Below are 112,855 nucleotides of genomic sequence, written 5' to 3'. Positions count from 1 at the left end.
CCGACACCTTGGCCACCGTGGACTCACGGAAGTAGTCCAGGTAGCGAAGGAAGACCTCGGTGCGGCTGCCGGCGGGGGCGGTGGGCTCCGGGAAGGCGATCATTGTGCGGACGTGGTCGGCAGCTCGCGGCCGCGCTGCTGCACACCGGCCCGGCCGTACGGGTAGTCCCCCACCAGTGGGGCACTCGCCTCGTCCAGCAGCCGGGTCTGCTCCGCGTCGAGGATCAGGTCAGCGGCGGTCAGGTTGTCGTCGAGCTGCGCCGTGGTCCGCGCACCGAGGATCACCGAGGTGACCGCCGGTCGGGCCGCCAACCAGGCGAGCGACACCGCCGACATGGACACGCCACGTTCCTTCGCGACCTGCGTGACCGCGTCGATCACCCGCCACGTGCGCTCCTCGGCGTTGCGCCCCGCGTACGCCTCGACGCCGCGCTGCGGGTTCTCGCCGAGCCGGCTGGCACCGGTGGGGACGCTGTCGCGCTGGTACTTGCCGGTCAGCCAGCCACCGCCCAGCGGTGACCACGGCAGGATGCCGATGCCCTCGTTCTCGCAGACCGGCACCAGTTCGAACTCGATCTCCCGGGCCAGCAGGTTGTACTGCGGCTGCAGGGTCACGATCGGGGTGAGGTTGAGGTGCTGGGTGAGCAGGGCAGCCTTCTGCAACTGCCAACCGGTGAAGTTGCTGACCCCCGCGTAGCGGATCTTGCCCGCGCGGACCGCGTCGTCGAAGAACCGCAGCGTCTCCGGAAGCGGGGTCAGCGGGTCCCAGGCGTGCGCCTGGTAGAGGTCGATGGCCTCGACCCCGAGTCGCCGGAGGCTGGCGTCCAGGGCTCGGGTGAGGTGTACCCGGGACAGGCCGGCGTCGTTCGCCCCGGGGCCCATCGGGAACCGTCCCTTGGTGGCGATCACGAGCCGTTCGCGCAGCTCGGGCCGCGCCCGCAGCCAGCGGCCGACGATCTCCTCGGAGACGCCGGCGGAGTAGACGTCAGCCGTGTCGATGAAGGTGCCGCCGGCCTCGACGAACCGGTCCAGCTGGGCGAAGCTGCCCGCCTCGTCGGTCTCCGCGCCGAAGGTCATGGTGCCCAGACACAGGGTCGACACCACCGTGCCGGTGGCGCCCAGAGTGCGATAGCGCATGTCTTCCTTCCGGTCGAGCGAACTGGCCGATCCTGCCACCGTCGTCCTGACCCTGACGGCGGGGGCGGCCGCTTGCGGGACCCGGACCCGAGGCAAGAGGGAGGCGGCACGTCCGCCCGTAAGGGAGCCCTGGCGCGTTTGTCCTGTTCGCCCATTTGCGACACCGAGTGCGTGGTTTGGTAGCCTCCGCGCTCTTACTCCCGTTTCACCACTCGACGCGCGATCGTTCCGTTCGACCTTTGACAGCCCATATTTCCGGATATGCGAATGGCGAAGTATCCGTCGGAGCCTGTCTCTCGAATCAGGACATACACCGACAAGCTCCCCATAACATCGACCGGTGGCTGTTCACATGTCTTTCGATGGGTTGCCAGGTCGCCCTCAGCACGTCCTGCCCACTGTCCTGTCCCGACCCATCGAACCGGTGCGCCCGACGAGCGCCTCGCTTGCTGCCCTGGCCCCGACCGCCGCGAACGACAGGGCGAGATCGGACGGTGCAGCCGGCTTCGGGGGCCGTCCCGGCCGATGAGCAGGACGTTCCAGAGGTGCGCCACGAACACCCCCGATCAGTACTGACGTGAGTGTTGTTCGGCGCGAAAGCACGCCGCGACGGCACGGCCGGGAATCGACAGGGTCCGGCTGAGCCGCCGCCGGCGGGAGACGGTGATGGGGGTGATCACCGTCGGCCGGCACGGGTCTCGCCTCCTACGGGCCCGTGCCGGCCACCCCAAACAGAAGGCATGGTGCCGCGACCGCGACGGCGAGGTGCCGCCGAGGTCCGGGCCAGCAGGCTTCCGCCAGCCCAGCAAACGGAGAGGAGATGGTGATGTGGCAGCTGCCGACACCGGCAGAGCAGGAGCTGTGGAACGCCGTGGTGGCTGGGGTACGAGCGGCCAACCGGACGGACCACGGGCAGTTCCAGACGTCCGTCGGGCGCCTCCTGCGGCTGCCCCACGCGTGGGCGCACCAGGTCCTCAGGGACACCGCAGGGCTGCTCGTCGAGGAACTCGACCCGGACGGGCGGGACCAGTGGCCACGTCTGGAGGCGCAGGTCGACCACTCTGAGGCCTGGCTACCAAAAGTGGACAGGAAGTTGCTGATCGCACTGCTCCCTGATGGTCACCGACCGCCGGCCACCGACGTACCCGACGAACCGGAGCACACTCAGCATCGACTACTGCTCATCGCCCTGCTGGCGGACGCCGCGCAGGTCAGCGTCGGAGCATTCGTTGACGTCGCCCTGGCCAACAACAGGCGGGCTGATGGAACTCTCGCCGGATCGGTCCCGCACTGCCGGGTCGGGCGCTGATACCCCAGCAGTCACGCGGCGGGCCAGTGCTACGGCGGCCCATCGGTGATGATGTGTGCGTGAGCGAAGCCGCCGCCACCACCGACCGCCCCCAGCATCCGGCCCCAACGTCCCCGCCGCCGGGGCCACCGTCGCCCGGCCCGCGCACGCTGGGGCCGTGGCTGGTGGCCGGCGCGGTCAGCCTGACGCTGCTGTTGCTCGCCGGCCGCTACGGCTACCACCGCGACGAGCTGTACTTCCTGCTCTGCGGCCGGCACCTCGACTGGGGCTACGTCGACCAGGGTCCACTGGTCCCGGCGCTTGCCCGGCTGCTCGACACCATCGCGCCGGGCAACCTGGTGGTGCTGCGTACGCCATCGGCACTGCTGGCCGGCGCAGCGGTCCTGCTGGTCGCCGCCATCGCCCGGGAGTTGGGCGCCGGCCGGGGCGGGCAGACCTTCGCGGCGGTGCTCGCCGCGTTCTCCGGCATCGTGCTCGCCGGCGGCCACCTGCTCAGCACCACCACCGTCGACCTGCTGGCCTGGCTGGCCGCGGCGCTGTGCGCGGTGCGGCTGCTGCGCACCGGCGACAGCCGGTGGGCACTCGGCATCGGGCTGGCGCTCGGCGTGGGCATGCTCAACAAGGTGCTGCCCGCGCTGCTGGCCGTGGGCCTGATCGCCGGGCTGGCCATCGCCGGGCCACGCCGGCTGTTGCGCGACCGGTGGGTGCTGGCCGCCGCCGGGCTCGCCGCGCTACTGGCCGCGCCGAACCTCATCTGGCAGGCGGCGCACGGTTTCCCGCAGCTCGGCGTGGCCGCCTCGATCTCCGACGGTGACAGCTCCTACAGTGGCCGCCTCGACGCGCTCATCCTCCAGTTCGTCATCATCAGCCCGTACGCCGTGCCGATCTGGATCGCCGGCCTCGTCGCGCTGCTACGCCGGCCCCAGTGGCGGGCGTACCGGGCGGTGGGCTGGGCCTGGCTGGTCGTCGTCGGCATCGTGCTGCTCGCCGGCGGCAAGGGCTACTACGACGCGCCGCTGCTGCTGGTGCTCACCGCCGCCGGCGCGGTGGTCACCGCCGCGTGGGCGTCGCGTGGCGCACTGAGGCTGCGTCGGGGCCTGCTCGCGCTGGGCGCGGTGCCGTTCCTCCTGCCCACCGTCGTGCTGCTGCTGCCGGTGCTGCCGGCCGACCGGCTGCCCGGTTTCGTGCTCGACGTCAACTATGACGCTGGCGAGACCATCGGGTGGCCGGCGTTCGCCGACTCGGTCGCCACCGTCCATCGTGGCCTGCCACCCGAGGAGCGTTCGCGGGCGGTCATCCTTACCGGCAACTACGGCGAGGCCGGAGCGCTGGCCCGCTACGGCCCGACCCGTGACCTGCCCCGCGCGTACTCCGGGCACAACAGCATGGTCGACTTCGGCCGGCCACCCGCCGACGCCAACGTGGTGATCGTCGTCGGCTGGGAGCGCCCCGACCCGCTGACCGCCTGGTTCGACGCATGCGTGCTCGGCGGACGGGTGGATCAGCGGGTCGAGGTGGACAACGACGAGAACGGTGGCCCGATCTACGTGTGCCGAGGGCTGCGGCGTCCGTGGGCGCAGATCTGGGACACCGAGGTACGCCACACCGGCTGACCGTGGTCAGCCGTTTTGCTCGCGGGTGAGCCAGTCGCGGACGCCGGCCAGGGCCTCGGGGCCGGAGTCGGCATCGACGTCGCGGGCGAGGTCGGCGATCGTGACCCCAGCGAGGGCCTGGCACCACGCGCTGGGGTGCCAGCAACGCCGAGGCGGCGGAGCAGGTGTACGTGACAGTCAAGACGGTGGAGGCCCACCTCACCGCATCTTCCGCAAGTCCGGGGGGTCGTCGCGGGCCGGGCTGGCGGCGCTGCTGGTCTCCGGGGCAGTCAACCATCAACGGTCTGGCGAGGATCGGGGGTCCACCCCCCGGAGAACCCGATTTGTTTGGTGATGCCCACGATCAAACGGAGATGAAGGATGGGCGTCCCGTGGCGAGTGTCGGATATCTCGCCTTCTGCCTGCCAGAATCTGATATTTTGTCTCCCACCACCGGCCAAACCCGACAGGGCTGGCCGGCGGGCCGGAAGCCGCACTGGCTCAACCGGAGATGCGCAGGAAAGGCATCGTCGTGAGTCAATACATCATCACCATCGTGCCCGTGCAGGACGACGGTGAGGAGATCACCGGCCCGGTGGCGCAGACCGTCGTCCGTCTGGAGGTCAGAAACGGCCACCCGGTCGTGCGGGAGCTCACCGTCCGGGCGCCACAGAGCGCCGGCCTGACCGGCGAGCTGCCCTACGTCGACTTCGACGCCCTGCTGCGCGCCTTCATCCCGCCGCAGGACCGGAAGAAGATCCGCCCGGTCGGCGGCGCCCTGCCAACGGCCTCCCGCCCGGCCGTGACGGTCGGGCCGGTCCCCGAGATCACCGCCGCGACCAGCACCGCCGTGCCCCGCCCGGCCCGCCGGGCCGGCGAACCGGACCGGCTCAGTCGGCTCAAGGCCGGGCGCGCCTACCGCCGGGCACCCGACCCGGCGGACCTGGAGGCGGTCTACGAGCAGGTCAGCACGATCAGCCGGGTGGCCGAGCACTTCGACGTCCCGGTGCACACCGCGCAGGGCTGGATCAGCCGGATGCGCCGCAAGCACGACACCGAGGTCAACGCCGGCTGACGCCGGGCTCGGCCGCCGGGTCGGGCACGTCGGCCAGCGCGTCCGCCACGGCAGGCGCCGCCCGGTCCACCCACAGCTCGATGCCGACCTCCGCCGTGTCGAATTCCCGCTCGAGTACGCACAGACCTGGCGCGGATACGCACGCACCCGCCTCGGCCAACAAGGCGCCCAGGTAGGTGTCGACGACGTGCCGGTGACCGGACCGGGCTGCGGTCATCAACGGCACGGCCACCACCCCGGTGAGCGCGCCCCGGGGCAGCACGTCGACGAAGAGCATCAGCAGGCCGCTGTAAGCCGCCTTGAACGTGGGGCTGGCCACCAGTAGCAGCCCTGGTCGGCGTACCGCCTCCAACACTTCGTCGAGGGTCTCCGGCCGGCTGCCCTGACCGACCAGCTCGGCCGTCAGCTCGGACAGGTCGATCATCGTCGGCGCGCCGACCGGGTTCGGGCAGTGGGTCAGCCGGGCATGCAGGGCCGCCGCGGTGGCCAGAGCGACGGTCCGCGTCCGGGAGTGCGGCTTCGGATTGCCGATCAGCACGGTCATCGGCCGTTCCGTGACGGATGGCGTCATCGGCCCACCGCCAGCTCCGGGGGCCGCGCGGCCTCGGCGTCGAGGAGACCGTCGTGCCGCAGGAGCGGCAGCACCCCCTCGCCGAACCAGCACGCCTCCCCCAGGTGCGGCTGTCCGGACAGGATCAGATGCTCGACCCCGGCGGCGTGGTATTCGCCGATCCGCTCCTGCTTCACCATGCACCACCTGGTCACCGACGGCTGGTCATGCGGGGCGCTCTTCGAGGAGCTGCGCATCCTCTACGCCGGGTCGCCCGCCGAGCTGCCCCCGATGCGCTGGCAGTACCCGCAGTTCGTTGCCGGCCTGGCAGGAGGATCGCCTGGCCGGCACCGAACTGGACCGGCAACGCGAGTTCTGGCGCGACCAGCTGACCGGGCTGCGGCTGCCGCGCCTGCCGTACCGCGAGCCGCCACCGGGAGCCACCCCGGCGTGCTGGCCCGGGATCTCGACGCCGTCAACGCCGACGGACTGCGCGCCCTGGCCCGGCGACACCGCACGACGCTGTTCACCGTGGCCCTGGCCGTCTACTACGCCGTCCTGCACCGCGTCACCGGGCAGGGCGACCTCGCCGTCGCCTCGCTGTTCGCCAACCGGAGCCGGCCGGAGAGCCAACGCACCGTCGGCTTCTGCGCCAACATGGTCGTGCTGCGCACCCGGCTGCCGCCGTTCGCCACCTTCGCTGCCCTGGTACAGGCGACCCACGCGACGACCGCCGCCGCCTTCGCCAAGCAGGAGCAGCCCTACCAGGCCGTGCCCACCGGCAGCGCCAACCTGGGCGGCCGGGTCGACGACGTGGTGTTCCAGATGATGGCCGAGCTGACGCACCGCGTGCGGGCCGGCGACACCGAGTTCGAGTTGCTCGTCCCGGAGGCGATCGGCAGCCGCTTCGGCACCGAGCTGGCGCTCGCCCCGCGCGGGGACGGGATGCGGGTGGTGCTGTTCCACACGCCACGGCTGGCGCCGACGGACGCCCTCCGGCTGCTCGACGGCTACGTCACCGTCGCGCGGGCCATCGTGGCCAACCCCGCTGCGGCACTGTCGACACTGCTGCGCCGCTAGCGGGGCGTACCGGCGATCAGCTCGGCGCCGCGCTCGCCGATCATGACGCTGGTCAACGCGGCGGGCGCGCGCAGCGGCACCGGAACGATGGAGGCATCCACCACCCGCAGGTTGGCCACGCCACGCACCCGGCACCGGCCGTCGACGACCGCGCCCGGGTCGTCCGCCGCGCCCATCCGCGCGCCGCCGACCAGGTTCAACCGGCTGTACGTGGTGGCGCGCAACATGTGGTCCAGCTGCTCGTCGTCGCCCACGACCGCGTCGTCGACGAGCGCGAACCGGGCGACGGTCTTGGTGAAGGCGGCCTGGTTGGCGATCTCCCACGCGTGCCGGTACGCGTCGCGCATCCGGGCGAGGTCACCGTCGGCGGAGTAGAAGCCGAGGTCGACCACGGGCGGGGCCGTCCCGCCGGTGCCGCGCACCGAGATCCGACCCCGCGACGCCATCGCCATGTCGCCGATCATCACGGTGTTGACCTGGTCGGCGCCGATGATCCGGTCCAGACCCGCGCCGGCGCCACGGGAGGTGCTCATCCCGGTAAACAGGCTCAGGTAGAACGCCTGGTCGGCCTCGTGGCCCGGAATGCCGGCGAGCCGCGCGATGAGCTGGGTACGCGGCCAGTCGCCGCCCACCGTCTCCGGGTCGGGCACCACCAGGATGATCGCGCCGGGCTGGTCGATCACGTCGGTGCCCACGCCCGGCAGGTCGATCAGCGGCGTGATCCCGGCGGCGCGCAGCTCGTCGGCGGGGCCGATCCCCGAACGCAGCAGCAGGGCCGGGCTGTACGGAGAGCCGGCGCAGAGGACGACCTCGCCTGCGCCGATGGTCTCCCCCGCGACCTGCACGCCCACCGCCTGCCCGTCGGCCAGCAGCACGCGGTCGACCTCGGCGTCGCCCCAGACGACCAGATTGGACCGGCACCGGGCCGGGTCGAGGTGGGTGAGGGCGGTGGACATCCGCAGCCGGTCGTGCCGGTTCTGCGGATACATCCCGATGCCGACGGCGTCGGGGGCGTTCATGTCCTCCTGGTAGTCGTGGCCCAGGCCGAGCGCGGCCTGCAGGAAGCCGTCCATCGCCGGTGTCAGCTCACCGCGCGACCAGCGGGTGATCGGGACGGGACCGTCGGCGCCGTGGTAGTCGCGGTCGCCGAACTGCTGGTCGGCCTCCAGCCGGCGAAACGCCGGCAGCACCGCCGGCCAGTCCCACTCCGGCAGGCCGAGGGCACCCCACCCGACGAAGTCGGCGGCCAGGGCCCGCATGGCGCCCCGGTCGTTGATCTGCGTGGAGCCACCGACCACCCGGCCGCGCCGCAGCGGCGCGTCCCGCCCGGCGACGACGGTCGCCCGCAGGTCCCAGTCGAAGCCGTCCTCTGCCTCCACCGAGCCGGTGCGCAACGCCTCGGGCACGGCTGCTCCGACGAGGTCGGGGCCGGCCTCCAGCAGCAGCACGGACCGGGCCGCGTCCTCGCTCAGGCGGGCCGCCAGCACCGCGCCCGCCGCACCCGCGCCGACGATGACGTAGTCGTAGCGACGCATGGGCTCAGCGTAGCCGAACACACGACATGCCAGGACGCATCACATGTGCTATCCGGGTTTCTTCATTAGACTCTCGTGTATGAGTAGAGGTCCGGAAGTCATCCCCACCCTGCGCTACCGCGACGCTCCGGCCGCCATCCGGTGGCTGGTCAACGTCGTCGGTTTCCGCGCGGAGCTGGTCGTCCCCGGCCCGGACGACTCCATCAGTCACGCGCAGCTGACCTGGGGCAGCGGCATGGTCATGCTCGGTTCGCAGACGGACGGCAGCGACGGCCGGCTCGTTCTGGACACCGGGCCCGGCGCGACCTATGTGGTGCTCGACGACGTGGCAGCGCACTACGAGCGGGTCGTCGCCGCCGGCGCCGAGGTCGTGCAGAAGCTCCGCGACGAGGACTACGGCGGCCAGGGCTACTCGATCCGCGACGCCGAGGGCAACCTGTGGAGCTTCGGCTCCTACCGACCCGGGTCGTCCTGACCACCCCCGGCTGATCCCGCGCGCGGCCGGCGGGGTCAACCGTCCAGCAGCAGTCCGGCCAGCTCGGCCCGGGCGTCGGCGACCGTGCCGTCGAAGGTGGCCAGCCACCACGCCCGGCGGTACCAGTGGTGCAGCGGCTGCTCCCAGGTGAAGCCACTGCCGCCGTAGGTCTGGATGGCCACCTCGCAGGCGGTCATCGCGGCCTCGCGGGCGGCCACGCTGGCCGTGAGCACCGCCCGGTACGACAGCGGCCGGGCGGCCTCGACCTGCCCGTAGCTCTCGGCCAACGGGTGGGCGACCGCCTGGTTCGCACCGATCAGCTGGCCGAACTGGGTCCGGTTCGGTGCGGGACGCCGGCGCTGTCAGCCAGCCGCGTAGCGCGACGCGGGTCGGCGGCAGCGGGCAGAATCGTTGCCACGCCGACGTCTCGTCCGGTGTCATCCGGCACCTCACCCGAAATACGTGACAGCAGATACGAGATGCATGTTAGCCGTCCCGGCCGGCCGGATCACCCCCAGCTCTCCCCGATCTCGGGTTCCGGCGGGTGACCGGCCGGCCCGCAGCAGCGGGCTACGCTCGGCGCATGGCTACGGCGGGACTGCTCCTCGCGGCCGGCGCCGGCCGCCGGTTCGGCACGCCGAAGGCCCTCCTGTCCTACCGGGGGCGACTCCTGGTGGAGCACGCCGCGGCGATCCTCACGGCCGCCGACTGCCGGCCGGTCGTGGTGGTGCTCGGCGCGCAGGCCGACCGGGTCCGCGCCAGCACGCGGCTGCCCGGCGTGGTGCTCAACGACGACTGGACGACGGGCATGGGCTCGTCCCTGCGGGCCGGGCTGTCCGCCCTGACGTCCGGCACCGCCGTGGCCGCCGTGGTCACCCTGGTCGACATGCCCGGCCTCACCCCCGAGGCGGTACGCCGGGTGGCCCGTGACGCCACCGCCGACTCCCTCACGGTGGCCACCTACCAGGACGGTCGCCGCGGACATCCGGTGCTGCTCGGCCGGCACCACTGGGCCGGCGTGGCCGCGGCGGCCACCGGCGACCGGGGCGCGCGGGACTATCTGCGGGCACAGGGTGACGCGGTGCGGCTGGTCCCCTGTGCGGACGTCGCCGACGACACCGACGTGGACCTGCCCGAACAGGCGGCCCGCTTCGGTCTCACCGAGGTACGGCGGACGCCCGGCACGCGGGCCCTGGACTAGAGTGACGGCGTGCTCAGCAGGGTCAACGGTCTGTCACGACACTTCACTGAGGACACTCTCCGCCACTATCTCCTGGAGCGTTCGGTCCGACAGGACGACGGCTGCCTGATCATCCGTGGATACGGCGCCGAGCGCGGCGTCTACCAGAAGGTGGCGGGCCGGGCCTGGGCACACATCGCGGCCTACGCCGCCTTCGTCGGAGGCTACGACCCGGCCCTGGACGTCGACCACCTCTGCGACGCCCCAGACTGCGTCGAGCCCACTCACCTACGGCAGGTCAGTCATGCGGACAACTGCCGTACGCGCGCGCAGGCGCCGACCTGCCGCAACGGGCACGACCGCGAGGTCGACGAGTCGACGGGGCGGTACCGACGGACGTGTCGCGCCTGCAACCGGGACAGCCAGCGCCGGTGGCGGGAACGCCAGGCCGCCGAGGTGGCCCAGGCCCGCGGGGCGTACGTCCGGACCTAGCCACTCCTGCTCCAGGCGGCTGCTGCTTATCGTCCCGTGGTGGGGTTACGTGGTGGTACGGGTGTGGCCACGACGAAGGAGCTGTGGGTCTGGCCATGGAGCAGGAACTGGTCGAGTACGGCTTCGAGGTCTTCGATGGCGGGTACGTGAATCTTGAGCAGGAAGCAGTCCTCGCCGGAAATGCGGTGACACTCGCTGACCTGTGGGGTGCGGGCGGCGAGTTCGGCGATTTTGGGTAGTTGGCCGGGGCCGGGTCGAATGCGCACCCAGGCGGCGACGGGCAGGCCGATCGCGGCGGGGTCGATGTCGAGGCGGTAGCCGCGGATGACGCCGGCCTGCTCGAGCCGGGCGAGGCGCTCGCGGACGGCGGGTGCGGACATGCCGACCCGGCGGGCCAGCTCGGCGGCGGTCGCGCGGGGATCGGCGCTCAGCACGTCGAGCAGCCGCCGGTTCGTCGCGTCAAGCAGCGACTTTCCCTCAAGAAAGCCAGAAGGCCTCTTGTCTTCCCCTAAGGCCATATCTGCTGCCCTCCACTTTCGATCCGGCATGGTCCTGTGCCGTATCTCTTTCGAGAATAGAGGCATGGCGGAGAACGGTTCGGCTCGTGGCGGTCAGGCGCCGGTGGTACGGCTGGCAGGTCGGGTGCCGCCGCACGCGTACTTCGTGGTCAGCGCGGTGTTCCACTACCTCGGGCCGGCGCTGGCGGTGCTGCTGTTCGCGCGCATCGACGTGCTCGGGGTGGCGTGGCTGCGGATCGCGACCGCCGCTGCGGTGTTTGCGGTGTGGCGGCGGCCGTGGCGGCTGTGGCAGCGCCTGGACCGGCCTACCCGGTGGCTGCTGGTCGGGTGGGCGGCCGTGCTGGCGGTGATGAACAGCGTGTTCTACCTGGCCATCGACCGGCTCCCGCTGGGCACCGTCGCCGCGATCGAGTTCCTGCCGGTCATCGTGCTGGCCGCGTTCGCCGCCCGGACCCGCCGCAACATCGCCGCGCTGTGCGCCGCGGTGGGCGGGGTGTATCTGCTCACCGACGTGCGTCTGGTCGCCGAACCGCTGGGCATCGGCTTCGCCGTCGCCAACGCCGTGCTGTTCGCGCTGTACATCGTGCTCGGGCACCGCGTCGCCCGCAGCCCGCACGTCTCCGGCATCGACGGCCTCGCCCTGTCGATGCTGATCGCCGCGGTGATCGCTCTGCCGATCGGCATCGGGCAAGCCGCGTCAGCCTTCCTCGACCCCGTCGCGCTGGCTGCCGCCGCCGGCGTGGGCGTCTGTTCGTCGGTCATCCCGTACGTCAGCGACCAACTCGCCATGGCCCGCCTGCCCCGCGCCACCTACGCCCTGATGGTGTCACTGCTGCCGGCCACGGCCACCGTCATCGGCGTCATCGTGCTCACCCAGATCCCCACCGCCACCGAGATCATCGGCGTGGCGATGGTCGTCGCCGGCGTCGCCGTACACCAAGAACGCCCGTCGGGGCCGGAGCCGGAGGACACCGAGCAGCCGAACCCCGTGCCCTCTCAACAGCCCGCCTGACGCGCCACGACCGCAAGCTCGACGACGCCACGGCCCGTTACCGTCGGGTCTGCCGCGCGTGCAACCGGGAGGCCCAACGCCGTTGGCGTGAGCGCGCCGCCCGCCGAGGTGGCCCAGGCGCGCGGGGCGTACGGGAAATAGGCCGCGTGCCGGGGAGCCGCCCCTAGCATGATCTTCATGGACATCACCATTCACACGAGCTTCCTCCCGCATGTCGACCCGGACGCCTCCCTGGCCTTCTACCGCGACGCCCTCGGCTTCGAGGTCCGCAGCGACGTCGGACAGGGCACGATGCGGTGGATCACGGTCGGCCCCGTCGACCAGCCCGGCACGTCCATCCTCCTGGCGCCACCGGCCGCCGACCCCGGCGTCACCGACGACGAGCGCCAGACCATCACCCAGATGATGGCCAAGGGCACCTACGGCTGGATCCTGCTGGCCACCCGGGACCTCGACGGTACGTTCGAAAAGGTGCAGGCCAGCGACGCCGAGGTCGTCCAGGAGCCGACCGAGCAGCCGTACGGCATCCGCGACTGCGCCTTCCGCGATCCCGCCGGCAACCTGGTCCGCATCCAGGAGCTTCGCTGAGCGGTCCCGTTGCGGCCCAAGACCGGTCAGGAATCAAGAAGCACCGGTCGCCGAGCCGCACCTAGCGTGATGGGCATGGCAAACATCGAATCCGTCACCCTCGACGTGGCCGACCCCACGGCCGCCAACCGCTTCTACACCACTGCCTTCGGTCTGGACACGCAGATACGCCTGCGGGCCTCGGAGGCGCCGACGACCGGCTTCCGGGGGTTCACGCTGGCGCTCACGGTGTCCCAGCCGGCCACCGTCAACAGCCTCATCGGCGCTGCCCTGGACGCCGGTGCCACCTCGCTGAAGCCTGCCGCGAAGTCGCTCTGGGGCTACGGCGGTGTCGTACAGGCCCCGGACGGCACGATCTGGAAGGTCGCGACCTCGGCGAAGAAGGACACCGGCCCGGACACCCGGCAGATCGACGAGATGGTGCTCCTGCTGGGAGTGGCGGACGTGGCCGCGAGCAAGCGGTTCTACGTCGAGCACGGCCTTACCGTGGCCAAGAGCTTTGCCCGCATGTACGTCGAGTTCGCCGCTGGGTCGAGTCCGGTCAAGCTGGCGCTGTACCGGCGCCGTGCCCTTGCCAAGGACCTCGGCGTCGCTCCCGACGGCACTGGATCGCACCGGCTCATGATCGGCGGCAGTGCCGGGCACTTCACCGACCCGGACGGGTTCGCGTGGGAGGCCGCGTCGCTGGCAACCACGCCCTGATGTGGCACTGCTGTCTGCCGATCACGAGATGGCCGCACGAGTGAATGGAGAAAGCATGACGGGCGCGCCGCCGCGTGGCTTTGCGGAGAGACTGCGGGACACCCGCGCGAAACTGGAGAGCGAGATCGATCTCTGGGTCGCGACGTCAGGCTCCCCGGTCGGCGTCCACCTCATTCCGCTGTCGTACCTCTGGGACGGGACCGCGTTCCTCATTTCGACGCCGCGCACCTCGGTCACCAGCCGCAACCTGCTGGCGGATGGCCGGGTGCGACTCAGCCTGGGGCCGACGCGCGACGTCGTCATCGTCGACGGCACCGCCGAGCCGGTGGACATCGCCGACCTCGACCCGGACCTGGGCCACGCGTTCGCCACCAGGACCGGCTTCGACCCGCGCGAATCCGACGAGCCCTACCAGTACTTCCTGATCCGACCGCGGCGCATCCAGGCCTGGCGGGAGGCGAACGAGTTGCAGGGACGAGTCCTCCTGCGCGACGGCCGCTGGCTCGGCTGACCCAGCGCGGGTTGGTTCACGGTCCAGTCGGGCCGACAGGCTGGCCTCAGGATGGTCGGCCCGACTCATCCTCTGCCGACAACGTCATCCGGCGGCGGCCAGCCCGACGAGGTGGCCCTCGGGGTCGGTGAAGAAGCCGACCACCAACGTGTCGGCGGGGTTGCGGTGCGGCCCCGACACGCGAATGCCGCCGAGGCTTTCCGCTTGCTGCAGCGCCGCCTCCACGTCGGGCACGCCGACGTAGAACAACGTCCGGTGCGGGTAACCCGCGCCGCCGCCGACGCCGCCCGGGATCCCGGCACCGCCGTCGGTGCTGGTGTCGGGGTGGACGAACCCGTAGTTGCCCGGTGCCGAGACCGCCTCGGCGGCGGCGTCCCCGATGTCGAACTGCCAGCCGAACAGCTCCCCGTAGTAGCTGCGCAACCGCTGCGGATCCGTCCCGATGATCTCGAAGTGCACCACTGGTCGCCCCATGGACGTGCTCCTTTCCTGCGCCGCAGCGCCCGACTGCTTCGGCCCTCGCGGCAGTTCGTCGTGGCCCGTGCGGGCCGTCCGGTGCGCGAGCCCTGTCTGTCCGGACCGTAACGCCCATGGTTGCAAAAAACAACTGGATGGTAGCGTTTAACATGCAACCCGGATCAAGGTCAGGAGGAGGCGGCATGCCGACCAGTCGTACCTACGGCGACGCCTGCGGCATCGCCCGCGCCCTCGACGTCGTCGGAGAGCGGTGGGCGGTGCTCGTCGTCCGTGAGCTCCTTCTCGGGCGGCAGCGCTTCTCGGACCTGCGCCGGGCACTGCCGGGGGCCAGCTCCAACATGCTCACTGACCGACTGCGCGAGTTGGAGAGCCGCGACGTGGTGCACCGGCGCCGGCTGCCGCCCCCCGCGGCCTCGGTGGTGTACGAACTCACCGAGTCTGGACGCGAGCTGGAACCGATCGTGCTGGCCCTCGGCGGCTGGGGCCTACGCATCCCCCTACCCGCGGCTCCGGTCCACCTGAGTGCCACCTCGGTGCTGCTCTTCCTGCGCGGTTCACTGCACCCGAATCCCCAGGCACCGCCGGCCACCTACCGCTTCGAGCTCGACGACCGGGTGTGGACTGTCCGCACCCAGGACGGGCAGGTCCACATCGAGCCCGGCGAGCCGGCCCAGTCGCAAGCCTGCCTGCGCACCGATCCGACGACGCTCAATGCCCTCCTCGATGGTTCCGTCACACTGGCCACCGCACTGACGACCGGCACAGCCGTCATCAGCGGCGACGAGGCCATGCTCGGTCACCTCTTGCAGCCCGCTAATCCCTGAGCCGATCGGCCATCGACGTCATCGGTTGTTCGGCAGAATGTGGCGGCGACGGTGCTGGCGGCCGGCAGTTGGCCGCGCAGCGCAAGCGACCCGTGGGAGACCGACATGCGGAAATTGATCGCGGACGAATGGATGACCCTCGACGGGGTCGTCCAGGCCCCCGGCTACGACGGGGAGGACAGCGACGGCGGCTTCCAGCACGGCGGCTGGCACATGCCCCACATGGACGACATCACGACGAACTGGGTCACCAAGACCACGGTCGAGACCGGTGCTTTCCTGTTCGGCCGCCGCACGTACGAGATCTTCGCGTCGTTCTGGCCGACCGCTCCCGCCGAACTCGCCACGCTCGCCGAGGTGCTCAACAACCGGCCGAAATACGTCGCCTCGACGACGCTCACCGAACCGCTCGCGTGGCAGAACTCCACGGTCCTTCAGGGCGACGTCGCCAAGGCCGTGGCGTCGCTGAAGCAGGAAGACGGCGGCGCCCTGCACGTCGTCGGCAGCTCCCAGCTGACCAGGACTCTCATCGAGCACGACCTCGTTGACGAGCTCCGCATCTTCATCGAGCCGGTCCTCGTCGGCGGCGGCAAGCGCATCTTCCCCGAGGACGGCACGCTCCGGCGGCTGCGGCTCACCGGGAGCCAGGTGACGACCACCGGCGTCATCATCGCGACCTACACCACAGCCGAGTCCTGAAGCTCCGCACACGAGGGACGCACCTGCGTCTACCTGTCCGAGGTGGCGATCTGGGGTGTCCGCGCGGATACGAACCATGGCACCGTCGCGAGTTGAGCCAGTGAAGGAGCCGCCGATGATCAACGAACCAACGCTCGTCCGCATCGGCCAGGGGGTGGAGCTGCACCATGGTCGAGGCCAGCGTGAGGCCGCTCGCCACCTGTTCGCGCAGATCTGGGATGAGATCAACGGGGAGCAGGGCGATCCGTTGCACGTTTGCGTCCTCGCGCACGCGATGGCTGACGTGCAGGACGATGTCCACGAGGAGTTGGTTTGGGACCAACGGGCGCTGACGGCGGCCGACCGGCTCACGGAGTTTCGGGTGGCAGAGGCCGGGGTGATGCTGCCCGTGGCTGGCTTGTATCCGTCGTTGCACCTCAACCTGGCTGAGTGCTATCGCAAGCTGGGCGATCTCGGCCGCGCCCGGGAGCACCTCCAGCTCGCGCAGACTGGGATCGGCGCGCTTGGCGATGACGAGTACGCACAGCTGATCAGGGGCGGACTGGATCGGCTGACGCAGCTGCTGACTTCCAAGTAACCGTTCGCCGCCGCCAGAGACCACCCGACAACCAGCGGCGCTTGGATTGAGGTCATGACGGGGTCCTCCTTCGTCGCTACAGGGGCAGGCCGCGCGCCGACCGTTGGCGGTCGGAAGACGGCCTCATCCGGCGCATGGTGGCATCGGTCCCGGAGTGGGGTCCTGGGCATGGTCATCCCCATGCCCAGGACCGGTGCCGCGAGTTCGGCGCTCAGGGGATGATGGTGATCTTGCCGTGGGTCTGCCCCGCCTCGCCCCTGCGGTGGACGAGCGCGAGGGCGGACAGCGGGTGGGACTCGGTGACGCCGACAGTGAGCGCGCCCATGTCGATCAGCTCGACGATCTCGGCGAGCTGTTCGATGTCGTTGCGGGCGACAAAGTGGACGGCGGTGACCTGCGCAGTAGCTGGCGGATCGACCGGCGTGGCGATCGAGACGATGATGCCGCCGGGCCGGACCAGGGGAACAAGCTCCGCAGCCGCCTCGGGACTGATCGCGGCGAGGTTGATGACGGCGTCGACCTGGCCGTCGAGCGCGTCGGCGAGGGGCGTGCGGGTGTAGTCGATGATCTGGTCGGCGCCGTAGGTGCGGACCGCGGCAGCGCTGCGGCCGCTGGCGGTGGCGATCACTGTTGCTCCGGTGTGCTTGGCGAGTTGGACGGCGAAGACACCGACGCCTCCGCCGGCGCCGTTGATCAGGACACGCTGTCCCGCAGTGGGATGGGCATGCTCATGCAGCGCCTGCCAGGCGGTGAGCGCGGCGACCGGGATCGCGGCGGCGTCAGCCAACGGGATGGTGGTGGGTGCTTTGACCAGGGTGCCGGCGGCGGCGACGACGTACTCGGCCGACGCCCCGCCGTAGTCGAGGCGGCCAACCACCCGGTCGCCCACGGTGAAGGAGCTGACATCGCTGCCGGTCTCGGTGATCGTGCCGGAGACATCGAAGCCGAGGGTGTATGGCAGGTCCACCGGCAGCACGGCCTGCAGGAACCCTGATCGGAGCGCGGCATCGGAGGGGTTGTAGGAGGCCGCGGCGACCCGGATGAGTACCTGGTCCGGCTCGGGCACCGGCCGCAGCACCTCTTCGTAACGGATGATGCCGGCATCGCCGTACTGGTGGATACGTGCGGCCTTCATGGTGTCGCGGAAGGCGCTGGCGTGGTCGGTCACCCAGGTCCGGAACGTGCGCGCCGGCGCTCCGGTGACCTCCTGCACGGTGGAGGTGACCGGCCTCGGCTCCGTCACCATCTCGGACTGGGCCTGGAGGACGCCGTCAACGGCCGCGGGCGGCCAGCCCTGGGCTAGCATCTGCTGCCGCGCAGTGTCCGGTGCGGTCTCGACCCAGCGCACCGGGCGGCCGATCACCTCACCGATGATGCGCACCTGGTCGGCCTGGGTGAGTGATTCAGGACCGGTCAGCTCATAGATCGCTCCTGCGTGCCCGTCGCCGGTGAGTGCGCGTACCGCGACGGCGGCGATGTCGCGCTCGTGCAGCGGGGGCATGACGGCCGCCCCGTAGGGCGCGCGCACGATGCCCTCGGTGCGGATCTGCTCGGTCCACCTGAGGGTGTTGGCCGCGAAGACGTGGGGCCGTAGGAACGTCCACTCCAGCCCGGACCGCTTGATCAAGTGCTCGACCTGCTGTTCGTGGTCGCGTACGGCCGCTGACGAAAGGTAGACCACGCGACCGGTGTGCTCGGCGACCACATCCAGGACTGCGGGCACGCCCTCAGCCGTGGCAAAAGGCCAGACCAGGAACGCCGCCTCGACCCCGGCCATGGGCGCATGCAGGGTGTCTGGCTCGGACAGGTCACCGCGCATGACCTGGACGCCGGGCGGCAGGACCGCCGATTCGGGATCGCGGGCCAACGCCCGAACCTCGATTCCCGCGTCCATCAGCTGAGTCACAACCTGTCGGCCGACCGTGCCGGTCGCCCCAGTAACCACGATCTTGTGTCGCCGTGCCATGACGGTGCCTCTTCTAAGTTGTCTCGGCCCCGGCTCACGGCCGCGGGGGGTTGATCACTTCTCTTGCGATCCACCGTACGAGGAGCGCAGGAGACTTCCTATGCGCAGAAGTCTCTGATTCATACGCAAACGTCTTCGCGGAATGTCAGCGATAGACTCGATCGGTGGATGTGCTCAGCGATGTGATCGCCATCATGCGCACCGGACGGCCCCGTTCAGCGCGCGTTCAATGGCACGCTCCCTGGGGACAGCGCTTCCCCTCCGCCCCCGGCTCGGCGGGCTTTCAAGTGATCCTGCAGGGGTCGTGCTGGCTCACCCCGCCCGACGGCGGCGCACCCATCGCGCTGGGCGTCGGCGACGTGGTGTTCTTCCCCCACGGGCACGGATACGGCCTGGCCGACAACCCCGCCACCTCGCTGGCCGAACCCGACTGCGATCCGCTTGAAGAGGCCGACCTCTACGCCTCAGCGTCCATCGGCCAGCCTGTGCACGGCACCCCCACCGTGACGCTCTGCGGCGGATATCGGCTCGACCCGGCCCGGGCTCATCCGCTGCTGGACGACCTACCCGGCATGGTCCACCTGCCCGCCCGGCTCGGGCACCGCGCCGAAGTCCGCGCCGCCGTCGACCTGCTCGGCAGCGAACTCAATCGCCCCCGTCTCGGCGCCGACACCATCGTGCCCGCCCTGCTCGACATGCTGCTCCTCTACATCCTGCGAGCCTGGTTCGACGAGCAACCCGAGCGGGGCACCGTCACCGGCTGGTCCGCGGCACTGGCCGACCCGGCGATCAGCGCCGCGCTGCACGCCATCCACCGCGACCCCGCACACCACTGGACGGTCGAGACACTGGCCGCACAGGCAAGACTGTCCCGCGCGGCCTTCTCCAAGCGATTCACCGCCATGATCGGCCAACCACCCCTCGCCTATCTGACCTGGTGGCGCATGACCACCGCGGCACGGCTGCTCCACGGATCCGACGCCCCACTTAGTGAGGTGGCCACCCAGACCGGCTACACCTCGGAATTCGCCTTCGCAAACGCCTTCAAGCGGGAGTACGGCACCGCTCCCGGCAGATACCGCCGACGCAGCCAAGCGGGAACCCCGAACAAAGAACAGAGCTCGGCGTAACCACACCTCAGCCAGTCGCCCTGCTCCAGAACACGCCACCGCCAGCCCGGCAGACCATCTACCTGAGAGAACGCCGCCGTTCCTACAGAGGGCCTGCCGTTGCGGTTAACCTGGTCGTAGTCCAGACGCTTGTCCAGGTCCAGCTCGAACCGGGCCGTGCAGGTGCAGGTGCAGGTGCAGGGTCAGCATGGAGATCTCCTGCGCCTCCCGGTCGGAGCCGGGCAGTTCGGCCTCCCGCCCACAGTGGATCGCCCCGTTCTCGGAGCACCGCGGCCGCTGATACACCAGCCTGAAACCTTACGCACAAGAACTGTCATTATGATGTGTTGCCGTTATGCCCCATTTGAGCGGATGGATTGCCGGATTATCGTTACCGGTTATCCGGCAATCCATCCGCGGGGTTTCCGAACCCGGGGTTGAGGAAGATTCACGCCGAAATTGGCGCTAACGGTGATCTTGGCTAGCGACCAGGGCAGGGTCCACATTGGGGTGTGACGGGGTCGTAGGTTTTCCGGCTGTGCCCCTCGATTTCCTGACTGATGACCAGGTAGAACTACATCCGCCCGGACACCCACGCCGCCGCCAACGCCCGCCTGGTCGCCTACCAGGAGAAGATCGGCATCACCGACCTGTGGGGCGGCGGCCTGGTCGCCGGCGTCGACGGGTTGCGGTTCGTCGTGCCGGTCCAGACGATCCAGGCCGTGCCGAGCCCACGGTTCTTCGGCTACAAGCGTGGCATCACCTGGCTCAACGCGGTCAACGACCGGTTCGCCGGGCTCGGCGCGACCATCGTGACCGGCACCGTGCGCGACAGCCTGCACATCCTGGACGCGCTGCTCAACCTCGACGCCGGACCCCGCCCGGAGATGATCACCACAGATACGGCCTCGTACTCCGACATCGTGTTCGGCCTGTTCCGGCTGCTCGGGTACCGGTTCTCACCGCCCATCGCCGACATCGGCGGCACCGGGTTCTGGCGTGCCGACCTGCCCGGCGCCGAGCCGGGCGACTACGGGTCACTGAATGCGATCGCCCGCAACAAGGTCAACCTCAGCCGGATCGTCACGCACTGGCCGGACATGCTGCGCATCGCCGGATCGCTGGTCACCAGCCGGGTCCGGGCGTATGACCTGCTGCGGATGCTCACCCGCGACGGCACCCCGACCCCACTGAGGCAGGCCCTGGCCGAGTACGGGCGCATCCCCAAGACCCTGCACCTGCTGGCGATGATCGATCCAGTGGACGAGACCTACCGGCGTACCGTCATCCGCCAGCAGAACATCGTCGAGTCCCGCCACGCCCTCGCACGCAAGATCCTGCACGGCAACCGGGGCGAGATCTCCCAGGCGTACCGGGCCGGGCAAGAAGACCAGCTCGGCGCGCTCGGCCTCGTGCTCAACGCGATCGTGCTGTGGAACACCCGCTACATCGACCTGACGGTCAACCTGCTGCGCGCCCAGGGCTACCCAGTGCGCGACGAAGACGCCGCCCGCCTTTCCCCGCTGGGGTACGCGCACATCAACATGCTGGGCCGCTACAGCTTCCCCAAGCCGGGCGACGGGCCACAGCTGCGCCCGCTGCGCGACCCCGACCAGCCGGAGAACTGATGCGCGCCAAGGACATCGAGCCCGGCCGCGAGTACGGGCGCAACGCCTCTGCGAAAGCAGACAGCCGCTGTTGCAGGTGGCCGTGGAAGGCCTTCCCGTCCGGGCAGACGGCAGCAGCGGTCGGGGAGAGCTGGCCCTGGGTGCGCCGCTGCCCGTACGAGGGTGAAATCGAGATCCGGTGGGTGCTGCTCGAGCCCAGCCGAGTACGCCGTGCCGAGTTCGGAACGCGAGGACTACCTGCGGACGCAGATCGCGCACCGATTAGGTTTCCGCGCCGCGCCCGTCTGTACGTATAAGAACGACTCACGAGAGGCTGGCATGATGCGGAAACTGACCTTTGGCATGAATGTGACCCTGGACGGCTACATCGCCGCGCCCGGCGACGACCTCGGCTGGAGTGGGGGTGAGGGACCGGACTCGTCGTCGAGCGACGAGCTGTTCCAGTGGTGGTCCGACCGGGTGGGGGCGACTGGCCTGGCGCTGTATGGGCGCAAGCTGTGGGAGGCGATGAGTTCCCACTGGCCGACCGCCGACCAGCAGCCCGGCGCCACACAGGCGGAGATCGAGTTCGCCCGCCGCTGGCGGGACATGCCGAAGGTGGTGTTCTCCTCGACGCCCAGGACGGTCGACTGGAACACGCGCCTGGTCACCGGCGACGCGGTCGCCGAGATCACCCGGCTCAAGGCCGAGGACGGCGGCCCGATGGACATCGTCGGCGCGACGCTTGCCGGGGCGGCCATGCGGGCCGGGCTGATCGACGAATACGCCCTGGTCACCCACCCGGTCCTGGTGGGCGGCGGCACGCCGTTCTTCACCGCGCTGGACAGCTGGGTGAACCTGAACCTCGTGGAGACGCGGACTTTTTCCGGCGGCGTAGTGCTGACCCGATACGAGACGAGGCGATGAGCACGGGCCAGCTGCTCGGCTCGTGAGGCCGGGTCGAAATCCTTCCTGACGTGCTGACCGTGACCCTCGGCTATGAGGGAACCTTCCCCGGGCCCTTCCTTGCGTTCCAGTCAGATGTTGACCGACTTGCTGGAGATGAGGACGACGGCGTCGTTGATTGTGACGATGTTCTTCGGGCATAACGCCGCCCCGCCGGCAACGCCGGCGGGGCGGTGGTGTTCGCGTTGTCGCGTTGGTGTTCAGCTGGTCGGGGTGCTCATTCCGCAGTGACTTCGGTGACGCCGGCCCGTGCGCTGGACTCGTCGACGATGGGGACTTGTGTGATCACAGTGTCGGGGGCAGGTCCAGCCATGGTTTGTCGGTGGCGTCGAATCCGGTGAGCTCGGCGATCTTCCCGTCGACGATGTGCAGGACCGCGATGTTGAATAACCGGTACTTTGGGTCGTTGGGGGTGCGGAGGTACAGCACGGCGGCGGGCATGCGGTTGATCGTCGTGGTGATACAGCGCCAGTCGTCGTAGCCGGGCTGGAAGAGCCCATTGGAGACCCAGCCGTCCACCGCGTCCTTGGCCGTGATGACCGAGGTGCCCGCCTCGGGCAGCATCACGAAGCGCAGGTCGTCGCGCAGCAGGGCCATCAGCCCGTCGAGGTCGTTGCGCTCATGGGCGTCGATATACAACTTCACCACGCCGCGCTCGTCATTCGACAGCTCGTGGGTGGCGGGTCTCCGCCAGTCGAGGCGGCGGTCGGGCAGCTGCTCGCGCATCGTCACACGGGCCCGCTGCAGTGCGCTGGTCACCGATGCGACGGTCAGCTCGAGGGCGTCGGCGGCCTTCGCCGCCGGCCAGCCGAGGACGTCGCGCAGGATGAACACCGCCCGCTGCCGCGGCGGCAGGTGCTGGACGGCGACGATGAACGCCAGCTCAATCGTTTCCCTCGCCACCACCGATTCCTGCGGGTCCTCGGGGAGCATCCGGTCGGGGTACGGCTGCAGGTAGAGCACCTCGGAGCCGACGTCCGCCAGCTCGGACGGTACGGGTGTGCGGTCGTTGCGCTTCTCCAGGAAGTCGAGGCAGGCGTTCGTCGCGATCCGGTACAGCCAGGTCCGCAGGGCCGCGTGGCCCTTGAACGACGCCCGCTTGTTCCACGCTCGCAGGAACGTCTCCTGCGTCATGTCCTGGGCGTCCTCGTAGTTCGCGAGCATCCGGTAGCAGTGCACCTGCAGCTCACGCTGGTGGCGCTCCGTAATGAGTGCAAACCGCGCCGTGTCGTCTGAGCGGGCCGCCGCGATGAACGCGGCCTCGTCGGCGCCCAGCAGTCTGGCGTCGGTCATGGTCATCAATCCTTCCACCGGTGCGAGAGGCTAACAGAACTGACGACGTGACGGAGGATTTCTGATCGGCGAAGCCGCTGACACCGGGCCGTTCGCCAGGCGGGCTGTGGCAGCTTGCCTCGCGCGTGCCGGCATTGAGCCCGCGCTTCACGTACAGGAAGGCGCGGCTGGTCGGGAGCACCTGGACGCACTACTCGGTGGTACCGTTTAGTGGTACTCGGTAGTACGAGGTACCGGAGGGTCGAAGAGGAGCCGCGATGGACGACCTGACAGAGATGCTGAAGGGCACGCTCGAGGGCTGCGTGCTCGAAATCATCGGCGGCGAGGAGACCTACGGGTACGCCATCACGCGTCGGCTGAACGAGCTCGGCTTCGCCGACGTCGTCGAGGGGACGGTGTACACCATCTTGCTGCGACTGGAGAGGAACGGACTCGTCCAGGTGACGAAACGACCATCCGAGGTGGGCCCGCCGCGCAAGTTCTATGCGCTCAACGACGCCGGGCGCAAGGAACTCGCGACGTTCTGGGCGAAATGGCAGTACGTCTCATCACGCATCGACAGGCTCAAGGAGGGCGGGCGATGAGCTTCTGGGAGACCATCACAGGCAGCGATCTCACCAGGGAATGGAAGGTGTTCGAAGCCCGGGCAGAGGCATTGCCGGCCGACTACCAGGCGGCATGGGAACAGATCAAGGGCAACCTCTTCCCCTACACGGGCTTCACAGGTCGCAACCTGATGCCGATCCTCGACGCCGCCCTGGGGCTGCTTGAAGAAGCATCGGCGGACGGGCAGAGCATCCACGAGGTGCTCGGCGACGACATCCCCGGCTTTTGTACGGCGTTGGCCGGCGGAGAGGGTGCCCGTACCTATCGCGACCGGTGGCGCGAGCAGTTGAACAGGAACGTCGCAAGGAAATTGGGCCGGCTAGGAGGCTGACGTGGGCATCCAGGACATCATCGAGGGCAAGAAGCAGTGGCGGGCGCACGTGGCTCGGGTCAAGGCGCTCCCGCCGGACTACCAGATCGTCTACAAGGAGATGCAGAGGTACCTGTTCAAGGTCGGCCCGGTCGACCTTTTTGATGGGCGCCTGCTCGCCGGAATCGTCGACTTCTTCGAGGAAGGTGCCGCGGCCGGCAAGGGGGTTCTGGAACTCATCGGCACCGACGTCGCCGCCTTCTGCGACGACCTGGTCAAGGACTCGCGCACCCACGCGGACGTCTTTCAGGAGTCCATCAGCGGGACGGACGAGAAGTAACACCCGTCGTCATCATGGCAGCGGGCGTAAGGCCGCACGACGCGCTGGCGAGCTGAGCAGCTTGCCAGCGCGTCGGCAGATCCGCGCTCCCCTAGTCGGCCTTCGGATGGTCGTCGGCGGTTGCCTCGGCGATCATCGAAAAACTGGCCAGGTCATAAGCCTCGCGCCCCTCCTGCTCGGGCATCCGCAGTGTGCTCTCCCGCTGGTACCCGGCCTTTTCGGCCACCCGCAGGGACGCCACGTTGTCGACGCGGGAGTGCAACTGAACCCGCCGCATCCCGCCGTCGGTAAGCGCCCACCGTCCAACCGCCCGGGCCGCCTCGGTCGCATAGCCGCGACCTCGCCGACTGATGTGTATTCCGTAACCGATCTCGGTGCGACCAGCCTGCCAGTCGGTGTCCCGCAACCCGGTACTGCCGACAATCCGGCCGGTGGCCCGCTCCACTATCGCCAGGTGTACGCCCTCGCCGCCCAAACGCCGCTGATGCACCTTGTCCGCCAGCCACTCGTCCACGTCAGCGACCGCCTCAGGGAAGCCTGGCGGCAGTGCCGTGCGATCCCCGGCCGCCACAAATGCCGCCACAGATACGGCATCCTGCGGCCCGAACTCACGAATCTCCAACCCGCCGGAGATGATCTTCACTGGAGGGAACATGGTGCGCAGGGTAAGCCGCACCCCGTGCGCGGTGCAGGGGGTTTTGCGCTCGTCGCGAACCAAGCGGATGGTGCCACCGCAACTCATCGGCAAGGCCCGACGTCTCTGGCGGAAGCACCGGAATTGGCCCGCCGCTGGGACCGAAAGTTACGGCCCGACAACGACGTTCGCGAGCGGCTTGCCCGCCGCGTACCGCCGTACCTGGTCGACCAGCAGCCGGCGGGCCCGGGGTGCCAACGCGGCGGTCAGGCCGCCGACATGCGGGCTGATCAGGACGTTCGGCGCAAACCACAGTGGGTGATCGGCGGGCAGTGGCTCGGGTTCGGTGACGTCCAGGGCAGCGTGCAGCCGGCCCGCGTCGAGCTCGGCGAGCAGCGCCTCGGAGTCCACCACCCCGCCCCTCGCCACGTTCACCAGCAAGGCGCCGTCGGCCATCCTGGCGAGGAAATCCTTGTTGACCAGGCCTGCGGTCTCCGGGGTCAGCGGGGTGGCCAGGATGACAACATCGGCGTGTGGCAACAGTTCCGCAATTTCGGAAATCGGCCTCACGCCGGGGCGGGCGCTCCGGGCCACCCGGCTGATCTCCACCTCGAACCCCACCAGCCGGCGCTCGATCGCGGCGCCGATCGAGCCGTACCCGACGATCAGCACCCGGGCGTCAGCCAGCCCGGCCGACCAGCCCGAGGCCCAGCGGCCCTCGCCCCCCGCCCGGACGAAGTCCGGCAGCCGGCGCCGGGCGGCCAGGGTGAGTGCCACGGCCAGCTCAGCGGTGGCCGCGTCATGCACGCCCCGGCCATTGGCCAGGATCAGGCCGGGCCGCAGGAACGGCAGGATGTGGTCGTAGCCGGCGGTCACGGTCTGCACCACTGCGAGCCGGGGCATCCGGGCGATCGGCTCGCAAAGGCGCGGATCGATGATCCCGTACGGGATCGCATAGAACTCGACGTCGTCCAGGTTCTCGGCCATAGGCTGAGTGCCGTCGTACAGCGCGATGTCGAGATCGTCGAGCTCGGCCACTGCGTCGGGGTGAGGGATCAGGTAGCGCACGGCGGCATTATCCCGAAGCCGTCGCCCGGGCCGAAATCCTCTGCAATCTGCCCTAGCGCCGCCACGGCACCGGGTTCACGAGCAGGGAGTTTGACCCTCGGGTAAGTCGAGGCCCGAGGGTCGCGGCATGGACATCCAGAACGAACAAGCCGCAGCCGACGAGACGATGGCGAGCATCGTCGCCGCGGTGGAGCTGGGCCGCTCAGGCCAGCGCGCGCAGGCCAGGGAGGCGCTCACCGCGCTCTGGGATCAGATCGGCGAAGCCGGCGACGCCTTCCACCGCTGCACCCTCGCGCACTACCTGGCCGACCTCCAGGACACCACCGAAGCTGAACTCGGCTGGGACGAGCGTGCCCTGGCCGCGGTCTCCGACCTCACCGACGAAAGGGCCCAGCAGTACCACCACTCGCTTCAGGTCCACAACTTTCTGCCGTCGCTGCACCTCAACCTCGCCGACGACCACCGCCGCCTGGGCAACAACACCCGGGCCCGAGAACACCTGGCCCTGGCCGAGCGCTTCGTCGGGCGGCTGCCGGACGACCCGTACAGCGAGGTGATCCGCGCCGGCATCCGCAACGCCACCGAGGCGTTGGGGCCAGTGCGCGAGTAGTCGACCGCGAACCGCTGCGAACGTCGGGCCATGCCGGCGGGGCCGTCGCCAACCTCGCCAGTATCCGCGCCCGCGAGCCGGGTGACCGCCCGATCTTGCAACTTACCTTCTTGACGTGCGGCAGAAGCGTAGCTAAGTTTCAGCCACCCGGACTGAGAGGCCGCCGTCTATGCAGACTCGACTCACTCCCACAGCTACCTGGGTGACCACACTGGCGACCGCGCTCGCCCTCCTGCCCGCCCAGGCCTCGGCCGCACCGGCACGCCCCCCGTCGGCCGAGCACGGCTGGGTCACCTCCACGCTGCGGCACATGAGCCTGGAGCAGAAGGTCGGGCAGCTCTTCGCCACCTACGTCTACGGCTCAGACGCCACCGCGCCCACGGCCGCCGACCGCGCCGCGAACCGGGCCGCGTTCGGCGTCGAAACGCCGGCCGAGGTCATCGGCCGGTACCACCTCGGCGGCGTCTGCTACTTCTCCTGGTCGCACAACCTGGACAGTCCTCGCCAGATCGCGACCCTCTCCAACGGACTTCAGCAAGCCGCGCTCGGCGACCGGTCGAAGGGCCGCGTGCCCCTGCTCATCTCCACCGACCAGGAGCAGGGCGCGGTGGTACGGATGCCCTCCCCCGCCGCCCAGTTCCCCGGGTCGATGGCGCTTGGTGCCGCGCGGTCCCCCGAGGCCGCCCGGACGGCGGCGGAGATCACCGGGCGTGAGCTGCGCGCGGTCGGCATCCGCCAGCCGTACGCGCCGATCGCCGACGTCAACGTCAACCCGGGTAACCCGGTGATCGGCGTCCGGTCCTTCGGCGCCGACCCCACCCTGGTGGCTGACCTCACCGCCGCCCAGGTCACCGGCTTCCAGGACCGGGCTCGGGTCACCGCCGTGGCGAAGCACTTCCCCGGGCACGGCGACACGGCCACCGACAGCCACACCGGCCTGCCGGTGATCAACCACAGCCGCGCGGAGTGGGACCGGATCGACGCGCCACCGTTCCGGCGGGCGATCAAGGCCGGCGTCGAATCGATCATGACCGCGCACATCGTGGTCCCCGCGCTCGACCCCTCCGGCGACCCGGCGACGTTGTCGCCGACGATCCTCACCGGTGTGCTGCGCGGTGAACTCGGCTTCCGGGGCGTCATCGTCACCGACGCGCTGAACATGGCTGGCGTGCGCGCGAAGTACGGCGACGAGCGGGTACCCGTACTGGCGCTCAAGGCCGGCGCCGACCAGCTCCTGATGCCGCCGGACCTCGCGCTGGCCCGGGACGCGGTGCTGCGGGCCGTCGCCGCCGGCGAGCTCACCGAGCGACGGATCGACGAGTCGGTCCGGCGCGTCCTCGGCATGAAGTACCGCCAGGGGCTGGCCCGCTCACCGCTGGTCGACGTCGAGAAGGCGGTACGCACGGTCGGCGCGCCGGAGCACCTCGCCGCCGTCGCCCGGGTCACCGACCCGACGCTCACCGCCGTCCGCAACGACGCCGGCATACTGCCGCTGCCCCGCGCCGACCGTTCGGTGCTGGTCACCGGCTGGGACAGCGCCGCCTTCGCCCCGGTCGCGACGGTCGCCGACGGGTTCACCGCCCGCGGCGCCCGAGCCACCGCCCGACCGGCGACGCTGCCCTCCGACGCGGTGATCGCCGCGACGGCCGCGCAGGCCGCCGAGCACGACCTCACCGTCGTGCTGGTGAACAAGGCGTGGGACACCACTGTCACCGACCCGCGTGCCACCCAGCAGCGCCTCGTCGCGGCGCTGCTCGGCACCGGCAAGCCGGTGGTCGTCGTGGCCGTCCGCGACCCCTACGACATCGCGTACCTGCCGGGCGTGACCACCTACCTGGCGACCTACTCGTACACCCGGGCGGCGATGGACGCACTTGTCCGCGCGCTGCACGGCGAGCTGTCCCCGAGCGGGCGGCTGCCCGTCACGATCCCCACGGCCGAGGGGGCGGGCTCCGTGCTCTACCCCTACGGCCACGGTCTGAGCTGGTAGGAGGCAACCCAATGCAGCGGAGGAATTTCCTTGTCGGCGCGGTCGGTACGGGCGCGCTGGGGGCGAGCGCGGGAGCGCTCGGCGTCGGTGCCCTGGCACCGGCGGCGGCCAGCTCCCGTGGCCGTCGGGTCCGCACCGGTCTCGACGAGTTGGTGTCCTCCGGGTTCGCCGACCTCGCCGGCCAGCGGGTGGGCGTTGTCTCCAACCCGACCGGCGTCGACGCGGCGTACCGGCACCTCGTCGACCTGATGCACGGCTCGGGTCGGGTTCAGCTGGTCGCGGCGTTCGGCCCCGAGCACGGCTTCCGGGGCTCCGCGCAGGCCGGCGGCAGCGAGGGCAATGGCGTCGACGCCCGCACCGGCATCACGGTGTACGACGCGTACGGCGCCTCGCAGGCCCGGTGGGAAGCCATGTTCACCGAGGCCGGGGTGGACACGGTGGTCTTCGACATCCAGGACGTCGGGGTCCGCTTCTACACCTACATCTGGACGATGTACACCTCGATGGTCGCGGCGGCGCGGGTCGGCAAACGCTACGTCGTGCTGGACCGGCCCAACCCGATCGGCGGGCGGGCCTACGGGCCGATGATGACCACGCCGTACACCTCGGGTGTGGGTCTGAAGGAGATCATCCAGCAGCACGGGATGACCGTCGGGGAGCTGGCCCGGTTCTTCAACGCCACGTTCCTGCCAACCGAGGCGGGGCGACCGGTCGACCTGCACGTGGTGCGGTGCCGGCACTGGAAGCGCGACGACCTCGCCGCCGACACCGACGTGCCCTGGGTGATGCCCAGTCCGAACATGCCCACCCCGGACACCGCGCTGGTCTACCCGGGTACCGGGCTGTTCGAGGGCGTCGCGTCGATCACCGAGGGGCGCGGCACGTGCCGCCCGTTCGAGCTGATCGGCGGGCTGGCGACCGACTTCGACCACCACTGGGGTGACCGGCTCAACGCCCGGAACCTGCCCGGAGTCGAGTTCCGCGAGGCGTACTTCTCGCCGACCTCGGCCGGGCAGAAGCCGGACCTGCTCAACAAGCTCTGCGCAGGCGTGGAGGTCAAGGTCGTCGACCGGGCCGTGTACGACCCGATCCGCACCGGCGTGGCGATGCTGGTGGAGGCGCACAAGTACCCGGCGTTCGCCTGGCGACGCGACTCGTGGGACACCGTGCGCCCGTACTGGATCGACAAGCTCACCGGCTCGCCGCGACTGCGTACCCAGATCGACGCCGGAGCCGACGTGGACGACGTCGTCGGCGCCTGGGCCGACGAGCTGGCCACCTTCAACCGGCAACGCCGGCCCTACCTGCTCTACTGAGGAGTGCGGTCATGACCAGGTCGATCCGTCGTCCGCTCCGCTCACTCGCGCTCGGCCTGGCCCTGGTGGTCCTGGGCACGACGCTGCCGGCCGCCGCCGCGGTTGCCGCGTCACCCCCGACCCCGTCGGGACCGCCGACCGTCACGCCCGCCGACATCCACTTCCGACACGACACGCTGCGGCGCGGCAGCGCCCGCCAGGTCGGCCTGCTCCCCGACCAGGTGGATCGCCTGCCCGCCGACCTGGCGGCGTACCTCCAGCCGACGCCCGACCATCCCGGATACCCGATGTACGCGGGCGCGGTGGTCCTGGCCGCGAAGGACGGCGTGATCGTGGAGCACGCCGCCGTGGGCAGCGCGGTGAAGTACGCCTCTGTCGGGCCGCCGCCCGGCCTGGTCGGCGTGGAACTCCCTGCCGACCAGCAGATCGCGACCCGTCCCGACACCATCTTCGACCTGGCGTCGGTGTCGAAGCTGTTCACCACGATCGTCACCATGCAGCAGGTGGAGCGGGGGCGGGTGGAGCTGGACGCGCCGGTAGCCCGGTACGTCCCGGAGTTCGCCGCTGGCGGCAAGGCGACGGTCACCGTCCGGATGCTGCTCACCCACACGTCGGGTCTGCCCGCGTTCACGGCGCTGTGGAGCAGGTACCCGACGCCGGCCGAACGGTTCGCCGCCACGCTCGCCACGCCCCTCGCCGCCGGGGCGACACCTGGCTCCCAGTACGTCTACTCGGACCTCGGGCTGATCGCGCTGGGCGTACTGGTGGAACGGGTGACCGGTCGGCCGCTGGCCGAGCTGGTCCGCGACGGCGTGACCGGGCCGCTGGGCATGATCGACACCGGCTACAACCCGGGCCCGGAGCGGCGGTCGCGGATCGCCGCGACCGAGTACCAGCCGTACGCCGGGCGCGGCATGGTCTGGGGTGAGGTGCACGACGAGAACGCCTGGTCCCTCGGCGGGGTGGCCGGGCACGCCGGGGTCTTCTCCACGGCAACGGACCTGGCCGTCCTCTGCCAGTCACTGCTCAACGGCGGCGAGTACCGCGGTCGGCGGATCCTGCGCTCGGAAACGGTGCGCACGATGCTGGTCAACTACAACGCGCCGCTGGAGTCGGCCTACCCGGAGAGCGACCGCGGGCTCGGCTTCGAGCTGAACAAGCACTGGTACATGATGGGGCTCTCCTCGCCGGTGGCCTTCGGGCATACCGGCTTCACCGGAACGTCGATCGTCATCGACCCGCTCTCCCACTCGTTCGTCGTCATGCTGAGCAACCGGGTTCACCCGGACCGGGGCTGGGGCAGCAACAACGTGGCCCGCCGGGCCGTCGCGCGTGACCTCGCCGAGGCGATGCCGGTGCGACCGCGCTCGGCCAGCGCCTGGCGGGCCGACCCACGCGACTCCGCGACGAGCACGCTCACGGCGCCGCTGCGCCGGCCCGCGCGGGGCGCGACGGCGAGCTTCCTGCTCTGGTACGACACCGAGCCCCGCTACGACAGCGCGCGGTTCGAGGTCTCCACCGACGGCGGGCAGACCTGGGCGCCGGCGACCATGCAGCTCCGCGACGCCGGCCGACGGTGGACCGCCGACGGCACGGTCACCGGCTACGGGGGCCGGGTGTGGTGGCAGGTCTCGGTGGCGCTGCCCGACCAGGCCACCCACCTGCGATGGAGCAGCAGCACAGACGGCTCCGGCCAGGGGCGTGGCGTCTACGTCGACCGGGTCGTGGCGGCGGACCGGTACGGCGTGCTCTTCCAGGGCGAAGGCGGCGACGCCTCCCGGCTCGTCGTCGACGGGTGGTCACCAGCGCGCAGCTGAGTCGTTCGCCCGGGGTCGGAGTGTGGCCGGCCCCGGGCGAACGGGCTGCCCTGCAACCGCGCGTCGAATCGCGTTGCGGTGACCGGCGGGCGCTGCGAGGCTCGACGGATGCCAGCCATGGACGGCGCCGACGTACGCGACGCGGCCGACGAGATGACCCGGGTCCTGGACCCGCACCGGGACCGGGACTGGTCGGTGCCGGCCGGCACGTTGCGTTGGACCTGCTGGACCACCGCCGCCCACGTGGCACACGACCTGCTCGGGTACGCCGGCCAGGTCACCGGCCGACCCGACGACGCCTACCTGCCGTACGACCTGCGGGTCTCCCCCGACGCGAGCCCGGCGCAGGTGCTGACGGTTGTCCGGGCCTGCGCCGGCCTGCTCGCCGCCGCGGTCGACGCCGCCGCGCCGGAGACCCGGGCCTGGCACTTCGGCCCGTGCGACCCGGCCGGCTTCGCCGCCATGGGAGTGGCGGAGACCCTGTTGCACACGCACGACATCACCCTCGGCCTCGGCGTGCCGTGGCTGCCGCCGCACCGGCTGAGCACGCTGGTGCTGCGGCGACTGTTCCCGGACGCCCCGGCCGGCGCCGCGCCCGAGGTGCTGCTGTGGATGACCGGGCGCGGGGAACTGCCCGGCCGGGCGCGGCGCACCTCGTGGAGTTGGCGCGCCGCTCTGGACTGAACGAGCCTCAGCTCACTGAGGGGGCGGCCAACGAGTGCCGGTGACCGTCGCGCGGGAACGGCGGGTACGCCGGCAGCACCTCCTGGAAGAGGTAGCCGCTCTTCTCCGCCACCCGGCAGGAGGCCGGGTTGTCCACCTGGTGCAGCAGGTCGAGGCGCGCCAACCCGGTGAACCGGTCGAACGCCCACCGGCTGAGTGCCGTAACCGCGCGCGGGGCGACGCCCCTACCGCGCGCCCACGCCGCCGTCCAGTAGCCCACCTCGGCCACCGGGCGTCCGGGCGCGACCCGCTTGAGCACTACGCACGCCACCAGCCGTGGACCGTCCGCGCCGTCCTCCAGCGCGGCGAAGGTGAACCGCCGGCCGTCGTCCCAGTCCTGCTGCGCCTGCTCCAGCCACTGCCGCCCCTCGTCGACGGTGGTCACCGGGTTCTGGGTCCACCGTTGCAGCACCGGATCCCGGTACGCCTCCAGCAGGGCGTCCAGGTCGTCGTCACGCCAGGGGCGTAGGACGAGGCCCGGCGCAGAAGTGGTAACCATCGCGGGCAGCTCGATTCGCATCCGCACAGTCTGCCGTGACGGGGGCCCTCAGCTCACCGCCCCCGGCGGGTCAGTTCGCCCGGCGGCGGCGCCACGGCAGCCACGCCCACCGGGACCGGCGGGCCGGTGCAACGGCGGGCGCCGGCGTGGCGGCGGGTGCCCTGGTGGCGGGCGGGGTGTGCTCGGCGCGCCAGCGGCGGACCACCTCGTCGGCGTTCACCGGCCGCACCACGACCCGGGGGCCGTCCGGGTTGCGCAGCCAGGCCACGATCTGTGCGTTCAGGTTCCCCACGAAGTCCCGGACGGACTGCTCGGTGGGCAGGTCGCGGACCTCGTCGGGCACCTGTTCGATGCGCCGGCGTAGTTGCAGCGGGGTGGGCAGCAGCAGGTCGCTGGGCAGCTTCTCGCGCTCCAGGAAGCTCTTGATCCACCACGACTCGTCGTACGGCATCCCTCGGCCGGGGATGGGCTTGCCCATGCCGGGCAGGTCATCGAACTCGCCGCGTTGCACGGCTCCCCGGATCTGCGCCTCCACGGCCGCGTCCCACGCTTCAGTCACCCTGCGGCACCTCCCTGGCCACCGTAACGCGCCGCCTCCGGACGGTGGCGCGCCCCGCAACGGACAGCGCGGTCGGGCCCGTGACCATTCCCGTCGGTCTCCGTTGGGGGTGGTTTCGGACCGAAAGACCGGTTCGAACGGCAGGCCACGGTCTGGCAGGTGGCCCTGGGCCGGGGTGCCCGCCCGGCCTACGGTCGGTGCGGGTATCGGTGAACGGGGGGCGTCATGGTGGGTACGGCTGCACTGCTGGGCATCGCGTTGGTGGCCTTGGGGCTGGTGCTCACACCCGGCCCGAACATGGTCTACCTGATCTCCCGCTCGGTGGCGCAGGGCCGCCGGGCCGGGCTGATCTCGCTGCTCGGGGTGGCCGCCGGGTTCGGCGTCTACCTGGCGGCGGCGGTCGCCGGGCTGGCCACCGTCTTCGTCCTGGTGCCGACGCTGTACGCGGCGGTGAAGCTGGCCGGGGCCGGCTATCTGCTCTGGCTGGCCTGGCGGACGCTGCGCCCGGGTGGGCAGTCCCCGTTCACGCCCGCGCCGCTGCCCCCGGACCAGCCGCGACGGCTGTTCACCATGGGCCTGGTCACCAACCTGCTGAACCCGAAGATCGCCATCCTCTACGTCTCGCTGCTGCCGCAGTTCATCGACCCGGCGCGGGGGCACCTGGCGGCGCAGAGCCTGCTGCTCGGCCTGACCCAGATCACCGTCGCGCTGACCGTGAACGCGCTGATCGTGCTCAGCGCCGGCTCCCTCGCCGGGTTCTTCGCCCGCCGGCCGCTGTGGCTGCGGGTGCAGCGCTGGGTGACCGGCACGGCGTTGGCCGCGCTGGCCGTCCGGATCGCCACCGACCGCTCCCGCGCCGCGGTCGCCACCCCCTGAGCCGGCGGTTCGGTCAGTGGCCCGGGTCGCGGTGCCGGCGCAGCATCCCGGCGGCCAGCGGCGCGGCGTCCAGGTCGCCGGCGGCGAGCCGGGCGGCGAGGGTACGACGTACCAGCCGGTCGGCCAGCGCTGGCGCGTGCCGGCCGACGGCCATCTCCAGCCGGCCACGCGCGGTGGTCGCCACGTCCCGGGGTGCCCGCCGGGCGGTGGCGGCGCGCAGGATCGCCGCGACCACCCCCTCGACGGGCTCCGGCCGGGACACCCCCTGCAGGGACAGGCCGGCCTCGGCGGTGCTGTCGTGGATCGGTGAGGCCACCATGCTCGGGTAGACGACGCTCACCCCGACGTGGGTGCCCACCTCGTGGCGCAGTGCGTCGGCGTACGCGACCAGCGCCCGCTTGCTCACCCCGTACGCGGCGGCGAGCGGCAGCGGCAGCACCGCCATCCGACTGGACACGAAGATCACCCGTCCCCGTGTGGCGAGCAGTGCGGGCAGCGCCGCGGCGGTGGTCCGCCAGGCGGCCAGCAGGTTGACCTCGAGCTGCCGGCGGACCATCTCATCGGGCGGCAGCTCGGCCGGGGCGGGGCCACCGACCCCGGCGTTGTTGACCAGCAGGTCCAGCCCGCCGAGCCGGTCGACGGCAGCCCGCACCGCCGGCGGCACGGCGGCTGGGTCGGTCAGGTCGCAGCCGAGCACCGGCAGGTCGTCGTCGGGTCGCGCGTGCAGGTCCAGCCCGACCACCTGGGCGCCGGCGGCGTTCAACGCGGCGCCGAGGTGACGGCCGAACGTGCCGCTCGCCCCGGTCACCAGCACCCGGCGGCCGGTCAGCCCGGTCACCGTCCGGCTCCGACCGGCGCCGTGGCGTCGGGACCGCCACCGCGCGGTGCAGTCGGGCGCGCGCGGCGGGCGCCGGCGGTCAGCTCCCGGGTCAGCTCGGCCAGGTAGACGTCGAAGTCCACCCGCATCGCCGGTCTGCGCTGACCCCAGCGGGCGGTCGCCGCCCGGAGCTCGGCGCGGCAGACGGCCCGCTGCCGGTCGGCCTCCGGTAGCGCGTACCGGCCGGCGAGCTGCGCGGCGATCAGCTTGGCCTGCGCCTCCACCAGGGGGAACGCGGACCCGGTGGACTGCATCAGCCCGACGAAGGTCAGGCCGGGGGCGTCGGGGTGGAACACGTGCCGGTACAGCGACAGGGTGTCCGCGCCCTCGTTCAGCAGCGCCGGGTCGAGGAACGGGATCTCCACCCGGTAGCCGGTGCACCAGATGATCAGGTCGACCGGGTCGCTGCGGCCGTCGGTGAACTCGACCCGGTCGCCGTCGAGGGTGGCGATGCCGGGGCGGGCCTCGATGTCGCCGTGGGTCAGCCGGGACAGCAGCCCGTCGGAGAGCGTCGGATGGTCCTGGAGGAAGCCGTGGGTCGGTGCGGGCAGCCCGTAGCGGGCGGGACTGCCGACGGTGGTGCTGAGCATGGTCTGGCTGATGCGTTGGCGTAGTCGCCACGGCAGCCGGCGGGCCAGCGCCCCGTTGAGGGTGTCGGAGGGGCGGCCCAGCAGGTACTTCGGGACCACCCACACGCCCCGGCGCAGCGACAGCAGGGTGCGGGTGGCCGCGTACGAGGCGTCCACCGCGATGTCCATCGCGGAGTTGCCGCCCCCGACGACCAGGACCCGCTTGCCGGCCAGTTGTTCCGGGCCCCGGTAGTCGTGGCTGTGCAGCTGTTCGGCGGTGCTGGCGCCGGTGTACGGCGGGCTGGGCAGCCGGGGCACCCGGTTGTGGCCGTTGGCGACCACCACGGCCTCGACGGTGACCTCGACCGGCCCGTCCGGTCCGCTCGCCCGCACGGTCCAGGTGCCCGAGGGATCCCGGGTGACCCGCTCGACGGTGTGGCGCAGGCGGATGGTGTCGCCCAGCCCGAAGCGGTCGGCGTATCCGGCCAGGTAGCCGGCGATCCGGCGGTGGTCGGGGTAGTCGGGCCAGTCGGCGGGCATCGGGTGGTCGGCGAACTGGGTGCGGCCGCGGCTGGTGTTCAGGTGCAGCGTGCGGTACGCGGGCGAATCGGGCGCCCCGTACACCCAGAGGCCGCCGACCTGGTCGGTGGTCTCGAAGCAGACCGTCGGCACGTCGGCGTCTCGCAGTGCCTTGACGGCGGCGAGCCCGGCCGCGCCAGCGCCGATCACCGCCACCCTGGGTGGTACGCCCATCGCTGCCCCCACTTAATCCAACGTCCGATGGATAATCGTCGTGAGCGGGCGGCCCGTCAAGAGGCCGCCGGTCCGTACAGCCCGTCCAGGAAGCGGTGCACGAACACCCGGAACTCGCGCCGCTCCCGGGCGCCCGGCGCACCCGCGGCCAGCGCCACCACGTGCCCGTGTGCGGCCCAGACCAGGCTTCGCACCGTGATGTGCGGTGTCGGTTCGACCAGCGCGCCGGCCGCCGCCGCGGCGGTGAGCAACTCCGTCACCAGCCGGTACAACGGCTCGGCGTAGCGCTGGTCGAGCTCGGCGTGCCGCTGCGGTTCCAGCCAGCGTCGCAGCCACAGCGCGGTGGTCTCCGGACGGTCCTCCAGGAAGTCGACGAAGACGTCGACCAGGTCGTGCAGAGCGCGTCGCGCCGCGTCCGGCCCCGCGTCGAGGGCCGATCGGGCCTGCTCGGCGGCCTGCGTCAGGACCTCCCGTTCGGCGCTGAAGACCCGCGCGAAGCAGGCGTCGTAGAGCGCCGCCTTCGTACCGGTGTGGTGGGCGACCGTGGCGACGTCCACGCCGGCGGCGGCGGCGACCTCCCGGAGCCCGACGGCGTCGAAGCCGCGCTCGGCGAAGAGCGCGGTGGCCGCGGTGAGCACCACCTCGCGGGTCGGGCGGCTCTGGTCCCGGCGGGGCCGACCCGGACGGCGTTGGGGCATGGTCATGGCCGCCATTCTGCCCCTAGAATCCATCAACCGTTGGATTGGTGGGCTGCTGCCCTGGAGAGGATGCGGCGATGACCGGGCTCGACCGGCGGCCCGCTGCCGCCACAGATGCGACGCTGCCCCGCGGCCCGTTGGCCGGCTTCGCCGCCGGCTCGATCGGCATGGGTGTCTGGGTGACCGTGCCCGGCCTGCTGCTGCTCTACTTCCTCACCGACGTGCTGGCCGTCGAGCCGTGGCTGGCCGGTCTGGCACTGCTGCTGCCGAAGGTCGCCGACGTGCTGCTGCACCCCTGGGTCGGGCATCGCGCCGACGTGGAGCAGACCCGCCGGGGCGACCGGCGGCGACTGCTGCTGCTCGGCTGCGTCCTGCCGCTCGCGTTCGCCGCGATCTTCGCGGTGCCCGGCGGGCTGACGGGCGCACCGGCCGCCGCATGGGTGGCGGTGTTCTTCGTCGCCGGCAACCTGCTCTTCGCCGCCTACCAGGTCCCCTACCTGGCCACCCCGGCCGACCTGCGGATCGGCTACCACGAACGCACCCGGCTGATGGCGTTCCGGATGGTGGTGCTGACCCTGGGCATCCTCGTCTCCGGGCTGCTGGCCCCCCTGCTGACCGGCGGCGACGCCGCGACCCGCACCGGCTACCAGCGGATGGGTGTGGTCCTGGCGGTGGGGATGCTGGCCGCCATGCTGGTCGGCGTCGCCGGCATCGCCCGGCTGCGCGGCTCCGCGGCGGCCACCGGTCCAGCGGGGCACGGCGGGTGGCGGGCGTTGCGCACCGCGCTGCGCGACCGGCAGTTCCGCTGGCTGGTCGCCGCCTACCTGGCCATGTCCACCACCACCCATCTGGTACTGGCCGCGGTGCCCTACTACGCCGAGTACGAGCTGCGCGCCCCCGGCCTGACCACGGTGCTGGTGGCCGCGTTCGTGGCGCCGGCCCTGCTGGTCACCCCGGCCTGGCTGGTGCTGGCCCGCCGGGTCGGCAAGCAGCGGGCGCTGCTCGGCGCGCAGGGCGCGTTCGCGGCCGGCTCGCTGGTGCTGGCGGTGGGCCGACCGGCCGGCCTGCCCCTGCTGATCGGCGCGGTGGCGGTGCTCGGGGTGGCGTTCGCCGGCATGCAGCTGCTGCCGTTCTCGATGCTGCCCGACGTGATCCGCGCGGCCGACACGACCGGCGCCGGCACCTACACCGGGGTGTGGACGGCCACCGAGGCCACCGGCGCGGCCCTCGGCCCGTACGCGTACGCCCTGTGCCTGACCGTCGGCGGGTTCGTGGCCTCGACGGCCGGTCAGACGCCGGTCCAGCCGGACGCGGCGCTCGCGGCGATCCGCTACGGGTTCGGGCTGCTGCCCGCCGTGGCCATGCTCGCGGCGCTGCTGCTGCAACGCCGCTACACCCTGGACGCGACCGCCCGAACGGCCGGCTGACGGCGCGGCGACGCCGTCAGCCGCCCGGCACTAGACTTCGCCCTCGATGGACGCCCAGCCCACCCCCACCGAAACCCGCCCGTGCGCCCACTGTGGACAGCCCGTGCCACAGCGTGTCGGCGCGGGTCGACCGTTCCGCTACTGCCGGGACAACGACGGCGCCTGCCAGCGCGCCTCCCGCAACAGTCGGATGCGCCACCGCAACGCCCCCGGCCTGCCCGGGCAGGTGGCCCGCACCTGGGAGGCGGTGGACCGGCTCGACCAGATCGTCGAGACGTTGACCGAGTCCCTGCACGCCGAGCTGTCCCCGGTGGGTGTGCAGCGGCAGTTGGCCCAGGCCCGCGCCGAGGCGGCCACCGAGGTCGCCGCCGCGCAGGCCGAACGCGATGAGGCCCGCGGCGACGCCGAGGACGCGGCGGCGGACGCGGCCCGAGCCCGCGAGCAGGCCCGTGGCGCGCTGGCCGACGCCGAGGACGCCCGGCAGCGCGCCGAGCGGGCCGTACAGCAGGCCGGCGCGGCCGACGAGCGGACCCAGCGGGCCGAGGCCGCCCGCGACCAGGCACGCCACGACGCCAGTGCGGCCGAGGCGCTGCGGAGCCAGGCCGAGCGGGACCGCGACCAGGCGCGACACGACCTGCGCGACCTGCGCGCGCACCATGACACCGAGCGGCAGCGGGTGGCCGACCTGACCGTCGAGCGCGATGCGGTGCGCGCCGACGCCGAGCGGGCCACCCGGGCCGCGGCCGAGGCGACCGAGCGGGCGCAGCGGTGGCAGGCCGAGGTGCAGGACGTCCGGCGTCAGATCGAGCAGGCCCGCGCGGACGCCGCGCGGACCCGCACCGAGGCCGCCGACGCCGCCCGGGCCCGGGAGCAGGCCGACCGGGCCCGCGACCGCGCGCAGGTCGCCGCCCGCGAGGCCGACGACGCCCGGCAGGAGGCGGCCGAGCTGGCCGCGCAGCTACGCGCGGAACTGGCCGCCACGGCCGCGCAGCGCGACACGCTCGCCGCCGAGGTGGGCGCCGCCCGGCAGGCCGCGGCCACCGCCGAGGGCCGGCTCACCGCCCTGACGGTACGGCTGGAGGCCGCCGAGACCGACCGGGACCTGGCCCAGCGGCGGGTGGCGCAGCTCGGCGACCAGGTCAGCGACCTGGCCCTGGCGCTGGCCCGGCTCGGTGCCGCCACTCCCGACGACGCCACCCGCTGACCCGGCCCGGTGCTCAGGCCCGGTCAGTGGATGCCGGCCATCAGCGCGCGGATGTGCCGGGCGAACATCACCGCGCCCAGCCCGAACGCCACCGACGCCAGGCCGAAGGTGAGGAAGTAAGTCGGCTCGGACCAGGTGTCGGCGAGCCGGGCCACCTGCCCGCCGATCGCGTCGCCGACGGCGGTGGCGAGGAACCACAGCCCCAGCATCTGGCTGGCGTACTTCACCGGCGCCAGCTTGGTGGTGGCCGACAGGCCGACCGGGCTCAGCGACAGCTCACCGGCGACCTGGAGGGCGAAGACCGCCACCAGCCACCACGGGGACACCTGGTCACCGCCGACGGCGGCCTGCGCGGCGGCGGCCATCAGCACGAACGACAGGCCGTTGAGCACCAGACCGACGGCGAACTTCACCGGCGTGGACACCCGGTGGCCCACCCGCAGCCACAGCAGCGCGAACAGCGGCGCGCCGATGATGACCAGGATCGGATTCACCGACTGAAGCCAGGACGCGGGGAAGGTGAAGCCGGCGACGTTCCGGTCGGTGCGCTCGGCGGCGAAGATGTTCAGCACCGACCCGGCCTGGTCGTAGATCAGCCAGAACGCGGCGGCGAACACGAACAGCCACAGGTACGCCTTCATCCGGCTGCGCTCGGTCGTGCTGAGCTCCCGGTCGGTCATGATCCGGGCGAAGTAGCCGATGGTGACCAGCACGGTGACCGCGGTGAGCAGGTTCACCACCGAGTCGATGGTGAACAGTCCGGCCAGCGCGAGCGCGGCGACGAGTACGACGAGCGCCGCGACCGCCACGCCGACGCGGGTCAGCGCCCGGCGGCGGTCCGCGCCCAGCAGCGGGTCGGCCGGCCGGTCCCCGGCGTCGCCCAGGTTGCGCCGGCCCAGCACGTACTGGATCACACCGAAGGTCATTCCGACCGCGGCCACGGCGAACCCCAGATGCCAGTTGATCTTCTCGCCGAGCAGGCCGGTGATCAGCGGGGCGATGAACGCGCCCAGGTTGATGCCCATGTAGAAGATCGAGAAGCCGGCGTCGCGGCGCGGGGAGTCCCGGTCGTACAGGGCGCCGACCATGGTGGAGATGTTCGGTTTCAGCAGGCCGGTACCGAGGACGATGAGGACCATCCCGGCGAAGACGCTCCACCGCGTGGGCACCGCCATCACGTAGTGCCCGGCGGCGATCACCACCCCACCCCACAGCACGCTGCGCCGGGCGCCGATCAGCCGGTCGGCGACCCACCCGCCGGGCAGCGCCATCAGGTACACCATCGCGTTGTACGTGCCGTAGACCGCGGTGGCGCTGGAATCGCCCAGCCCCAGCCCGTCGTCGGTGGTCTCGGCCGTGAGGTACAACACCAGGATCGCCCGCATGCCGTAGAAGCTGAACCGCTCCCACATCTCGGTGAGGAAAAGGGTGGCCAGTGCGCGGGGATGACCGAAGAACGTCCGCTCGGTCGGGACACCGCGCTCGACCGGCACGTCATGGGCCATCGCAACCTCCGCTGCACTCGGGCGGTTAACATCCCCGGTGGCAGCCGAAACACTCCACCGTTGCGAACCGGCCGGGGATCACCTGGTGGGGTGGTCGTCCTGGCCGGCTACCCTTGGTCCCGGCCCACCCGTGGACGCCTCACGCCCCCGGGCGGGAATGGCTGGGCGGGAACGCACCGTTACACCCAGAAGACCAGCACCACGAACGAGGGGAAGTCGATCATGGGCGAGCGTATGCTGCGCGGAAGCCGCCTGGGCGCGGTCAGCTATGAATCCGACCGCAACACGGAGCTCGCGCCGCGTCAGACCCGCGAGTACCTCTGTGCCAAGGGCCACCAGTTCGAGGTGCCGTTCGCCGTCGACGCCGAGGTCCCGACGACCTGGGAATGCAAGTTCGACGGCAGCGTCGCTCGACTCGTCGACGGCAACGAGCCGGAGCAGAAGAAGGCCAAGCCGCCGCGTACCCACTGGGACATGCTGCTGGAGCGGCGCTCCATCGCCGAGCTCGAGGACATCCTCGCTGAGCGGCTGCAGGAGGTCCGTACCCGCCGCGGCCGCGCCTGAGCCGCACCGCACGACACGGCGCCCCCGGGGTTTCCCCCGGGGGCGCCGTCGTGTCTCTACCGGTCAGTTGCGGCCAGGCTCGACGATCTCGCCCTCGATGGCCCGGCCGCCGTCGACCACCACCGGCTGCTCCGGTTCCGGACGGGGCGTCGGTCGCGGCGCACCCTGGCGCACCCGCACGGTACGCGGGCCGAACAGGTCACCGGCGACCATCGACGACACCCGGCGCTCGGTGGTGCGTTGCATCCCGGCGCGGGCCAAGCGCCGCAGCGGCGGCACCAGCAGCAGCAGGCCGACCACGCCGCTGACCAGACCGGGCACCGCCAACAGCAGCGCGCCGGCCAACCCGACCAGCCCGTCGGTCACCTGCCGGCCCGGTGGCTGTCCCGCCTGCGTCGCGGAGCGGAATCCACGCCAGGCGCGCATGCCCTCGCGGCGCAGCAGCACCAGCCCGAGCAGCGAGGCCCCGAACACCAGCAGCACCGCCACGCCGAACCCCAACGCCCGCCCCACCAGGACGAACACCGCAAGCTCCAGCACCACCGCCAGCAACAGGGCCAACGGTACGAACCTCAGTCCTCGGCGCATCTCACCTCATCGCCATCCCGCGGCACACGGACAAGTACCGCCCTTCCAGCATGACACGGCCGCGCTCACGGCCATCGCACCTGACCGGTGGGGGTGCCGTGCAGGCCCCGACGCACCGCCTGCCGCCGGTCCTGCACCCCCCAGGTGGTGATCCGCCACAGCGCCTCCGCCACGATCCGCGGGCTCATCTTGCTGTCCCCGCGTTCCCGTTCGGCGAAGGTGATCGGCACCTCCACGATCCGTACTCCGGCCTGGTGCGCCAGCCGGGACAACTCCACCTGGAACGAGTAGCCCTGGGAGCAGACCGATGCCAGGTCGATGGCGTCCAACGCGCTGAGCCGGTACACCCGGTAGCCGCCGGTGGCGTCCGACACCGGCATGCCCAGCGCGAGGCGCGCGTACAGGTTGCCGCAGCGCGACAGCAGCAGCCGCCGCAGCGGCCAGTTCACCACCTGCGCGCCGCTGGTCCACCGCGACCCGATGACCACGTCGGCGTCGCGGGCGGCCTCCAGCAGCGCCGGCAGGTCCTCCGGGGCGTGCGAGCCGTCGGCGTCCATCTCCACCACGGCGTGGTAGCCGCGCTCACGGGCCCAGCCGAACCCGGCCAGGTACGCCGCCCCGAGGCCCTGCTTGCCCTCCCGGTGCAGCACCCGCACCTGCGGGTCGGCGTCGGCCAGGGCGTCGGCGATCGCGCCGGTGCCGTCGGGGCTGTTGTCGTCGGCGATCAGGATCTGCACCGCCGGTGCGGCCCGGCGGACCCGGCCCACGATCGCGGCGACGTTGTCGGCCTCGTTGTAGGTGGGGATCACCACCAGCACCCGGCCCACGCCGGGCACCTCATCCGAACGCCGGACCGTATCGGTCGCCTGGATCACGGTTCCTCCGCTCCCGCCGGCGTACCGGCTGCTGCTATCCGGGCATGACCCGCTGCCGCCGACGCAGCACCGCCGCGCCGACCAGGGCGACCGCCGCCAGCCCGGCGAGCGCCACCTCCGGCCACCAGCCGAGCCGGGTGGCGAGGGTGGTTCCGCCGTCGAGCCGTAGCTGCCGCACCACGACCTCCCGGGTGTTGAACCCGGTGGCGTCGCTTACCCGCCCGTCGGGGGCCACGAACCCGGACACTCCGACCGTGGAGGCCATCAACGCCGGCCGGCCGTGCTCCACCGCCCGCAGCCGCACCATGGCCAACTGCTGGCGGGCCTCGGCCACGTTGAACGTCGCGTTGTTGGTCTGCACCACGAGCAGTTGCGCGCCGCCGGTGACGGTGTCGCGGACCACCTCGTCGTAGGCGACCTCGAAGCAGATGACGTCGCCGAGGACCGTCGAGCCGGCGCGTACCACGCCCGGGGTGCTGCCGGCCACGAAGTCCGACCGGATCAGGTCGACCTTGTCGCTGACCATGCGGGCCACGTTGCGCAGCGGCACGTACTCGGCGAACGGCACGGGGTGCCGCTTGGCGTACACCTGGGTCAGGTCCGGGCCGGTGCCCGGCTGCCACAGGACACCGGCGTTGCGGACCTCGCCGGGGCCGGGGCCGAGCAGCACCGCGCCGACCAGGATCGGCGCGCGGATGGCGTCGGCGGCCTGGGAGATCCGGTCCCCGGCGGCGGGGTTGCGCAGTGGGTCGATGTCACTGGAGTTCTCCGGCCACACCACCAGGTCGGGTTGGCGCTGCTCACCGGAGGCGACCCGCGCGGCCAACTCCACGGTGGCGTCGACGTGGTTGTTCAGCACCGCCTGCCGCTGGGCGTTGAAGTCCAGCCCGAGGCGCGGCACGTTGCCCTGCACGATCGCCACGGTGACCGGGGCGCCGTCGCCCGCGGCGGCGACCGGCACCAGCAGGCCCGCCGCGCTCAGCGCCACCGCGGCGGCGGCCGGTACGGCCACCGGCAGCCACCGGCGCGCCGGAGCGGCGTCCCCCGGTGCTGCCCGGACGGCGGTCCAGCCCCGCCAGGCGGCGGTGACCAGCAGCCCGCCGACGAGGGCCACCGCGAAGGTGACCAGCGGCGCGCCACCCAAGGCGGCCAGGCGCAGCAGCGGGGAGGAGTCCTGGCTGAACGCGAGCCGCCCCCACGGGAACCCACCGAACGGGGTGCGGTCGCGCAGCGCCTCCTGCCCCACCCAGAGCAGCCCGGTCAGCGCCGGCCACGCCCACCGGGTGCGGTCGGCCAGCGGCGACACCCAGGCCGTGGCCATGCCGAGCAGCGCCAGATAGCCGGCCTGCAACAGCGACAGCAGCACCCACGGCAGGTAACCGGTGTGCAGGTTCGTCCAGGCCAGCAGCGGCCCGAAGAGCGCCAGCCCGGTGAGGAAACCCAGGCCGGCGCCAGCGCGCAACCGTCGCCGGTGCGCCGCGGCGGCCAGCAACGCCACCCCGACCGGCGCGAGCGGCCACACCCCGTACGGCGGGAACGCCACCAGCAGGGCCAGACCGGCGGCCAGCGCCATCGGCGCGGCGACCGTCAGCGGCAGTGGCCGGCCGGCGACGACCGGCGCAGCCGGCACCGCCGGGGCGTGGGCCTCATCCCGGTCCAGTGTCGTCACCGCAGCTTCACCTCGATCACGGGGCGAAGGCTACCTGGCCGGCGGGCGCGTCGACCGCATCGGGCCGCCGGGGACGAACCACCCGGCGGACATGAAATCGGGGCGCGGCTCGCGCCGCGCCCCGATGCTCCCAGGCCCTCCCCGGCCGGTGCGGCGAGAACGAGGCACGCCGACCTTCGGACCGACCGGACGCGGACTGGCTGCCCCCGCCGGGCCGTTGTCTACTGGCCGTGCACCTCACCCTGCCCGTACACCGGTAACCGCGACCGGTTCGCGCCGCCCCGCCGACCCCCGCCCGCTGGACCTGGCCGCCGCGACGATGACGCTGAAAATGTCGCTCGGCCAGCGGACGAAGGGACGAAGCGAACAACAGCCGCTTCCCGTGGTAGGACTCAAAGACGGTACGTGTTACACCCCGCCCCCTGTCAACCCGCCCCCGGCCTGTCGTGTGTTGCGACACGGCGTGTCGGGTCGGCGAGTCTCAATGCGTGGCCAGATGGTGGCGCAGCAGCGCTCCCGCCGCCGCCCGGTGCTCCTCGGCGAGCAGCCCACCGGCGGCCAGCACATAGTCGACGTCCACCACCGCACGCGCGGCGCGCGGCAGCGCCCACCCCCCGGCGTGGTCGCCGAGGACGCTCGCCAGGACCTGCCCCGCCGTGCCCGCCGGGGCGTGCCGCAGCACCCCACCGGAACCCACCATCAGCCGCACATCGCGCAGGTCCCGTCCGGCCCGTTCCCCGGTGGCGGCACCCCGGGCATGCCGGCGCAGCGCCACCGTCGCCGCGAGGGTGGCGATGCGCCGGTCCACGGCCCGCTCGGGCTCGTCGGCGGCCAGGAACGCCGGGTCGGCGGCACGACGTACCGCGGCCGCCGTCAGAGCGTCCTGCTCACCGGGGGCCAGCAACCGTTCCTCCGCCGCGGCGCGGACCACCCCCGGGGCGCTCCACCGCATGCCCAGATCCCCCTCCACGGTCCGGGCCCGCCACAGGCTGCCGGCCACCTCCCGGCCCGGCCCGGTGGCCCGCTCGTCCGGGGTGAGCACCGAGTACACGTCGGTGGTGGCCCCACCCACGTCGACCACGGCCAGGTCCCCGCCGATGGTGTCGGCGAGCACCTCCACACCGGTGAGCACCGCGTCCGGGGTGGCCGCGCGCACCAGCCGGGCGAACCGGGTGCCCCGCGACAACCGCTTGCCGCCGATGACGTGCCGCAGGAACACCGCACGGATCGCCGCGCGCGCCGGCGCCGGGGCGAGCACCCCGATGCGGGGCAGCACGTTGTCCGCAGCCGTCACCGGCACACCGGCGGACTCCAGCAGCGCGGTCAGCTCGGCGCGTACCTCGCCGTTGCCGGCGAGCACCACCGGCACCCGCCAGCGGGCCCGGGCCAGCCGGGTCGCGTTGTGGGTGATCGTCTCGGCGTCACCGCCGTCGGTGCCACCCACGAGCAGCACCACATCCGGCCGGGCCGCCCGCAGCGCCGCCAGGTCCGCCGCACCGAGGCGGCCGGCCGCCACGTGCACCACGTGCGCGCCGGCGGACAACCCGACCCGCCGGCCCGCCTGCGCGGTGACCAGCGGCTCGTAGCCGATCACGGCCAGCCGCAGCCCACCGCCGGCCGACGAGCAGACGTACCAGGGCAGGTCCCGCCCGCCCAGCCCGGCGGTGGCGGCCGCGACCGCCGCGTCCAGGCCGTGCAGCACGTCGGTGCCCACCGTGGTCGGCGCCGCCGCCGCGCCCACCAGCACACCGGCGGCCAGGTCCACCACGGCCGCCTTGGTGTACGTGGAGCCGACGTCCGCGCAGACCGCCAGGGTCACGACGCGGCGGGAACGACCACGGTGCCGGTCGCGGTGACCGCCACGACCGGCGGGTCCAGGACCTCGGCGGCGGACTCGGAGCGGTCCGGGCGGCCCCGGCACACCACCGCGCAGCTCAGCTCCAGGGTGCGGCTGCGGGTGCCCACCCGGGACACCTGCGCGGTCACCTCCACCACGTCACCGGCGCGGATGGGAGCCGTGAACCGCACATCGGAGTAGCCGGCGAACAGGCCCTCGTCGCCGTCGGTACGGATGCACACCTCGGTCGCCACGTCCCCGAACAACGCCAACGCGTACGCCCCGTCGACGAGGTTGCCGGCGTAGTGGGCGTGCGAGTACGGCACGTACCGCCGGTGCGTCACCGTCAACCCGAGCCTGGAGTCGGTCATACCATCGCCTTCCGCTGCGTGATCAGGGCGTGCACCAGATAGCTGGCCACCTCGCCGGGCGTGGTGCCCCGACCGAAGATCCGGTCCACGCCCAACTCGTCGGTCATCGTCTCGTCGAACCGGGGACCGCCGACGATCAGCAGCGGCCGCCGCCCGGCCGGCATCGCCTCCCGGAACGCCGCCGACATCTCCCGGGTGTTGTGCAGGTGCGCGTCGCGTTGGGTGACCACCTGCGACACGAGCACCGCGTCGGCCTTCTCCACCCGGGCGGCCTCCACCAACTCCGGCACGCTGACCTGCGCACCCAGGTTGGTGACCTTCAGCTCCCGGTAGTACTCCAGGCCCTTCTCCCCCGCGATGCCCTTCACGTTGAGGATCGCGTCGATGCCCACGGTGTGCGCGTCGGTGCCGATGCACGCCCCGACCACGGACAGCTTGCGCCGCAGCCGCTGCTTGATCACCGTGTTGACGTCCTTGGCCGACAGCAGCGCGAAGTCCCGTTCCACCACCTGCACCGCGTTCAGGTCAACCAGGTGGTTCACCCGCCCGTAGACGACGAAGAACGTGAACCCGTCACCCATCGGCTTGGCGTGCACCACCATCGCCGGGTCGATACCCATCCGATTGGCCAACTGCACCGCCGCGCCCTCGGCCCGCTTGTCATGTGACACCGGCAGGGTGAACGACACCTGCACCATCCCGTCGCCGGTGGTGTCCCCGTACGGCCGCACGATCTTCTTCGCGGCGTCGGCGGCGCTCATGCCGCATCCCCTTCCAGGATCTCGGTGGCCGGGTTGCAGTAGTCCGCCTCGTGCGCGGCGACCCCGGCGAGGCCCTTGCCACGGTCCGCCGGCCGCTTCATGATCCCGAAGGTGCCCTCGGCGATCGCGGTGAGCAGCGTCTGCTCCCCGATGCGCTCCAGCAGGTCCAGCGCCTCACCGAGAACCTGGTTGGCGCGCCGCCGGATGAACCCGCCCGGCGCCGGCACGAAGTCCTCGTGCAACCCACCGGCCGCGCCCAGCACGTACCGCACGTTCTGCAGGGCAATGTCCCGGTCGGACAACCACGGCGTCACCACCGCCTCGGTCATCATCCCCACCAGCAGGATGCCCTGCCCGGTCATCGCACCCGCCAGGTTGAAGAACCCATCGAGCAGGTTGCCCCGGAACACGTCGCCGGTCATGTGCTTCGTCGGCGGCATCCACTTCAACGGCGCGTCCGGGAACAGCTCCCGGGCCAGCAGCGCATGCGCCAACTCCAACCGGAACGACTCCGGCACCTCCGGGTTGATCTCGAACGCGTGCCCCAGCCCCAACTGCCAGTCCGCCAAGCCCGCCTCGTGGGCGAAGAACTCGTTGAGCAGCTGCGACACCGTCACCGTGTGCGCCTCGTCGACCGCGTCGGCGGTGGTCAGGTAGTTGTCCTCACCGGTGTTGATGATGATCCCGGCGCGCGCGTGGACCTGCCGGGAGAACCGCTGGTCGACAAAGGTGCGGATCGGGTTGATGTCGCGGAACAGGATCCCGTACATCGAGTCGTTCAACATCATGTCGAGCCGTTCCAACCCGGCGAGGGTCGCCATCTCCGGCATGCACAGCCCGGAGGCGTAGTTGGTCAACCGCACGTAGCGGCCCAACTCCTTCGACGACTCGTCCAACGCCGCCCGCATCAGCCGGAAGTTCTCCTGGGTCGCGTACGTACCGGCGAACCCCTCCCGGGTCGCACCCTCCGGCACGTAGTCCAGCAGCGACTGCCCGGTGGAGCGGATCACCGCGATCACGTCCGCGCCCGCCCGCGCCGCCGCCTGCGCCTGCGGGATGTCCTCGTAGATGTCCCCGGTCGCCACGATCAGGTAGATCCACGGCCGCTGCTTCGGGTCCCCGTGCCGCTTGATGAGCCGGTCCCGTTCCGCACGCCGCCGGTCGATACGCCGGATACCCGCGCCGACCGACCGACGCGCCGCCGACCGGGCCGCCGTGGCCGCCCGACCGGTGGGCAGGCCGAAACGCACCGACCCGGCCGCGGCCTTCTGCGCCAGCAGCGTCACATCCGAGATGCCCTCGCGGGCCAGCGCGTCGAACACCGGCACCGCCACCCCGTGACCCAGCCCCACGTCCGCGACGACCGCGTCGACGAGCCGGTTCACCCACGGGATGCCGTCCGGGTCCGCGCCGCTCACCCCGGCCAACCGCAGCACCGCCCGCTCCACCGACACCGTGGTGTGGCTGCGCGCCAGGTCCACCACCGGCTGCCCGGCCCGGCGCGCCAACTCCCGCGCCCGCGCCACCAGCACCGGATCAAGATCAAGCTTTCCGGTCACGCCGTCGCCCCCGCCACATCGATCATCCGCCCGCTCACGCCACCGCTTCGCGGCGCGAGCACCCCGCTGCTGTCCTTACCGGTTCGCTCGCTCTGCTCGCTCACGACGACCCTTCCTGATAGATGACCTCACCGCGCAGCACCAGGCTCCGGCACACCGGCAGCGGCGTCGGGTCCTCCGGACCCCGCAACTCCGGGTCCTCGGCCAACAACACCGGCAGGCCCCGCTCCACCCCGGCCGGCGTCGACCACACCGCGAACGTCGCCGGCGCACCCAACGCCAACACACCCTCGACGTCCAGGTGCACCGCCCGCCACCCGCCACGGGTGTGCGCGGCGAACGCCGCCCGCACACCCATCCGCTGCGCCGGGTTGTGATGCGCCGCCGCCGCCCGCACCGACCCCCACGGATCCAGCGGCGTCACCGGCGAATCCGAACCGAACGCCAACGCCACGCCCACCCCGTGCATCGAGCCCATCGGGTTGGACTCCAACGACCGGTCCAGACCCAACCGCGACTCGTACATCCGGCCCGCGCCACCCCACAGCCGGTCGAACGCCGGCTGCATGCTCGCCACGACCCCGTACTCCACGAACTGGGCGATCATCCGCTTGTTCATGATCTCCGCATGCTCGATGCGGTGCCGGGCGGCGCGCAACCGCTCCACTCCCAGCGTCCGCGCCGCAGCCGCGAAGCCCTCCAGCACCGTGCCGATCGCCGCGTCGCCAATCGCGTGGAACCCACCCTGCATGCCGTGCGCCGCGCAGTCCAACAGGTGATCCCGCACCTGCTCGGCCGAGAGGTACCCGTGCCCGCACCCGTCGCCGTCGCCGTACGGCTGCGACACGTGCGCCGTACGCGAACCCAACGCCCCATCGGCGAACAGGTCACCGCCGGCGCCCACCGCGCCCAACTCCCGGGCACGCGCCGCGCCACCCAGCTCACCCCAGTACCCGTACACCTCCGGCAAACCGGCGCCGGAGATGCCCAGCAGACCGGTGAAGTCCTCCTCGTCGGAGATCTCCGGGCCACCGCACTCGTGCACCGCAGCGATACCCAGCGACGCCGCGTGCGCGAGCGCCACCCGTTGCGCGGCGACACGCTGCGCCCGGCTCACCGAACCCTGCGCCGCCGCCCGCACCACGTGATGCGCATCACGACGCAACCACCCCGACGCGTCGTACCCGGCCTCGGCCGCCGCCTGCGGACACGCCGCCAGCAGCGCCGTCGACACCAACGCCGAATGGATCGACGCCTGCGACAGGTACACCCGCCGACCACCGGCCGCCCGATCCAGCGCCGCCGCGTCCGGCAGTGCCGGATCCGGCCAGCCCGACTCGTCCCAGCCATGCCCAAGGACCACCGCGTCCACCGGCAGACCGGCCGCGAACGCGGCAACCGCGTCGAGCAACTGCGCCGCCGAACGCACCCCGGACAACTCCAGCCCGGACAGCGCCAACCCGGTGTCGGTGGCGTGCACGTGCGCGTCGACGAACGCCGGCGTCACCAGCGCACCGCCCAGGTCCACCACCCGGTCGGCCGGCGGCGCGTCACCGTCGGTCCCCAGCCAGGCGATCCGCCCACCGGAGACCAACAGCGCGGTCGCGCTCGGGTCGGCGGGACAGTGCAGCACGCCGCCGCGGTACAAGGTCGAGGGGTTCGTCATGACCTCAGTCTGCCGCGACCCGTGCCGCGAACAGCTGACGCACCCCCGGCTCGGCGCGCAGCAGCCCCAACGCCAGCTCCGCGTGCCCCGGCACGTACCCGTTACCCACCAGCATCGTCACGTCCGCCGCCAGCCCCTCGGCGCCCAACGCCGCCGCGGAGAAGCTCGTCGCCATCGAGAAGAAGATCACCGTGCCGCCGTCGGCGGTGGCCAGGACCGCTCCGTGCTCGCAGCCCGGCACATCCACGCAGACCACGGTGACGTCCGCCGGGCTACCCAGGGCGGTGGTCACCGCCGTGGACAGGGCCACCGGATCCCGGGCGTCGGCCAACGCCACCGCCGAGGCCAGGCCAGCGGCCGTCAGCGCGTCGCGCTCCGCCGCCACCGGCACCACCCCGACGGTACGCGCGGCACCCGCCCGCCGCGCCGCGGCAAGCGACAGGGAGCCGCTCTTGCCCGCCCCGCCGATCACCGCGACGCGCACCGGCGTCGGGTCACCGGTCCGGCGACGATCCTCGACGTAACGCGACACCACCCGCGCCGTCAGCGCGGGCGCCCCGCACACGTCCAACACCGCCAGCGACAGCTGCGGGTCCTCGTCGTCGGGCAGCACCGCGGCGATGGAGCGGGCGAACAGAATCGCCCACCCGTCGCAGGGCACCTGCTCGCTACGCCCGTCCCAGCGCGCCAGCCCGTCGGTCACCACCAGCGGGGTCAGCGTCAGCGACACCAGGGTGGCGACCCGCTCCCCGGGCTTGAGGCCGAGCGGGGAGCGCCGGCCGGCCTCCTCGACGACGCCGATCAGCATCCCGCCGGAACCGGTCACCGGGTTCTGCATCTTCCCCCGAGTGGAGATGATCTCCAACACCTCGGCGCGGACCGCGTCACCGTCACCGCCGTGCTTCTCCGACAACTGCCGGAAGCTCGCCGCGTCGAGGTTCAGCCGCTGTACCCGGATCCGCACCTCGTTCGGTGCGATCACGGCGGACGTGTCCAACCGCCAGGCCGCCTGCGGCAGCACCCCCGCCGGTTCCACGACGCGGTGCAGTCCCACCGGTGACGTCACGTCCACCTCCCCTGCTCAGCCGTCCGAAGCCCCGGTCAAGGCTCGCGTAACGGGAAAACTTACGGCAGACTAATTTCTTCACCGAATATTTTCCAGTAGCCTTCGGGTTTCGTGATCAGCCGCAGCACCGAGGAGGGGCCGTGACCCAGACCCAACCGGTTGAGACCATCCCTCAACCCCGTCACGCCCCGGTCGCCGTTCCGACCGCCGGGCAGCCATACGAATACCACCGCCGCCCCCTGGTCGAACCCGACTGGACCCGCTTCCCGGGCTGGCGCCACGTCACCCGCGACCAGTGGGAATCCGCACAGTGGCAGCGCGTCAACTGCGTCAAGAACATCAAGCAGCTCCGCACCGTCTTCGGTGACCTCATCGACGAGAGCTTCTACGCCGACCTCGAGGCCGACCAGAAGGCCCTGGCCACCATGTCGATGCTGGTGCCACCCCAGATGATCAACACGATGGTGCCGTTCGCGCCCCCCACCACCGAGGCGCTGCTCGCCGACCCCATCCGGCGCTACATGATCCCGGTCGCCTCCGACCGACGCACCGACTGGCCGTCACACCCCTACGCCAGCCGCGACTCCCTGCACGAGCACGACATGTGGGTCGCCGAAGGGCTCACCCACCGCTACCCCACCAAGGTCCTCGCCGAACTGCTCTCCACCTGCCCCCAGTACTGCGGGCACTGCACCCGCATGGACCTGGTCGGCAACTCCACACCCACCGTCGACAAACTCAAGCTCACCCTCAAGCCCGTCGAGCGCTACGACGCCCACATCAGCTACCTCAAGGCCCACCCCGGCGTCCGTGACGTCGTCGTCTCCGGCGGCGACGTGGCCAACGTGCCCTGGCGCAACCTCGAGTCGTACCTCATGCGCCTGCTCGAACTGGACACGGTCCGCGACATCCGGCTCGCCACCAAGGCCCTGATGGGCCTGCCCCAGCACTGGCTGCAGCCCGACGTGGTCGAGGGCCTCGAACGCGTCGCCCGCACCGCCGCGCGGCGCGGCGTCAACCTCGCCATCCACACCCACGTCAACCACGCCCAGTCGCTCACCCCGCTGGTCGCCCGCGCCGCCCAGACCGCCCTCGACGTCGGCGTCCGCGACGTCCGCAACCAGGGTGTGCTCATGCGCGGCGTCAACGCCACCACCCCCGAGCTGCTCGACCTCTGCTTCGCGCTCCAGGGCGAGGCCGGGATCCTGCCGTACTACTTCTACATGTGCGACATGATCCCCAACGCCGAGCACTGGCGCGTCCCGGTCTGGCACGCCCAGCAGCTCCAGCACGACATCATGGGCTACCTGCCCGGCTACGCCACCCCGCGGATCGTCTGCGACGTCCCATTCGTCGGCAAGCGCTGGGTGCACATGCTCACCGACTACGACCGCGACCGCGGTATCTCCTACTGGACGAAGAACTACCGCACCTCCATCGAGTCCGCCGACCTGGAGGCGCTCAACAAGCGCTACGCCTACTACGACCCGATCGACACGCTGCCCGACGGCGGGCAGCAGTGGTGGGCCGACCACCGCGACGACTGACCACCCGCGCGACGCCCCCGGGATCACCTTCCCGGGGGCGTCACCCGTTGCGGTGCTGGTGACCGGTGCCGGGCCGGTCAGCCGGCTGCCAACACCTCGGACAGCGCCGCCGGGACCAGGCCCCGCTCACGCAGCCCGGCCAGGATGCGCGGCAGCGCCTCGTCGGTCATCCGGGCGTTCGCCTCGGTCACATGCATGATCACGACCGATCCGGGGCGTACGTTGTCCAGCACCGCCCGCACGATCGGCTCCCAGGCGGTGGCGAAGGGATCCCCACTGACCACGTCCCCGTCGACCACCGTCACGCCGAGCGGTGCGAGTGCCGCCAGCGCCGCCGCGTCGTGGCAGAGCCCCGGAAAGCGGAAGTACCGGGTCTGCCGACCTCCGTACGGTTCGATCACCTCGAAGGTCTTCGCCGCGTCGCCGGTCATGCCCTTCGGAGGCACGCGAGGCAGGTCGTAGCAGTTGCCGGTGTACGCCGCGTGCCCGTAGGTGTGGTTGGCCAGTTCGAAGCGCGGGTTGTCGGCGATCCGCCGGGTGAGGTCCGGATACCGCTCCACCCACTTGCCGGTCAGGAAGAAGGTGGCCGGCACCTGCTCCCGCTCCAGCAGGTCGAGGATGCGCAGGTTGGCATAGGACTTCACCCGCCCGGTACGCAGGTTCTGCAGCATGCCGTCGGTCATGTCCGCGTCGAACGTCAGCGCCACCCGGTTGCCGCTGCGGGGTCCGTGATCCACCACCGGCGGACGGGTCCCCACCCGCGTCGCTCCAGGGACGGTGGCCGACGGTCGGCGCTCCTGCCCAGTGGCGCTGACCGACGGCGCTGCCGAGGCGGTGGGTTGGACGAACGATCCGCCGACGGTCGATGTGGACGGCCCTGGTGCCGTGGACAGCGCGATCGCGGACGCCGCGGTGCCGACAACGGCCGCCGCGACCAGTACGCCGAGCAGCGGGCGCAGCCGAGGTCGGATCACGACGGTGATCATCCCAGACGCGAAGGCCGCTCACTGTCCCCGCCGCGGGGGGCGTACATGACGACGGCGACGCCGATCTCCGCCAGCGCGAACAACACCAGGGAACGGAGCACGGTCACCCCGCGGCCCTAGCCGCGGCACACGACGGGTCCCCGGGCGATGCTGCGCCCGGGGACCCGCGGACCCGTTCAGGTCACTTCTTGAAGGCGTCCTTCACGTTGCTGCCCGCCTCCTTGACGTTCTGACCGGCCTGCTTGGCGCGCGCGTCACTCTGCTGGCTGGCGCCCTCGCCACGCATCCGCTCGTTGTCTGTCACATCGCCGATCCGCTCCTTCGCGGCACCGGCCACCTGCTCGACCTTGTTACGTGCCTTCTCGGTGAAGCTCATCGCGCCTCCTCCGTCTGGCGACTTGTTCCGGCTCGCTTGCCCGCTCTGCCGGTGCCGAAACCGGCGGTGCCGGTCGGCACACCCTGTAAGGCATCCTAGGAAGATAGGTAGGGTTCTTGACCAAGCCTGAGCGGATGGGGACGCGGCATCGGTGGCCACCGGGTGCCGCCCTGCCAGCGGTGGTTAACTGGCCGCATGGGAGAGCTCCTGCTGATCCGGCACGGCGAGACCACCTGGAGCGCCACCCGGCGGCACACCTCGTACACCGATCTGGAGCTGACCCCCGACGGCGAGCGGCAGGCCCGCACCCTCGCCGCGTTCCTGGCCGGCCGGCGGTTCGTGACCGTGCTGGCCAGCCCTCGCTCCCGGGCGCTGCGCACCGCGCAGCTGGCCGGGCTCACCGTCGACGCCGTCGACGAGAACCTCAGCGAGTGGAACTACGGCGAGTACGAGGGACGCACCACCGTCGACATCCACGAGGACCACCCGCACTGGAACATCTGGACCGACGGCTGCCCCGGTGGGGAGTCACCCGCGCAGGTGGGCGCCCGGCTCGACCGGGTGCTGGCCCGGGTCACCCCGCTGCTCGACCGGGGCACCGTGGCGCTGGTCGGCCACGCGCACAGCCTGCGGGTGCTCGGCGCCCGCTGGATCGGCCTGCCCCCGTCCGCTGGCGGCCTGCTGCGGCTGGACACCGCCACGGTCAGCGCGCTCGGTCACGAGCACGGGCGGCGGGTCATCCTGCGGTGGAACCAGCCGGCTCCTCCGGCACCCGGGACCGCGACCGACTCGGTGCCCCGGCACTGATCTTCGGCGGCCGGTTCTCGTACGGGGTGGACAGCACGACGGTGGTCCGGGTGGTCACGTTCGCCGAGGTGCGGATCTCCTGGAGCACCCGCTCCAGGTCGGTCGGGCTGGCCACCCGCACCAGCAGCATGTAGAAGTCCTCCCCCGCCACCGAGTAGCAGGAGTCGATCTCGGGCAGGTGAGCCAGTCGCTCGGGCGCGTCGTCCGGCTGCGACGGGTCGAACGGCCGGATCGCCACGAACGCGGTCAGCGGCAGGTCCAGCGCCTCGAAGGAGACCCGGGCGGCGTACCCCTTGATCACCCCGCGCTGCTCCAGCCGGCGCACCCGCTGGTGCACGGCGGACACCGACAGACCCACCTTCTCGGCCAGGTCGGTGTACGACAGCCGGCCGTCATCGGTCAGTGCCGCGACGATGGCGCGGTCGATCTCCTCCACGGCGAGCAACCTACCGGGAAAAACGCCCGACGGCGACGACGCTTCCACCGCACCGCGCCGACGGCGGCTGCGATGGACCCACCGCAGCCGCCCCGCCACGTACCGTCGACCGCGCTCAGCCCTGTGCCAGCGCGCGGGAGATCACCAGTCGCTGGATCTGGTTGGTGCCCTCCACGATCTGCAGCACCTTGGCCTCACGCATGTACCGCTCCACCGGGTGGTCTGCCACGTAGCCGGCGCCGCCGAGCACCTGCACCGCGTCGGTGGTCACCCGCATCGCCATGTCGGTGGCGAAGAGCTTCGCCTTGGCCGCCTCGATCGAGTACGGCCGCCCGGCGTCGCGCAGCCGGGCCGCCGCGAGGGTCAGCGCACGGGCGGCGGAGATCTGGGTGGCCGCGTCGGCGAGGGTGAAGCCCAGCCCCTGGAAGTCGATGATGGCCCGGCCGAACTGCTGCCGCTCCCGGGCGTAGCCAACCGCGTAGTCCAGCGCTGCCTGGGCCAGCCCGACCGCGCAGGCCGCGATGCCCAGCCGGCCGGAGTCCAGTGCGGACATCGCGATGGTGAAGCCCGCTCCCTCGCCGCCGATCAGCCGTTCGGCCGGCACGCGCGCCTCGTCGAACGCGATCTGTGCCACCGGCGAGGAGCGCAGCCCCATGGTCCGCTCCGCCGCCTGAGGGGTAACGCCAGCGGTGCCAGCGTCGGCGAGCAGGCATGAGATGCCCTTCGGGCCCGGCCCGCCGGTGCGGCAGAAGATGTTGTAGAAGTCGGCGACCCGGGCGTGGGTGATCCACGCCTTGGTGCCGGAGACGAGGTACGCGTCGCCATCGCGGACCGCCCGGGTGCTCAGCGCCGCGGCATCGGAGCCGCCCTGCGGCTCGGAGAGGCAGTACGCGCCGAGCAGCTCGCCGCCGAGCATGTCCGGCAGCAGCTTGCGCTGCTCGTCGGTGCCGAACGCGGCCACCGGATAGCAGGACAGGGTGTGCACGCTGACCGCCTCGGCGACGGCGAGCCAGCGGCTGGCCAGGATCTCCAGCACCTGCAGGTACACCTCGTACGGCTGGGCCGCACCGCCGTGCTCCTCCGGGTACGGCAGGCCGAGCAGGCCGGCCCGGCCGAGGGTACGCAGCACGTCGCGGGGGAACTCGGCGCGCTCCTCGAAGCCGGCGGCTTTCGGTGCGAGCTCGCGGTCGGCGAGCTCGGTGGCGAGGTCCAGCAGATCGTGGGCCTCGTCGGTGGGGAGGATCCGGTCGACAGTCATAGTGCGATGAGCTCCGTGGGGGTGTTGTTGAGCCGTTGCACGCCGTCCGTGGTGCAGACGACGATGTCCTCGATGCGGGCGCCGTGCCGGCCCGCCAGGTAGATGCCCGGTTCGATGGAGAACGCCATCCCGGGTTCCAGCGGTCGGTCGTTGCCGGCCACGAGGTAGGGCTCCTCGTGACCGTCCAGGCCGATGCCGTGGCCGGTGCGGTGCAGGAACGCGGGGCCGTAGCCGGCGGCGGTGATCGGCTCCCGGGCAGCGGCGTCGGCTGCCGCGCCGGTGATCCCCGGCCGCACGGCCGCCACCGCGGCGCGCTGGGCGTCGTGCAGCACCGCGTAGTAGTCCACGAACTCGGCCGGTGCCGGGCCGCCGGCGACGTAGGTGCGGGTGCAGTCCGAACGGTAGCCCGACGGCATGGTGCCGCCGATGTCCACGACCACCGGCTCGCCGGCGCCGATCGGCCGGTCCGAGGTGCCGTGGTGCGGGCTGGCCCCGTTCGGCCCGGCCGCCACGATGACGAAGTCGACGGTGACGTGCCCGGCGGCCCGGATCGCCGCGGCGATGTCGCTGGCCACCTCGGCCTCGGTACGCCCGGGGCGCAGCCACTCCCCCATCCGCAGGTGCACCTCGTCGATCGCCGCGCCGGCCTCGGCGAGTGCCGCGATCTCCGCGGGGGATTTGCGGATCCGCAGCTCGCGCAGCACCTCGCCGGCGAGCCGCTGGGCGGCGGTGGGCAACGCGGCGCGCAGCGCGAGGACCTGCTCGGCCCACATCCGGTCGGCCAACCCGACCGTCGCGAGCGGCCCGTCGAGGGCGGCGACGACCAGGGGGTACGGGTCGGTGCCGTCGGCGTGGTCGACGATGCGTACCCCGGTGGCGGGCGCCGGGGACGCCTCGGCGGCCGGGCGCTCCAGGGTCGGCACGATCAGGGTCGGCTCGCCCTCGGCGGGCAGCACCAGGCAGGTCAGCCGCTCCCCCTCGTGGGCGTCATACCCGGTCAGGTAGCGCAGATCGGAGCCGGGGGTGAGCAGCAGGGCGTCCAGGCCGGCGGCGGCGGTGGCGCGCTGCGCGGCGGTCAGCCGGTCCGGCGGGTACAGCTCGTCGATTCCCACGCGGCCAGCTTAACGGTCGTTTGGGGATACCCGGGGGTAGGCGCTTGGCCGCGTCCCGTACATCTCGGCCGCCGAAAACCCGGAAATTCACCGACGTTGATTGACGCGGACAGTTAACACTCTTTAAGATTTGGCTGCCTCGAGGCCACCCGTCCCTGCGTACCGCAATCGCACCCCCGCCCGCGACGACCCTGCGCGGGCGGCTGTCGTCCCCCGCCCACGGGAAGGCCCCCGATGTCCCCATCACCACGCCGCGCCCTCGCCGCCGGCCTGCTCACGCTCGCCACGGCCGGCGCCACCCTCGCCCTCGTTCCCACCGCCGCGCAGGCCGTGGTGCTGCCGAACAACTTCAAGAGCGTCGGCTACATGCCCTCCTGGGCCGGCAACGTCAACACCATCCAATACAACAAGCTCACCCACATCAACTACGCCTTCGTGTTGCCCAACAACGACGGCAGCCTGCGCGCGGTGGAGAACCCGAGCAAGCTCTCCTCGCTGGTCTCGCTCGGGCACGCCAACAACGTCAAGGTGTCGATCGCGGTCGGCGGCTGGAACGACGGCAACGACTCCGCCTTCGAGGCGCTGGCCGCCAACGCCGGCAGCCGGACCAACTTCGTCAACAACCTGGTCAACTTCGTCAACCAGTACAACCTGGACGGCGTCGACATGGACTGGGAGTACCCGGACCCGGGCGCCTCGGCGAACAACTACACCCAGCTCATGACGCAACTCGGCAGCGCCATGCACAGCCGCGGCAAGCTGCTCACCGCCGCCGTGGTCTCCGAGGGCGGCAGCGTCCAGGGCGTACAGACGGCCGTGTTCGGCCAGGTCGACTGGCTCAACATCATGGCGTACGACGGCGGCAACCCGCACGCCAACTACGACTGGTCGATCGCCAGCATCAACCTGTGGAAGTCACGCGGCCTGCCCGCCAGCAAGGCCGTACTCGGGATCCCGTTCTACAGCCGCCCCGGCTATTACACCTACTCGGCGCTGGTCGGTATGGACCCGGCCAACGCCAACCGGGACTGCACCACCGTCGGCGGAGCACAGCAGTGCTACAACGGCATCCCGACGGTCAAGCGCAAGACGCAGTGGGCGCTGGCCAACGCCGGCGGTGTGATGAACTGGGAGCTGTCCCAGGACACCACCGGCTCCACGTCGCTGGTCAGCGCGATGTACGACACCATCATGGGCGGCACCACCCCGCCGCCGACCGGCCGCACCGGCCCGATCACCGGGATCGCCGGTAAGTGCGTCGACGTCGCCTCGGCGAGCACCGCCAACGGCACGGCCGTGCAGTTGTGGAGTTGCAACGGCACCGCCGCGCAGAGCTGGACCGTGGCCAGCAACGGCACGTTGCGCGCCCTCGGCAAGTGTGCCGACATCACCAGTGGCTCCACCGCCAACGGCGCCAAGATCCAGCTGTGGGACTGCAACGGCAGCGGCGCGCAGGTCTGGCAGGCGCAGTCCAATGGCACGCTCCGCAACCCGCAGTCGAACAAGTGCCTGGACGCCAGCGACAACAGCTCGGCCGACGGCACCCGGTTGCAGATCTGGGACTGCTTCGCCGGCGCCAACCAGCGCTGGACTCTCCCGGCCTGACCCGGCGGCATGGAAGGCCCCCCCCGCGTAGCGCGGGGGGCCTTCCCACGCCCATGGCGGCGGATCAGGCGGGGCGGTGCTCGCGGACCAGGTCGAGCATCTCGTCCACCGACCCGGCCGGGTCGGTGACCGGGAACTGCACGGCGCGAACCACCGCCGACGGGCCGACCAGCAGCGTCAGCCGCTTGAACCGTGAGACCCCACCGGCGCGGAAGGTGGGCAGCAGCAGCCCGGCGGCGAGCCGACCGTCCTGGTCGGACAGGAGCGGGAACGGCACCCGGGCGTGCGCGGCGAAGTCGGCGAGCTGGTCCGGCCGCTGCGTGCTGATCCCCCGCACGTCCGCCCCGGCGGCCTGGAAGTCCGCGTACCGCGCGGCGTAGGTGGTCGACTCCAGGGTGCAGCCGCGGGCCCCGGGAATGTCCGCCCAGCCCGGCGGGTAGCCCTGCGTCTCCGGCGCGTACGCCCCCGGGAAGAAGTACAGGACGCTCCAGGCGTCGGCGTCGGTCAGCGCGACCGACTGGCCGTCGGGCCCGGGCAGGCCGACCTCGGGCAGCCGCCGCCCGACCAGGTCGTGCACCCGGCGCGCCTCGGCCGAGGCGGCGTCGGCGGTCGCGGTCAGCTCCCCATCGCCCATCAGGTGCCTCGTTCCCCAGTCCTGCAGTGCGATCAGCACCGGCAGCAGCCCCTCACCCTTGGCGGTGAGCAGGTAGTCGTAGCGCGGCGGGTGCTGGGAGTACGGCCGGCGCTCCAGCACGCCGTGCTCGACCAGCGCGGCGAGGCGTTCGGTCAGCGCCCGCCGGCTGACGCCCAGCTCGCGCTGGAGCGCGTCGAAGCGGGTCGTCCCGCCGGCGACGTCGCGCACGATGAGGAACGTCCACCAGTCCCCCAGCACGCCGAGCGCCTGCGCGATGCCGCAGTCCGCGTCGGCAAGATCCTCCCGCCGCACCCGCCACCCCCATCTGTCCCGCCCCCGACTATAGTGCGTTCCAGATTGGAACGCACTGGTGCGCGCGAACGGGGGCGGACGACATGCACGTCGGAGAGCGGGCCGGGGTGTTCTGGCGATGGTGGACCGCCGGCACGACCAGCATGGTCGGGTCGGCGGTCGGCGCGGTGGCCCTGCCGCTGACCGCGCTCACCGTGCTCGACGCCACCGCGTTCCAGATGGGCCTGATCGCCGCGGCCAGCTACGTCGCCTGGATCGTGATCGGTCTGCCCGCCGGCGTCATCGTGCAGCGCCTGCCGCTGCGCGGCGCCCAGATCGGCGCCGACCTGGCCCGCGCGGTCGCCGTCGCGTCGATCCCGCTGGCCTGGTGGTGGGGCCACCTCACCGTCGCCCACCTGGTGATCACCGCTCTGGTGATCAGCTTCGCCAACGTGCTCTTCGACGTGGCCAACTCGACCTTCCTGCCCAGCATCGTGGACCGCGAGCAGTTGCAGTCCCGCAACAGCCTGACCTCGGCCACCCACGCCGCCACCCAGCTCAGCGGCCCCTCCCTCGGCGGGCTCGCCGTACAGGCACTCGGCGCGGTGCCCACCCTGCTCGTCGACGCCGTCAGCTACCTCGTCTCGGCGGCGCTGCTGCGCACCCTGCCCGCCCGCCGAGACGACGCGCCGGACCGCTGGCCACCGATCGGCGAGCTGATCCGCGAGGGTTGGCGCTTCGTCGCGTACCACCCGGTGATGGGGCCGGGCATGTGGGCCGCGACGGCGATGAACTTCGTCTGCGGCGCGCAGTTCGCGCTCTACCCGCTCTATCTGGTCCGTGAGCTGCACGCCCCGGCCGGCCTGGTCGGGGTACTGCTCGCCGTCGAGGGGGTCGGCGCGCTGGTCGGGGCGGCGTTCACCTCGCGGATCACGGCACGGATCGGCACCGCACGCGCGCTGATCGTCGCCGGGTTCACCACAGTCGCCGGCGCGTTCCTGATCCCCTGGGGCACCGGCTGGCTGGCGTACGCCGCCTTCGCCGCCGGCAACGTCGTCTTCTCCCTCGGAACGGTGGTGCTCAGCGTGACCACCCGGACCTACCGACAGATCGCCAGCCCACCCGACCTGCTCTCCCGGGTGATGGCGACCGTCCGGTTCGTCTCCTGGGGCGCGATCCCGGTCGGCGGGCTGGTTGCTGGGGCGGTGGCCGGGCCGCTGGGGGCCCGGGCCACCCTGCTGATCGTCGCCGGCGTGGTGGTCGCCGCGCCGCTGGTGCTGCTGCGCTCCCCCGTCCGGCACCTGCGTGACCTCACCGACCACGACCGGGGCGACGACCCGACGCGCCCGGCCGCGCCGACGGTCACCGTCGGAGGTCGGTGACCCGCACGGCCTTTCGCAGTCGGCCAGCCTGGTACCCGGCGGTCGGTGTCCGGCCGGAGAAGAACGGCGTACCGAGCGGCCTGCGCCGCACGGTGACCGGCCCGCACGACGGTTTTCCGGGCCGGACGCCCCGAAGGGTCATAGCCTGGATCCGGGTGCCCGCGCGGGCATCCCGACCGGGAGGACCGACGTGGCACCGAACGAGGCGGACCGGGCGGCGACGCGCCGTCGCCGACAGCTGTGGGCCGGGGTTCTCGCGCTGGTCGGCCTGGTCCTGCTGGTCATCGGCCTCACCGTGGCCGACGGTGTCGCGGCCTGGGTCGAGGTGGTGGTCGCGATCCTGCTGCTGGTGGCGAGCTACGTCGTGCAGTACCTGGCCCGGCGGGAGACCGTCTACCAGCACGACGAGCGGCGCTGACGCCGCCGGCGGCCGGGCGTACCCCTGATCGTCAGGGGGTTGTGCCAGGCTGTCGGGCGTGGCACACCGATCCCCGATCCTGCTGATCGACGCACCCAGCCTCTACTTCCGCGCATACTTCGGCATCCCGGAATCGGCCGCCCGGGCCGAGGACGGCACCCCGGTCAACGCGGTGCGCGGCTTCCTCGACATGCTCGCCACCCTGATCCGGGGTCGCGGTGCGGACCGGATGGTCTGCGCCATGGATTACGACTGGCGCCCGGCGTGGCGGGTCGAGCTACTGCCGTCCTACAAGGCGCACCGGGTGGCCCCGCAGGGCGGCGAGGTCGTGCCGGACACCCTCTCCCCGCAGGTCCCGATGATCCTGGAAGTGCTGGCCGCGGTCGGCATCACCGTCGTCGGCGCGACCGGCTACGAGGCCGACGACGTGCTGGGCACCTTGTCGGTGACCCAGCCAGGCCCGGTGGAGGTGGTCTCCGGCGACCGGGACCTGTTCCAGCTCATCGACGACGCCCGGCCGGTCCGGCTGCTCTACGTCGGGCGCGGCGTGGCCAAGCTCGACGACTGCGACGACGCCGCGGTGCGGGCCCGCTACGGCGTGCCGGCCGACCGGTACGCCGACTTCGCCGCGCTGCGCGGCGACCCCAGCGACGGGCTGCCGGGGGTGCAGGGCGTGGGCGAGAAGACCGCGGCCCGGCTCATCGAGCGGTACGGGAGCATCGCCGGCATCCTGGCCGCCCTGGACGACTCTGACTCGTCCTTCGCGCCGGGCCTGCGGGCCAAGCTGGCCGCCGCCCGCGACTACCTGGCCGTCGCGCCGACGGTGGTGCGGGTCGCGCTGGACGTGCCACTGCCGGAGCTGCCCACCGCACTGCCGACCGCGCCCGTCGATCCGGATCGGCTGCTGGAGCTGGCCGGGACGTGGAACCTGGCCGGCTCCGCCCGCCGCCTGGTGGACGCCCTCGCCGCCCGCGCCGACGCCTGACCACCGATCCGCCGCCTCCGGTGCCGGTGACGGCCCGCTGGTGACATCACCCGCGCGGTCCTCCTGCGGGCAGCGGTTCCGCCGTTCGTTCAGTTGATCATCGGTGTTGCGATCGGCATCGGGCTCGGCGACGGGCTCATCTACGCGGTGGTCCTGCGGTCACTACCCAGGCAGTGGCGACCGCCGTGCTACCCGACGTCAGGGTTGGTCCAGTTCAATGCGCACCGTCAGCGGGCTCGTAGCCACCGCCTCAGAGGTGCCCACACAGAGCCGGCGAGCGAGACTGCTCCGCGCGATGTACCGCTGGCGCTCGCGGGGGTCATCGTCATCGACGATGTGCGCCGTCCCGGTCCGCCAACGTGCGCTCCGCCCGCCGCCCGTCTTGACCCGGACCCGGGGATCGGCCTCGAGGTTTCGCACCCAGTCGGCGCGGCGCCCCCGCTGGGCGACCAGCCAGAAGATGTCACCGTCCAGGCCATCGCACACCGGGGTGTACCGCAGCCGGCCGGTACGACGTCCGGTGGTCTCCAACAGCGCGTCGCCGGGGATCGGGAGTTTCACGTCCCACGCGAACCGGACGATCGGGTTGATCAGGCGCTGCTGGAGCGCGCGGAGCAGCGCGACCCGCCACGACACCTCAGCAACCGTCCGCTCGCGCCGACGGACAGCTGTGCCGCCCACACCGACTGTCGAATTCCGTCATGGCCCCGTCCCGTCGAGGTGTTCAGCTCGCCGCAACTCCCACACCAGATCGGGTTTCCCCGGGCGCCAGAACTTAAGCGCGCACCCTCGGATCTTGCAGCGCCCGCGCAATGGCAGCGAGCATGCCGCTTTCGCACAAACCGGGTGCTCCGATCAGAAACTCCTCCCGGTCATACCACTCGACCAGGTCCACACCCGGCCGAGCGGCGATTGACCTGTCGACGGGCAGCTCGGCGTCATCGTCATAACAGCCGTAGATCTCATCGGCGGCCCACATGCCCCAGTGCAGCGGGCCAAGCTGAGACTCGTTCTGCTCCTCGTCAAAGACGGTCATGAACCGCTCTTTCGCGTTCACCGGCCGCACGCCGAGCGACCCGGTCGCAAGCAGTTGCTCGAAGGTGGGGTCTTCGTCCCAGTCCTGGCTGGGGATGACCAACGTGAGCACATCCTCCAGATGCTCGTGGCAGGCGCAATCGGGACGTAGCGGCGGCTGCCAATCATCCTTTGTGGAGAAGATTCCCATCTGGCGATCGTATGCGGCGCGCCATCGTCGCCGCCGCCCTTACTCAGCAGCGGCCGGTCGGCGAACACCCCGACCCTCAGCTCGCGACCGGCGATCGGGGTGCGGTCGAGGTAGTCCGAGACGGTGTGGCCTGCGCCGCGAGGCCGACCCTCGGGTGGCCGGGCAACTGACCGAGCAGGGTGCCGGCCAGCGCGACGACCAATCCCAACACCTGCACCGGGCGCAGCGTCTGACTGAGCGCCAGCCAACCCAGAACCGCCGCGGTGATCGGGCTGAGCAGGGCGAGGAACGCCACCGAGGTCGCCGGCAGCGCGGCGATCCCGCGGAACCAGAGCCAGTACGCCAGCGCCGTGCCGACGGTGGCCAGGTATCCGTACCCGGCGAGATGGGTGCCGGTCAGGGCGGCCGGCGGTCCTTCCGCGACGAGTGCCACCGGGGCGAGCAGCAGACCACCGGCGGTGAGCTGCCACGCGGTGAACGGCAATGCGCCGACCCCGTCCGGGCGTCCCCATCGTTTCGTCAGGACGGTGCCGGTGGCCATCGAGGCTGTACCGAACAGACCCGCCAGGATGCCCAACAGGTCGAGCTGGGCATCCGGGCGCAGGACCACGAAGGAGACGCCGAGCACCCCGAGCAGCCCAGCGCCCACCGCGATCATGGTGGGTCGGATCCGGAGCAGGGCGGCCGAGAGGCCGACCGTGAGCAGCGGGCCGGTGGCGCCGAGCACGGCCGCGACGCCGCCGGGCAGCCGGTAGGCGGCGTAGAAGAGCATCGCGAAGAACACCCCGATGTTCAGCGTGCCGAGGACCGCCGCCTTCCACCACCACGATCCGCGGGGCAGGAGGCGGGTCACCGCGAGCAGGACGAGGCCGGCCGGCAGTGCCCGTAGCGCCGCGGCCAGCAACGGCCGGTTGTCCGGCAGGAGTTCGCTGGTCACGGCATAGGTCGTGCCCCAGACGATCGGTGTGACGGCGGTGCTGACGAGCATCCGGTTCATCGTGCCGCCTCCCGTTAGCTTGCAGATAGCTTAGTACTAAGAAACTTAGTGAGGAGCATCTGAGCTCGAATGAGGTGTGACACAATCGGACCATGCGGCAGAAGAGGGCGACGGCAACCGGCGACGGGGTGGACGTGATCGTCGGTCAGTGGGCGGCCGAGCGCCCCGAGCTTGAGACCCTCCCGATGGAGGTCTTCGGCCGGATCTACCGGATCTCCCGCCTGATGGGAGACCGGGTCGAGCGGGCGTACGCGCCGAGCGGCATCGGACGCGGTGAGTTCGACGTGCTCGCCACCCTGCGCCGCGCCGGCGAGCCGTACACGCTGTCGCCGAGCCAGTTGTCGGCGGCCCTGATGCTCACCACCGGCGGCATGACCGGCCGGCTGGACAAGCTGGAGCGGGCCGAGCTGGTGCAGCGGATTCCCGATCCGGCCGACCGGCGTGCGCTGCGTGCCCGGTTGACCGCCAAGGGTCGACAGGTGGTGGACGAGGCGCTCACCGCCGGGCTCGCCGAGCAGGCGGCCGCACTGAACCAGCTACCGGCGACGCAGCGCGAGCAACTCGCCGGACTGCTCCGTACGCTGCTCGCCGCCTGCTGAACCGCACCACTGCCTCGCGGCGCGGCACGGGGTGCCCGGTTGACGATCTGGGCGTCACATCCCGGTCGGCTCGGGCGCGTCGCCCGCCGGATGCGCCAGGACGAACCGCTCCACGGCGGCGCCACTGACCGAGGCGCAGAACTGCCGGTACCCGGCGTGCGCGCCCCAGTGCGACAGGGCGATCGGGCGGCCGGCCGGAAACGCCCCGTACCCGGGGTCCCACGGCGCCACCACGAACCTGCCCCCGTACCGGTCGCCACCGAGCTTTCGGGCCAGCGCCCGCAGTGCCTCGATCTGGTCGAGAGCGAGCGGTTCGACGTACCAGAGGATGGTGTAGCCGTGTTCGAGGTTGTGGACCAACGTCTCGACAGGCGGACGGTCCCGGGCGGTGTAGAACCGGCGCACGGTCGGGGCCGGCACCACGAAGTGTGGCCCGGACGACGGCGGGACCAGGTCGTACTGGATCCGGGTGACGTGCGGCTCGGCGGTGCCGGGGCCGACGTGCACGCCAGCGCCGCGGATCGGGTCGGTCAACTCCGGGTCGCAGCCGGCCCGGTCGGCGGCGACCCCGATCGCGGCGGCGGGCCGGCGGGCGACCGGGTCGGCGTACGCGCGAAGGAACGGGATGATCGCCACCACGAGCAGGACGACGCCGAATGCGACGGCCACCGCGGCGATCCGCGGCCCGTACCCTGCGCGCGCCTCAGCCACGACCTTCTCCCCCGCCGCGCAGGTGGACGGCGGCCCACTCCAGTACCACCTCGACGGCCGGCATCCCCCGGCCGGCGAGGGTGCCGGTGCTCAGGGCGAGCACGGGTACGGGCGGCACCACGCCGTACCCGTCGGCGCGCAACTGCGCCACGTTGCGCTGCACCGCCGGGCGCTGCCACATCGCCGAGTTCATCGACGGCACCAGCACGACGGGAGCGGCGGCGGCCAGCACGCAGGTGCCGACCAGATTGTCGGCGATCCCCAGAGCCGCCTTGGCCAGGGTGTTGGCGGTGGCCGGCATGACGAGCACCAGATCCGCCCACGCCGACAGGGCCAGGTGCGGAACCTCCGTCATCGCCTCCTCGTCGGTGAGGGCCGGGTGTCCGGTCAGCAGAGCGAACGAACGGGCCGGGACGAAGCGGGCCGCGGCGGCGGTGAGCACGACCCGGACGTCGAGCCCCAACGCGTGTCGCATCACCATGATCGACTGGGGCAGGGTCAGGACGTCCGCGGAGCCACAGGCGGCGACGAGGACCCGCCGCGCCGGGAACGCCTTCGGGTCGACGTCGGCGGACGCGGCGGGGCGGTCCGGCGCTTCGCCGGCGGTCACGGTACGGGTATCCACGGGTCGCCTCCTGAACGGGCGGGTTCGTCGTCGGTCAACTGACACCGGACCAGGTCGGCGTAGACGCCCCCGGCACGCAGCAGGTCGTCGTGCCGCCCGCGCTCCACGATTCGGCCTGCGGCGACGACGAGGATCTGGTCGGCGTTACGGACGGTGCTCAGGCGGTGGGCCACCACGATCCGGGTGCAGCGCATCGCCGAGATGGCCTGGTCGACGCGCCGCTCGGTGGCCACGTCGAGGTGGCTGGTCGCCTCGTCGAGCAGGAGCACGGCGGGCTGCCCCGCCACGGCCCGCGCGATGGACAGCCGCTGCCGCTGCCCGCCGGAGAGGGCCTGGCCCCGCTCGGCGACCTGGGTGTCGTACCCCATCGGCATCGCCGCGATGTCCTGGTCGATCGCGGCGACCTCGGCGGCCGCCCGGATCGCCGGCATGCCGACGCCCGGGTGCACGAGGCTGATGTTGCGCCGGATGGAATCCCGGAACAGGTAGCTCTCCTGCAGCACCACACCGAACTGACGGCGCAGCGCGGTCGGGTCGATCCGCGACAGCGGCACCCCGTCGAAGAGGATCTCCCCGCCGGTGGGCCGGTAGAGGCCGGTCAGCAGCATGGCCAGAGTGCTCTTGCCGCTGCCCGACGGACCCACCACGGCGACCTTCTCCCCCGGCGCGACGTCGAAGGAGACGTCCCGCAACACCGGCGCGGCGCCGCCGTCGTAGCGGAAGCTCAGGTCGCGGACACTGATCCGGCCGGTGAGCCGAGGCGCGGGCAGGTCGGGGTCCCCGGCCGGTTCGGGCTGGGCGGCGAAGACATCGCGCAGGCGTTGCAGGTGCGACACGACCGACTGGAGGACCTGGGCGCTGGCCACCAGGGAGGCGAGCGGGATGAGCGCGGACAGCGCCAGCGCCTGCAGGCCCAGGGTCTGGCCGAGGCCAGCGCCGTCGAAGAGTCGACCGGTGCCGAGCCACAGCAGCGCCAGTGGCCCGGCGAGCTGGACGCTCGCGGTGATGTTGGCGACCGTTGCGGAGAGCCGGTTCTGGGCGACGTCGGCGTCCAGTGCCGTGGTGTAGCGGCGCAGCCAGCCGTCGAACACCTGCCGCTCGGCACCCATCGACTTGACGGTCGCGATGCCCGACAGCGCCTCCATCAGCGCGCTCTCCGCGTCAGCCTGCACGGTCAGGTGGCGCTGGTTCAACCGCAGCAGCCGGCCGTTGACCACCGCGACGGCCACCACCTGGGTGACGCCGATCGCGGCGGCGAGTCCGGCGAAGGCGAGGTCCTTGGCGAACAGCACACCGAAGTACGCGATCACCAGCACGCCGTCGATCACCGCGGTCAGCACCTGGGTGGTGACCAGTTCGCGCAGCAGGATGCTGCTGGACAGCCGCTGCATCAGGTCACCGCTGGCCCGCTGCTGGAAGAAGGCGTACGGCAGGCGCAGCAGATGCCGGAACAGTCGGGTCATCAGCGCGGCGTCCACCTTCGCCTGCAGCGTGACCAGGAGCCGGGACCGCAGGTAGGCCACACCGAACTGGGTGAGCACCAGTGCCGCGATGCCCAGCGCCAGGTACGGCATGAGGGCGGTCTCCCGGGCCGGCATGATCTGGTCGAAGGCGACCGTGGTGGCCAGGGGCAGTGCCAGTCCCAGCGCCTGGAGCACGAGCGAGACGCTGAACGCGGCTCCCAGTCGGGGCAGGAAGGGTCGCAGCAGCGGGTGAGCGCGCCGCCACCTGGCCAGCGGACCGGGCCGGGTGGGGGGCGGCTCGGGTGCGGACTGCGGGTCGTGGGTGAAGGTCAGCACCGTTCCGCTGAAGCCGGCGGCGAACTCGGCCGGGGTGAGCAGCCGACGCCCGAGCGCCGGGTCGAGGAGCCGGAACCCACTCGGACCGACGTGTTCCACCACGACGAAGTGGGCGTCCTCCCAGTGCGCGATGGCCGGCAGGGGCAGTGCCCCGACCTGACCGGCGTCGGCCCGGAAAGCCCGGCCGCGCAACCCGAACCGCGGGGCCGCGGCCAGCAGCGCCCGCGCGGTGACCCCGTCACGGCCGACGTCCAGCCCTTCCCGCACCCGGGCCAGCGAGGCGCGTACGCCGTGCCGGCGGGAGACCATGGCCAGGCAGGCGGCGCCGCAGTCAGCGTCCGTCATCTGCATCACCAGCGGCACCCGCCGCCGGCCCGGCCACCCCGGGACGACGGTCAGGCGGCGCACTGCCGCCCCCGATCGCCGAGCCTGCTGGTGGTGATGCGGTCGCGCACCGGCACATCCGTCGGGGGCGCCAGCAGGAGCACCGACGGCACTCGGCCGGGTGCGGCCAGCCGCAGCAGGGCAAGTCCGATCCCCGACAGGCCGGTCATCAGCTCCGGTGAGGCGAGCGCCGTCGGGTTCGCGCAGCGCCAGCCGCCGGCGAGACCGTCGCGCAGCAACGCTGCGGCGGGTGCCGCCACCTGCTGCGGGGCGGCCGCCAGCAGCAGGTCGAGATTGCCGAGGTCGCCATGGCACAACGAGTGGTTGCGACCGAAGCCGGTGGCCAGGGTGGTGGCGACCGCCGTGGAGATCTCCGCGTCCAGGACCTCGTCGGTGCCGAGGGCGTCGCGGACGAGCAGCCGCGACAGGCCAATCCCCGGGGCGCCGTGGCACCAGGTCACCGTGCTCTGCCCGGGGCGGCGCAGGTCGGCCCAGTTCGCCAGCGCCGGGCGGAACAGGCTGCGGTCGTAGGCCAGGGCGCGGGCAGCGGCCTCGGCGTACCCGGGCTCGCCGGTCGCCTGCCGGGCCTGGGCCAACGCGGCGGCGATCCCGGCCGAACCGTGGGACAGCCCGCCCAGGGGGACGCCGGTCGCCGCTCCGGCGGGGTGCGAGTAGCGGTCGGCGGCGACGCACAGTCGTCGGGCAGCGGCGCGCACGGCCGGCCCGACCCGCTCGGGATCCAGGCCGGCGCGGGACACGGCGAGGACGGCACCGGCGTACCCGTCGACCAGATCGGGGGCCTGGTCGGTGGCGGCCAGCGTGACGATCCGCGCGAGTGCCACGTCGACGACCGGCGTGAACCGGCGGGTCTGCCACAGCGCTCCGAGGTGGCCGAAGGTGTAGAGCAGCCCCGCCCAGCCGGTGAACGCGCCGATCCGGTCGCCGGGGATCCGGCGGTCGAGGACGCGGGCGGCGAGCCCGGCCGCCGCGCGATCGGCGAGGTCGGTGAAGCGCTGCTCACCGCTCAGCCGTCCGGCGTGGGCCAGGAAGAGTGCCACCCCGGCGACGCCGTCGTAGAGGTGCGGACCGAACGGCGCTGGCGCCCACCGACCCGGGTCCGCGGCGCTGGGCGTGAGACCGAACCAGGTCGGCTCGGCACCCGGGCTGGCGAGCCCGGCCACGAGGGCCGCCACCTCGGTCGCGGCGGCCAGGTACGCCGCCGGCGGAGGCGTCGGTGCCGGTGGTACGTCCGCGAGCCGCCAGCGCACCCGTGCATGAGGTGCGTCGGTGGCGTCCACCCGGGAGGCGAAGGCGGCCTCGATCAGCCAGCGTTGCCGGGCCAGGTCGGCCGCGTCGAGCCGGGCGAGCCGACGACGCGCCTCGGCGAGGCCCGACCGGGCCAGCAGTCCGGGCAGTCGCCGTCCCCGACCGGTCCACAGGTCCCGGGAGTCCACCCTGGTGGTGAACATCGGCACGTCACGGCGCGCCAACTCGGCCCGTTCCTCGACGACGGTGGCCGCCAGCAGCGGCAGTTCGGCCACCCCCGACCAGAGCCAGTCGTGCAGCCGTTCGGTGTCGAGGCCGTCCTGCAGCGCGTCGGTGTGCAGGGCGGCGTCCCGCAGCCGCAGGTAGGTGCGGGTGGGGCGGAGCACGACGCGGATCTCGTCGGCCGCGAACGCGGTGACCGGCCCGTCCGGGGCCAGCAGTTCGTCGCGTACGTCGGCAAGGAGGAGGTACATCGCGTCGAAGCCGTCCAGCACCTGCGGCAGATGCGGGGCGACGTCGGTCACCGGCGGAGCGGCGGCGGGGTCGTGGGAGGCGGCCTCCTCATGGTGGTGGCCGGGTGCGCACAGCCGCATCTCGTCGGTCCCCTCGGCCTGCCAGGCCGAGCAGTTGCAGCCGTCGCCGGCCGGTCCCGCCGCCTCGTCGGCGCGTGGCAACAGGCCGACGGCGAGCACCGAGTCGGCGATCGCGTCTCCACCACGGGCACTCGCGGCCCGGACGACCGACGGGGTGAACACGGTCTCCAGGTCCACCAGGACGGGATGTTCGCCGTGGGCGATCACGTTTTCCTGGTGGCAGTCGGTGGCGCCAACGGCCTGCAGCAGGGCCAGCAACGCGCCGAACCGGCGGGCGAAGTCGCGGTGGCCGGCCGGTGTGCTGGGGGTCCGCAGGTCGACGTACTCGGCCCAGCCGTGCTCGCCGCGCGGCAGGACGGTGAAGGTGTGCAGGTCGGCGCCGCGCTCGTTGAGCCAGGCCAGCAGGTCCTGGAACCGTGCCTCGACGTCGACGGGGCGGGGCTTGTAGACCAGCCGCAGGCCGGTGTCGAAGGTGGCCACCAGCACCCTGCGACCGTCACGGTGCGGGTCGCCGGTCTCCTGGACCTCGACCAGGCGACCGACCGGGGCACCGGCGTGGAGGATCGCGCCGAGCGTTGGCGCGTCACTGCTGAGCCGCTCCAGGAACTCGATCGTGCGCTCCGCCCAGTTGCGGGTCAGCCCGTACGCCTGACGTGCCAGGACCGGGTAGTCGGCCAGCAGGGTCAGGGCGGCCTCGGGCGAGCGATACCGGCGGAAGAAGGCCGCGAAGCGCTCCTGCGGCGTCTCGCCGGGCGACGTGCCGCGCAGCCGGTCAATGTTGAGTTCCAGAACGACGGCCCGGCTGAGGACCACCACCAGCTCGTCGAGCAGGCCGGTCAGGCCCAGCCGGTCGGCGTCGGCGGGCAGCAGGTCGGGGGCGTCGTCGGCGAGCTGGCGGGTCCGTCGCGCCACCCGGGCGCGGGCCTGCGCGACCAGTGGCGCCACCAGGGCGAGGCAGGCATCCAGCGGGCGGCCGGGCAGCAGCTGGGGTTCGATCTCCCCGCCCATCGGCTGGCCGTAGCAGGCCAGCAGGCGGCGGATCCACTCCGGAGGCCGGCCGAGGCGGGCGGCGAGCCGTTCCGGCGTCTCGTCCAGGAGCGCGAGGAGCACCTGCTCGTCGACACCCTCCGCCGCCAGCCGGCGTCGCCAGTCCTCATCGTCGGTGAACGCGCCGCCGGTGCGCCACCGGGACAGCCGCCACCGCGCCCGCTCGCCGGGCGGCGTCTCCGTCGACACGGGCGCGGCCAGCCGTTCCGTGATGGTCAGCGCGGCCAGGAGGCGCTCCTCGGCGCGGGCGGTCGGGTCGTCGTCGGCGCGGTGCGATGGTACGGACATTCGGTGCTCCCGTGGCGGTGGATTCGGGCGGGACGACGGGGTCCGGGCCAGGCCCGGACCCCGTGCGGACCCGAGGGTCGGTCGTTCGAAATCAGCAGACGCAGTGGCAGCAGGCCGTGGTGTGGCCGGTGGTCGCGGCGGCACCGCCGGCCACCGTCTCCAGCTGGTCACGGTCCAGCTCGACCACGCCGGCCGGGTGGCTCTCCACGGCCTCGGCCGAGGCGGCGCGGCGATACTCGTCCTTCCAGCTGCTGACGATGTCGGTGATGGACATTCAGGGCTCCTTTCACGACGACCGCCGGCCTGCCCGGCGGTCGCTGGCAGAAACAGCCTCCGTGCCAGGGGGGTGCCGGCACATGAGTAGCCGGTACCTCACCTCCAACCGGCGCTGTCACGGTCGTGACAACCGAATCGGCGGATCGGGGCGTCAGGTGTGCAGGCGTGTCTGGAAGGCGACGGCACCACCCGTCGGGGTGTGTGAGGGTGAGGCCCGCGCCACCCAGACCGCTGTGCGCACGACCGGCTGTGAGAGCGGGTCGAGACGGAGATGGCGACCGGGCCCGGGGCGGGAACCCGGCCGGGTTGAAGGGGTTCCGTGTCTGCACCAGGAGGCTTCGTCGACGGAGACGCCGGATGGCCCTTCGTTGGCAGGATGCGCGAGCGGGACCGGGCGGTCGAGGCCCTCACCGCGCCGGCGGGTCAGGGGGTCCTGCTCACCGGCGATGCCGGGGTGGGAAAGAGCCGGCTGCTGGAGGAGGTGCTGGATCACGCGCTACGACGGCAACATGTCGTCCTGCGGGTCACCGCCACGCCAGGCTGGCGCGGCGTACCGTTCGGCGTGCTCGCCAGCCGCCTGCCGCAGCCGTCGGACGCGAGCGTGGCCGACGTCTTCCGGGACGCGGAGCGCCGCCTGCGCGAGGTCGCGGCGGGCCGGGGCGTGGTGGTCGGCGTGGACGACCTCAACTGGCTGGACGACGCGTCCGCCGCACTGCTCGAACGTCTCGTGGCGGGGGGCACCGTGCGAGTGGTGGCGAGCGTGCGCGGCGCCGCCCTGGACGCCGCGCCGGTGGCGGCGCTACGACGGTCCCGAGCCGTCGACCGGGTCCACGTGCCACCGCTGAACCCGGACGAGACCGCCCTGCTGGTCCGCGAAGGGCTCGGTGGCCCGGTCGACGGTCTGACCCTCGGCGCGCTGTGGCGGATCAGTCAGGGCAACCCGCTCTTCCTGCGTGAGGCGGTGCGGTGTGGGCTGCGCGACGGCGGCCTGGTCCAGCGCGACGGGATGTGGACGTGGCCGGCCGAGTCACTGTGTCCCACTCATCTGGCCGACCTCATCGAGCAGACCCTCGGCACGCTCACCCCGGAGGAGGCCGAGGCGCTGCAGTACGTCGCTCATGCCGAACCGGCGCCACTGGCCCTGATCGAGCGGACGGTGGACCCGCTCGTCGCGGAACGGCTCGAGGAACGGGGCCTGATCCGCCTGGTCCGCCACGATGCGGCAGTGCTGGTGCAGACCGGCCACCCGCTGTACGCCGAGGTGGTCCGCAACCGCACCGGGGCGCTGCGGGCCCGCCGGCTGCGCCGGACCCTGGCCGAGGCACTCGCCGCGGTGGACGGCGGCACTGACGACCGGGCACGGATCGCGGCCTGGCGCTGCGAGGCGGACCTGCCGGTCAACGCGGACGACCTGCTGGTGGCGTCGGAGTACGCGCTACGCCGGCACGACGCGGTGCTGGCCGAACGGCTGGGCCGCCGAATCGACTCCGCGCGCGGCGACTGGCAGGTGGGTCGAGCACTGGTGGCGCAGGGGCGCAGCGACGAAGCGGACGGGTACCTGGCCCGCGCGGCGGCCGACCTCACCGACCCGCGGGACCGCGCGGAGGCGACGGCGCTGCGGGCCTTGAACATGTACTGGGGAGGTCGACGGCCCGACCGTGCCCGCGCGGTGATCGACGCGGGTCGACGCGAGCTGCCCACCGAGGCACTTTCCGGGCTGCTCGCCGCGGAGGTGGGGGTCGCGGCGTTCGGCGGCGACGCGGGCGGTGCCCGGGCGTCCATGGCGCGGTTGGCCGCCGATCGGCCCCGGGACCCCCTGCTGGCGACGGCCGTCGCGGCGCTGCTCCCGTACCTGCTGCTGTTCAGTGGGCAGCCGGGACGGGCGGTGCGGATGTTCGACACCGGCGACGTCGACATCCCGGAGACCTGGCCGACGATGCGGGCCGCGACGCAGGCCTGCCACGTGCAGTCCCTGCTGTTGTCCGGACGGCTGCACGAGGCCGAACGGCTGGCTCAGTGCTACTACCAGGACGCGGTGGCCCGGGGCGTCGCGGACGCGGTCGGGCTGCTCGCCTTCTCCCGGGGCAAGTGTGCCTATCACGCCGGGCAGATGCGCCGGTCGATGCGCTGGCTGCACGAGGCGCGCACCCTCGCCGCCAACACCCTGTTCCCGATCCGGGACTACGTGCTGTCGGCCAACGCCTACGTGGCGGCGCAGTTGGGTGAGCTGGCCGAGAGCAGACGACTGCTACGGCAGCTCATCGACGACCGTGCCGACGGCGACGGGCACTCCGGCGGCCTGGTGGCCATCGACGCCGAGCTGACCACGGCCTGGCTGACCGCCGCCGAGGGACGGCCAGCCACGGCCACCGCCATGCTGCGCGAGCTGCACGGGCGGGCTGAGCAGGCGACGACGGTCACGGTCGAGTGCCTGCACCTGCTCTCCCGCCTGGAGCCCAGCGTCGCGACCGCTGAGCAACTGGCCAAGGCCGCGGCCGACTGTGACAGTCCGCTGTTCGGACTGTGGTCCGACTACGCCCACGCGCTCGCCGGCGACGACCCGGCGGCGCTGGAACGGGTCGGCACCGCGCTGGCGGCCGGTGGATACCTGACGCTCGGCTTGGAGGCGGTGGTCGCCGCCGAGGCGGCGTGCGGGCGCCGAGGCGACCAACGCCGGGCGAACCTGCTGGCCCGCCGGGCGGACCTGCTACGGGAACGGTGCGACGGATACTGGCCGCCCCTGAGCCCTCGGCCAACGGACCGGGACGGGCTGACTCCGCGGGAACGGCAGATCTGCGAACTGGCCTCGACCGGGCACGACAACGCGGCGATCGCGGCGGAGTTGGTGTTGTCGGTGCGGACCGTGGAGAACCATCTTCAGCGGGCGTACGTCAAGCTCGGCGTGCGGGGCCGGAACGGACTGACCGAGGCGATCGACGCACGGCAGGCCGGTTGAGGGCGGCTGCGACCGCACGGCACCCGTCCAGCATCCGGTGACCCGGCACCATGCCGGGTCAGCCGGTGCGCCGGTCAGCCGGTGCGCCGGTCAGCCGGTGCGCCGGTCAGCCGGTGCGCCGGTCAGCCGGTGCGCCGAGAGCGGGCCAGAGCCAGCCCACCGAGGACCATGGCGATCAGCCCCACCACCAGGGCCACGTAGGCCCCGCCTCGCCCGTTGCCGGTGCCGATGCCGCTGTCCGAGGTGGCCACCACCAGCCCGCCGAGGGCCAGGCCGATCAGCCCTCCGGCCAGGGCCATGGTGGCCCCGAGGAGCCCGTTGCTGGTGCCGATACGACCGGTGGGGCGGGCCAGCGCCAGCCCACCGATGATCGCGCCGGCCAGCCCCAGCACGGCGGCCACGCTTGCCCCGAGTCGCCCGGCGCTCATGGCGTAGACATCGGCGGCGGTCGGCTGGGCCGAGACGTTCGCTACCGCCGGTGCGGCGAACCCGAAACCTCCGATCAGGACGGCTCCGGCCACGGTAAGTACACGTCGGACTGACGTCAGGGCTCCCGGTGGGTTCATGTTCTCTCCCCTTTCGTGCGGCTGCCTGCCGAGGTTTCGGCTGCCGCCTGATCATGTCGCCGGGCGCACCGCCAGTCGTCCAGCAGATGCAGACAATTCGCGCTGCCGCCGATGACGCACCCGACTACTGCGGACGCCGCAGGCGCCGGGAAGGTACTGCGTTCGCGGTAGACAGCCGCTCGTCCGTGAGCAGGAGTCGCCAGCAGCGACATCGGACTAAGGTGCGGCCATGAGCACAGGACGGTCCGGCGATCGGGCCGCTGTCACCGATTGGGCGATCGCCGTTTGCGTGGCAGCGGTGCTGATGGTCGCCGGGCTGTCCGATAACCACTCCACCACGGACCTTGACCTACTCGGCTACGTACTGTTGGTGGCCGGTGGGCTGACTCTGGTCGCGCGCCGCCGGGCTCCGGTTCCCGTCCTGGCCGTCACCGGGCTGTGCGCGGTGGGTTACCAGGCGGTCGGTTTTGACGTACCCGCCGTCGCGTTCCTGTTCGCGGTGTACGCCGCCGTACGGGCGGGCCACCGCGTCAGCACGGTTCTGGCGGCGGTGCTGATGCTGGCCGCTCTCCCGCTCGCGGCCCTCGCCCTGCCGCAGGACATGTCCGTGGCCGAGGCGCTCGCTCGCGCCCGGGGTGCCCTGGAGGTGGCCTGGCTGGTCGCCGCCGGTGCCGCGGGTGAAGCGCTGCGGCAGGCCGAGCGGCGGGCGGACGAAGCCGAGCGCACCCGGGAGGAGACCGCGCGCCGCCGCGCTGACGAGGAGCGGCTGCACATCGCGCGGGAGTTGCACGACTCGCTCACCCACCAGATCTCGATCATCAAGGTGCAGGCCGAGGTGGCCGTCCACCTGGCCCGCAAACGGGGTGAAGAGGTGCCGGAGGCGCTGTTGGCGATCCGGGAGGCCGGTCGCGAGGCGACCCGGGAGCTGCGAGCGACCCTGGAGGCGCTGCGCGACGACGACACGACCCCGCCGCATGGGCTCGACCATCTCCCGGAACTGGTGGAACGGGCCCGGTTGACCGGCCTGGACGCGACGTTGACGATCGGAGGGCAACGCCACGAGGTGCCGGCCGCGGTGGACCGGACCGCGTACCGGATCGTTCAGGAGTCCCTCACCAACATCGCCCGTCACGCGGCCGCCGCGACGGCGTCGGTCCGGATCGACTACCGTCCGGACGCCCTCGCGATCCGAGTCGACGACGACGGCGAGGCCACGCCGGACACCGCCCCGATGCCTGGCGTCGGGCTGCTCGGGATGCGCGAGCGAGTCACCGCCCTCGGCGGTCGCCTGCGGGCGGAGCCGCGCAACGGGGGCGGCTTCACCGTCCACGCCGAACTCCCCGTGGGCCGCACGTCATGATCCGCGTACTGTTGGTCGACGACCAGCCGCTGCTGCGCAGCGGCTTCCGCGCGCTCCTCGACGTCGAAGACGACATCGAGGTGGTGGCCGAGGCCGCCGACGGCAGGGAGGGCCTGGCTCTCGCCAGGGAACACCTGCCCGACATCGCGCTCATCGACATCCAGATGCCGGTCATGGACGGCATCGAGGCGACCCGGCGGATCGCCGCGGACCCGACCCTGGCCCGGGTCCATGTCGTCATCCTGACCAACTACGGCCTCGACGAACACGTCTTCCACGCGCTGCGCGCCGGCGCCGCCGGGTTCCTGGTCAAGGACATCGAGCCGGCGGACTTTCTGCACGCCATCCGGGTCGCCGCGCGCGGCGACGCGCTGCTCGCACCGTCGATCACCCGCAAGCTGATCAACCGGTACGTCACCGAGCCGCTCCACACCGGCGTCGGCACGACGCTGAAGGGGCTGACCACCCGCGAACGCGAGACCGTCGCCCTCCTCGCGCAGGGCCTGTCCAACGACCAGATCGCCGAACGCATGGTGATCAGCCCGATGACCGCCAAGACCCACATCAACCGGGCGATGACCAAGCTCCATGCCCGTGACCGTGCTCAACTCGTGGTCCTCGCCTACGAATCCGGCCTGGTGGTCCCGCGCAACCGCTGACGCCCGCCGACCTCGATGGTGGGGCTCAGCGGGTCTTCTTCGTTGCCCGCTTGCGAGGCGGCGTCAGCAGGTCGGCGATTGCCGCGATCGCGGAGGGCACGAGGCGGTAGTACGCCCAGACGCCGCGCTTCTCGCGCTCGAGCAGGCCGGCCTCGGTGAGGATCCGAAGGTGATGACTCACGGTCGGTTGGGAGAGGCCAAGCGGCGCGGTGAGGTCAGTCACGGACGCCTCGCCCTGCGGAGCGGCTTGGATCAGACTGAGCAGTCGCAGCCGGGCCGGGTCGGCGAATGCCTTCAGCACTCCCGCGAGCCGCTCGGCATCGGCGCGTTTGATCGGCTCGCCGGCCAGCGGCGAGATTGCAGGTATACCAGTTTTCGCAGCTCCCACGTCTTCCATCGTTTCACAGTCGGCGTCAGCGGGGCGGCATCTCCCGCCGGGACGGGAACGGCGTGCCGGGCTGACCGAGGGTGGATCGGGCGCGCAGCCCGACCGGGTCCGGGGCGGCGCTGGGCGGCGCGACAGCCGACTCCGGGGCCCGCCGGGCGTCCAGGTACGCGGCGGCGGCCCGGTCGTCGTCGGTCGGCGCGGCGAGCAGGGCGTAGAGCAGACCGACCACTCCGAAGATCACCGCCAACACGATTGGCACCAGCAGGGTGCCCATCCCGGTGCCGGCCACATCGGTCACGCCACCCTCAGCCTCGTGCTGGTGCACCGAGAGGGCGCTCATGCCGGTGAAGTGCATGCCGTTCACGGCGACGCCCATGACCAGCGCGGAAGCGAAGATCGCCAGCGGCCGGCGGACGCTCATGGCGAGCCACAGCGCGACGGTGGCCGCCACGACCGCGATCACCACCGAGAGCGCGACCCGGGTGGTGTCGTAGCCGAGGCTGCCGTTCAGGCGCATCGCCGCCATCCCGGTGTAGTGCATGGCGGCCACGCCGACACCGGTGAAGATGCCGCCGGCGACCAGCCGTACCGGGTTCAGCCGGCCGGTGCCCACGATGGCCAGACCGATGCCGACCGCCACCACGGCGATGACCGTACTGGCCGCGGTGAGCGGCACGTCGTACCGGATCCGGGTGCCGTCGACGGCGAAGCCGAGCATGGCCATGAAGTGCATCGCCCAGATGGCGGTGCCGCCGATGGCCCAGGCGGCCAGCAGCCCCCACCAGGCACGCTGGCCGGCGGTTCCGGCCGTACGGATACGCCCGGCGCAGATGAGCCCGAGGACCGAACCGAGGACGGACAGCGCGTAGCTCAGCGCGGGTGTGATCCACCCGTACTCAAAGTGATTGATCTCCGCCACGGCGGCCTTCTCCCCATTCGTTACCGGCGCGTACGGAAGCGCCCGGGCAATGATCGAGGGTGCCCGGAGCAGGCGCAACAGCACCCCGGGCCCAATTCGGGGGGTGCTGTTGCGGTGACCGTGTGATGCGTCGATTGCTCAGCGGCGATGACCGAAAGTGATGATCAGGCGGAGGTGTGGTAGGCCAGCACGCCCCGGTTGATGGCCGAAATCGCCTGCCGGGCGGTGGAGCGCAGCTCCGGCGACGCGCCGCCGGAGTCGGCAAGTTGACCGAGGAGATCGACCACCTGCCGCGCCCACCGGACGAAGTCACCGGCCGGCATCTCCCCGTCGATCTCGTGTCCGCTGCCGAGCACCTTGGCCAGCGCCTCGCCTCGGGCCCACCGGAAGACCGGCCAGGCGAAGCCGAGGTCCGGCTCCCGGGTCGCGGTCAGGCCGCGCGCCGCCTCGTCGGCCTCGATCTCGCCCCACAGCTTCAGCGTCTCGTCCACCGCGTCGGCCACCGGCCCGCGGGGCAGCGACGCCCGCTCGTCGACGTCGCGGCGCGCCTCGAAGACCACCACGGACACCGCGGCGGCCAGCTCGGCCGGGGTGAGCCCGTCCCACACGCCCCGGCGCAGGCACTCGGCGACCAGCAGATCCGCCTCGGTCCAGATCCGGCCGAGCATCCGACCGGCGTCGGTGACCGCGCCGTCGCGGGCGAGGTAGCCGCGCTCGGTCAGCAGGGCGACGATCCGGTCGAAGGTCCGGGCCAACGAGCCCGTACGCCCGGAGACCCGCTCGCGCAACTCCTCGGTGTCGCGCTCCAGGCGCCGGCGCCGCTCCGCCCAGCGGGCGTGCTCCTCCCGCTCCGGGCAGGCGTGACAGGGGTGGTTGCGCAGCTCGGTGCGGAGCTGGGTGAGCCGGTGGTCCTCGCCGGTCACCTGCCGGGAGCGGCCACCGCGTCGGCCGCCGTGCCGGTCCAGGCCGGTGCCGCTGACCTCGGCGGCGAGATCGCGCCGGGCGCCCGGCGAGCGGTGGTTGAAGTGCTTGGGCACCCGGATCCGGGCCAGCACCTCGGCCGGGGTGGTGAAGTCGCCGGGGCTGACCCGCCCGGCCCAACGGTCCTGGGTGAGCACCAGGGGCCGGGGCTCGCCGAACCCGCCGGTCGCCGGGTCCAGCACAACGGCCAGCCCGGCCCGCCGGCCCGACGGCACCCGGATCACGTCACCGATCCGCAGCCGCTCCAGAGACGCCACCGCGGCGGCCTTGCGCTGGGACTGCCCCTGCCGGGCGATGGCCTTCTCCCGGTCGGCGATCGCCACCCGCAGCGCGAAGTACTCGTCGAACTCGCCGTGGTGGCAGGCGGCCTCCGCGCCGTACGCCTCGATGGTCTCGGTGTTGCGCTGCACCTGCCGCGCCAGGCCGACCACCGACCGGTCCGCCTGGAACTGGGCGAACGAGGACTCCAGCAGGGCTCGGGCCGGCTCCGCGCCGACCGTGCCGACCAGGTTCACCGCCATGTTGTACGAGGGCCGGAAGCTGGAGCGCAGCGGGTAGGTGCGAGTGGAGGCGAGCCCGGCCACGTGCCGCGGGTCGGTCTCCGGGGACCACACCACCACGGCGTGCCCCTCGACGTCGATGCCGCGCCGGCCGGCCCGCCCGGTGAGCTGGGTGTACTCCCCCGGGGTCAGGTCGACGTGTGCCTCGCCGTTGTACTTGACCAGCCGCTCCAGGACCACGCAGCGGGCCGGCATGTTGATGCCCAGCGCGAGGGTCTCGGTGGCGAAGACCGCCTTGACCAGGCCCCGGACGAACAGCTCCTCGACGATCTCCTTGAACACCGGCAGCATGCCGGCGTGGTGGGCGGCCAGGCCGCGCTCCAACCCGTCGAGCCACTCCCAGTAGCCCAGCACCGACAGGTCCTCGCCGGGGATGGCGGTGACCCGGGACTCGACCACCCGGCGGATCTCGGCCCGCTCCTCGGGCGAAGTGAGCCGCAGCCCGGCGGCGAGGCACTGCTGCACCGCGGCGGCGCAGCCGGCCCGGCTGAAGATGAACAGGATCGCCGGCAGCAGACCCTCACGGTCGAGTCGGTCGACGATGTCCGGGCGCATCGGGCCACGCCAGCGCGGCCCGCGCCGGCCGGCGCCGGGTCCGGCGCTGCGCCCCTCCCCCAGCTCCAGGCGGCGGACGGTGTCGCGGGTGTAGCGCAGCAGCTCCGGGTGCACGTCGTGCTTGCGGGCGGCGTCGGCGTCGTGGAACAGGTCGAACATCCGCTTGCCGACCAGCATGTGCTGCCACAGCGGCACCGGCCGGTGCTCGCTGACCACCACGGCGGTCTCGCCGCGCACGGTGACCAGCCAGTCGGCGAACTCCTCGGCGTTGGAGACGGTCGCCGACAGCGAAACCAGGGTGACCGAGGCGGGCAGGTGGATGATCACCTCTTCCCACACCCCGCCGCGGAACCGGTCGGCGAGGTAGTGCACCTCGTCCATCACCACGTAGGCCAGCCCCTGCAGGGTGCTGGAGCCCGCGTAGAGCATGTTGCGCAGCACCTCGGTGGTCATCACCACCACCGGCGCGTCGCCGTTGATCGCGTTGTCGCCGGTGAGCAGACCGACCTGCGCGGCGCCGTACCGGGCGACCAGGTCGTGGTACTTCTGGTTGGACAGCGCCTTGATCGGCGTGGTGTAGAAGCACTTGCGCCGGACCGGTGGGGTCGCCGGATCGTCGGACGCCGCCGGGTCGCCGGGCCGCCCGCGCAGCGCCAGGTGTACGGCGAACTCCCCGACCACGGTCTTGCCGGCTCCGGTGGGGGCGCACACCAGCACCCCGCTGCCCCGCTCCAGGGACTGACACGCCTCCCGCTGGAAGTCGTCGAGGTCGAACCCCAGGTCAAGGGCGAACTCGTCCAGCGCCGGAAACTCTGAGGCCTGTGCGGCCCGGCGGCGCGCCGCGACGTACCGCTCGGCGGGGCTCGACATGGTTCCAAGATTAGTGCGTGCCGGGACAGGACACCCGACAAGGCCGTCTGGAGGCGCCGCCGGGGGCGGTCGGTAGGGTGCACGGCGTGCCGGACCATGCCGAACCGCCCCTGACTCGTCCGCCGGGCAGCGCCGAAGACGCCGCCGCCCCCCGGGCGTCCCGACGGCCCGTCAAGGCGGTGCTCTTTGACTTCCACGGCACCCTGGCGCAGGTGGAGGAGCCCCGGCAATGGGTGCTGTCGGCCGCGGCGGCGTGCGGGGTCACCCTGGATCGGGTCCGGGCCACCTCGCTGGCCGACCGGCTGTTGACCGCCGGGCGGGCGGGCGGCCCACTGCCGGCCCGGGTGCCGCCACGGCTGGCCGAGCTGTGGTCCGACCGGGATCTCTACGAGCACGCCCACCGGGGCGCGTACACGGGGCTGGCCGAGACCGTCGACGCGGGCATCGAGGGGTTCGCCGACGCCCTGTACGAGCGACTGCTGATCGCCGAGGGCTGGGTGCCGTACCCGGACACCGCCCCCACCCTGAGCGCGCTGCGCGACGCCGGCGTGCGGGTGGGGGTGGTCAGCAACATCGGCTTCGACCTGCGGCCGCTTTTCGACGCCTGGGGCTTGACCGGGCTGGTGGACGCGTTCGTGCTCTCGTACGAGGTGGGGCGGTGCAAGCCCGATCCGGCGATCTTCCTGCGCGCCTGCGGGATGCTCGGCGTCGACCCGGAGCAGACGCTGATGGTCGGTGACTCGCCGGCGGACGCGGGCGCGGTGGCCGCCGGCTGCGCGGTGCTGGTGCTGCCGGCCGCCGACCCCGGCCGGGAGAACGGGCTGGGCGCCGTGCTGGACCTGGCCCTGACGGCCTGAGCGCGCCTGATCGGCCCGGGCTCACCGGGTCATCACACCAGGCGGTGCGGTCAGCCGGCGACGACCTCGTGGGCGAGTGCGACCAGGTCGGCGACGCCCGGGTGTCGGGGCGGGTGACGCCAGGCCAGCAGCACGGTGATGTCGGGAGCGTCGGTGAGTGGCCGGTACGCCACCGCCGGGGTGGGATACATCGCGGCGGTCGCGGAGGTGGTGACCCCGACCGCCCGACCGGCGCTGATCGCGGCGAGCCAGTCGTCGGTGTTCACCACCGGCACCACGGTCGCCGGCGCGGCGCCCGCCGGCCAGAGGTCGAGCGTGGTGGTGCCGGTGGCGGTGTTCACCGCGAGCGGCTGGTCGACCAGGTCGGCCAGGGTGAGCACGGCCCGCTCGGCCAACGGGCTGTCCGCCGGCACGGTGGCCAGCCGGGGCTCGGTGAGCAGCCGCACGGTGCGTACGTCGGGCAGATCGACCGGCTGGCGCAGCACCGCGACGTCCACGGCGCCCCGGGCCAGCCCTGCGCTGCGGTCGTCGATGCGGAGCAACTCCAGCGGCGTGTCGGGGTGGGCGCGCCGCCACCGGCGCAGCAGGGTGACGGTGTGCCCGCCCAGCGCCGACCAGGCGTGCCCGAGCCGCAGCGGGCGCCCGGCGGCGTACCCCGGGTCCAGCACGTCGTCGACGGCCGCGACCGCGGCGGCGGCCCGGTCACGCAGCGACCGGCCGGCCGGGGTCAGGTGCAGATGGTGGGTGGACCGGTCGACCAACCGGATCCCCAGATGGTCCTCCAACTGGCGGAGCGTGCGCGACAGCGCGGGCTGGGTTACCCGGAGTCGCCCGGCGGCGCGGGTGATGCTGCCCTCCTCGGCGATGGCCAGGAAGGCACGCAGGTGCCGCAGCTCCACGGTCATAACTGGGGAGCATAACCGCAGTGGAACCGGCATTTCCCTCCCCCGCGCCGCGTCCCCTAGCGTCGCCACCGTGACCGACACCCTGCTGCCCGACCGGCCGACACCCGCTCCCGCGCCGACCGGCCGAGCCGGTGGCGTCGGCGCGGTGGGCATGGTGCTCGGTGGGGCGCTGTCGGTGCAGTTCGGCTCCGCCGTGGCCGCCCTGCTCTTCCCGCGTAGCGGGGTGGCCGGCGCGGTGACCCTGCGACTGACGATCTCGGCCGTGCTGCTGCTCATCGTCTGCCGGCCCCGACTGCGCGGCCACGACCGGGCGGCCTGGGCTGCGGCGGGCGCGTTCGGGCTGGCACTGGCTGGCATGAACTCGCTGTTCTACCAGGCCATCGAGCGGATCCCGCTGGGCCCGGCGGTGACCCTGGAGGTGCTCGGCCCACTGGCGCTGTCGGTGTTCACCGCCCGCCGGCTGGCCAGCTGGTGCTGGGCGGGGCTGGCGCTGGCCGGGGTGGCGCTCCTCGGGCAGGGCGGCTTCGACCGGCTGAACCCGGCCGGGGTGGCCTTCGCGTTCGGCGCGGGCGCCATGTGGGCCGCGTACATCGTGCTCAGCGCCCGGGTCGGCAGCCGGTTCCCGGGCGCGGACGGGCTGGCCCTGGCGCTGACCCTCGCCGCGCTCGTCACCCTGCCCCTCGGGATCATCGACGGCGGCGCCGCGCTGCTCGACCCGGCCGTGCTGGCGCTCGGCACGGCCCTCGCGGTGCTCGCCTCCGGGCTGCCGTACACGCTGGAGCTGCTGGCGCTGCGCCGGATGCCCACGGCCACGTTCGCGGTGCTGATGAGCCTCGGCCCGGCCATCGCCACGCTGGCCGGTTGGCTGGTGCTGCGGCAGGCGCTGACCCTGCTGGAGTGCGCCGCCATCGTGCTGGTCATCGCGGCCAGCATCGGCGCGGTACGGGTCAGCGCAGCAGCCGCAGGGCGCCCGGCACGGCAGTGATCGTCACCGGCAGGTCCAGCGAGCGCTCGCCGTCGGCGTAGGTGGTGATGCCCTCGGCGGTCAGCTCCACCGTCCGTGCCCGGTACGTGCGGACCAGGGGGTGGCTGACGTGGGTGCCCTGGTAGATGCGCGGCTTGACCCGGATCAGGGTGCGCCGGTTGATCCGGCCACCCACCACCACGTCGAGCAGCCCGTCGGTCGGGTCGGCGTCGGGGCAGATCCGCATCCCCCCGCCGTAGGTCGGGCAGTTGCCCACTGCCACCAGCACCGCGTCCAACTCGTGCGGCTCGCCGTCCAGGCGCAGCGTGTACCGGCGGGGCCGCAACCGCGCCAGCTCGACGAGGATCGCCAGGTCGTACCGGCGAGGGCCACGCGGCCAGCGCATCCGATTGGCCCGCTCGTTGACGATCGCGTCGAATCCGGCCGCGAGGACCGCCCCGTACCAGCGCTGGACGCCGTCAGCGCCGGTCATCGAGGCGAGGTCGACGAGGTGGCTCCGGCCGGCGCGCAGCGCCTCGGCGATCACCGTCACCGCCGCCAGCGGATCGGCCGGGAAGCCGGTGTCGAGGGCGAAGTCGTTACCGGTGCCGGCCGGCACCGCGCCGAACGGCACATCGGTGCCGGCGACAGCCTGCAGCGCCCGGTGCACGGTCCCGTCCCCGCCGACCGCGACCAGCGCACCGGCGCCGTCGGCTACCGCGGCGTGGCAGGCCGCCTCCGCCTCGCCGGGACTGGACGCCGACAGCAGCCGGACCGGTCGGCCGGCGGCGGACAGCCCGTCGAGCAGCCGGGGCAGCAGGGCGCGGTGCCGTCCCCTTCCGGCCGTCGGGTTGATGAGCACGGCGACGGGACCCCCGGTGTGCGGGCCGGGCGGGTGATCGTCTGCGGTCACGGGCAGCACCGTAACCGGTCGGATGCCCGCCGGTCACCGGGGGCGGCGACGTCACCATCGGTGCCGGCGTCCGCGCGCACGGTGCAGCGGGGGTGGCGGTCTCGTCGCCGGCACATGCGGCGACGCCGCCCCCGGCAAGCGGGGACGGCGTCGGCGGACCGGGCGGCGCGGGGCCGTCAGGTCATGTCGTCGTAGCGACGTTCGATCGGGGCCGGTGGGGCGATCGGATCGGCTGCGCCGACCGGCGTGGCCATGTCGATCCGCTGCCCGGCCTCGACCGGCTCGGCGTCGTGCTCCAGCGGCGACACCTCGTCGTCGTCGAGGCCGGCGTAGACCTCCTTGCCGCGCCCTCGCCGGCGATCGTTGAGGAACGCGACCCCGACCGCGGCGAAGTAGAGCGCGGAGAGGCAGAGCGCCAGGGCGGTCATCCCGAACGGGTCCGGGGTGGGGGTCACCACGGCGGAGAAGGCGAAGAACACGAAGATCGCCACCCGCCACCAACCGAGCAGCTTCTTCCCGCTGGCCAGGCCCACGAAGTTGAGCATCAGCACGATCAGCGGGAACTCGAACGCCACCCCGAACAACAAGATCAAGTTGGTGACGAACGATATGTACCGGGTGACTTCCAGGTTGGTCGAGATGTCATCGCCGGACACATTCAGCAGGAACTCGAGGCCCTTGGTGGTGACGAAGAAGGCCAGCACCGCACCGGCGGCGAAGAGCGGCGCCGCCAGGGCCGTGAAGATGTAGGCGTAGCGCCGCTCGTTGCGGTGCAGCCCGGGCGCGATGAACGCCCAGAGCTGGTAGAGCCAGATGGGCGCCGCGATGATCAGGCCCACCCACAGGCCGATCTTCAGGTTCAACAGGAAGACGTCCGCAACGCCGAGCTGGACGAACTTGCACTTCCCGCTGATCGGGTCCATCGACGCCGGCAGGTCGCAGTACGGCTTCGACAGCAGCACCCGGACCGGCGTCGCCAGCCAGATGCCGATGCCGAAGCCGATCAGGATCGCCAGCGAGGCACGGAACAGGCGGTTGCGCAGCTCGCGGACGTGCTCGATGAGCGTCATCGAGCCGTCGGCGGCCCGTTCGAAACTGCTCGGGCCGCGCTTACGCAGTGCGAAGGCCACGGTGCTCGGGCCTCTCGATCAGTTGTCGCGGACGCGGTGCACCGGGTCGACGACCGGCTGCTGCTGCGGCGGGGCCTGGTACGGCGCCTGCTGCGGCTGCCCGGCGTGCGGCGGCAGCGGCTGGTAGCCGGCCTGCGCGTCGGCCTTCTCGGCGAGGTCGCGGTCGTCATCCTGCAGGCTCTTGGTCTCGGCCTTGATGATCCGCAGCGAACGGCCCAGCGAGCGCGCAGCGTCGGGGAGCCGCTTCGCACCGAAGAGCAGGATCAGCACAACCACGAGAACCGCGATGTGCCACGGCTTGAGGGCACCCATGAGAAGCTCCAGTCGCTCTGTGTGTCCGGGGGGTGGTACGCAGCCCATCGTACGTGCGGATCGGCGGGACGCCACCCGCCGGGGGGTGATGGTCCGGCCCGGCCGGTGAAGTCTTGACCAACGCGGATGATCCGTCAACCACCCGCGGGGCAGCCGCTCGAGGCGCCGTAGACGGGGTCGATCAGCCGCGCTTGGCCTTGATCACGGCGAGCCGCCGCTGGGCGGTGTCGAGTTGGCGCTGGACACCCTCGGCACGCTGCTGCAGCGCCTCGGCGGTCTCCCGCAGCCCTTCGGCCTCGGCGGCCCGTCGCTGCAACGCCGCCGCGGCGCGGCGCAGCCGGGGCAGCCGGGTCAGCACCGGACGCACGGCCAGCGCGAGCGCCACGAGCGGGAGCAGCACCACCGCGAGCACGATCCATTTCAGCACGGCGGTCAGCCTACTGGGTGCGGCCGGCCACCGCCGGGTCGCCCGAGGGCGCGCCCGCCCGGTCGGACGGGCCAGGTGTCGCGGATTCGGGCGTCGCCTGGTCGGCCTCGGGCCGCCGGGGTGCGGCGGTAGGCGCCGGCACGGCGTATGCGTCGAGCGCGGCGGCCGCCGTCGCCCGGACCTGCTCAGCCAGCTCGACCGGGGCGACCACGGTGACGTCCGGGCCGAGGCCGAGCACGAACCGGCGGGCCCACCCCAGGTCGGTCACCCGCAGCGAGACCAGCCACTGGTCGCCGTCGCCGGCCTCCACCCGCTCGCACGGGTAGTACTCGGTGATCCACCGCTCGCTGCGGGCGATCCGCAGGGTGATCAGCGGCAGGTCGGGCGAGGGACGGAAGACACCCTCGGTGAGGTCGTGCGGGACTGCCTGCGGTGGCGCGGCGGCCGGCTCGTCCAGCTCGGTGATCGCGTCGATCCGGTCGGCCCGGAACAGTCGGACCGCCTCGGCGCGCCGGCACCACGCCTCCACGTACGCCCGGCCGCCGACCATCAGCATCCGCAGCGGGTCGATGACACGGTCGGTGGTCTCGTCCCGGGCCGCCGTGTAGTAGGTGATCCGGAGTGCCCGGCCGCCCTCCACGGCGGCGCGCAGCGCCTCCACCCGCCGGGTGTCCCCCGGCAGCCGGACCGCCACCGGCGCGCCCACCAGGTCCCCGGCGTCCTCGATCTTCGCGAGGGCCCGCTCGACGGCCTCCCGGTTGGCCACCCCGGGTGTCTCGGCGAGCATCCGCAGCGCCACCACGAGGGCCAACGCCTCGTCGGGGGTGAGCCGCAGCGGCCGGTCGATGCCGGCGTCGTAGGTGATGGTCACCCGATCGCCGTCGAAGGCCATGTCGATCAGGTCACCGGGGCCGTAACCCGGCAGCCCGCACACCCAGAGCAGCTCCAGGTCCTCGCGCAACTGTCGCTCGGTGACGCCCAGATCGCCGGCGGCCTCGGCGACCTCGATCCCCGGTCGCGCCAGCAGGTAGGGCACCAGGTTCAGAAGCCGGGCCAGACGGTCTGCAGAGGCCCGGGAGCCGCCGCGGGCGGCCGGCCGGGTCACCGGGCACCCCCGGCGACAGCCAGGTCGTCGTGCCGGGCGGCGATCTCCTTGAGACGCTGGATGACCGCCTCGCGGACCTCCGGCGGGTCGAGCACCCGCACGTCCGGGCCGTACCCGACGAGGTGGCCGGCGATCCCGTCCGGGTCGGCGTACGGCAGGACCAGCCGGTCACCGTCCGTCCCGGCGGTCACCTCCACCGCCCAGCGGCGCAACCCGGCGGCCCGGCCGGGTGCGGCCAGCACGGTGGCCCGGCCGGTGCGCTCCACCGGGCCGGACCAGCGGGCCACGTGGCTGATCAGGTCGACGCCGGCCGGCGGCTGATATCCGCCGGCCGCGCCGGTCACCCGGACCGAGCCGACCACCCGGGACAGCCGGAAGCAGCGGGTCGCCGCACGGTCGAGGTCGTGGCCGACCACATACCACCGGCCGCGCCAGCAGACCACGCCCCACGGCTGCAGCCGGCGGCGGCTGGGCGCGTCCCGGTCGGGCACCCGGTAGTCGAAGCCGACCTCGCGGCGATCCCGGGCGGCGGCGGTCAGCGGCGCGAACGCCGGGTCGACGGTGACCATCGGCTCCAGGCCCAGGGTGGCCTGCGGGTCCACGTCCACCCCGGCGGCGCGCAGCTTGGCCAGCCCGGATGACGCGGCGGCGGCGAGCCCGGCGTGCTGCCACAGCCGGGCGGCGATGCCGACCGCGGCGGCCTCGTCCGGTTCGAGGGGGATGTCGGGCAGCGCGTACTCGCGATGGGCGATCCGGTAGCCGGGCTCGGCGTCGAAGACGCTCGCCGTTCCGGTCTCCAGCGGCACGCCCAGCTCACGCAGCTCGGCCTTGTCCCGTTCGAACTTGCGCTGGAACGCCTCGTGGTCGCGCGCGTCGTCGGGATCGTGCTCGTAGCCGGGCACGGTCGCGGCGATCTGCGCGGCGGTCAGGAACCGTCGCGTGGACAGCAGGCAGATCACCAGGTTGACCAGGCGTTCGGTGCGGGTCCGCGACACGGGTAGACGCTAGCAGCCGACGCGCCCGGGACGTGCATCCGCGCGGGCGTGCCGCACATCTGTTCGGATCGGGGATGTCCGGGCCGGCAGCCCGGCGGGGTGTCGTCGCCGGTCATAGGGTGACTCTCATGGCGGAAGTGGGCGTCAAGGCGGAAGCGGGCGTCAAGACCGAGAGCGTCGGCACCGTGGTCGTCGCCGGCGCCGCCAACCTCGCCATCGCGGTGGCCAAGCTGATCGCCGGGCTGATCTCCGGCTCGGCCGCGATGCTCTCCGAGGCGGCACACTCGATCGCCGACACCACCACCGAGGTGCTGCTCTACCAGGCGCTGCGCCGGGGCGCCCGGCCCGCGGACACCCGGCACCCCTTCGGGTACGGCAAGGAAAGCTACGTCTGGGCGTTCTTCGCGGCCATGTTCACCTTCGTCGCGGGCGCCGGTTTCGCCGTGACCCACGGCGTCACCACCATCCTGGTGCACCAGCACAGCGGCGACTATCTGGTCTCGTACATCGTGCTGGGGGTGTCGTTCGTCATCGAGTCCATCTCGCTGGCCCGGGCCGTGCGGCAGGTCCGCCGCGAGTCCCGGCGCTGGAAGACCACTCCCCGGCGGTTCCTGCGGCTGACCGCCGACACCACCGTCAAGGCGGTCTTCCTGGAGGACAGCGCGGCGCTGATCGGTCTGCTGCTGGCTGGGCTCGGGGTCGGCCTGTCCGAGGCCACCGGCGACGAGGTGTGGGACGGCGTCGCGTCGATTCTGATCGGGCTGCTGCTGCTGACGGTCGCCGGGATCCTGGCCAGCAACAACCTGTCCCTGCTGGTCGGCCGGGCGGTCCCGGAGCGGCTGCGCCGCGTGATCGAGCAGGAGATGGCCGGGCTGCCCGAGGTGGAGCGGATCGACACCCTGCTGACCATGCAGCTCGGCCCGGACGACATCCTGGTCGCCGCGAAGGTCGACTTCCGTGACGAGGCCACCGGCGCGGCCATCGAGGCCACCGCCGACGAGGCCGAGCGGCGGCTCACCGGGCGGTTCCCGGAGATCCGCTACGTCTTCCTCGACCCGACCCGTTCGCTGCCCGGCGCCGGCGGCCAGGCCCGAAACACCCAGGCCGGCCCGAGCCCGGACGCCGGCGGCGCACCCGACCCGACCTGAACCACGTCGCCGGACCACCCGGGCGCGGGACGCCGGGCCCGCGCGGCTAGCGTGCCCGTCATGGTGCGATGGCGGGCGGGGACGGTGGCGGCGCTGCGGCGGCAGTGGACCGGAGCGATGGAGCTCGACGTCGACCTGCCCGACGGCACCCGCATGCGGGCGCTGGCCTACCCGGAGCTGGTCGGCACGCCCGAGCCCGGCGACCGGGTGCTGCTCAACGTCGGTGCGCTGCTGATGGGGCTGGGCACCGGCGGGTACGCCCTGGTGGTGGCGCTGCCGGACCGGCTGCCGCCCGACCCGCCGGCCTCCGGCGACACTCGCGACACCGGGCACCTCGTCAAGGCCCGCTACACCCCGCTGCAACCGATCCTGCTCGGCGTCGACGAGGAGGCGTCCCCGCACCGGGACCTCCTGGCCGACGCCGACGACCTGGGCGGGCTGCCGGTGGTCACCGCCGACCTGCACTCGGCTCTGCCGGCGATCCTGGCCGGCATCCGCGCCGACGCCCCGGACGCCCGGGTGGCGTACCTGCTGACCGACGGTGGGGCGCTGCCGGCCTGGTTCTCCCGCACCCTGGCCGGGCTGCGCGCCGACCTTGCCGGAACGATCACCGTCGGGCAGGCGTTCGGCGGCGATCTGGAGGCCACCACCCTGCACGGCGGCCTGCTCGCCGCCCGGTACGTGCTGCGCGCCGACGTGGCGGTGGTCGCGCAGGGGCCCGGCAACCTCGGCACGGGCACCCGTTGGGGCTTCTCCGGGGTCGCCGTCGGCGAGGCGGTCAACGCGATCGCCACGCTGGGCGGCAGGCCGGTCGGGTCACTGCGGATCTCCGCCGCCGACCCCCGTCCGCGGCACCGGGGCGTGTCCCACCACAGCCTCACCGCGTACGGCCGGGTGGCGCTCGCCCCGGCGGAGCTGGTGGTGCCCGACGACCTGGACCCGGCGCTGGCCGCCGAGGTGCACGCGGCGCTGGTCCCGCTGGCGGCCCGACACCGGATCGTCCGGGTGCCCGTCACCGGCCTCGACGCGGCGCTGCGGGCCAGCACCGTGCCGCTGTCCACCATGGGCCGTGGCCTCGACGCCGACCACGCCTACTTCCTCGCCGCCGCGGCGGCCGGCCGCCACGCCGCCACCCTGCTGCCCTGACCCGGCCCGGTTCTGGGCCGGAGCGGGTCGGCCGTCGGTCAGCGCACCAGGGGGCGTTTGTCGCGGGGCAGGGCTTCGATCATCTCCCGGGGCAGGTTGACGGTGTCGGAGATGACCTGGGGTGGAGTGTTCGCCATCCACTGGGTCAGGGAGATGTCCTCGAACCGGGGCTTGCGGAACATCTCCAGGAAGACCAGCGGCTCGGTGCCGAGGTTCTCGATGTAGTGGCCGTACGCGAACGGCACGTACCCGACGTCGCCGGAGCACATGTCGAAGGTGCCGGCCACGCCGGTGCTGGAGAACACGCCCATCCGGCCGTGGCCGGAGATGTAGTACTGCCACTCGTCGTCGGTGGGATGCCAGTGCAGCTCGCGCATCCCACCCGGGTCGACCTCCACCAGCGCGGCGCAGATGGTGGTGGCCGCGGCGAACTGGTTCACGTCGGCGATGCGCACCTGACCGCCCGGGAACCGTTGCGGCTGCTGCGCGAGCAGCCGGTGGCTCAGCGTCCGGGGCACGTCCCCGGTCGGGCTCACCACCCGGTCGCGTTCCAGCGGCGGCGGCCCCTCCCCGGCGAAGATGTACTTCTCCCGCTCCGGCAGCGAGTCGAGCTGCTCGGGCTGCCAGCCGAAGTTCTTGGCCAGCACGTCCTTCGGGGTGTGCGCGAAGAAGTCGCTGATCAGGAACGTGCCGTTCTCGGTGAACGCCCCGTCGTCGAAGACCAGCAGGAACTCCACCCCCTCGTCGAGGGCCTGGATGTGGTGCGGCACGCCCTTGGGAAAGAACCACAGGTCGCCGGCGCGCAGGTCGCCGAGGAAGTTGCGGCCCTCCTGGTCGACCGCGCTGATCCGGCAGCTGCCGCGTGACACGTACGCCCACTCGGACTGCTGATGCCAGTGCAGTTCCCGGTACGCGCCCGGCTCCAGCGCCATGTCCACGCCGCAGAGCTCGGTGGCGATCGGCAGCTCCCGTACCGTGACCTCCCGGGTCCAGCCGCCGCGCTGGATCCGGGTGTGCGCGTCGGAGAAGGAGAACCGCAGGTTGGGCAGTGTGCCCGCGTCCGTGCTCGGTGGGGTCAGCAGATCCGGGTTCTGCCGGTCCCGGACCACGTCACGCGGCCCGGGATCCTGCCAGCCGGCCTGCCCCCGCTGCGGCTGTGGCGCCGCGCTGTCCCCGCCCGTCATCGCTCGCTCCCTCCGTCGGACCCGCCGTTGCCACCGGGCGGCTCCGCGGCTGCGGGCGTCCGGCGACCGGCGACGGTTACCCGACCCGGGGGCCCGGTCGGGCCAGCGGTGGCCCCCCGGGGCCAGCCACCGGCACCGATGCGGAAGCGCCGTCGTCGCGGCAAGCCCGGCCACGGCGGGGACGCCGGTGCGGTACGGAGTGTCGGCCGGCGGGACCGGCGAGGAAGCCCGTGGGATCAGGCGAGGAAGATCAGGGCGAGCCAGCCGCCCACGATGAGCACCAGCGCCAGGGCCAGCACCCACGTAGGCACGGTGTAATCGCCGCGCCGGTTACGGTCGATCTCGGCGCGGATCTTGTCCCGGCGGCGTTCGACCCAGTTCTGCCGCTCGGTGCCGCGCTCGGGGCGGTCGGAAGGTCCAGAAGTCGTCATGGCGCGCCCAGCGTACCGAAAGCGCCGGCCCCGCCAGCGGACACCACCGCCGGGGCCGGCGCACCGGTCACATGCTGGCGATCAACCGCTCCACCCGCTCGTCGTACGCCCGGAACGGGTCCTTGCAGAGCACCGTGCGCTGCGCCTGGTCGTTGAGCTTCAGGTGCACCCAGTCGACGGTGAAGTCCCGCCGCTTCTCCTGGGCGTGCCGGATGAACTCGCCGCGCAGCCGGGCCCGGGTGGTCTGCGGCGGGGTCTCCTTGGCCTCGAAGATCTCCGGGTCGGTCGCCACCCGGTCCACCTCGCCACGGCGCTCCAGCAGCCCGTAGAGGCCGCGACCGCGACGCAGGTCGTGGTAGGCCAGGTCCATCTGCGCCACCCGCGGGTGCGACAGCGGCAGGTCGTGCTTGCGCTGGTAGCGCTCGATCAGCCGCAACTTGGTGACCCAGTCGATCTCCCGGGAGACCGGCTCCAGATCCCCGCTCTCCACCGCGTTCAGCACCCGGCCCCACAGCTCGACGACTCGCTTGGCGGCCTGGTCGCCGCCACGGCGCTCCACGAACTCGGTGGCCTTGGCGAGGTATTCCTGCTGGATGTCCAGCGCGCTGACCTCCTTGCCGGAGGCCAACCGGACCTTGCGCCGGCCGGTGATGTCGTGCGACACCTCCCGGATCGCCCGGATCGGGTTCTCCAGCGACAGGTCGCGCATCACCACCCCGGCCTCGATCATCCGCAGCACGATGTCGGCCGTGCCGACCTTGAGCAGCGTGGTGACCTCGTTCATGTTGGAGTCGCCGACGATCACGTGCAGCCGCCGGTAGCGCTCGGCGTCGGCGTGCGGCTCGTCGCGGGTGTTGATGATCGGGCGGCTGCGGGTGGTCGCCGAGGAGACGCCCTCCCAGATGTGCTCGGCCCGCTGCGACAGGCAGTAGACCGCGCCGCGTGGGGTCTGCAGGACCTTGCCGGCCCCGCAGATCAACTGCCGGGTGACCAGGAACGGGATGAGCACGTCGGCGAGCCGCCCGAACTCGCCGTGCCGGGAGACCAGATAGTTTTCGTGGCAGCCGTACGAGTTGCCGGCCGAGTCGGTGTTGTTCTTGAACAGGTAGATCTCACCCGCGATGCCCTCGTCGTGCAGTCGCTTCTCCGCGTCGACGAGCAGACCCTCCAGGATCCGCTCGCCGGCCCGGTCGTGGGCGACCAGATCGGTCACCGAGTCACACTCCGGAGTGGCGTACTCCGGGTGCGACCCGACGTCCAGGTAGAGCCGGGCCCCATTGCGCAGGAACACATTGCTCGACCGACCCCAGGACACCACGCGACGGAAGAGATACCGCGCGACCTCGTCCGGGGACAGCCGCCGCTGCCCGCGATAGGTGCAGGTGACGCCGTACTCGGTCTCGAGGCCGAAGATTCGCCGCTCCATGAGGTGACATTAGCCGCCCGGAGGGCCGGTTCGTCACTGTCACAGCACAGGTCGTGCCCCGGGCACGGTCACATACCGGCTGAGTGCGACATTCCGTCCGGTCCGATGCTCGCCACGAACCGCCGGCAGCTGTCGTACTCCGGCAACAGCCCGCGCTCGCGGGCCTGCGCCAGCGTCGGCGCCGCGTCGTCGCGGGCGGACAGTTGCGGGACGTCGGCCGGCCACTCGATGGCCAACTCCTCGTCCAGCGGGTGCACCGCGTGCTCGCCGGTCGGGTTGTACGTGGTCGAGCAGAGGTAGCTCAGCGTGGCGTCGTCGGTCAGCGCGCAGAAGCCGTGCCCCAGCCCCTCGCTGAGGTAGACCGCCCGGCGGTCGGTGTCGTCCAGCCGGACGCCCTCCCAGCGGCCGAAGGTCGGCGAGCCCACCCGCAGGTCCACCACCATGTCGAGCACCGCGCCCCGCACGCAGGTGACGTACTTGGCCTGCCCGGGCGGGACGTCGGCGAAGTGGATGCCGCGCACCACACCGCGCGCGGAGACCGACAGGTTGGCCTGGGCCAGCCGCAGCGGATGCCCCACCACCTCGGCGAGCCGGTCGAAGCGGTACCACTCCATGAACATGCCGCGCGGGTCACCGTGCTGCTGCGGGGTGATCTCCCAGGCGCCCTCGATGCTCAGCTCCCGGATCTTCACCAGACGCCCCCGTCGCCGCTCTTCTCGGCAAGCAGGCCGAGCAGGTAGTCGCCGTAGCCGCTCTTGGTCAGTGGCTCGGCCAGCGCGCGCAGCTGAGCGTCGTCGATCAGGCCGGCCCGCCAGGCCACCTCCTCGACGCAGCCGATCTTCAGACCCTGCCGCTCCTCGACCACCCGGACGAACTCGGCGGCCTGCATCATCGAGGTGAACGTGCCGGTGTCCAGCCAGGCGGTGCCCCGATCCAGCACGGTCACCGACAGCTCCCCGGTCTCCCGGTACACCTCGTTGACCGCCGTGATCTCCAGCTCGCCGCGGGCGCTCGGGGTGAGCTTGCGGGAGATGTCGACCACCCGGTTGTCGTAGAAGTACAGGCCGGGCACCGCGTAACGGGACTTCGGCCGGGCCGGCTTCTCCTCGATCGAGAGCACCCGACCGTCGGCGTCGAAGTCGACCACGCCGTACTCCTGCGGGTTGGCCACCTGGTAGGCGAAGACGCGACCGCCGATCGGGTCACCGTGGCCGGCGAGCTGCCGACCCAGGCCGACGCCGTGGAAGATGTTGTCGCCGAGGATCAGCGCCACCGACTCGTCGCCGATGAAGTCCGCCCCGAGGATGAACGCCTGCGCGATGCCCTCCGGGCGCTCCTGGCTGACGTACTCCAGCCGCAGCCCGAACTGGCTGCCGTCGCCGAGCAGCCGACGGAACTGGCCCTGATCCTCCGGGGTGGTGATCACCAGGATCTCCCGGACCCCGGACATCACCAGGGTGGAGAGGGGGTAGTAGACCATCGGCTTGTCGAAGACCGGCATCAGCTGCTTCGACACCGCCCGGGTGATCGGCCAGAGTCGCGATCCGGTGCCACCGGCAAGTAGGATTCCACGCACCGGCGAAGCCTACCGGCACGAATACGGAACGTGCGCGGGGGTCGCATGCCCCGCGCGACGCGCGACTTGGCGTACACTTCCGGACCCGTGAGGATCCTCGTCACCGGCGGAGCCGGATTCATCGGGTCGGAGTACGTTCGCCTGCTGCTGGGCAAGCCCCTCGGCAGTGCCGACGGCGTGCCGCCGCTCGAGCCGGCGGCAGTGACCGTGCTCGACAAACTGACCTACTCGGGTAACCGGGCCAACCTGGCACCGGTACAAAACGATCCACGGTTGCGGTTCGTGCAGGGCGACATCTGCGACCCGGTCCTGGTCGACCAGGTCGTCGCCGACCACGACGTGATCGTGCACTTCGCCGCCGAATCACACGTCGACCGGTCCATCGCCGGCGCCGCGCCGTTCGTCACCACCAACGTGCTGGGCACCCAGACACTGCTCGACGCCGCGCTGCGCCACCGCACCGGCCGGTTCGTGCACGTCTCCACCGACGAGGTCTACGGCTCGATCGACGAAGGCTCCTGGACCGAGACCTGGCCGCTGGCCCCCAACTCGCCGTACTCGGCGTCCAAGGCCGGCTCCGACCTGCTCGCCCTGGCCTACCACCGCACCCACGGCATGGACGTGGTCGTCACCCGCTGCTCCAACAACTACGGCCCGTACCAGTTCCCCGAAAAGGTCATCCCGCTGTTCGTCACCAACCTGCTCGACGGCGGCACCGTCCCCCTCTACGGCGACGGCGCCAACATCCGCGACTGGCTGCACGTGCACGACCACTGCCGAGGCATCGCCCTGGTCCAGCAGAAAGGCCGCGCCGGCGAGGTCTACAACATCGGCGGCGGCACCGAGCTGACCAACAAGGAACTCACCGGCCTCCTCCTGCAAGCCTGCGACGCCGACTGGGACCGCGTCATCCCCGTCGCCGACCGCAAGGGCCACGACCGCCGCTACTCCCTGGACATCACCAAAATCCACGACGAACTCGGCTACAGCCCCAGCATCGACCTCGACCACGGCCTCGCCGACACCGTCCGCTGGTACCAGGAAAACCGCGCCTGGTGGGAACCCCTCAAGACCACCCCCACCGCATGACCCGACTACTCCTCACCGGCGCCGGCGGAATGCTCGGCCGGGACCTGGTCGCCGTGCTGGCGACCCGGCCCGATCTCAAGGTGACCGCCGCCACCCGGGCCGACCTGGACGTCACCGATCCCACCGCGGTCAGCGCCGCGGTGGCCGGGCACGACGTCGTGATCAACGCGGCGGCGTGGACCAACGTCGACGGCGCGGAGGCCGACGAGGCAGCGGCCACCGCCGTCAACGGCCAGGGCGTGGCGAACCTCGCGGCGGCGTGCGCGACCGACGGAGCCCGCCTGATCCAGGTCTCCACCGACTACGTCCTCGCCGGCGACGCGCACACCCCCTACCCGGAGGACGCGCCCACCGCGCCGGTCAACGCGTACGGCCGCGGCAAGCTGGTCGGCGAGCAGGCCGTCGCCCGGCTGCTGCCCGACACCGGATACGTGGTCCGCACCGCCTGGCTGTACGGCGCGCACGGGCCGAACTTCGTGGCCACCATGCTCCGGCTCGCCACGCAGCGGGAGCACCTCGACGTGGTCGACGACCAGCACGGCCAGCCCACCTGGTCGTACGCCCTCGCCGAGCGGCTGGTGGCGCTCGGCGACGCGGCACTGGCCGGGCGCGCCGCCCCCGGCGTGTACCACGGCACCTGCGCCGGCCAGACGACCTGGTACGGATTGGCCCGGGCGGCGTTCGCGCTGGCCGGGCTGGATCCGGACCGGATCCGACCCACCACCAGCGACCGGTATCCGCGTCCCGCCCCCCGCCCGGCGTACAGTGTGCTAGGGCACAGCCGCTGGGCGGCCGCGGGTCTCCCGCCGCTTCCGGATTGGCACACCAGCCTGGTTGACGCGTTCGACTCCCCCGCTCCACCCGCCCCGTGGAAGGTCGCATGAAGCTCACCCTCGTCACCGGCCTGACCGGCCTACTGCTGCTCGGCACCATCGTCGAGTTGCTGCGCCGTCGTCAGCTGCGCGAGAAGTACGGCATGCTCTGGCTCGCCGTGCTGATCATCGTGATCCCGCTGTCCCTGTTCCCCCGGCTGCTCGACAACGTCGCCGAACTCCTCGGTGTCGCCTCCGGTGTCAGCCTGGTGCTTTTCCTCGGCATCGTCTTCCTGCTGCTGGTGTGCGTGCACCTGAGCTGGGAGGTCAGCGCCCTGGAAGAGGAAACCCGCACCCTGGCCGAAGACTTCGCCCTGCTCCGCGCACAGATCGACGCGGACCGGGCGGCCCGAGACGAACTGGTGTCCAGCGATGGTTAACGGCAAGCGCACCTTGATCATCATCCCGGCACTCAACGAATCGGGCTCCATCGCCGACGTGGTCGGCGAGGTTCGCGGCGAGCTGCCCGGTGTCGACGTGCTCGTCGTCGACGACGGCTCCACCGACCGCACCGCGGCCGTCGCCGCCGCCGCCGGCGCCCGGGTCGCCACGCTGCCGTACAACCTCGGCGTCGGCGGTGCCATGCGCCTCGGCTACCGCTACGCACGGGACAACGACTACGACGTCGCCATCCAGATCGACGCCGACGGCCAGCACGACCCCCGGTACGTGCCGAAGCTCGTTGACCTGCTCGAGGACAGCGACCTCGTCATCGGCGCCCGGTTCGCCGGCGAGGGCGACTACAACGTCCGCGGCCCCCGCCGCTGGGCGATGGTGATGCTCTCCGCCGTGCTGTCCCGGGTCGCCCACACCAAGCTCACCGACACCACCTCGGGCTTCCGGGCCGCCAACCGGCGGGTCATCGAGATGTTCGCCAGCTGGTACCCGGCCGAATACCTCGGCGACACGGTGGAGACCCTGGTGCACACCGCCCGGCGCGGCTTCCGCATCCGGCAGGTGCCGGTCGCCATGCGCAAGCGGATGGCCGGCACACCCAGCCACTCCCCCGCCAAGGCAATGATCTATCTCGGTCGCGCCTTCGCCGTGCTCACGCTGGCGCTCATCCGCCGGTGATCCGTCGCCTGCTGCGCCTGATCCCGCCCGGCACCATCGCTGTTGGTGCCGGGCTGGGTCTCCTCGGCCTCGCCTCCTACGTCCACCTCGCGGTCGCCGGCCACAGCCTCACCGAGGCCGACTATTCCTCCCTGTCGGTGCTCTGGTCGATCGTCTTCACCCTCGGCATCGGCGTGTTCATGCCCGTCGAGCAGGAGGTCGCCCGGGTCGTCGCCGCCCGCCACAGCCAGGGGCTACCGCCGGGCCCGGTGCTGGCCCGCGGCGTCGCGGTGGCCGCCGTGGTGCTCGCCGTGCTGGTGCTGGCCGTCACCGCCGGCCGTCAGCCGCTCGCCGACCGGCTCTTCGCCGGCGACGGCACCATGGTCACCGTGCTGGTCGGCGCGCTCGTCGCGATGGCCATCGCCTACTCCACCCGCGGCGTCCTCTCCGGCCTGCAACTCTTCCCCTGGTACGGCACCCAACTCGGCATCGACGGCGGGCTGCGCATCATCCTGGTCGCCCTGCTCGGGCTCGCCGGGGTGACCTCCCCGGTCTGGTACGGCCTGGTACTGGTCGCCGCCCCGCTGGTCAGCGTCCTGCTCACCCTGCCGCCGGTGCTCCGCACCATCGGCGGCGGCGTACCGGTGGCCTGGGCCACCCTGCTGCGTGGCCTCGGCCTGCTCACCGTCTCCAGCCTGCTCTCCCAGGTCGTGGTGAACATCGGCGTGATCAACCTGCAGTTGCTCGCCCCTTCCAACACCGCTGCCGCCGGCGCCCTGCTCTCCGCCCTCGTGCTGGTCCGTATCCCGCTGTTCGTCTTCGGGTCGATGCAGGCGTCACTGCTGCCCGGCCTGGCCACCACCGCCACCACCGGCGACCGGGCCGGCTTCCACAGCCTGCTGCGCCGCGCGCTCGGCATCGTCACCGCGCTCGGCCTCACCGGAACGATCGGCGCCGTGCTGGTCGGCCCCTGGCTGGTACGCACTCTCTTCGACGCGCCCGACGTCCTCGGCCACGGCGACTTCGCCTGGCTTGGCGTCGCCACCCTCGCCTACCTGTGGGCCATGGTGCTCGGCCAGGCACTGCTCGCCCTCGACCGGCACCGGGCCCAGGCGCTCGCCTGGACCGCCGGCGTCGCCGCTCTGGTGGCCGTGACACTCGTCCCGGCCCCGGTGACCCTGCGGGTCGAATTGGCCTACGCCATCGGCTCCGTCGTCGTGGCCGCCACCATGGCGTTGCTGCTGCGAGACGGCACCCACCGCGCCCCCACCCCCACCCGGCCGCTCGACGACGCCGTGGCCCCTGCCGTATCCGGAGGCATCCGATGACCCGCCCACAGGTGACCGCGGTGATGCTCGCCTACGGCGCCGAGCCGTACCTGGTCGACGCCGCTCGGGCAGTCCTGGCCAGCACCGAAATCGAGATCGAGCTGATCGTCGTCGACAACGGCTGCACCGGCGATGGCATCGACATCGTCAAGGGTTTCCCCCAGGTCCGCGTGGTCCGGCCCGAACAGAACACCGGCTACTCCGGCGGCTGCCGGGTCGGTGCCGCCGAGGCCACCGGCGACTGGCTCGCCTTCGTCAACTCCGACGCCATCGTCGCCCCGGACGCCCTCGCCAAGACCGTCGCCGTGGCCGCCGACCCCGGCGTCGGCGCCGCGATGGCCTCGATCCGGCTCGCCGACACCCCCGAGCTGATCAACACCTCCGGTAACCCGCTGCACTTCACCGGGCTGTCCTGGGCCGGTGGCAACGGCGAACCCGCAACCGCCCACGCCAGCCGTACCACCGTCCCCTCGCTCAGCGGCTGCTGCTTCGTGATCAGCCGACAGCGTTGGCAGGACCTCGACGGCTTCGCCGCCGAGTACTTCGCCTACCACGAGGACACCGAGCTCAGCCTGCGGCTCTGGCAGCGCGGCCTGCGCCTGGAGTACGTTCCGGACGCCGTCGTCCGGCACCACTACGAGTTCTCCCGCAACGACCTGAAGCTCTACCTGGTGGAGCGCAACCGGCTGGTCACCCTGCTCACCGCGTACCAGACCCGGACGCTGGTGGTGCTCGCCCCGATGCTGCTGCTCACCGAGGCCGCCATGCTCGCCGCCGCGCTCGCTGGCGGCTGGACCAAGCAGAAGACCCGCGGCTGGGGCTGGCTGTGGCGCAACCGGTCCTGGGTCGGCGCCCGCCGCCGTCAGCTCCAGAGCGAGCGCACCGTGCCCGACGGGGTGATCGCCGAGCTGATGACCGCCCGGGTGGCACCGTCGAACGTCGACTCACCCCCCGGGATGGGCGTTTTCAACGCGGTCGCCGCCGGCTACTGGGCCCTGGCCCGGCCGCTGCTCCAGCGCCGCTGACACCCCGCCGGCAGACACGAGCGCCGCAGACACACTCCCGCAGACACGAGCGCCGGGGACCGCAAAGGCGGTCCCCGGCGCTTTGTCACACGATCAGCGATCGGCCTGACCCGGCCGATCCTCCAGGTCGGCGGAGCCCGCGGAGCTGGTCGGCTTACCGGACTCCCCGGTCGGCACGCTCGGCGTGTCCGGCAGGTCGCCGGTCGACGGCGCCGTCTCCCCGTCCAGGAGCGCGGTCAGCGCGGCCCCGGTGATCCGTCGGAACGTCCGCCCGACCCGCTGGCGGTCCAGCACGGCCACCTCGAGCTGGTTCGCGGCGATCGTCCGGGCGGCACCGCCCTCCCCGCCGACGCTGCTCAGCGCCTGCACCGCGACCTTCACCGCCTCCCCGAGCGACATGTCCGCCCGGTGGTTCGACTTCAGCACCCCGGTGATCGCCTCGGCCTGGCCGCCCATCGCCATCCGCCCCGGCTCATCGTTGACCGAGCCGTCGTAGGTGAGCCGGTACAGCTCGTCGTCGGCGGCGGTGGCCCCGACCTCCGCCACGCAGATCTCCACCTCGAACGGCTTCGACTGCTCGGTGAAGATCGCGCCCAGGGTCTGCGCGAACGCGTTGGCCAACGCCCGGCCGGTGACGTCCCGACGGTCGTAGCTGAGCCCGTTCAGGTCGGCCATCCGCACGCCGGCCCGCCGAAGGTTCTCGAACTCGTTGTACCGGCCCACGGCGGCGAAGCCGATCCGGTCGTAGATCTCGCTGACCTTGTGCAGGGCACTGGAGAGGTTCTCCGCGACGAAGAGCACCCCGCCGGAGTAGCTCAGGACCACCGCGCTGCGCCCCCGGGCGATGCCCTTGCGGGCCAGCTCGGAGCGGTCGCGCATGATCTGTTCGGGCGAGGCGTAGAACTGCATGGCCACGGCGGCGGTTCTCCTTACGGCGCGGTGCTGACGACTGCTGACTGGTGGGGGTGGACGGGGCTCAACCGCCCGGGTTCTCCATCCGGCCGGCGACCACGCCTTCGGCGATCGTCGCCGTCTCGGCGTCGGTGAGCCGGTGGGTGCCCTCGGCGGTCGCGGTCATCACCACCGGGTAGATCCGCCGGGTCAGGTCCGGCCCGCCGGTCGCGGTGTCGTCGTCGGCGGCGTCGTAGAGCGCCTCGACCGCGAGCCGGGTCGCTTCCGCGGCGGTGATGCCGGCCCGGAAGCGCTTCTTCAGCGCGGACTTGGCGAAGAGCGAGCCGGAGCCGATGGCGTCGTAGCCGGTCTCCTCGTACGGGCCGCCGGTCACGTCGAAGCTGAAGATCCGGCCGGCCTTCGCCGGGTCCGCGGCGGCCAGGTCGAAGCCGGCGAAGAGCGGCACCACCGCCAGCCCCTGCATGGCCGCGCCCAGGTTGCCCCGGATCATCGAGGCCAGCCGGTTGGCCTTGCCGTCCAGCGAGAGCATCGCGCCCTCGATCTTCTCGTAGTGCTCCAGCTCCACCTGGAACAGTCGCATCAGCTCGATCCCGATGCCCGCGGTGCCCGCGATGCCAACCAGCGAGTAAGCGTCGGCCGGATGCACCTTCTCGATGTCGCGCTGGGCGATCAGGTTGCCCATGGTGGCCCGTCGGTCGCCGGCCATCACCACGCCGTCGGCGGCCGCGATGGCGACGATGGTCGTCGCGTGCGGCGCCAGGTCGGCGGCCATGCCCGGCGGCAGCGGCCGCCGACCGGGCAGCATCTCGGGGGCCACCCGGCTCAAGAACGTGGTGAAGGAGGACGTCCCCGCGTTGGTGAACACATCTGGTAGACGCCCGGATGGATCAAAGCCCGCTGCCACGTGGTTCCTCTCAGGTACGTGATCGCCCTGGCCAGCCTCATGGGACTGTCACGGAACTGGCCAAGACCACCGTTGCAGTTGAAGCAGACTATCCCGCGCACCCATCCGGTGCGATGGCCGTGGTCCAGATGTTGCGGGTCCGCGCCGCCACAGATCGCGCAGAGCCCGCCCTGCTCGGCCAGGAGCTCCTGAAACTCCTTCTCCCCGATGCCGTAGCGCCGCCGCAGGTGGTACTCGCGCGTGCCGCCATGCAGACGGAGCTTGCTCTCCTTGCCTCTCGCGTTGTGGCACGGCTTGCAGTAGCTGTGCCGGCCACTGGCACTGGTAGTGCGGGGAAAGTCGTCCAGAGCCTTGATCTGCTCGCAGTCCGGGCACCACTTCAGCCCCTCGCCGATCGGCACGGCGGCCTTGCGCTGCGCAGCGACACCCTGTTTGCGGCGGCTTGCCGCAGAGCGCGCCGCCGCGCAGGTCTTACAGTAAAACGCGAGCCCGTCGGCCCGACGCCGGTTGCGATGGAAACCCGCTGCGGGTAGCAACCGACCACATTGGGGGCAGACTTTGTCCGACACGTTGGGCGAGTCGGACATATGCCTCACTGACCCCCTTTCTGCACATACCCTCTCACGAATTCTTCTGCGTTTTCCTCCAGGACGGAGTCGATCTCGTCGAGCAGGTCGTCGACGTCCTCGGTGATCTCGGCGTGCCGCTCGGCCACCTCGGGGTTGGCCTCGGTGGTGACGTCCTCGATCTCCTCGCCCTGGCGGGACTTGCCGGACTGCGACTGGCCGCCGCTGTCATGAGTGGCCATTGCTGCCTCCTCCACGATCGTCTGCGATGAACTTACCTCGCGCAGGCGACGAAAAGCCCGCCGCGCGCCGGCTTGCGGCACCCGACGGGCATCCGGACCCGCGCTCAGCCCCCGGTCAACGTCTCCAGCAGGTCCTTGGCGCTGGCACAGCGGTCGAACAGCGCTCCGACGTGCGCGCGGGTGCCCCGCTCGGGCTCCATCATCGGCACCCGGACCAGCGACTCCCGGCCCACGTCGAAGATCACCGAATCCCAGCTGGCGGCGACCACCTCGGAGGCGTACTGGGCCAGGCAGCGGCCACGGAAGTACGCCCGGGTGTCCTCCGGCGGCTCGGTCATCGCGCTGCGCGTCTCGTCGTCGGTGAGCAGTGTCTTCATCGCTCCCCGGGTGACCAGCCGGTTGTAGAGGCCCTTCTCCGGCCGGACGTCGGAGTACTGCAGGTCGACCAGCTGAAGCTTGTGCGAGCCCCAGCCGAGCTTCTCCCGCTCCCGGTAGCCCTCGAGCAGCCGCAGCTTGGCCACCCAGTCCAGCTCGTCGGCGCAGAGCATCGGATCACGGCCGAGCCGGTCCAGCACGCTCTCCCAGCGGTCCAGCACGTCGATGGTCTGCTCGTCGGCGTCGGTGCCGTACCGGTCGTCGACAAAGGACCGGACCCGCTCCAGGTACGCCCACTGCAAATCCAGTGCGGTGAGCCGGCGGCCGTCGCGCAGCCGCATCCGGTGCGACAGGGTGGGGTCGTGGCTGACCGCGCGCAGCTCGCTGACCGGGTCGGCGATGCCGAGATCGCCGCCGAGCGCCTTCTCTTCGATCATGGTGAGGATCAGCGCGGTGGTGCCGACCTTGAGGTAGGTGGAGATCTCCGAGAGGTTGGCGTCGCCGATGATGACGTGCAGCCGGCGGTACTTGTCGGCGTCGGCGTGCGGCTCGTCGCGGGTGTTGATGATCGGTCGCTTGAGGGTGGTCTCCAGACCGACCTCGACCTCGAAGAAGTCGGCGCGCTGGGAGATCTGGAAGCCGCTCTGCCCGCCGTCCTGCCCGATGCCGACGCGGCCGGCGCCGCAGACGATCTGCCGGGTCACGAAGAACGGCGTCAGGTACGCCACGATGTCGGCGAACGGGGTCTGCCGGCGCATCAGGTAGTTCTCGTGGGCGCCGTAGCTGGCGCCCTTGTTGTCGGTGTTGTTCTTGTAGAGGTGGATCGGCTGGCTGCCGGGGATGGTGGCGGCCCGGCGGGACGCCTCGGCCATCACCCGCTCGCCGGCCTTGTCCCAGCGCACCACGTCCCGGGGGGTGGTGACCTCGGGTGTGGAGTATTCGGGGTGGGCGTGGTCGACGTAGAGCCGCGCCCCGTTGGTGAGTATCACGTTGGCCAGGCCGAGGTCCTCGTCGGCCAACGCCTCGGCCGGGTCGTACGCGGCCCCGGAGTAGGTGAAGCCGCGGGCGTCGCGCAGCGGCGACTCTTCCTCGTAGTCCCAGCGGGCCCGTCCGCCCCGGTTGAGTTCGGGGCGGGCCCCGTAGGCATTGACCACCTGCGACGAGGTGACCATCGGGTTGGCTCCGGCCTGGCCGGGCACGGAGATGCCGTACTCGACCTCGGTGCCCATGATCCGACGTACCGTCATGCGACCACTCGCTTCGCTCGCCCACGGAGCCGGCGTGCCCGCCGCTCACACCATCGAGACTAGTCTGCGTGGTGGCCGACCGCGCGGCCCTGCCGCACGGCGCGGCGCGGCTACCGCGGCCTGGCTGGCTTGAGCGGCACCAGCGTCAGACCCTCCCGAAGGGAGGGGTCGACCTTGAGTGCCCCATCGATGGCCAGCTGGGCGGCCGGGTCGGCCACGATGAGCCGCAGCGGGCGGGGAACGCGACGCAGGATCTCCGCGGTCCGGGCGGGCTCTTCGTAGATCGTGAAGTAGATTCCGGGCTCGGTCTGACCGCTGGTGCCCTGCATCGCGGACAGGAAGATCGACTCCCGGTATCCATGCGGGCCCTGCTTGTCCACCACCAGGGTGACGGTGCCGGGGATCGCCGGGTAGGCCCGGTAGGCGGCGGCGGTGACCGACGCGGGGCGGGTGATGGCCCGCACGTCGCGTCCGGCCCAGTCCTTCGCCCAGGTGCCGTTGCTGCCGGTGCGGTGGAAGAAGCCACCGGTCCAGCCGATCAGGCCGGTGCCGACGAGCAGCGCGATCGTCACCAGAGCGGCGGTGGCGACGGAGGGCAGTGCGCCGGTGATCGGGCGGCGTCGCGGCTCGGAATCGGTGCTCTCCGCGGGTACGGGCAGCAGTCGGGCGAGCACGGCGGTGCCGATGATGAGCACGACGATGACCAGGTGCGCGGTCTTGCCGAAGTAGTACGCGGGTTGGGTGCCGTTGGCGAGGTTCACGGCGGCCATGGCGGCGGAGAAGAGCAGGCCGACGGCCAGCACGACGAGGTAGCGCCGCCAGGTGGATTCGCTGCGGTTGGTCTGGACGAAGATGCCGGCGACGACGAGCGCGCCGAGGCCGAGCATGGCGTTGTAGGTCTCGACCGGCGGTGTGCCGCCGGGGGCGGCGAGCGCCTCGCTCTGGCCGGCGACGAGCACGCCGAGCAGCGCGGTCAGCGGGGCCAGGGCGGCGGTGAACGCCGCGATGATGGCGACGGTGCCGGGGCGGGTGCGCAGCCGGCGCCGGTCGGCGACCAGCCAGCAGAGCACCATGGCACCGATCGGGAACAGGAAGAGGTAGTAGCTGAAGCCGATGCCGATCAGCAGCGCCCCGACCAGGATGAGTTGCTCGCGGAGCCGGTGGAGGGGGCGGACGACGAGGGCGATCAGGATCGCCGAGAGGCTGAGCCCGAACGTCTCGCTGGGGTAGCCGGCGACCAGCAGCCGGGGCAGTTCGGTGCCGAGGATCAGCGCGGTGACGGCGATGATGAGGACCAGTCGGCGCAGCGGGTGCAGGGGGCCGGCGACGTGCTGAGCGGCCCAGATCAGCGCGATGAGCAGCATCCCGAAGGTGGCGAGACACCAGAGCACGTAGTGGTCCATCAGCGCCGGCCCGGTGGGTGCGTCGCCGGCGCTGCGCAGGAAGCCGTCGAGCAGCGCGGTGGTGAAGTGCCAGCCCTGCGGGTAGTGGACCAGGCCGGAGAAGATCTGCTCGCGGGCGCTGTCGGGGTCGAGGAAGAGGTAGCCGCCGAGGCGGCCGATCACGTCGAACAGAGCCGGGTGGCGTCCGTTGTCCTCGCCGACCATGGCGAGGTTGAGCCGCTGGCCGAAGCTGGTGGCGCGCAGGTAGGGAGTGGCGAGGTAGCCGGCGGCGAGGGCGGCGGCGGCCAGCGAGGCCAGGTCGGACCAGCCCGGGCGGGGCAGCCGGGGCGCCCGCCGGGACAGCGCGGCGGCCAGGGTCAGGACGGTGAGCGCCAACCCGGAGACCGGCACCGGGTGCAGGCCCCAGGGCCAGACGCTGAAGAGCAGGCCGGCGGCGCAGGTGAGGCCGGCCAGCAGGGCGAGGGCGAGCACCACCCGGTCGAGCAGGGTACGCCCGGAGCGCAGCAGGCTGGCCGTGCCGAACAGGACCAGCGGGGGCAACAGCCAGGCGGCGTGTACGGCGTTCGCGGCGAGCGGCACCAGCCAGCAGGCGACGAGCACGGCCAGCAGCGGGCCGATTCCGGGGCGCCGGGCGGCCGGCGGCGTGGGGGGGTTTACTAGCGGATCCGGCTTGTCCGTGCCACCCGGCACTGCTGGCATTTCCTTGGTGGCGTCGGCACGCACGGGAGTCCTCGTTCGATCGGTCGGAGAAGTCGCCGCAGTCTAGCTGGAACGGGTGGATCCGTTGGCCCGCCGGTACCGCGTCGCGTCGGGGTGGGCGTCGGACGCACGCAGCGGCGGCACCGGACAGGTCCGGTGCCGCCGCGGGGTGATCAGAGGTACTGGCCGGTGTTGCTGGCGGTCTCGATGGACCGGCCGGCCTCGGCGCCCTTGCCCCCGGAGACGAGCGTGCGGATGTAGACGATCCGCTCGCCCTTCTTGCCGGAGATGCGCGCCCAGTCGTCGGGGTTGGTGGTGTTGGGCAGGTCCTCGTTCTCCCGGAACTCGTCGACGCAGGCGTCGAGCAGGTGCTGCAGTCGCAGCCCCTTGCGGCCGGAGGTGAGGAACTCCTTGATGGCCATCTTCTTGCTCCGGTCGACGATGTTCTGGATCATCGCGCCGGAGTTGAAGTCCTTGAAGTAGAGGACTTCCTTGTCACCGTTGGCGTAGGTGACCTCGAGGAAGCGGTTCTCCTCGGTCTCCGAGTACATCCGCAGCACCACGGCGTCGATCATCGCCGCGACGGTGGCCTGGGGGTCGGCGCCGTGTTCGGCCAGGTCGTCAGGGTGTAGCGGCAGCCCGGAGAGGATGTACTTGGAGAAGATGTCCTTGGCCGCTTCGGCGTCCGGCCGCTCGATCTTGATCTTCACGTCGAGCCGACCGGGGCGCAGGATCGCCGGGTCGATCATGTCTTCCCGGTTGGAGGCGCCGATGACGATGACGTTCTCCAGCCCCTCCACGCCGTCGATCTCGCTGAGCAGCTGCGGGACGATCGTGTTCTCCACGTCGGAGGAGACACCGGAGCCGCGGGTCCGGAAGATCGAGTCCATCTCGTCGAAGAACACGATCACCGGGGTGCCCTCGCCGGCCTTCTCCCGGGCTCGCTGGAAGATCAGCCGGATGTGCCGCTCGGTCTCGCCGACGTACTTGTTGAGCAGCTCCGGGCCCTTGATGTTGAGGAAGAAGCTGGTGTGCTTCTCCTTGCCCTGCCGCTCGGCGATCTTCTTGGCCAGCGAGTTGGCCACCGCCTTGGCGATCAGCGTCTTGCCGCAACCCGGCGGCCCGTAGAGCAGGATGCCCTTGGGCGGACGGAGCTGGTGCTCACGGAACAGGTCCGCGTGCAGGAACGGCAACTCCACCGCGTCGCGGATCTGCTCGATCTGCGACTGGAGGCCACCGATGTCGGTGTAGCCGACGTCGGGCACCTCCTCCAGGACCAGCTCCTCGACCTCGCTCTTCGGGATCCGCTCGTACGCGTACGCCGAGCGGGGCTCGATCATGAGCGAGTCGCCGGCCCGGATCGCCGAGCCGATAAGCGTCTCGGCGAGGTGCACGATGCGCTCCTCGTCGGAGTGGGAGACCACGAGCGCCCGGTCACCCGGCCCGCCGCCTGGCCCTTCCAGGATCTCCTTGAGCATCACGACCTCACCGACCCGCTCATAGCCGAACGCGTCGACGATGTTGAGCGCGTCGTTGAGCAGGACCTCCTGGCCGCGGCGCAGCTCGGCCACGTCCAGCGAGGGCGAGACGGCGACCCGCAGCTTGCGACCGCCGGTGAAGACATCCACCGTGCCGTCGTCGTGCTTGGCCAGGAAGACGCCGTAACCACTCGGCGGTTGTGCGAGGCGGTCGATCTCCTCCTTGAGCGTCACGATCTGCGTGCGAGCCTCCTTGAGGGTGCTCACCAGCCGGTCGTTGTTCTCGGTCAGCCGCGCCAACTGTGCCTGGGTGGCCGCCAGCCGCTCTTCGAGCTGGCGGACGTGTCGGGGGCTTTCGGTCAACTTGCGCCGCACCAGGGCGAGTTCCTCCTGAAGGAACGCGACCTGCGTGGAGAGATCGTGGGCTTCCTTCTCCCACCGTGCGGCGCGCGAGTCCGCGTCGTCGCTGCGTGCCACGTCCCACCTCCCCGGGGGGCTTGAACGTTCTGCCCTAACACTAGCCGCTATGAGGCCGATTCGGTCCCACGCAACACCCTCGTCACCGAACCTTGATCGCCAAGGGTGGCCTGGCGGGCCGGTACCGGCGTTCGGGTACCGTCGGAGCGTAGGACGCGAGAACATGGGGGGTGCACCGGTGGCCGAGGTCGCGACCGACCAGTTGCAGGTCTGGGTGGACCAGGATCTCTGCACGGGCGATGGGCTCTGCGTGCAGTACGCGCCGGAGGTGTTCGAGTTCGACATCGACGGCCTGGCGTACGTCAAGGGTGCCGACGGTGAGCTGCGGATGGCGCCGGGCAGCCGGGTCGACGTGCCCGAGCACCTGCGACTCGAAGTGATCGACTCCGCGAAGGAGTGTCCGGGCGACTGCATCCACGTGGTGCGCGGCGACGGCGTCGAGGTCGCCGGCCCGGACTCCGAGGACTGAGCCACGCCGTCGGGGGGGGGGGGGGCCCCCCCCCCCCCCCCCCCCCCCCCCCCCCCCCCCCCCCGCCCCGGGCCCCCCCCCCGGCCCCCCCCGCGCCCCCCCCCCCCCCCCCCCGCCCCCCCCCC

At 72.1% G+C, this 112,855-nt stretch carries 111 protein-coding genes and 3 pseudogenes (1 of these 114 only partly in view); 50 read left to right on the top strand and 64 right to left on the bottom strand.

Annotated features, from left to right (window positions below):
* On the bottom strand, positions 1-103 hold the beginning of the coding sequence (locus ACFY29_RS29485; RefSeq protein ID WP_386991377.1) for a DinB family protein. 404 nt of this gene lie to the left of the window's left edge; 103 of the gene's 507 nt are visible here — the first part of the coding sequence; it begins with the start codon at positions 101-103; the stop codon falls past the left edge of the window.
* The gene (locus ACFY29_RS29480) at positions 100-1,137 is read right to left on the bottom strand and encodes an aldo/keto reductase (protein ID WP_386991375.1); all 1,038 of its coding nucleotides are present in this window, start codon (positions 1,135-1,137) and stop codon (positions 100-102) included. The genes ACFY29_RS29485 and ACFY29_RS29480 overlap by 4 nt, the downstream gene beginning before the upstream one ends.
* An 820-nt stretch (positions 1,138-1,957) precedes the next feature.
* Between ACFY29_RS29480 and ACFY29_RS29475 the strand changes: the two genes are divergently transcribed.
* The 3 genes from ACFY29_RS29475 to ACFY29_RS29465 all read left to right on the top strand — a co-directional run bounded on the left by ACFY29_RS29475 (position 1,958) and on the right by ACFY29_RS29465 (position 5,113).
* Positions 1,958-2,446, top strand: coding sequence for a hypothetical protein (locus ACFY29_RS29475; RefSeq protein ID WP_386991374.1), 489 nt, complete (start codon positions 1,958-1,960; stop codon positions 2,444-2,446).
* Between the two features lie 59 nt (positions 2,447-2,505).
* Positions 2,506-4,059 (top strand): glycosyltransferase family 39 protein, encoded by a 1,554-nt coding sequence (locus ACFY29_RS29470; RefSeq protein WP_386991373.1) that lies wholly within the window; start codon positions 2,506-2,508, stop codon positions 4,057-4,059.
* Positions 4,060-4,570: 511 nt separating this feature from the next.
* A complete protein-coding gene (locus ACFY29_RS29465; RefSeq protein WP_386991372.1) occupies positions 4,571-5,113 on the top strand; it encodes a hypothetical protein in 543 nt (180 codons plus the stop codon).
* On the opposite strand, the gene ACFY29_RS29460 is transcribed toward ACFY29_RS29465, so the two are convergent.
* Positions 5,100-5,657: an NAD(P)H-dependent oxidoreductase gene (locus ACFY29_RS29460; RefSeq protein WP_386991371.1), complete on the bottom strand. Its 558-nt coding sequence runs from the start codon at positions 5,655-5,657 to the stop codon at positions 5,100-5,102. The two genes, ACFY29_RS29465 and ACFY29_RS29460, sit on opposite strands and share 14 nt — an antisense overlap.
* A gap of 23 nt (positions 5,658-5,680) precedes the next feature.
* A pseudogene (locus ACFY29_RS29455) lies at positions 5,681-5,851 on the bottom strand (alkanesulfonate monooxygenase); the annotation flags it as partial.
* Positions 5,852-5,861: 10 nt separating this feature from the next.
* On the opposite strand from ACFY29_RS29455, the gene ACFY29_RS29450 reads away from it, so the two are divergent.
* On the top strand, positions 5,862-6,743 hold the full coding sequence (locus tag ACFY29_RS29450) for a condensation domain-containing protein (RefSeq protein ID WP_386991370.1): 882 nt from the start codon (positions 5,862-5,864) through the stop codon (positions 6,741-6,743).
* Here the strand turns inward: ACFY29_RS29450 and ACFY29_RS29445 are convergent.
* On the bottom strand, positions 6,740-8,278 hold the full coding sequence (locus ACFY29_RS29445; protein ID WP_386991369.1) for a GMC family oxidoreductase: 1,539 nt from the start codon (positions 8,276-8,278) through the stop codon (positions 6,740-6,742). The two genes, ACFY29_RS29450 and ACFY29_RS29445, sit on opposite strands and share 4 nt — an antisense overlap.
* A 79-nt stretch (positions 8,279-8,357) precedes the next feature.
* Here ACFY29_RS29445 and ACFY29_RS29440 point away from each other — a divergent pair, with 79 nt between their 5' ends.
* The gene (locus ACFY29_RS29440) at positions 8,358-8,753 is read left to right on the top strand and encodes a VOC family protein (RefSeq protein ID WP_386991368.1); all 396 of its coding nucleotides are present in this window, start codon (positions 8,358-8,360) and stop codon (positions 8,751-8,753) included.
* A 35-nt stretch (positions 8,754-8,788) separates the two neighbouring features.
* Here ACFY29_RS29440 and ACFY29_RS29435 read toward each other — a convergent pair.
* Positions 8,789-9,085 (bottom strand): annotated as a pseudogene (locus ACFY29_RS29435) (acyl-CoA dehydrogenase family protein); the annotation flags it as partial.
* 251 nt (positions 9,086-9,336) lie between these two features.
* Between ACFY29_RS29435 and ACFY29_RS29430 the strand changes: the two are divergent.
* Both ACFY29_RS29430 and ACFY29_RS29425 read left to right on the top strand, forming a co-directional pair.
* On the top strand, positions 9,337-9,954 hold the full coding sequence (locus ACFY29_RS29430; protein WP_386991366.1) for an NTP transferase domain-containing protein: 618 nt from the start codon (positions 9,337-9,339) through the stop codon (positions 9,952-9,954).
* A 9-nt stretch (positions 9,955-9,963) separates the two neighbouring features.
* The gene (locus ACFY29_RS29425; protein ID WP_386991364.1) at positions 9,964-10,425 is read left to right on the top strand and encodes an HNH endonuclease; all 462 of its coding nucleotides are present in this window, start codon (positions 9,964-9,966) and stop codon (positions 10,423-10,425) included.
* 26 nt (positions 10,426-10,451) lie between these two features.
* On the opposite strand, the gene ACFY29_RS29420 is transcribed toward ACFY29_RS29425, so the two are convergent.
* Positions 10,452-10,943: an Lrp/AsnC family transcriptional regulator gene (locus ACFY29_RS29420; RefSeq protein ID WP_386991567.1), complete on the bottom strand. Its 492-nt coding sequence runs from the start codon at positions 10,941-10,943 to the stop codon at positions 10,452-10,454.
* A gap of 64 nt (positions 10,944-11,007) precedes the next feature.
* Here ACFY29_RS29420 and ACFY29_RS29415 point away from each other — a divergent pair, with 64 nt between their 5' ends.
* From ACFY29_RS29415 to ACFY29_RS29400, 4 genes are all read left to right on the top strand, one after another.
* Positions 11,008-11,955, top strand: coding sequence for a DMT family transporter (locus ACFY29_RS29415; RefSeq protein ID WP_386991363.1), 948 nt, complete (start codon positions 11,008-11,010; stop codon positions 11,953-11,955).
* Positions 11,956-12,132: 177 nt separating this feature from the next.
* Complete coding sequence (locus ACFY29_RS29410; protein WP_328416709.1) at positions 12,133-12,543, top strand: VOC family protein; 411 nt, start codon at positions 12,133-12,135, stop codon at positions 12,541-12,543.
* Between the two features lie 75 nt (positions 12,544-12,618).
* Positions 12,619-13,245, top strand: coding sequence for a glyoxalase (locus ACFY29_RS29405; RefSeq protein ID WP_386991362.1), 627 nt, complete (start codon positions 12,619-12,621; stop codon positions 13,243-13,245).
* A 1-nt stretch (position 13,246) separates the two neighbouring features.
* The gene (locus ACFY29_RS29400) at positions 13,247-13,756 is read left to right on the top strand and encodes a pyridoxamine 5'-phosphate oxidase family protein (protein ID WP_386991361.1); all 510 of its coding nucleotides are present in this window, start codon (positions 13,247-13,249) and stop codon (positions 13,754-13,756) included.
* Positions 13,757-13,840: 84 nt separating this feature from the next.
* On the opposite strand, the gene ACFY29_RS29395 is transcribed toward ACFY29_RS29400, so the two are convergent.
* Positions 13,841-14,230: a VOC family protein gene (locus ACFY29_RS29395; RefSeq protein WP_386991360.1), complete on the bottom strand. Its 390-nt coding sequence runs from the start codon at positions 14,228-14,230 to the stop codon at positions 13,841-13,843.
* Between the two features lie 185 nt (positions 14,231-14,415).
* On the opposite strand from ACFY29_RS29395, the gene ACFY29_RS29390 reads away from it, so the two are divergent.
* The 3 genes from ACFY29_RS29390 to ACFY29_RS29380 all read left to right on the top strand — a co-directional run bounded on the left by ACFY29_RS29390 (position 14,416) and on the right by ACFY29_RS29380 (position 16,333).
* Positions 14,416-15,057, top strand: coding sequence for a winged helix-turn-helix transcriptional regulator (locus ACFY29_RS29390; RefSeq protein WP_386991358.1), 642 nt, complete (start codon positions 14,416-14,418; stop codon positions 15,055-15,057).
* Between the two features lie 51 nt (positions 15,058-15,108).
* Entirely contained in the window at positions 15,109-15,756 is a 648-nt protein-coding gene (locus ACFY29_RS29385; RefSeq protein WP_386991357.1) for a dihydrofolate reductase family protein, read from the top strand.
* Between the two features lie 115 nt (positions 15,757-15,871).
* Entirely contained in the window at positions 15,872-16,333 is a 462-nt protein-coding gene (locus ACFY29_RS29380; RefSeq protein WP_386991355.1) for a hypothetical protein, read from the top strand.
* A gap of 211 nt (positions 16,334-16,544) precedes the next feature.
* On the opposite strand, the gene ACFY29_RS29375 is transcribed toward ACFY29_RS29380, so the two are convergent.
* Entirely contained in the window at positions 16,545-18,299 is a 1,755-nt protein-coding gene (locus tag ACFY29_RS29375; RefSeq protein WP_386991353.1) for a zinc-binding dehydrogenase, read from the bottom strand.
* A gap of 164 nt (positions 18,300-18,463) precedes the next feature.
* Here ACFY29_RS29375 and ACFY29_RS29370 point away from each other — a divergent pair, with 164 nt between their 5' ends.
* The 3 genes and pseudogenes from ACFY29_RS29370 to ACFY29_RS29360 all read left to right on the top strand — a co-directional run bounded on the left by ACFY29_RS29370 (position 18,464) and on the right by ACFY29_RS29360 (position 21,942).
* Positions 18,464-19,429: an AraC family transcriptional regulator gene (locus tag ACFY29_RS29370; protein WP_386991351.1), complete on the top strand. Its 966-nt coding sequence runs from the start codon at positions 18,464-18,466 to the stop codon at positions 19,427-19,429.
* 551 nt (positions 19,430-19,980) lie between these two features.
* Positions 19,981-21,036, top strand: a pseudogene (locus tag ACFY29_RS29365) (transposase); the annotation flags it as partial.
* A 210-nt stretch (positions 21,037-21,246) separates the two neighbouring features.
* Positions 21,247-21,942: a dihydrofolate reductase family protein gene (locus ACFY29_RS29360; protein ID WP_386991349.1), complete on the top strand. Its 696-nt coding sequence runs from the start codon at positions 21,247-21,249 to the stop codon at positions 21,940-21,942.
* Between the two features lie 324 nt (positions 21,943-22,266).
* Here ACFY29_RS29360 and ACFY29_RS29355 read toward each other — a convergent pair whose 3' ends face one another.
* Positions 22,267-23,274 (bottom strand): RNA polymerase subunit sigma-70, encoded by a 1,008-nt coding sequence (locus ACFY29_RS29355; protein WP_386991347.1) that lies wholly within the window; start codon positions 23,272-23,274, stop codon positions 22,267-22,269.
* Between the two features lie 257 nt (positions 23,275-23,531).
* Here ACFY29_RS29355 and ACFY29_RS29350 point away from each other — a divergent pair, with 257 nt between their 5' ends.
* The 3 genes from ACFY29_RS29350 to ACFY29_RS29340 are packed head-to-tail and all read left to right on the top strand — an operon-like array spanning position 23,532 to position 24,530.
* Positions 23,532-23,858: a PadR family transcriptional regulator gene (locus tag ACFY29_RS29350; protein ID WP_328416728.1), complete on the top strand. Its 327-nt coding sequence runs from the start codon at positions 23,532-23,534 to the stop codon at positions 23,856-23,858.
* On the top strand, positions 23,855-24,211 hold the full coding sequence (locus ACFY29_RS29345) for a DUF1048 domain-containing protein (protein WP_386991345.1): 357 nt from the start codon (positions 23,855-23,857) through the stop codon (positions 24,209-24,211). The genes ACFY29_RS29350 and ACFY29_RS29345 overlap by 4 nt, the downstream gene beginning before the upstream one ends.
* 1 nt (position 24,212) lies before the next feature.
* Complete coding sequence (locus tag ACFY29_RS29340) at positions 24,213-24,530, top strand: DUF1048 domain-containing protein (RefSeq protein ID WP_328416732.1); 318 nt, start codon at positions 24,213-24,215, stop codon at positions 24,528-24,530.
* Positions 24,531-24,621: 91 nt separating this feature from the next.
* Here the strand turns inward: ACFY29_RS29340 and ACFY29_RS29335 are convergent, their stop codons facing one another.
* Together ACFY29_RS29335 and ACFY29_RS29330 are read right to left on the bottom strand one after the other, a co-directional pair.
* The gene (locus ACFY29_RS29335; protein WP_386991343.1) at positions 24,622-25,185 is read right to left on the bottom strand and encodes a GNAT family N-acetyltransferase; all 564 of its coding nucleotides are present in this window, start codon (positions 25,183-25,185) and stop codon (positions 24,622-24,624) included.
* A gap of 147 nt (positions 25,186-25,332) precedes the next feature.
* On the bottom strand, positions 25,333-26,232 hold the full coding sequence (locus ACFY29_RS29330) for a 2-hydroxyacid dehydrogenase (protein WP_386991341.1): 900 nt from the start codon (positions 26,230-26,232) through the stop codon (positions 25,333-25,335).
* 127 nt (positions 26,233-26,359) lie between these two features.
* Between ACFY29_RS29330 and ACFY29_RS29325 the strand changes: the two genes are divergently transcribed.
* The 5 genes from ACFY29_RS29325 to ACFY29_RS29305 all read left to right on the top strand — a co-directional run bounded on the left by ACFY29_RS29325 (position 26,360) and on the right by ACFY29_RS29305 (position 32,649).
* Positions 26,360-26,842, top strand: a complete 483-nt coding sequence (locus tag ACFY29_RS29325; protein WP_386991339.1) for a hypothetical protein — start codon at positions 26,360-26,362, stop codon at positions 26,840-26,842.
* Between the two features lie 202 nt (positions 26,843-27,044).
* Complete coding sequence (locus ACFY29_RS29320; RefSeq protein WP_386991337.1) at positions 27,045-28,832, top strand: glycoside hydrolase family 3 protein; 1,788 nt, start codon at positions 27,045-27,047, stop codon at positions 28,830-28,832.
* A gap of 11 nt (positions 28,833-28,843) precedes the next feature.
* Positions 28,844-30,148 (top strand): exo-beta-N-acetylmuramidase NamZ domain-containing protein, encoded by a 1,305-nt coding sequence (locus ACFY29_RS29315; RefSeq protein WP_386991335.1) that lies wholly within the window; start codon positions 28,844-28,846, stop codon positions 30,146-30,148.
* 11 nt (positions 30,149-30,159) lie between these two features.
* A complete protein-coding gene (locus ACFY29_RS29310; RefSeq protein ID WP_386991333.1) occupies positions 30,160-31,965 on the top strand; it encodes a serine hydrolase in 1,806 nt (601 codons plus the stop codon).
* 117 nt (positions 31,966-32,082) lie between these two features.
* A complete protein-coding gene (locus ACFY29_RS29305) occupies positions 32,083-32,649 on the top strand; it encodes a maleylpyruvate isomerase N-terminal domain-containing protein (protein WP_386991565.1) in 567 nt (188 codons plus the stop codon).
* A 7-nt stretch (positions 32,650-32,656) separates the two neighbouring features.
* On the opposite strand, the gene ACFY29_RS29300 is transcribed toward ACFY29_RS29305, so the two are convergent.
* Together ACFY29_RS29300 and ACFY29_RS29295 are read right to left on the bottom strand one after the other, a co-directional pair.
* Positions 32,657-33,208 carry a GNAT family N-acetyltransferase gene (locus tag ACFY29_RS29300; protein WP_386991331.1) on the bottom strand — a complete coding sequence of 184 codons (552 nt, stop codon included), beginning with the start codon at positions 33,206-33,208 and terminating at the stop codon, positions 32,657-32,659.
* Between the two features lie 49 nt (positions 33,209-33,257).
* Positions 33,258-33,746, bottom strand: a complete 489-nt coding sequence (locus tag ACFY29_RS29295) for a DUF1992 domain-containing protein (RefSeq protein WP_386991329.1) — start codon at positions 33,744-33,746, stop codon at positions 33,258-33,260.
* 225 nt (positions 33,747-33,971) lie between these two features.
* On the opposite strand from ACFY29_RS29295, the gene ACFY29_RS29290 reads away from it, so the two are divergent.
* Positions 33,972-34,622, top strand: a complete 651-nt coding sequence (locus ACFY29_RS29290) for a LysE family translocator (protein ID WP_328416748.1) — start codon at positions 33,972-33,974, stop codon at positions 34,620-34,622.
* A gap of 13 nt (positions 34,623-34,635) precedes the next feature.
* Here ACFY29_RS29290 and ACFY29_RS29285 read toward each other — a convergent pair whose 3' ends face one another.
* Genes ACFY29_RS29285 through ACFY29_RS29275 form a run of 3 tightly spaced genes read right to left on the bottom strand, consistent with a single transcriptional unit; the run spans position 34,636 to position 37,519 of the window.
* Positions 34,636-35,460: an SDR family NAD(P)-dependent oxidoreductase gene (locus ACFY29_RS29285; RefSeq protein WP_386991327.1), complete on the bottom strand. Its 825-nt coding sequence runs from the start codon at positions 35,458-35,460 to the stop codon at positions 34,636-34,638.
* Positions 35,457-36,821, bottom strand: a complete 1,365-nt coding sequence (locus ACFY29_RS29280) for a flavin-containing monooxygenase (RefSeq protein WP_386991325.1) — start codon at positions 36,819-36,821, stop codon at positions 35,457-35,459. Before ACFY29_RS29280 ends, ACFY29_RS29285 begins: the two co-directional genes overlap by 4 nt.
* A gap of 56 nt (positions 36,822-36,877) precedes the next feature.
* A complete protein-coding gene (locus tag ACFY29_RS29275) occupies positions 36,878-37,519 on the bottom strand; it encodes a TetR/AcrR family transcriptional regulator (protein ID WP_386991563.1) in 642 nt (213 codons plus the stop codon).
* Between the two features lie 77 nt (positions 37,520-37,596).
* Here ACFY29_RS29275 and ACFY29_RS29270 point away from each other — a divergent pair, with 77 nt between their 5' ends.
* Positions 37,597-38,946, top strand: coding sequence for an MFS transporter (locus ACFY29_RS29270; protein ID WP_386991323.1), 1,350 nt, complete (start codon positions 37,597-37,599; stop codon positions 38,944-38,946).
* 46 nt (positions 38,947-38,992) lie between these two features.
* The gene (locus tag ACFY29_RS29265) at positions 38,993-40,150 is read left to right on the top strand and encodes a hypothetical protein (RefSeq protein ID WP_386991321.1); all 1,158 of its coding nucleotides are present in this window, start codon (positions 38,993-38,995) and stop codon (positions 40,148-40,150) included.
* 23 nt (positions 40,151-40,173) lie between these two features.
* Here the strand turns inward: ACFY29_RS29265 and ACFY29_RS29260 are convergent, their stop codons facing one another.
* Positions 40,174-41,655: a peptide MFS transporter gene (locus ACFY29_RS29260; protein WP_386991319.1), complete on the bottom strand. Its 1,482-nt coding sequence runs from the start codon at positions 41,653-41,655 to the stop codon at positions 40,174-40,176.
* Between the two features lie 222 nt (positions 41,656-41,877).
* On the opposite strand from ACFY29_RS29260, the gene ACFY29_RS29255 reads away from it, so the two are divergent.
* Positions 41,878-42,219, top strand: coding sequence for an RNA polymerase-binding protein RbpA (locus ACFY29_RS29255; RefSeq protein ID WP_007460094.1), 342 nt, complete (start codon positions 41,878-41,880; stop codon positions 42,217-42,219).
* A gap of 63 nt (positions 42,220-42,282) precedes the next feature.
* Here ACFY29_RS29255 and ACFY29_RS29250 read toward each other — a convergent pair whose 3' ends face one another.
* The 9 genes from ACFY29_RS29250 to ACFY29_RS29210 form a co-directional block, all read right to left on the bottom strand.
* A complete protein-coding gene (locus ACFY29_RS29250; protein ID WP_328416771.1) occupies positions 42,283-42,807 on the bottom strand; it encodes an FxsA family protein in 525 nt (174 codons plus the stop codon).
* 65 nt (positions 42,808-42,872) lie between these two features.
* Positions 42,873-43,682, bottom strand: coding sequence for a polyprenol monophosphomannose synthase (locus ACFY29_RS29245; RefSeq protein ID WP_355604659.1), 810 nt, complete (start codon positions 43,680-43,682; stop codon positions 42,873-42,875).
* A gap of 34 nt (positions 43,683-43,716) precedes the next feature.
* On the bottom strand, positions 43,717-45,351 hold the full coding sequence (gene lnt, locus ACFY29_RS29240) for an apolipoprotein N-acyltransferase (protein ID WP_386991315.1): 1,635 nt from the start codon (positions 45,349-45,351) through the stop codon (positions 43,717-43,719).
* Positions 45,352-45,832: 481 nt separating this feature from the next.
* Positions 45,833-47,170 (bottom strand): glutamate mutase L, encoded by a 1,338-nt coding sequence (locus ACFY29_RS29235; RefSeq protein ID WP_386991313.1) that lies wholly within the window; start codon positions 47,168-47,170, stop codon positions 45,833-45,835.
* Entirely contained in the window at positions 47,167-47,559 is a 393-nt protein-coding gene (locus tag ACFY29_RS29230; RefSeq protein WP_328416777.1) for a hotdog domain-containing protein, read from the bottom strand. The genes ACFY29_RS29235 and ACFY29_RS29230 overlap by 4 nt, the downstream gene beginning before the upstream one ends.
* Positions 47,556-48,320 carry an OAM dimerization domain-containing protein gene (locus tag ACFY29_RS29225; RefSeq protein ID WP_386991311.1) on the bottom strand — a complete coding sequence of 255 codons (765 nt, stop codon included), beginning with the start codon at positions 48,318-48,320 and terminating at the stop codon, positions 47,556-47,558. The genes ACFY29_RS29230 and ACFY29_RS29225 overlap by 4 nt, the downstream gene beginning before the upstream one ends.
* Positions 48,317-49,879, bottom strand: a complete 1,563-nt coding sequence (locus ACFY29_RS29220; RefSeq protein WP_386991309.1) for a lysine 5,6-aminomutase subunit alpha — start codon at positions 49,877-49,879, stop codon at positions 48,317-48,319. The genes ACFY29_RS29225 and ACFY29_RS29220 overlap by 4 nt, the downstream gene beginning before the upstream one ends.
* 100 nt (positions 49,880-49,979) lie before the next feature.
* Positions 49,980-51,545: an amidohydrolase gene (locus ACFY29_RS29215; protein ID WP_386991307.1), complete on the bottom strand. Its 1,566-nt coding sequence runs from the start codon at positions 51,543-51,545 to the stop codon at positions 49,980-49,982.
* 4 nt (positions 51,546-51,549) lie between these two features.
* Positions 51,550-52,599, bottom strand: a complete 1,050-nt coding sequence (locus tag ACFY29_RS29210) for a zinc-binding alcohol dehydrogenase (RefSeq protein WP_328426635.1) — start codon at positions 52,597-52,599, stop codon at positions 51,550-51,552.
* Positions 52,600-52,751: 152 nt separating this feature from the next.
* On the opposite strand from ACFY29_RS29210, the gene ACFY29_RS29205 reads away from it, so the two are divergent.
* A complete protein-coding gene (locus ACFY29_RS29205) occupies positions 52,752-54,158 on the top strand; it encodes a KamA family radical SAM protein (protein ID WP_386991306.1) in 1,407 nt (468 codons plus the stop codon).
* 77 nt (positions 54,159-54,235) lie between these two features.
* Here the strand turns inward: ACFY29_RS29205 and ACFY29_RS29200 are convergent, their stop codons facing one another.
* Both ACFY29_RS29200 and ACFY29_RS29195 read right to left on the bottom strand, forming a co-directional pair.
* On the bottom strand, positions 54,236-55,132 hold the full coding sequence (locus tag ACFY29_RS29200; protein WP_386991304.1) for a polysaccharide deacetylase family protein: 897 nt from the start codon (positions 55,130-55,132) through the stop codon (positions 54,236-54,238).
* A 193-nt stretch (positions 55,133-55,325) separates the two neighbouring features.
* Complete coding sequence (locus ACFY29_RS29195; RefSeq protein WP_328416786.1) at positions 55,326-55,520, bottom strand: CsbD family protein; 195 nt, start codon at positions 55,518-55,520, stop codon at positions 55,326-55,328.
* A gap of 195 nt (positions 55,521-55,715) precedes the next feature.
* Here ACFY29_RS29195 and ACFY29_RS29190 point away from each other — a divergent pair, with 195 nt between their 5' ends.
* Complete coding sequence (locus ACFY29_RS29190) at positions 55,716-56,327, top strand: histidine phosphatase family protein (RefSeq protein WP_328416788.1); 612 nt, start codon at positions 55,716-55,718, stop codon at positions 56,325-56,327.
* On the opposite strand, the gene ACFY29_RS29185 is transcribed toward ACFY29_RS29190, so the two are convergent.
* The 3 genes from ACFY29_RS29185 to ACFY29_RS29175 all read right to left on the bottom strand — a co-directional run bounded on the left by ACFY29_RS29185 (position 56,257) and on the right by ACFY29_RS29175 (position 59,133).
* Positions 56,257-56,763, bottom strand: coding sequence for an Lrp/AsnC family transcriptional regulator (locus ACFY29_RS29185; RefSeq protein ID WP_328416790.1), 507 nt, complete (start codon positions 56,761-56,763; stop codon positions 56,257-56,259). The two genes, ACFY29_RS29190 and ACFY29_RS29185, sit on opposite strands and share 71 nt — an antisense overlap.
* Positions 56,764-56,878: 115 nt before the next feature.
* Positions 56,879-58,021, bottom strand: a complete 1,143-nt coding sequence (locus ACFY29_RS29180) for an acyl-CoA dehydrogenase family protein (protein WP_386991302.1) — start codon at positions 58,019-58,021, stop codon at positions 56,879-56,881.
* A complete protein-coding gene (locus tag ACFY29_RS29175) occupies positions 58,018-59,133 on the bottom strand; it encodes a M24 family metallopeptidase (protein WP_386991300.1) in 1,116 nt (371 codons plus the stop codon). The genes ACFY29_RS29180 and ACFY29_RS29175 overlap by 4 nt, the downstream gene beginning before the upstream one ends.
* 234 nt (positions 59,134-59,367) lie before the next feature.
* On the opposite strand from ACFY29_RS29175, the gene ACFY29_RS29170 reads away from it, so the two are divergent.
* Entirely contained in the window at positions 59,368-60,738 is a 1,371-nt protein-coding gene (locus ACFY29_RS29170; protein ID WP_355604689.1) for a glycosyl hydrolase family 18 protein, read from the top strand.
* 64 nt (positions 60,739-60,802) lie between these two features.
* Here the strand turns inward: ACFY29_RS29170 and ACFY29_RS29165 are convergent, their stop codons facing one another.
* Positions 60,803-61,684 carry a winged helix-turn-helix transcriptional regulator gene (locus ACFY29_RS29165; RefSeq protein ID WP_386991298.1) on the bottom strand — a complete coding sequence of 294 codons (882 nt, stop codon included), beginning with the start codon at positions 61,682-61,684 and terminating at the stop codon, positions 60,803-60,805.
* An 83-nt stretch (positions 61,685-61,767) separates the two neighbouring features.
* Here ACFY29_RS29165 and ACFY29_RS29160 point away from each other — a divergent pair, with 83 nt between their 5' ends.
* The 3 genes from ACFY29_RS29160 to ACFY29_RS29150 all read left to right on the top strand — a co-directional run bounded on the left by ACFY29_RS29160 (position 61,768) and on the right by ACFY29_RS29150 (position 64,448).
* On the top strand, positions 61,768-63,045 hold the full coding sequence (locus ACFY29_RS29160) for an MFS transporter (protein ID WP_386991296.1): 1,278 nt from the start codon (positions 61,768-61,770) through the stop codon (positions 63,043-63,045).
* A 190-nt stretch (positions 63,046-63,235) separates the two neighbouring features.
* The gene (locus ACFY29_RS29155; protein WP_328416802.1) at positions 63,236-63,463 is read left to right on the top strand and encodes a hypothetical protein; all 228 of its coding nucleotides are present in this window, start codon (positions 63,236-63,238) and stop codon (positions 63,461-63,463) included.
* Between the two features lie 58 nt (positions 63,464-63,521).
* Positions 63,522-64,448 carry a 5'-3' exonuclease gene (locus ACFY29_RS29150; RefSeq protein ID WP_328416804.1) on the top strand — a complete coding sequence of 309 codons (927 nt, stop codon included), beginning with the start codon at positions 63,522-63,524 and terminating at the stop codon, positions 64,446-64,448.
* 198 nt (positions 64,449-64,646) lie between these two features.
* Here the strand turns inward: ACFY29_RS29150 and ACFY29_RS29145 are convergent, their stop codons facing one another.
* The 3 genes from ACFY29_RS29145 to ACFY29_RS29135 all read right to left on the bottom strand — a co-directional run bounded on the left by ACFY29_RS29145 (position 64,647) and on the right by ACFY29_RS29135 (position 66,661).
* Positions 64,647-65,084, bottom strand: a complete 438-nt coding sequence (locus ACFY29_RS29145; RefSeq protein WP_386991293.1) for a nitroreductase/quinone reductase family protein — start codon at positions 65,082-65,084, stop codon at positions 64,647-64,649.
* A gap of 139 nt (positions 65,085-65,223) precedes the next feature.
* Entirely contained in the window at positions 65,224-65,673 is a 450-nt protein-coding gene (locus ACFY29_RS29140) for a hypothetical protein (RefSeq protein WP_386991291.1), read from the bottom strand.
* A 76-nt stretch (positions 65,674-65,749) separates the two neighbouring features.
* Complete coding sequence (locus ACFY29_RS29135; protein WP_386991289.1) at positions 65,750-66,661, bottom strand: EamA family transporter; 912 nt, start codon at positions 66,659-66,661, stop codon at positions 65,750-65,752.
* Between the two features lie 101 nt (positions 66,662-66,762).
* Here ACFY29_RS29135 and ACFY29_RS29130 point away from each other — a divergent pair, with 101 nt between their 5' ends.
* Positions 66,763-67,269, top strand: coding sequence for a MarR family winged helix-turn-helix transcriptional regulator (locus ACFY29_RS29130; protein WP_386991287.1), 507 nt, complete (start codon positions 66,763-66,765; stop codon positions 67,267-67,269).
* A gap of 54 nt (positions 67,270-67,323) precedes the next feature.
* Here ACFY29_RS29130 and ACFY29_RS29125 read toward each other — a convergent pair whose 3' ends face one another.
* From ACFY29_RS29125 to ACFY29_RS29105, 5 genes are all read right to left on the bottom strand, one after another.
* Positions 67,324-67,980, bottom strand: a complete 657-nt coding sequence (locus tag ACFY29_RS29125) for a DUF3105 domain-containing protein (protein WP_386991285.1) — start codon at positions 67,978-67,980, stop codon at positions 67,324-67,326.
* Positions 67,973-68,605: a flavoprotein gene (locus tag ACFY29_RS29120; protein ID WP_328416827.1), complete on the bottom strand. Its 633-nt coding sequence runs from the start codon at positions 68,603-68,605 to the stop codon at positions 67,973-67,975. Before ACFY29_RS29120 ends, ACFY29_RS29125 begins: the two co-directional genes overlap by 8 nt.
* Positions 68,587-70,755, bottom strand: coding sequence for a peptidase domain-containing ABC transporter (locus ACFY29_RS29115; RefSeq protein WP_386991561.1), 2,169 nt, complete (start codon positions 70,753-70,755; stop codon positions 68,587-68,589). Before ACFY29_RS29115 ends, ACFY29_RS29120 begins: the two co-directional genes overlap by 19 nt.
* A gap of 44 nt (positions 70,756-70,799) precedes the next feature.
* Positions 70,800-73,982: a type 2 lanthipeptide synthetase LanM family protein gene (locus ACFY29_RS29110; protein WP_386991283.1), complete on the bottom strand. Its 3,183-nt coding sequence runs from the start codon at positions 73,980-73,982 to the stop codon at positions 70,800-70,802.
* Positions 73,983-74,073: 91 nt separating this feature from the next.
* Entirely contained in the window at positions 74,074-74,256 is a 183-nt protein-coding gene (locus tag ACFY29_RS29105) for a mersacidin/lichenicidin family type 2 lantibiotic (RefSeq protein WP_328416831.1), read from the bottom strand.
* 321 nt (positions 74,257-74,577) lie between these two features.
* Between ACFY29_RS29105 and ACFY29_RS29100 the strand changes: the two genes are divergently transcribed.
* Positions 74,578-77,214 (top strand): AAA family ATPase, encoded by a 2,637-nt coding sequence (locus tag ACFY29_RS29100; RefSeq protein ID WP_386991281.1) that lies wholly within the window; start codon positions 74,578-74,580, stop codon positions 77,212-77,214.
* A 122-nt stretch (positions 77,215-77,336) separates the two neighbouring features.
* Here the strand turns inward: ACFY29_RS29100 and ACFY29_RS29095 are convergent, their stop codons facing one another.
* On the bottom strand, positions 77,337-77,735 hold the full coding sequence (locus ACFY29_RS29095; RefSeq protein WP_355604728.1) for a DUF6223 family protein: 399 nt from the start codon (positions 77,733-77,735) through the stop codon (positions 77,337-77,339).
* A gap of 274 nt (positions 77,736-78,009) precedes the next feature.
* Here ACFY29_RS29095 and ACFY29_RS29090 point away from each other — a divergent pair, with 274 nt between their 5' ends.
* Positions 78,010-79,140 (top strand): sensor histidine kinase, encoded by a 1,131-nt coding sequence (locus ACFY29_RS29090; protein WP_386991279.1) that lies wholly within the window; start codon positions 78,010-78,012, stop codon positions 79,138-79,140.
* Entirely contained in the window at positions 79,137-79,799 is a 663-nt protein-coding gene (locus tag ACFY29_RS29085; RefSeq protein WP_355604734.1) for a response regulator transcription factor, read from the top strand. The genes ACFY29_RS29090 and ACFY29_RS29085 overlap by 4 nt, the downstream gene beginning before the upstream one ends.
* A 25-nt stretch (positions 79,800-79,824) precedes the next feature.
* Here the strand turns inward: ACFY29_RS29085 and ACFY29_RS29080 are convergent, their stop codons facing one another.
* From ACFY29_RS29080 to ACFY29_RS29070, 3 genes are all read right to left on the bottom strand, one after another.
* Positions 79,825-80,196: an ArsR/SmtB family transcription factor gene (locus ACFY29_RS29080; RefSeq protein ID WP_386991277.1), complete on the bottom strand. Its 372-nt coding sequence runs from the start codon at positions 80,194-80,196 to the stop codon at positions 79,825-79,827.
* 16 nt (positions 80,197-80,212) lie between these two features.
* Positions 80,213-81,106, bottom strand: a complete 894-nt coding sequence (locus tag ACFY29_RS29075; RefSeq protein WP_386991276.1) for an MHYT domain-containing protein — start codon at positions 81,104-81,106, stop codon at positions 80,213-80,215.
* A gap of 164 nt (positions 81,107-81,270) precedes the next feature.
* Positions 81,271-84,072 (bottom strand): DEAD/DEAH box helicase, encoded by a 2,802-nt coding sequence (locus tag ACFY29_RS29070; RefSeq protein WP_328416844.1) that lies wholly within the window; start codon positions 84,070-84,072, stop codon positions 81,271-81,273.
* A gap of 86 nt (positions 84,073-84,158) precedes the next feature.
* Here ACFY29_RS29070 and ACFY29_RS29065 point away from each other — a divergent pair, with 86 nt between their 5' ends.
* Complete coding sequence (locus ACFY29_RS29065; RefSeq protein WP_386991274.1) at positions 84,159-84,929, top strand: HAD family hydrolase; 771 nt, start codon at positions 84,159-84,161, stop codon at positions 84,927-84,929.
* 50 nt (positions 84,930-84,979) lie between these two features.
* Here the strand turns inward: ACFY29_RS29065 and ACFY29_RS29060 are convergent, their stop codons facing one another.
* Positions 84,980-85,834, bottom strand: coding sequence for a LysR family transcriptional regulator (locus ACFY29_RS29060; RefSeq protein WP_328416846.1), 855 nt, complete (start codon positions 85,832-85,834; stop codon positions 84,980-84,982).
* 70 nt (positions 85,835-85,904) lie between these two features.
* Between ACFY29_RS29060 and ACFY29_RS29055 the strand changes: the two genes are divergently transcribed.
* Positions 85,905-86,819: an EamA family transporter gene (locus ACFY29_RS29055; protein ID WP_328416848.1), complete on the top strand. Its 915-nt coding sequence runs from the start codon at positions 85,905-85,907 to the stop codon at positions 86,817-86,819.
* On the opposite strand, the gene ACFY29_RS29050 is transcribed toward ACFY29_RS29055, so the two are convergent.
* The 6 genes from ACFY29_RS29050 to ACFY29_RS29025 all read right to left on the bottom strand — a co-directional run bounded on the left by ACFY29_RS29050 (position 86,782) and on the right by ACFY29_RS29025 (position 91,680).
* Positions 86,782-87,720 carry a diacylglycerol kinase gene (locus ACFY29_RS29050; protein ID WP_386991271.1) on the bottom strand — a complete coding sequence of 313 codons (939 nt, stop codon included), beginning with the start codon at positions 87,718-87,720 and terminating at the stop codon, positions 86,782-86,784. The genes ACFY29_RS29055 and ACFY29_RS29050 overlap by 38 nt on opposite strands.
* 167 nt (positions 87,721-87,887) lie before the next feature.
* A complete protein-coding gene (gene tatC, locus ACFY29_RS29045; protein WP_328416852.1) occupies positions 87,888-88,841 on the bottom strand; it encodes a twin-arginine translocase subunit TatC in 954 nt (317 codons plus the stop codon).
* An 18-nt stretch (positions 88,842-88,859) separates the two neighbouring features.
* Positions 88,860-89,153, bottom strand: a complete 294-nt coding sequence (tatA, locus tag ACFY29_RS29040) for a Sec-independent protein translocase subunit TatA (RefSeq protein WP_252414657.1) — start codon at positions 89,151-89,153, stop codon at positions 88,860-88,862.
* Between the two features lie 181 nt (positions 89,154-89,334).
* Positions 89,335-89,580, bottom strand: coding sequence for a hypothetical protein (locus ACFY29_RS29035; RefSeq protein WP_328416858.1), 246 nt, complete (start codon positions 89,578-89,580; stop codon positions 89,335-89,337).
* A 10-nt stretch (positions 89,581-89,590) separates the two neighbouring features.
* A complete protein-coding gene (locus ACFY29_RS29030; RefSeq protein WP_328416860.1) occupies positions 89,591-90,685 on the bottom strand; it encodes a YafY family protein in 1,095 nt (364 codons plus the stop codon).
* Positions 90,682-91,680 (bottom strand): helix-turn-helix transcriptional regulator, encoded by a 999-nt coding sequence (locus tag ACFY29_RS29025; protein ID WP_386991268.1) that lies wholly within the window; start codon positions 91,678-91,680, stop codon positions 90,682-90,684. Before ACFY29_RS29025 ends, ACFY29_RS29030 begins: the two co-directional genes overlap by 4 nt.
* A gap of 128 nt (positions 91,681-91,808) precedes the next feature.
* On the opposite strand from ACFY29_RS29025, the gene ACFY29_RS29020 reads away from it, so the two are divergent.
* Positions 91,809-92,828 carry a cation diffusion facilitator family transporter gene (locus tag ACFY29_RS29020; protein WP_328416864.1) on the top strand — a complete coding sequence of 340 codons (1,020 nt, stop codon included), beginning with the start codon at positions 91,809-91,811 and terminating at the stop codon, positions 92,826-92,828.
* Positions 92,829-92,888: 60 nt separating this feature from the next.
* A complete protein-coding gene (locus ACFY29_RS29015; protein WP_386991266.1) occupies positions 92,889-93,974 on the top strand; it encodes a DUF3866 family protein in 1,086 nt (361 codons plus the stop codon).
* 38 nt (positions 93,975-94,012) lie between these two features.
* Here the strand turns inward: ACFY29_RS29015 and ACFY29_RS29010 are convergent, their stop codons facing one another.
* The 5 genes from ACFY29_RS29010 to rfbA form a co-directional block, all read right to left on the bottom strand.
* The gene (locus ACFY29_RS29010) at positions 94,013-95,158 is read right to left on the bottom strand and encodes a cupin domain-containing protein (RefSeq protein ID WP_386991264.1); all 1,146 of its coding nucleotides are present in this window, start codon (positions 95,156-95,158) and stop codon (positions 94,013-94,015) included.
* Between the two features lie 236 nt (positions 95,159-95,394).
* On the bottom strand, positions 95,395-95,589 hold the full coding sequence (locus ACFY29_RS29005; RefSeq protein ID WP_355604758.1) for a hypothetical protein: 195 nt from the start codon (positions 95,587-95,589) through the stop codon (positions 95,395-95,397).
* A 67-nt stretch (positions 95,590-95,656) separates the two neighbouring features.
* On the bottom strand, positions 95,657-97,015 hold the full coding sequence (pafA, locus tag ACFY29_RS29000) for a Pup--protein ligase (protein ID WP_328416871.1): 1,359 nt from the start codon (positions 97,013-97,015) through the stop codon (positions 95,657-95,659).
* Between the two features lie 68 nt (positions 97,016-97,083).
* Complete coding sequence (locus ACFY29_RS28995; RefSeq protein ID WP_328416873.1) at positions 97,084-97,707, bottom strand: dTDP-4-dehydrorhamnose 3,5-epimerase family protein; 624 nt, start codon at positions 97,705-97,707, stop codon at positions 97,084-97,086.
* Entirely contained in the window at positions 97,704-98,591 is an 888-nt protein-coding gene (gene rfbA / locus ACFY29_RS28990; RefSeq protein WP_386991262.1) for a glucose-1-phosphate thymidylyltransferase RfbA, read from the bottom strand. The genes ACFY29_RS28995 and rfbA overlap by 4 nt, the downstream gene beginning before the upstream one ends.
* 87 nt (positions 98,592-98,678) lie before the next feature.
* Here rfbA and rfbB point away from each other — a divergent pair, with 87 nt between their 5' ends.
* From rfbB to ACFY29_RS28960, 6 genes are read left to right on the top strand one after another with little or no spacing between them, the layout of a single operon-like run.
* Positions 98,679-99,680: a dTDP-glucose 4,6-dehydratase gene (gene rfbB, locus ACFY29_RS28985; protein WP_386991260.1), complete on the top strand. Its 1,002-nt coding sequence runs from the start codon at positions 98,679-98,681 to the stop codon at positions 99,678-99,680.
* Entirely contained in the window at positions 99,677-100,564 is an 888-nt protein-coding gene (rfbD, locus tag ACFY29_RS28980) for a dTDP-4-dehydrorhamnose reductase (RefSeq protein WP_328416879.1), read from the top strand. The genes rfbB and rfbD overlap by 4 nt, the downstream gene beginning before the upstream one ends.
* A complete protein-coding gene (locus ACFY29_RS28975; protein ID WP_328416881.1) occupies positions 100,561-100,932 on the top strand; it encodes a DUF2304 domain-containing protein in 372 nt (123 codons plus the stop codon). Before rfbD ends, ACFY29_RS28975 begins: the two co-directional genes overlap by 4 nt.
* The gene (locus tag ACFY29_RS28970; RefSeq protein ID WP_328416883.1) at positions 100,925-101,626 is read left to right on the top strand and encodes a glycosyltransferase family 2 protein; all 702 of its coding nucleotides are present in this window, start codon (positions 100,925-100,927) and stop codon (positions 101,624-101,626) included. The genes ACFY29_RS28975 and ACFY29_RS28970 overlap by 8 nt, the downstream gene beginning before the upstream one ends.
* On the top strand, positions 101,623-102,933 hold the full coding sequence (locus ACFY29_RS28965) for a lipopolysaccharide biosynthesis protein (protein WP_386991257.1): 1,311 nt from the start codon (positions 101,623-101,625) through the stop codon (positions 102,931-102,933). The genes ACFY29_RS28970 and ACFY29_RS28965 overlap by 4 nt, the downstream gene beginning before the upstream one ends.
* Positions 102,930-103,958, top strand: coding sequence for a glycosyltransferase family 2 protein (locus ACFY29_RS28960; protein ID WP_386991256.1), 1,029 nt, complete (start codon positions 102,930-102,932; stop codon positions 103,956-103,958). The genes ACFY29_RS28965 and ACFY29_RS28960 overlap by 4 nt, the downstream gene beginning before the upstream one ends.
* Positions 103,959-104,051: 93 nt before the next feature.
* On the opposite strand, the gene prcA is transcribed toward ACFY29_RS28960, so the two are convergent.
* The 7 genes from prcA to arc form a co-directional block, all read right to left on the bottom strand.
* Positions 104,052-104,873 carry a proteasome subunit alpha gene (prcA, locus tag ACFY29_RS28955; RefSeq protein WP_355615193.1) on the bottom strand — a complete coding sequence of 274 codons (822 nt, stop codon included), beginning with the start codon at positions 104,871-104,873 and terminating at the stop codon, positions 104,052-104,054.
* A gap of 61 nt (positions 104,874-104,934) precedes the next feature.
* Positions 104,935-105,774 (bottom strand): proteasome subunit beta, encoded by an 840-nt coding sequence (gene prcB / locus ACFY29_RS28950; protein WP_328416889.1) that lies wholly within the window; start codon positions 105,772-105,774, stop codon positions 104,935-104,937.
* Complete coding sequence (locus ACFY29_RS28945; RefSeq protein WP_386991253.1) at positions 105,693-106,310, bottom strand: endonuclease VII domain-containing protein; 618 nt, start codon at positions 106,308-106,310, stop codon at positions 105,693-105,695. Before ACFY29_RS28945 ends, prcB begins: the two co-directional genes overlap by 82 nt.
* Positions 106,311-106,366: 56 nt before the next feature.
* The gene (locus tag ACFY29_RS28940) at positions 106,367-106,582 is read right to left on the bottom strand and encodes a ubiquitin-like protein Pup (protein ID WP_030332902.1); all 216 of its coding nucleotides are present in this window, start codon (positions 106,580-106,582) and stop codon (positions 106,367-106,369) included.
* Positions 106,583-106,686: 104 nt separating this feature from the next.
* On the bottom strand, positions 106,687-108,204 hold the full coding sequence (gene dop, locus ACFY29_RS28935) for a depupylase/deamidase Dop (protein ID WP_386991251.1): 1,518 nt from the start codon (positions 108,202-108,204) through the stop codon (positions 106,687-106,689).
* A gap of 110 nt (positions 108,205-108,314) precedes the next feature.
* Entirely contained in the window at positions 108,315-110,330 is a 2,016-nt protein-coding gene (locus tag ACFY29_RS28930; protein ID WP_386991249.1) for a hypothetical protein, read from the bottom strand.
* A gap of 149 nt (positions 110,331-110,479) precedes the next feature.
* Positions 110,480-112,261: a proteasome ATPase gene (arc, locus tag ACFY29_RS28925; protein WP_121653287.1), complete on the bottom strand. Its 1,782-nt coding sequence runs from the start codon at positions 112,259-112,261 to the stop codon at positions 110,480-110,482.
* Positions 112,262-112,439: 178 nt separating this feature from the next.
* On the opposite strand from arc, the gene ACFY29_RS28920 reads away from it, so the two are divergent.
* Entirely contained in the window at positions 112,440-112,730 is a 291-nt protein-coding gene (locus tag ACFY29_RS28920) for a ferredoxin (protein ID WP_386991246.1), read from the top strand.
* Positions 112,731-112,855 lie beyond the last annotated feature (125 nt).

This window comes from Micromonospora sp. NPDC000668 (assembly GCF_042897975.1).
Classification (GTDB): Bacteria; Actinomycetota; Actinomycetes; order Mycobacteriales; family Micromonosporaceae; genus Micromonospora.
This window is presented reverse-complemented; position numbering and strand designations above follow the sequence as displayed.

Bases quoted from the DNA above. Each gene is read 5' to 3' on its own strand.
- ACFY29_RS29480 (WP_386991375.1), bottom strand. From the start codon at position 1,137: ATGCGCTATCGCACTCTGGGCGCCACCGGCACGGTGGTGTCGACCCTG.
- ACFY29_RS29475 (WP_386991374.1), top strand. From the start codon at position 1,958: ATGGTGATGTGGCAGCTGCCGACACCGGCAGAGCAGGAGCTGTGGAAC.
- ACFY29_RS29460 (WP_386991371.1), bottom strand. From the start codon at position 5,657: ATGACCGTGCTGATCGGCAATCCGAAGCCGCACTCCCGGACGCGGACC.
- ACFY29_RS29450 (WP_386991370.1), top strand. From the start codon at position 5,862: ATGCACCACCTGGTCACCGACGGCTGGTCATGCGGGGCGCTCTTCGAG.
- ACFY29_RS29445 (WP_386991369.1), bottom strand. From the start codon at position 8,278: ATGCGTCGCTACGACTACGTCATCGTCGGCGCGGGTGCGGCGGGCGCG.
- ACFY29_RS29440 (WP_386991368.1), top strand. From the start codon at position 8,358: ATGAGTAGAGGTCCGGAAGTCATCCCCACCCTGCGCTACCGCGACGCT.
- ACFY29_RS29430 (WP_386991366.1), top strand. From the start codon at position 9,337: ATGGCTACGGCGGGACTGCTCCTCGCGGCCGGCGCCGGCCGCCGGTTC.
- ACFY29_RS29420 (WP_386991567.1), bottom strand. From the start codon at position 10,943: ATGGCCTTAGGGGAAGACAAGAGGCCTTCTGGCTTTCTTGAGGGAAAG.
- ACFY29_RS29415 (WP_386991363.1), top strand. From the start codon at position 11,008: ATGGCGGAGAACGGTTCGGCTCGTGGCGGTCAGGCGCCGGTGGTACGG.
- ACFY29_RS29410 (WP_328416709.1), top strand. From the start codon at position 12,133: ATGGACATCACCATTCACACGAGCTTCCTCCCGCATGTCGACCCGGAC.
- ACFY29_RS29405 (WP_386991362.1), top strand. From the start codon at position 12,619: ATGGCAAACATCGAATCCGTCACCCTCGACGTGGCCGACCCCACGGCC.
- ACFY29_RS29395 (WP_386991360.1), bottom strand. From the start codon at position 14,230: ATGGGGCGACCAGTGGTGCACTTCGAGATCATCGGGACGGATCCGCAG.
- ACFY29_RS29390 (WP_386991358.1), top strand. From the start codon at position 14,416: ATGCCGACCAGTCGTACCTACGGCGACGCCTGCGGCATCGCCCGCGCC.
- ACFY29_RS29380 (WP_386991355.1), top strand. From the start codon at position 15,872: ATGATCAACGAACCAACGCTCGTCCGCATCGGCCAGGGGGTGGAGCTG.
- ACFY29_RS29375 (WP_386991353.1), bottom strand. From the start codon at position 18,299: ATGGCACGGCGACACAAGATCGTGGTTACTGGGGCGACCGGCACGGTC.
- ACFY29_RS29355 (WP_386991347.1), bottom strand. From the start codon at position 23,274: ATGACCGACGCCAGACTGCTGGGCGCCGACGAGGCCGCGTTCATCGCG.
- ACFY29_RS29350 (WP_328416728.1), top strand. From the start codon at position 23,532: ATGGACGACCTGACAGAGATGCTGAAGGGCACGCTCGAGGGCTGCGTG.
- ACFY29_RS29345 (WP_386991345.1), top strand. From the start codon at position 23,855: ATGAGCTTCTGGGAGACCATCACAGGCAGCGATCTCACCAGGGAATGG.
- ACFY29_RS29335 (WP_386991343.1), bottom strand. From the start codon at position 25,185: ATGTTCCCTCCAGTGAAGATCATCTCCGGCGGGTTGGAGATTCGTGAG.
- ACFY29_RS29325 (WP_386991339.1), top strand. From the start codon at position 26,360: ATGGACATCCAGAACGAACAAGCCGCAGCCGACGAGACGATGGCGAGC.
- ACFY29_RS29315 (WP_386991335.1), top strand. From the start codon at position 28,844: ATGCAGCGGAGGAATTTCCTTGTCGGCGCGGTCGGTACGGGCGCGCTG.
- ACFY29_RS29310 (WP_386991333.1), top strand. From the start codon at position 30,160: ATGACCAGGTCGATCCGTCGTCCGCTCCGCTCACTCGCGCTCGGCCTG.
- ACFY29_RS29305 (WP_386991565.1), top strand. From the start codon at position 32,083: ATGGACGGCGCCGACGTACGCGACGCGGCCGACGAGATGACCCGGGTC.
- ACFY29_RS29300 (WP_386991331.1), bottom strand. From the start codon at position 33,208: ATGCGAATCGAGCTGCCCGCGATGGTTACCACTTCTGCGCCGGGCCTC.
- ACFY29_RS29290 (WP_328416748.1), top strand. From the start codon at position 33,972: ATGGTGGGTACGGCTGCACTGCTGGGCATCGCGTTGGTGGCCTTGGGG.
- ACFY29_RS29280 (WP_386991325.1), bottom strand. From the start codon at position 36,821: ATGGGCGTACCACCCAGGGTGGCGGTGATCGGCGCTGGCGCGGCCGGG.
- ACFY29_RS29275 (WP_386991563.1), bottom strand. From the start codon at position 37,519: ATGCCCCAACGCCGTCCGGGTCGGCCCCGCCGGGACCAGAGCCGCCCG.
- ACFY29_RS29270 (WP_386991323.1), top strand. From the start codon at position 37,597: ATGACCGGGCTCGACCGGCGGCCCGCTGCCGCCACAGATGCGACGCTG.
- ACFY29_RS29265 (WP_386991321.1), top strand. From the start codon at position 38,993: ATGGACGCCCAGCCCACCCCCACCGAAACCCGCCCGTGCGCCCACTGT.
- ACFY29_RS29260 (WP_386991319.1), bottom strand. From the start codon at position 41,655: ATGGCCCATGACGTGCCGGTCGAGCGCGGTGTCCCGACCGAGCGGACG.
- ACFY29_RS29255 (WP_007460094.1), top strand. From the start codon at position 41,878: ATGGGCGAGCGTATGCTGCGCGGAAGCCGCCTGGGCGCGGTCAGCTAT.
- ACFY29_RS29250 (WP_328416771.1), bottom strand. From the start codon at position 42,807: ATGCGCCGAGGACTGAGGTTCGTACCGTTGGCCCTGTTGCTGGCGGTG.
- ACFY29_RS29230 (WP_328416777.1), bottom strand. From the start codon at position 47,559: ATGACCGACTCCAGGCTCGGGTTGACGGTGACGCACCGGCGGTACGTG.
- ACFY29_RS29225 (WP_386991311.1), bottom strand. From the start codon at position 48,320: ATGAGCGCCGCCGACGCCGCGAAGAAGATCGTGCGGCCGTACGGGGAC.
- ACFY29_RS29215 (WP_386991307.1), bottom strand. From the start codon at position 51,545: ATGACGAACCCCTCGACCTTGTACCGCGGCGGCGTGCTGCACTGTCCC.
- ACFY29_RS29195 (WP_328416786.1), bottom strand. From the start codon at position 55,520: ATGAGCTTCACCGAGAAGGCACGTAACAAGGTCGAGCAGGTGGCCGGT.
- ACFY29_RS29190 (WP_328416788.1), top strand. From the start codon at position 55,716: ATGGGAGAGCTCCTGCTGATCCGGCACGGCGAGACCACCTGGAGCGCC.
- ACFY29_RS29180 (WP_386991302.1), bottom strand. From the start codon at position 58,021: ATGACTGTCGACCGGATCCTCCCCACCGACGAGGCCCACGATCTGCTG.
- ACFY29_RS29170 (WP_355604689.1), top strand. From the start codon at position 59,368: ATGTCCCCATCACCACGCCGCGCCCTCGCCGCCGGCCTGCTCACGCTC.
- ACFY29_RS29160 (WP_386991296.1), top strand. From the start codon at position 61,768: ATGCACGTCGGAGAGCGGGCCGGGGTGTTCTGGCGATGGTGGACCGCC.
- ACFY29_RS29140 (WP_386991291.1), bottom strand. From the start codon at position 65,673: ATGGGAATCTTCTCCACAAAGGATGATTGGCAGCCGCCGCTACGTCCC.
- ACFY29_RS29135 (WP_386991289.1), bottom strand. From the start codon at position 66,661: ATGCTCGTCAGCACCGCCGTCACACCGATCGTCTGGGGCACGACCTAT.
- ACFY29_RS29130 (WP_386991287.1), top strand. From the start codon at position 66,763: ATGCGGCAGAAGAGGGCGACGGCAACCGGCGACGGGGTGGACGTGATC.
- ACFY29_RS29115 (WP_386991561.1), bottom strand. From the start codon at position 70,755: ATGCAGATGACGGACGCTGACTGCGGCGCCGCCTGCCTGGCCATGGTC.
- ACFY29_RS29110 (WP_386991283.1), bottom strand. From the start codon at position 73,982: ATGTCCGTACCATCGCACCGCGCCGACGACGACCCGACCGCCCGCGCC.
- ACFY29_RS29105 (WP_328416831.1), bottom strand. From the start codon at position 74,256: ATGTCCATCACCGACATCGTCAGCAGCTGGAAGGACGAGTATCGCCGC.
- ACFY29_RS29090 (WP_386991279.1), top strand. From the start codon at position 78,010: ATGAGCACAGGACGGTCCGGCGATCGGGCCGCTGTCACCGATTGGGCG.
- ACFY29_RS29085 (WP_355604734.1), top strand. From the start codon at position 79,137: ATGATCCGCGTACTGTTGGTCGACGACCAGCCGCTGCTGCGCAGCGGC.
- ACFY29_RS29080 (WP_386991277.1), bottom strand. From the start codon at position 80,196: ATGGAAGACGTGGGAGCTGCGAAAACTGGTATACCTGCAATCTCGCCG.
- ACFY29_RS29070 (WP_328416844.1), bottom strand. From the start codon at position 84,072: ATGTCGAGCCCCGCCGAGCGGTACGTCGCGGCGCGCCGCCGGGCCGCA.
- ACFY29_RS29060 (WP_328416846.1), bottom strand. From the start codon at position 85,834: ATGACCGTGGAGCTGCGGCACCTGCGTGCCTTCCTGGCCATCGCCGAG.
- tatA (WP_252414657.1), bottom strand. From the start codon at position 89,153: ATGGGTGCCCTCAAGCCGTGGCACATCGCGGTTCTCGTGGTTGTGCTG.
- ACFY29_RS29020 (WP_328416864.1), top strand. From the start codon at position 91,809: ATGGCGGAAGTGGGCGTCAAGGCGGAAGCGGGCGTCAAGACCGAGAGC.
- ACFY29_RS29015 (WP_386991266.1), top strand. From the start codon at position 92,889: ATGGTGCGATGGCGGGCGGGGACGGTGGCGGCGCTGCGGCGGCAGTGG.
- ACFY29_RS29010 (WP_386991264.1), bottom strand. From the start codon at position 95,158: ATGACGGGCGGGGACAGCGCGGCGCCACAGCCGCAGCGGGGGCAGGCC.
- ACFY29_RS29005 (WP_355604758.1), bottom strand. From the start codon at position 95,589: ATGACGACTTCTGGACCTTCCGACCGCCCCGAGCGCGGCACCGAGCGG.
- pafA (WP_328416871.1), bottom strand. From the start codon at position 97,015: ATGGAGCGGCGAATCTTCGGCCTCGAGACCGAGTACGGCGTCACCTGC.
- rfbD (WP_328416879.1), top strand. From the start codon at position 99,677: ATGACCCGACTACTCCTCACCGGCGCCGGCGGAATGCTCGGCCGGGAC.
- ACFY29_RS28975 (WP_328416881.1), top strand. From the start codon at position 100,561: ATGAAGCTCACCCTCGTCACCGGCCTGACCGGCCTACTGCTGCTCGGC.
- ACFY29_RS28970 (WP_328416883.1), top strand. From the start codon at position 100,925: ATGGTTAACGGCAAGCGCACCTTGATCATCATCCCGGCACTCAACGAA.
- ACFY29_RS28960 (WP_386991256.1), top strand. From the start codon at position 102,930: ATGACCCGCCCACAGGTGACCGCGGTGATGCTCGCCTACGGCGCCGAG.
- ACFY29_RS28940 (WP_030332902.1), bottom strand. From the start codon at position 106,582: ATGGCCACTCATGACAGCGGCGGCCAGTCGCAGTCCGGCAAGTCCCGC.
- dop (WP_386991251.1), bottom strand. From the start codon at position 108,204: ATGACGGTACGTCGGATCATGGGCACCGAGGTCGAGTACGGCATCTCC.